Annotated in this window: 110 protein-coding genes, 1 pseudogene and 1 other annotated feature (1 of these 112 running past the window's edge); of the genes and pseudogenes, 23 read left to right on the top strand and 88 right to left on the bottom strand. The window is 49.7% G+C overall.

Annotation, left to right across the window (positions count from 1 at the left end):
• A protein-coding gene (locus BQ7364_RS15380) for an FAD-binding protein (RefSeq protein ID WP_072685556.1) crosses the window boundary here: on the top strand, nt 1-915 show its final stretch. 1,410 nt of this gene lie to the left of the window's left edge; only the last 915 of its 2,325 coding nucleotides appear in the window; the start codon falls outside the window, past its left edge; the stop codon is at nt 913-915.
• 87 nt (nt 916-1,002) lie between these two features.
• Here the strand turns inward: BQ7364_RS15380 and BQ7364_RS15375 are convergent, their stop codons facing one another.
• From BQ7364_RS15375 to BQ7364_RS15360, 4 genes are all read right to left on the bottom strand, one after another.
• Nucleotides 1,003-1,659: a Crp/Fnr family transcriptional regulator gene (locus BQ7364_RS15375; RefSeq protein WP_072685554.1), complete on the bottom strand. Its 657-nt coding sequence runs from the start codon at nt 1,657-1,659 to the stop codon at nt 1,003-1,005.
• A gap of 170 nt (nt 1,660-1,829) precedes the next feature.
• Nucleotides 1,830-4,097, bottom strand: coding sequence for a hypothetical protein (locus BQ7364_RS15370; RefSeq protein ID WP_072685552.1), 2,268 nt, complete (start codon nt 4,095-4,097; stop codon nt 1,830-1,832).
• 200 nt (nt 4,098-4,297) lie between these two features.
• Nucleotides 4,298-4,810 (bottom strand): nitroreductase family protein, encoded by a 513-nt coding sequence (locus BQ7364_RS15365; RefSeq protein WP_072685551.1) that lies wholly within the window; start codon nt 4,808-4,810, stop codon nt 4,298-4,300.
• A 51-nt stretch (nt 4,811-4,861) separates the two neighbouring features.
• Nucleotides 4,862-5,683 carry an HAD family hydrolase gene (locus BQ7364_RS15360; protein ID WP_072685549.1) on the bottom strand — a complete coding sequence of 274 codons (822 nt, stop codon included), beginning with the start codon at nt 5,681-5,683 and terminating at the stop codon, nt 4,862-4,864.
• Nucleotides 5,684-6,567: 884 nt separating this feature from the next.
• On the opposite strand from BQ7364_RS15360, the gene BQ7364_RS15355 reads away from it, so the two are divergent.
• Complete coding sequence (locus tag BQ7364_RS15355; RefSeq protein WP_072685547.1) at nt 6,568-7,770, top strand: IS110 family RNA-guided transposase; 1,203 nt, start codon at nt 6,568-6,570, stop codon at nt 7,768-7,770.
• Nucleotides 7,771-8,496: 726 nt separating this feature from the next.
• Here BQ7364_RS15355 and BQ7364_RS15350 read toward each other — a convergent pair.
• The 12 genes and pseudogenes from BQ7364_RS15350 to BQ7364_RS15300 form a co-directional block, all read right to left on the bottom strand.
• Complete coding sequence (locus tag BQ7364_RS15350) at nt 8,497-9,900, bottom strand: 6-phospho-beta-glucosidase (RefSeq protein WP_072685545.1); 1,404 nt, start codon at nt 9,898-9,900, stop codon at nt 8,497-8,499.
• Between the two features lie 38 nt (nt 9,901-9,938).
• Entirely contained in the window at nt 9,939-11,864 is a 1,926-nt protein-coding gene (locus BQ7364_RS15345) for an oxidoreductase (protein ID WP_072685543.1), read from the bottom strand.
• Between the two features lie 522 nt (nt 11,865-12,386).
• A complete protein-coding gene (locus BQ7364_RS18450) occupies nt 12,387-12,479 on the bottom strand; it encodes a hypothetical protein (RefSeq protein WP_229056928.1) in 93 nt (30 codons plus the stop codon).
• Nucleotides 12,480-12,553: 74 nt separating this feature from the next.
• Nucleotides 12,554-13,129 (bottom strand): annotated as a pseudogene (locus tag BQ7364_RS15340) (EFR1 family ferrodoxin); the annotation flags it as partial.
• Nucleotides 13,130-13,142: 13 nt separating this feature from the next.
• Nucleotides 13,143-13,508 (bottom strand): ArsR/SmtB family transcription factor, encoded by a 366-nt coding sequence (locus BQ7364_RS15335; RefSeq protein WP_072685541.1) that lies wholly within the window; start codon nt 13,506-13,508, stop codon nt 13,143-13,145.
• Complete coding sequence (locus tag BQ7364_RS15330) at nt 13,505-14,278, bottom strand: nitroreductase family protein (protein WP_072685539.1); 774 nt, start codon at nt 14,276-14,278, stop codon at nt 13,505-13,507. The genes BQ7364_RS15335 and BQ7364_RS15330 overlap by 4 nt, the downstream gene beginning before the upstream one ends.
• 183 nt (nt 14,279-14,461) lie before the next feature.
• Complete coding sequence (locus tag BQ7364_RS15325; RefSeq protein WP_072685538.1) at nt 14,462-16,345, bottom strand: FAD-dependent oxidoreductase; 1,884 nt, start codon at nt 16,343-16,345, stop codon at nt 14,462-14,464.
• A gap of 35 nt (nt 16,346-16,380) precedes the next feature.
• Entirely contained in the window at nt 16,381-16,647 is a 267-nt protein-coding gene (locus BQ7364_RS15320; RefSeq protein ID WP_072685537.1) for a hypothetical protein, read from the bottom strand.
• On the bottom strand, nt 16,644-16,883 hold the full coding sequence (locus tag BQ7364_RS15315; protein WP_072685535.1) for a hypothetical protein: 240 nt from the start codon (nt 16,881-16,883) through the stop codon (nt 16,644-16,646). The genes BQ7364_RS15320 and BQ7364_RS15315 overlap by 4 nt, the downstream gene beginning before the upstream one ends.
• A gap of 177 nt (nt 16,884-17,060) precedes the next feature.
• Entirely contained in the window at nt 17,061-18,338 is a 1,278-nt protein-coding gene (locus BQ7364_RS15310; protein WP_072685533.1) for a PTS sugar transporter subunit IIC, read from the bottom strand.
• A gap of 38 nt (nt 18,339-18,376) precedes the next feature.
• On the bottom strand, nt 18,377-18,685 hold the full coding sequence (locus BQ7364_RS15305) for a PTS sugar transporter subunit IIB (protein ID WP_072685531.1): 309 nt from the start codon (nt 18,683-18,685) through the stop codon (nt 18,377-18,379).
• Nucleotides 18,685-19,017: a PTS lactose/cellobiose transporter subunit IIA gene (locus tag BQ7364_RS15300; RefSeq protein ID WP_083538651.1), complete on the bottom strand. Its 333-nt coding sequence runs from the start codon at nt 19,015-19,017 to the stop codon at nt 18,685-18,687. The genes BQ7364_RS15305 and BQ7364_RS15300 overlap by 1 nt, the downstream gene beginning before the upstream one ends.
• A 146-nt stretch (nt 19,018-19,163) precedes the next feature.
• Here BQ7364_RS15300 and BQ7364_RS15295 point away from each other — a divergent pair, with 146 nt between their 5' ends.
• Together BQ7364_RS15295 and BQ7364_RS15290 are read left to right on the top strand one after the other, a co-directional pair.
• A complete protein-coding gene (locus BQ7364_RS15295) occupies nt 19,164-21,077 on the top strand; it encodes a BglG family transcription antiterminator (RefSeq protein WP_072685529.1) in 1,914 nt (637 codons plus the stop codon).
• A 49-nt stretch (nt 21,078-21,126) separates the two neighbouring features.
• Nucleotides 21,127-21,741: an RDD family protein gene (locus tag BQ7364_RS15290; RefSeq protein ID WP_072685527.1), complete on the top strand. Its 615-nt coding sequence runs from the start codon at nt 21,127-21,129 to the stop codon at nt 21,739-21,741.
• 216 nt (nt 21,742-21,957) lie between these two features.
• Here BQ7364_RS15290 and BQ7364_RS15285 read toward each other — a convergent pair whose 3' ends face one another.
• Both BQ7364_RS15285 and BQ7364_RS15280 read right to left on the bottom strand, forming a co-directional pair.
• Complete coding sequence (locus BQ7364_RS15285) at nt 21,958-23,850, bottom strand: oxidoreductase (RefSeq protein WP_072685525.1); 1,893 nt, start codon at nt 23,848-23,850, stop codon at nt 21,958-21,960.
• Nucleotides 23,851-24,016: 166 nt separating this feature from the next.
• On the bottom strand, nt 24,017-24,841 hold the full coding sequence (locus tag BQ7364_RS15280; protein WP_072685523.1) for a MurR/RpiR family transcriptional regulator: 825 nt from the start codon (nt 24,839-24,841) through the stop codon (nt 24,017-24,019).
• A 330-nt stretch (nt 24,842-25,171) separates the two neighbouring features.
• Between BQ7364_RS15280 and BQ7364_RS15275 the strand changes: the two genes are divergently transcribed.
• Genes BQ7364_RS15275 through BQ7364_RS15250 form a run of 6 tightly spaced genes read left to right on the top strand, consistent with a single transcriptional unit; the run spans nt 25,172 to nt 28,963 of the window.
• Entirely contained in the window at nt 25,172-25,657 is a 486-nt protein-coding gene (locus BQ7364_RS15275) for a PTS sugar transporter subunit IIB (protein ID WP_072685521.1), read from the top strand.
• A 12-nt stretch (nt 25,658-25,669) separates the two neighbouring features.
• Nucleotides 25,670-26,434, top strand: a complete 765-nt coding sequence (locus tag BQ7364_RS15270) for a PTS mannose/fructose/sorbose/N-acetylgalactosamine transporter subunit IIC (protein ID WP_072685520.1) — start codon at nt 25,670-25,672, stop codon at nt 26,432-26,434.
• Nucleotides 26,434-27,279, top strand: a complete 846-nt coding sequence (locus tag BQ7364_RS15265; protein WP_072685519.1) for a PTS system mannose/fructose/sorbose family transporter subunit IID — start codon at nt 26,434-26,436, stop codon at nt 27,277-27,279. The genes BQ7364_RS15270 and BQ7364_RS15265 overlap by 1 nt, the downstream gene beginning before the upstream one ends.
• The gene (locus BQ7364_RS15260; protein WP_072685518.1) at nt 27,279-27,983 is read left to right on the top strand and encodes an N-acetylmannosamine-6-phosphate 2-epimerase; all 705 of its coding nucleotides are present in this window, start codon (nt 27,279-27,281) and stop codon (nt 27,981-27,983) included. Before BQ7364_RS15265 ends, BQ7364_RS15260 begins: the two co-directional genes overlap by 1 nt.
• A gap of 12 nt (nt 27,984-27,995) precedes the next feature.
• Complete coding sequence (locus BQ7364_RS15255; RefSeq protein WP_072685517.1) at nt 27,996-28,559, top strand: hypothetical protein; 564 nt, start codon at nt 27,996-27,998, stop codon at nt 28,557-28,559.
• Complete coding sequence (locus BQ7364_RS15250; RefSeq protein ID WP_072685516.1) at nt 28,556-28,963, top strand: PTS sugar transporter subunit IIA; 408 nt, start codon at nt 28,556-28,558, stop codon at nt 28,961-28,963. Before BQ7364_RS15255 ends, BQ7364_RS15250 begins: the two co-directional genes overlap by 4 nt.
• Nucleotides 28,964-29,057: 94 nt before the next feature.
• Here BQ7364_RS15250 and BQ7364_RS15245 read toward each other — a convergent pair whose 3' ends face one another.
• The 16 genes from BQ7364_RS15245 to BQ7364_RS15170 all read right to left on the bottom strand — a co-directional run bounded on the left by BQ7364_RS15245 (nt 29,058) and on the right by BQ7364_RS15170 (nt 42,829).
• Nucleotides 29,058-29,420 carry a MerR family transcriptional regulator gene (locus BQ7364_RS15245; RefSeq protein ID WP_072685515.1) on the bottom strand — a complete coding sequence of 121 codons (363 nt, stop codon included), beginning with the start codon at nt 29,418-29,420 and terminating at the stop codon, nt 29,058-29,060.
• 65 nt (nt 29,421-29,485) lie between these two features.
• A complete protein-coding gene (locus BQ7364_RS15240) occupies nt 29,486-30,634 on the bottom strand; it encodes an aldo/keto reductase (protein WP_072685514.1) in 1,149 nt (382 codons plus the stop codon).
• 421 nt (nt 30,635-31,055) lie between these two features.
• On the bottom strand, nt 31,056-31,568 hold the full coding sequence (locus BQ7364_RS15235; RefSeq protein WP_072685513.1) for a hypothetical protein: 513 nt from the start codon (nt 31,566-31,568) through the stop codon (nt 31,056-31,058).
• Nucleotides 31,565-32,080 carry an ECF transporter S component gene (locus BQ7364_RS15230; RefSeq protein WP_072685512.1) on the bottom strand — a complete coding sequence of 172 codons (516 nt, stop codon included), beginning with the start codon at nt 32,078-32,080 and terminating at the stop codon, nt 31,565-31,567. The genes BQ7364_RS15235 and BQ7364_RS15230 overlap by 4 nt, the downstream gene beginning before the upstream one ends.
• Before the next feature lie 121 nt (nt 32,081-32,201).
• Nucleotides 32,202-32,624, bottom strand: a complete 423-nt coding sequence (locus BQ7364_RS15225; protein WP_072685511.1) for a DUF3842 family protein — start codon at nt 32,622-32,624, stop codon at nt 32,202-32,204.
• A 194-nt stretch (nt 32,625-32,818) separates the two neighbouring features.
• Nucleotides 32,819-33,721 (bottom strand): MerR family transcriptional regulator, encoded by a 903-nt coding sequence (locus BQ7364_RS15220; protein ID WP_072685510.1) that lies wholly within the window; start codon nt 33,719-33,721, stop codon nt 32,819-32,821.
• Between the two features lie 61 nt (nt 33,722-33,782).
• The gene (locus BQ7364_RS15215) at nt 33,783-33,983 is read right to left on the bottom strand and encodes a helix-turn-helix transcriptional regulator (RefSeq protein WP_072685506.1); all 201 of its coding nucleotides are present in this window, start codon (nt 33,981-33,983) and stop codon (nt 33,783-33,785) included.
• A 4-nt stretch (nt 33,984-33,987) separates the two neighbouring features.
• Nucleotides 33,988-34,632 (bottom strand): DUF3796 domain-containing protein, encoded by a 645-nt coding sequence (locus BQ7364_RS15210; protein ID WP_072685505.1) that lies wholly within the window; start codon nt 34,630-34,632, stop codon nt 33,988-33,990.
• 157 nt (nt 34,633-34,789) lie between these two features.
• Complete coding sequence (locus BQ7364_RS15205) at nt 34,790-35,263, bottom strand: flavodoxin (RefSeq protein WP_072685503.1); 474 nt, start codon at nt 35,261-35,263, stop codon at nt 34,790-34,792.
• A gap of 15 nt (nt 35,264-35,278) precedes the next feature.
• Nucleotides 35,279-35,794: a nitroreductase family protein gene (locus tag BQ7364_RS15200; protein ID WP_072685502.1), complete on the bottom strand. Its 516-nt coding sequence runs from the start codon at nt 35,792-35,794 to the stop codon at nt 35,279-35,281.
• A 290-nt stretch (nt 35,795-36,084) separates the two neighbouring features.
• A complete protein-coding gene (locus BQ7364_RS15195; RefSeq protein ID WP_072685500.1) occupies nt 36,085-37,320 on the bottom strand; it encodes a metallophosphoesterase in 1,236 nt (411 codons plus the stop codon).
• 19 nt (nt 37,321-37,339) lie between these two features.
• A complete protein-coding gene (locus tag BQ7364_RS15190) occupies nt 37,340-39,610 on the bottom strand; it encodes a hypothetical protein (protein WP_072685498.1) in 2,271 nt (756 codons plus the stop codon).
• A 421-nt stretch (nt 39,611-40,031) separates the two neighbouring features.
• Nucleotides 40,032-40,883 (bottom strand): SIR2 family NAD-dependent protein deacylase, encoded by an 852-nt coding sequence (locus tag BQ7364_RS15185; RefSeq protein ID WP_072685496.1) that lies wholly within the window; start codon nt 40,881-40,883, stop codon nt 40,032-40,034.
• Between the two features lie 84 nt (nt 40,884-40,967).
• Nucleotides 40,968-41,765, bottom strand: a complete 798-nt coding sequence (locus BQ7364_RS15180; protein ID WP_072685494.1) for a protein-ADP-ribose hydrolase — start codon at nt 41,763-41,765, stop codon at nt 40,968-40,970.
• On the bottom strand, nt 41,762-42,367 hold the full coding sequence (locus BQ7364_RS15175) for a 4Fe-4S dicluster domain-containing protein (RefSeq protein ID WP_072685493.1): 606 nt from the start codon (nt 42,365-42,367) through the stop codon (nt 41,762-41,764). The genes BQ7364_RS15180 and BQ7364_RS15175 overlap by 4 nt, the downstream gene beginning before the upstream one ends.
• A gap of 60 nt (nt 42,368-42,427) precedes the next feature.
• Complete coding sequence (locus tag BQ7364_RS15170; protein WP_072685492.1) at nt 42,428-42,829, bottom strand: pyridoxamine 5'-phosphate oxidase family protein; 402 nt, start codon at nt 42,827-42,829, stop codon at nt 42,428-42,430.
• Between the two features lie 148 nt (nt 42,830-42,977).
• On the opposite strand from BQ7364_RS15170, the gene BQ7364_RS15165 reads away from it, so the two are divergent.
• The gene (locus tag BQ7364_RS15165) at nt 42,978-43,310 is read left to right on the top strand and encodes a winged helix-turn-helix transcriptional regulator (protein ID WP_072685491.1); all 333 of its coding nucleotides are present in this window, start codon (nt 42,978-42,980) and stop codon (nt 43,308-43,310) included.
• Nucleotides 43,311-43,460: 150 nt separating this feature from the next.
• On the opposite strand, the gene BQ7364_RS15160 is transcribed toward BQ7364_RS15165, so the two are convergent.
• The 16 genes from BQ7364_RS15160 to BQ7364_RS15085 all read right to left on the bottom strand — a co-directional run bounded on the left by BQ7364_RS15160 (nt 43,461) and on the right by BQ7364_RS15085 (nt 60,754).
• Nucleotides 43,461-44,969, bottom strand: coding sequence for an FAD-dependent oxidoreductase (locus BQ7364_RS15160; protein ID WP_083538650.1), 1,509 nt, complete (start codon nt 44,967-44,969; stop codon nt 43,461-43,463).
• A gap of 71 nt (nt 44,970-45,040) precedes the next feature.
• Complete coding sequence (locus BQ7364_RS15155; RefSeq protein ID WP_072685490.1) at nt 45,041-45,829, bottom strand: MerR family transcriptional regulator; 789 nt, start codon at nt 45,827-45,829, stop codon at nt 45,041-45,043.
• 186 nt (nt 45,830-46,015) lie between these two features.
• Entirely contained in the window at nt 46,016-47,506 is a 1,491-nt protein-coding gene (gene lysS, locus BQ7364_RS15150; RefSeq protein WP_072685489.1) for a lysine--tRNA ligase, read from the bottom strand.
• Between the two features lie 42 nt (nt 47,507-47,548).
• Nucleotides 47,549-47,761: a binding site (T-box leader), on the bottom strand.
• Between the two features lie 177 nt (nt 47,762-47,938).
• Nucleotides 47,939-49,342, bottom strand: a complete 1,404-nt coding sequence (locus BQ7364_RS15145) for a hypothetical protein (RefSeq protein ID WP_072685488.1) — start codon at nt 49,340-49,342, stop codon at nt 47,939-47,941.
• The gene (locus BQ7364_RS15140) at nt 49,339-50,223 is read right to left on the bottom strand and encodes an ATP-binding cassette domain-containing protein (RefSeq protein ID WP_072685487.1); all 885 of its coding nucleotides are present in this window, start codon (nt 50,221-50,223) and stop codon (nt 49,339-49,341) included. The genes BQ7364_RS15145 and BQ7364_RS15140 overlap by 4 nt, the downstream gene beginning before the upstream one ends.
• A 3-nt stretch (nt 50,224-50,226) precedes the next feature.
• Nucleotides 50,227-50,595 (bottom strand): GntR family transcriptional regulator, encoded by a 369-nt coding sequence (locus BQ7364_RS15135; RefSeq protein ID WP_072685486.1) that lies wholly within the window; start codon nt 50,593-50,595, stop codon nt 50,227-50,229.
• A 1-nt stretch (nt 50,596) separates the two neighbouring features.
• Complete coding sequence (locus BQ7364_RS15130; RefSeq protein WP_072685485.1) at nt 50,597-52,066, bottom strand: S41 family peptidase; 1,470 nt, start codon at nt 52,064-52,066, stop codon at nt 50,597-50,599.
• 159 nt (nt 52,067-52,225) lie between these two features.
• A complete protein-coding gene (dusB, locus tag BQ7364_RS15125; RefSeq protein ID WP_072685484.1) occupies nt 52,226-53,227 on the bottom strand; it encodes a tRNA dihydrouridine synthase DusB in 1,002 nt (333 codons plus the stop codon).
• A complete protein-coding gene (gene hslO / locus BQ7364_RS15120; RefSeq protein WP_072685483.1) occupies nt 53,215-54,102 on the bottom strand; it encodes an Hsp33 family molecular chaperone HslO in 888 nt (295 codons plus the stop codon). The genes dusB and hslO overlap by 13 nt, the downstream gene beginning before the upstream one ends.
• Nucleotides 54,103-54,377: 275 nt before the next feature.
• A complete protein-coding gene (locus BQ7364_RS15115) occupies nt 54,378-54,788 on the bottom strand; it encodes a PTS sugar transporter subunit IIA (RefSeq protein WP_072685482.1) in 411 nt (136 codons plus the stop codon).
• On the bottom strand, nt 54,781-55,776 hold the full coding sequence (locus tag BQ7364_RS15110; protein ID WP_234973207.1) for an amidohydrolase family protein: 996 nt from the start codon (nt 55,774-55,776) through the stop codon (nt 54,781-54,783). The genes BQ7364_RS15115 and BQ7364_RS15110 overlap by 8 nt, the downstream gene beginning before the upstream one ends.
• 116 nt (nt 55,777-55,892) lie before the next feature.
• A complete protein-coding gene (locus BQ7364_RS18065) occupies nt 55,893-56,525 on the bottom strand; it encodes a YczE/YyaS/YitT family protein (RefSeq protein WP_072685479.1) in 633 nt (210 codons plus the stop codon).
• A 1-nt stretch (nt 56,526) separates the two neighbouring features.
• Entirely contained in the window at nt 56,527-57,345 is an 819-nt protein-coding gene (locus BQ7364_RS15100) for a PTS system mannose/fructose/sorbose family transporter subunit IID (protein WP_072685478.1), read from the bottom strand.
• Entirely contained in the window at nt 57,346-58,137 is a 792-nt protein-coding gene (locus BQ7364_RS15095) for a PTS mannose/fructose/sorbose/N-acetylgalactosamine transporter subunit IIC (protein WP_006057420.1), read from the bottom strand.
• Nucleotide 58,138: 1 nt separating this feature from the next.
• Nucleotides 58,139-58,645 (bottom strand): PTS sugar transporter subunit IIB, encoded by a 507-nt coding sequence (locus tag BQ7364_RS15090; protein WP_072685477.1) that lies wholly within the window; start codon nt 58,643-58,645, stop codon nt 58,139-58,141.
• Nucleotides 58,646-58,774: 129 nt separating this feature from the next.
• Complete coding sequence (locus BQ7364_RS15085) at nt 58,775-60,754, bottom strand: BglG family transcription antiterminator (protein WP_072685475.1); 1,980 nt, start codon at nt 60,752-60,754, stop codon at nt 58,775-58,777.
• A gap of 516 nt (nt 60,755-61,270) precedes the next feature.
• On the opposite strand from BQ7364_RS15085, the gene BQ7364_RS15080 reads away from it, so the two are divergent.
• Together BQ7364_RS15080 and BQ7364_RS15075 are read left to right on the top strand one after the other, a co-directional pair.
• Complete coding sequence (locus tag BQ7364_RS15080; RefSeq protein ID WP_139248657.1) at nt 61,271-61,981, top strand: DUF6577 family protein; 711 nt, start codon at nt 61,271-61,273, stop codon at nt 61,979-61,981.
• Between the two features lie 8 nt (nt 61,982-61,989).
• Nucleotides 61,990-63,060, top strand: coding sequence for a nucleotidyl transferase AbiEii/AbiGii toxin family protein (locus tag BQ7364_RS15075; protein ID WP_072685473.1), 1,071 nt, complete (start codon nt 61,990-61,992; stop codon nt 63,058-63,060).
• 100 nt (nt 63,061-63,160) lie between these two features.
• Here BQ7364_RS15075 and BQ7364_RS15070 read toward each other — a convergent pair whose 3' ends face one another.
• Entirely contained in the window at nt 63,161-65,122 is a 1,962-nt protein-coding gene (locus BQ7364_RS15070) for an FAD-dependent oxidoreductase (RefSeq protein WP_072685472.1), read from the bottom strand.
• 153 nt (nt 65,123-65,275) lie between these two features.
• Here BQ7364_RS15070 and BQ7364_RS15065 point away from each other — a divergent pair, with 153 nt between their 5' ends.
• On the top strand, nt 65,276-66,160 hold the full coding sequence (locus tag BQ7364_RS15065; RefSeq protein WP_072685471.1) for an AraC family transcriptional regulator: 885 nt from the start codon (nt 65,276-65,278) through the stop codon (nt 66,158-66,160).
• A gap of 206 nt (nt 66,161-66,366) precedes the next feature.
• Here BQ7364_RS15065 and BQ7364_RS15060 read toward each other — a convergent pair whose 3' ends face one another.
• The 8 genes from BQ7364_RS15060 to BQ7364_RS15025 form a co-directional block, all read right to left on the bottom strand.
• Entirely contained in the window at nt 66,367-66,849 is a 483-nt protein-coding gene (locus tag BQ7364_RS15060) for a PTS sugar transporter subunit IIB (RefSeq protein WP_072685470.1), read from the bottom strand.
• Nucleotides 66,846-67,229 carry a PTS sugar transporter subunit IIA gene (locus BQ7364_RS15055; RefSeq protein ID WP_072685469.1) on the bottom strand — a complete coding sequence of 128 codons (384 nt, stop codon included), beginning with the start codon at nt 67,227-67,229 and terminating at the stop codon, nt 66,846-66,848. The genes BQ7364_RS15060 and BQ7364_RS15055 overlap by 4 nt, the downstream gene beginning before the upstream one ends.
• Before the next feature lie 14 nt (nt 67,230-67,243).
• Entirely contained in the window at nt 67,244-69,163 is a 1,920-nt protein-coding gene (locus BQ7364_RS15050; RefSeq protein ID WP_072685468.1) for a BglG family transcription antiterminator, read from the bottom strand.
• A gap of 51 nt (nt 69,164-69,214) precedes the next feature.
• Nucleotides 69,215-69,694 (bottom strand): PTS sugar transporter subunit IIB, encoded by a 480-nt coding sequence (locus BQ7364_RS15045; RefSeq protein ID WP_006057890.1) that lies wholly within the window; start codon nt 69,692-69,694, stop codon nt 69,215-69,217.
• Nucleotides 69,695-69,715: 21 nt separating this feature from the next.
• On the bottom strand, nt 69,716-70,804 hold the full coding sequence (locus tag BQ7364_RS15040) for an SIS domain-containing protein (protein ID WP_072685466.1): 1,089 nt from the start codon (nt 70,802-70,804) through the stop codon (nt 69,716-69,718).
• A 182-nt stretch (nt 70,805-70,986) separates the two neighbouring features.
• Nucleotides 70,987-72,558, bottom strand: coding sequence for a PTS system mannose/fructose/sorbose family transporter subunit IID (locus BQ7364_RS15035; protein ID WP_006057892.1), 1,572 nt, complete (start codon nt 72,556-72,558; stop codon nt 70,987-70,989).
• Between the two features lie 58 nt (nt 72,559-72,616).
• Nucleotides 72,617-73,018: a PTS sugar transporter subunit IIA gene (locus tag BQ7364_RS15030; RefSeq protein WP_072685465.1), complete on the bottom strand. Its 402-nt coding sequence runs from the start codon at nt 73,016-73,018 to the stop codon at nt 72,617-72,619.
• Between the two features lie 96 nt (nt 73,019-73,114).
• On the bottom strand, nt 73,115-73,768 hold the full coding sequence (locus BQ7364_RS15025) for an HAD family hydrolase (protein WP_072685464.1): 654 nt from the start codon (nt 73,766-73,768) through the stop codon (nt 73,115-73,117).
• 152 nt (nt 73,769-73,920) lie between these two features.
• On the opposite strand from BQ7364_RS15025, the gene BQ7364_RS15020 reads away from it, so the two are divergent.
• Nucleotides 73,921-74,499: a pyruvate kinase alpha/beta domain-containing protein gene (locus tag BQ7364_RS15020; protein ID WP_072685463.1), complete on the top strand. Its 579-nt coding sequence runs from the start codon at nt 73,921-73,923 to the stop codon at nt 74,497-74,499.
• 162 nt (nt 74,500-74,661) lie between these two features.
• Here BQ7364_RS15020 and BQ7364_RS15015 read toward each other — a convergent pair whose 3' ends face one another.
• The 4 genes from BQ7364_RS15015 to BQ7364_RS15000 all read right to left on the bottom strand — a co-directional run bounded on the left by BQ7364_RS15015 (nt 74,662) and on the right by BQ7364_RS15000 (nt 79,589).
• Nucleotides 74,662-76,149: an MATE family efflux transporter gene (locus tag BQ7364_RS15015; RefSeq protein WP_072685462.1), complete on the bottom strand. Its 1,488-nt coding sequence runs from the start codon at nt 76,147-76,149 to the stop codon at nt 74,662-74,664.
• Between the two features lie 184 nt (nt 76,150-76,333).
• Nucleotides 76,334-77,287, bottom strand: coding sequence for a Gfo/Idh/MocA family protein (locus tag BQ7364_RS15010; protein WP_072685461.1), 954 nt, complete (start codon nt 77,285-77,287; stop codon nt 76,334-76,336).
• Between the two features lie 331 nt (nt 77,288-77,618).
• The gene (locus BQ7364_RS15005; RefSeq protein WP_072685459.1) at nt 77,619-78,389 is read right to left on the bottom strand and encodes a GntR family transcriptional regulator; all 771 of its coding nucleotides are present in this window, start codon (nt 78,387-78,389) and stop codon (nt 77,619-77,621) included.
• A gap of 63 nt (nt 78,390-78,452) precedes the next feature.
• Nucleotides 78,453-79,589, bottom strand: a complete 1,137-nt coding sequence (locus BQ7364_RS15000) for an SIS domain-containing protein (protein ID WP_072685458.1) — start codon at nt 79,587-79,589, stop codon at nt 78,453-78,455.
• 343 nt (nt 79,590-79,932) lie between these two features.
• Between BQ7364_RS15000 and BQ7364_RS14995 the strand changes: the two genes are divergently transcribed.
• The 5 genes from BQ7364_RS14995 to BQ7364_RS14975 all read left to right on the top strand — a co-directional run bounded on the left by BQ7364_RS14995 (nt 79,933) and on the right by BQ7364_RS14975 (nt 83,803).
• Nucleotides 79,933-80,331, top strand: a complete 399-nt coding sequence (locus BQ7364_RS14995) for a PTS sugar transporter subunit IIA (protein WP_072685457.1) — start codon at nt 79,933-79,935, stop codon at nt 80,329-80,331.
• A 14-nt stretch (nt 80,332-80,345) separates the two neighbouring features.
• Nucleotides 80,346-80,846 (top strand): PTS sugar transporter subunit IIB, encoded by a 501-nt coding sequence (locus BQ7364_RS14990; RefSeq protein ID WP_072685456.1) that lies wholly within the window; start codon nt 80,346-80,348, stop codon nt 80,844-80,846.
• Nucleotides 80,847-80,861: 15 nt separating this feature from the next.
• On the top strand, nt 80,862-81,602 hold the full coding sequence (locus BQ7364_RS14985; protein ID WP_083538640.1) for a PTS mannose/fructose/sorbose/N-acetylgalactosamine transporter subunit IIC: 741 nt from the start codon (nt 80,862-80,864) through the stop codon (nt 81,600-81,602).
• A 2-nt stretch (nt 81,603-81,604) separates the two neighbouring features.
• Nucleotides 81,605-82,429: a PTS system mannose/fructose/sorbose family transporter subunit IID gene (locus BQ7364_RS14980; protein WP_072685455.1), complete on the top strand. Its 825-nt coding sequence runs from the start codon at nt 81,605-81,607 to the stop codon at nt 82,427-82,429.
• A gap of 390 nt (nt 82,430-82,819) precedes the next feature.
• Nucleotides 82,820-83,803 (top strand): PD-(D/E)XK nuclease family transposase, encoded by a 984-nt coding sequence (locus BQ7364_RS14975; RefSeq protein ID WP_072685454.1) that lies wholly within the window; start codon nt 82,820-82,822, stop codon nt 83,801-83,803.
• Nucleotides 83,804-84,030: 227 nt separating this feature from the next.
• On the opposite strand, the gene BQ7364_RS14970 is transcribed toward BQ7364_RS14975, so the two are convergent.
• The 18 genes from BQ7364_RS14970 to BQ7364_RS14880 all read right to left on the bottom strand — a co-directional run bounded on the left by BQ7364_RS14970 (nt 84,031) and on the right by BQ7364_RS14880 (nt 102,761).
• Nucleotides 84,031-85,119 (bottom strand): Fic family protein, encoded by a 1,089-nt coding sequence (locus tag BQ7364_RS14970; protein ID WP_200798815.1) that lies wholly within the window; start codon nt 85,117-85,119, stop codon nt 84,031-84,033.
• A 601-nt stretch (nt 85,120-85,720) separates the two neighbouring features.
• Nucleotides 85,721-86,809 (bottom strand): SIS domain-containing protein, encoded by a 1,089-nt coding sequence (locus BQ7364_RS14965; protein ID WP_072685452.1) that lies wholly within the window; start codon nt 86,807-86,809, stop codon nt 85,721-85,723.
• Nucleotides 86,810-86,821: 12 nt separating this feature from the next.
• A complete protein-coding gene (locus BQ7364_RS14960) occupies nt 86,822-87,526 on the bottom strand; it encodes a GntR family transcriptional regulator (RefSeq protein WP_072685451.1) in 705 nt (234 codons plus the stop codon).
• Nucleotides 87,527-88,198, bottom strand: a complete 672-nt coding sequence (locus BQ7364_RS14955) for a hypothetical protein (RefSeq protein WP_072685450.1) — start codon at nt 88,196-88,198, stop codon at nt 87,527-87,529.
• Nucleotides 88,191-88,913 carry an N-acetylmannosamine-6-phosphate 2-epimerase gene (locus tag BQ7364_RS14950; RefSeq protein WP_006057916.1) on the bottom strand — a complete coding sequence of 241 codons (723 nt, stop codon included), beginning with the start codon at nt 88,911-88,913 and terminating at the stop codon, nt 88,191-88,193. The genes BQ7364_RS14955 and BQ7364_RS14950 overlap by 8 nt, the downstream gene beginning before the upstream one ends.
• A 25-nt stretch (nt 88,914-88,938) precedes the next feature.
• A complete protein-coding gene (locus tag BQ7364_RS14945; protein WP_083538638.1) occupies nt 88,939-89,781 on the bottom strand; it encodes a PTS system mannose/fructose/sorbose family transporter subunit IID in 843 nt (280 codons plus the stop codon).
• Nucleotides 89,762-90,529 (bottom strand): PTS mannose/fructose/sorbose/N-acetylgalactosamine transporter subunit IIC, encoded by a 768-nt coding sequence (locus BQ7364_RS14940; RefSeq protein WP_006057918.1) that lies wholly within the window; start codon nt 90,527-90,529, stop codon nt 89,762-89,764. The genes BQ7364_RS14945 and BQ7364_RS14940 overlap by 20 nt, the downstream gene beginning before the upstream one ends.
• Nucleotides 90,530-90,554: 25 nt before the next feature.
• Nucleotides 90,555-91,052: a PTS sugar transporter subunit IIB gene (locus BQ7364_RS14935; protein WP_072685449.1), complete on the bottom strand. Its 498-nt coding sequence runs from the start codon at nt 91,050-91,052 to the stop codon at nt 90,555-90,557.
• A gap of 63 nt (nt 91,053-91,115) precedes the next feature.
• A complete protein-coding gene (locus BQ7364_RS14930; protein ID WP_072685448.1) occupies nt 91,116-91,538 on the bottom strand; it encodes a PTS sugar transporter subunit IIA in 423 nt (140 codons plus the stop codon).
• A complete protein-coding gene (locus tag BQ7364_RS14925) occupies nt 91,535-92,641 on the bottom strand; it encodes an SIS domain-containing protein (protein ID WP_072685447.1) in 1,107 nt (368 codons plus the stop codon). The genes BQ7364_RS14930 and BQ7364_RS14925 overlap by 4 nt, the downstream gene beginning before the upstream one ends.
• A gap of 464 nt (nt 92,642-93,105) precedes the next feature.
• Entirely contained in the window at nt 93,106-93,951 is an 846-nt protein-coding gene (locus tag BQ7364_RS14915; RefSeq protein ID WP_072685445.1) for a Nif3-like dinuclear metal center hexameric protein, read from the bottom strand.
• A gap of 64 nt (nt 93,952-94,015) precedes the next feature.
• Nucleotides 94,016-94,297, bottom strand: a complete 282-nt coding sequence (locus BQ7364_RS14910; protein ID WP_072685444.1) for a helix-turn-helix domain-containing protein — start codon at nt 94,295-94,297, stop codon at nt 94,016-94,018.
• Nucleotides 94,298-94,611: 314 nt separating this feature from the next.
• A complete protein-coding gene (gene ftsH, locus BQ7364_RS14905) occupies nt 94,612-96,534 on the bottom strand; it encodes an ATP-dependent zinc metalloprotease FtsH (RefSeq protein ID WP_072685443.1) in 1,923 nt (640 codons plus the stop codon).
• A gap of 21 nt (nt 96,535-96,555) precedes the next feature.
• On the bottom strand, nt 96,556-97,095 hold the full coding sequence (gene hpt, locus BQ7364_RS14900; protein WP_072685442.1) for a hypoxanthine phosphoribosyltransferase: 540 nt from the start codon (nt 97,093-97,095) through the stop codon (nt 96,556-96,558).
• A gap of 21 nt (nt 97,096-97,116) precedes the next feature.
• A complete protein-coding gene (gene tilS / locus BQ7364_RS14895; protein ID WP_072685441.1) occupies nt 97,117-98,340 on the bottom strand; it encodes a tRNA lysidine(34) synthetase TilS in 1,224 nt (407 codons plus the stop codon).
• A gap of 149 nt (nt 98,341-98,489) precedes the next feature.
• Nucleotides 98,490-100,274, bottom strand: a complete 1,785-nt coding sequence (locus BQ7364_RS14890; RefSeq protein WP_159432824.1) for a SpoIIE family protein phosphatase — start codon at nt 100,272-100,274, stop codon at nt 98,490-98,492.
• Nucleotides 100,275-100,461: 187 nt separating this feature from the next.
• Nucleotides 100,462-101,037, bottom strand: a complete 576-nt coding sequence (locus BQ7364_RS14885) for a hypothetical protein (RefSeq protein ID WP_229056704.1) — start codon at nt 101,035-101,037, stop codon at nt 100,462-100,464.
• Between the two features lie 317 nt (nt 101,038-101,354).
• Complete coding sequence (locus BQ7364_RS14880; RefSeq protein ID WP_229100717.1) at nt 101,355-102,761, bottom strand: MATE family efflux transporter; 1,407 nt, start codon at nt 102,759-102,761, stop codon at nt 101,355-101,357.
• A gap of 107 nt (nt 102,762-102,868) precedes the next feature.
• On the opposite strand from BQ7364_RS14880, the gene BQ7364_RS14875 reads away from it, so the two are divergent.
• Nucleotides 102,869-103,744, top strand: coding sequence for a LysR family transcriptional regulator (locus BQ7364_RS14875; protein WP_072685438.1), 876 nt, complete (start codon nt 102,869-102,871; stop codon nt 103,742-103,744).
• 174 nt (nt 103,745-103,918) lie between these two features.
• On the opposite strand, the gene BQ7364_RS14870 is transcribed toward BQ7364_RS14875, so the two are convergent.
• From BQ7364_RS14870 to BQ7364_RS14855, 4 genes are all read right to left on the bottom strand, one after another.
• Nucleotides 103,919-105,178 carry an undecaprenyl-phosphate alpha-N-acetylglucosaminyl 1-phosphate transferase gene (locus BQ7364_RS14870; RefSeq protein WP_072685437.1) on the bottom strand — a complete coding sequence of 420 codons (1,260 nt, stop codon included), beginning with the start codon at nt 105,176-105,178 and terminating at the stop codon, nt 103,919-103,921.
• Nucleotides 105,179-105,237: 59 nt separating this feature from the next.
• The gene (locus tag BQ7364_RS14865; protein ID WP_006057934.1) at nt 105,238-106,227 is read right to left on the bottom strand and encodes a rod shape-determining protein; all 990 of its coding nucleotides are present in this window, start codon (nt 106,225-106,227) and stop codon (nt 105,238-105,240) included.
• A 136-nt stretch (nt 106,228-106,363) separates the two neighbouring features.
• Nucleotides 106,364-106,996, bottom strand: coding sequence for a M23 family metallopeptidase (locus BQ7364_RS14860; protein WP_159432823.1), 633 nt, complete (start codon nt 106,994-106,996; stop codon nt 106,364-106,366).
• 48 nt (nt 106,997-107,044) lie between these two features.
• Nucleotides 107,045-107,245 (bottom strand): DUF1146 domain-containing protein, encoded by a 201-nt coding sequence (locus tag BQ7364_RS14855; RefSeq protein WP_072685436.1) that lies wholly within the window; start codon nt 107,243-107,245, stop codon nt 107,045-107,047.
• 334 nt (nt 107,246-107,579) lie between these two features.
• Here BQ7364_RS14855 and BQ7364_RS14850 point away from each other — a divergent pair, with 334 nt between their 5' ends.
• Nucleotides 107,580-108,065: a hypothetical protein gene (locus BQ7364_RS14850; RefSeq protein WP_072685435.1), complete on the top strand. Its 486-nt coding sequence runs from the start codon at nt 107,580-107,582 to the stop codon at nt 108,063-108,065.
• A gap of 295 nt (nt 108,066-108,360) precedes the next feature.
• A complete protein-coding gene (locus BQ7364_RS18570) occupies nt 108,361-109,377 on the top strand; it encodes an Ig-like domain-containing protein (protein WP_072685434.1) in 1,017 nt (338 codons plus the stop codon).
• A gap of 257 nt (nt 109,378-109,634) precedes the next feature.
• Here the strand turns inward: BQ7364_RS18570 and BQ7364_RS14840 are convergent, their stop codons facing one another.
• The 3 genes from BQ7364_RS14840 to BQ7364_RS14830 all read right to left on the bottom strand — a co-directional run bounded on the left by BQ7364_RS14840 (nt 109,635) and on the right by BQ7364_RS14830 (nt 115,159).
• Entirely contained in the window at nt 109,635-111,116 is a 1,482-nt protein-coding gene (locus BQ7364_RS14840) for a M56 family metallopeptidase (protein ID WP_072685433.1), read from the bottom strand.
• A gap of 10 nt (nt 111,117-111,126) precedes the next feature.
• Nucleotides 111,127-111,480, bottom strand: a complete 354-nt coding sequence (locus tag BQ7364_RS14835; protein WP_006057941.1) for a BlaI/MecI/CopY family transcriptional regulator — start codon at nt 111,478-111,480, stop codon at nt 111,127-111,129.
• A gap of 382 nt (nt 111,481-111,862) precedes the next feature.
• Nucleotides 111,863-115,159: a DEAD/DEAH box helicase family protein gene (locus BQ7364_RS14830; protein WP_072685432.1), complete on the bottom strand. Its 3,297-nt coding sequence runs from the start codon at nt 115,157-115,159 to the stop codon at nt 111,863-111,865.
• Between the last annotated feature and the right edge of the window lie 184 nt (nt 115,160-115,343).

Raw genomic sequence — 115,343 nt, 5'->3', positions numbered from 1 at the left:
CTTTCCGGCAGCTGGGATATGGTCGGCATGAAGCAAAACGACGGTAAGATGATCGAATCCTCGATTGCGGAAGGCGCTGCGACCTACAATATCGGAATGTGCCCGGCTGTGCACATCATCGGTGCGGCTGGCTTTCTGAGCAATTTTGAATATCACACCTTGGAAGACAAACTGTGTATGCAGACGATGAAGCCGACAAAATGGACAGAAGGCGATCTGCCGCATTATCTGGGCGTCGCGCCGGATTCCCTGGCCGTCAACATGCAGGGTGAGCGCTTCACCAATGAAAAGCAGCTTGGCTTCAACGCCTGGGTTTCTGGCCCGAACTTCTATTCGCTTTACAGCGACACGCAGATCAGCGCCGTTGAGAAACGTGGTTTGCGCACGGCTCCGGCCTATATGACAACCGTCAATCTGGGCGCTAACGGCTGGGCTCCGGATGGTACGCCGATTCCAAACGCTCATGAAGTCATGGAGGCAGCGGTCACCGCCGGCTTTGCCTACAAAGCGGACACCGTGGAAGATTTGGCAGTTCAGTTGGGGATGGAGCCTGAAACCTTGAAACAGACCGTGGAAAAATACAATGCCGCCTGTGCCGCCGGCGTCGATGAGGAATTTGGCAAGAATGCCGAAAACCTGGATCCGTTAGCGGGGGAAGGACCCTTCTATGCAATCAAAATGGCCAATTATCCATACAGTACCTGCGCGGCGCTGGACGTTAACACAAACCTTGAGGTTCTGAAGACGGATGGTTCCGTGATGAGCGGCTTATACGCGGCCGGGCTGGATGCATCCGGCGTACTGTATTCTGAAAAGAAGCCTTACGTCACTTATGGCGGCGTCGATCAGGGCTTTGCCTTTACCTCCGGACGTCTGGCCGGCATTCACGCAGCCGCCTCGCTTATTGAAAAATAAGTAGTAACAGAATAAATTAAAACCTTCCCGCTTTGATTGTCTGAGATCCAATCTTCTCATTCAAATTCCCCTGCAGGAAGGTTTTTCTTATTCTTCGCGTTTCTTTTGTAACTTTTTCCGCTGTTCAAGCGTGATCGTCAGCGTGTTGCCTTCCTTACCGATCAGACCTTCGTTCTTGAACTGGCTCAGAAGCCGGTAAACCGTCCGGCGGGAACAGCCCATAAAGGCCGCCAGTTCTTCCCGCTTGATCTTGATCCGGATCACGTCGCCGCTGGGTTTCAGCGCGTCGCACAGCCGCAGCAGATAGTCGATCAGCTTAATGTTCATCGAATTGGTCGGATAGCGGGATTCATTGATCGCTGAATCATAAAATTGATTCGCCCAGTAACAGATCAGATATTCTTTAAACGGGCTGCAATCGGACAGCAGGATGAACAAATCTTCCCTGGTGATGCGGTAGCCGCGGCAGCGCTCATCGACTTTCAACGAACAGCAGTAACGGTGATGATCAGAATAAATTTCCATCAGACCGACAAAGCGGGCTTCATAATTGGTGACATAGGTGTAGGCGATCCCGCGCGTGTTTATGCTCTGGACGTCGAGTACCCCTTCGGTAAAGATGTAGCCGCAGGTCACCGGCGCGCCTTTTTCGATGATTGTCTCGCCCGGTTCAAAGGTGACCGGAACCAGCCGCATCCGCACCCGCTCGGGAATGGCTTCCAACACCTTTTCAAAACTAAGCATCGCGATCACCTCTTTTCGCTCTCTGGTAAAGATTATAGCGTATTTTAGCTGAGCTGAAAATATTTTCCTTGCGAAAGCTTCCGCTTTCCAAGATGAGCCAGCACGCACGATCCCTGATTTTTTATTCTTTTAACTCAAAACTTCGAAGAATGTATCTCATTCTTTTCTGCCTACTCATAAATATTAAAGCTTTCCTCGTTCACTTTCCGCAATTCCCCGGAATCCAAATCAAAAAGATAGGTAATCCACGATTCCTGCGGATATTTTATCGACTCTTCCTGCGCCCGTAACCAAAGTTTCCGCGAAGCAGGAAGATAAGCCATCTGAATGGAGGAGCTGTCCAGCTGCAATAGTTCTTCCTTTTCCTCGCCGCTGCGGTAATAGATTGTCGAATATTCCCGATATGTCGCTGAATTCATATCCTGAAACGGCTGGCTCCAATCCCATTGCGAATATTCCGCGGTGAACGCGCCGTTTTCCGTTAAAACAAAATCTCCTCCTAACGGCAGATCCTTCGCGATCAACTCCGCATGACTTCCATCAAATTCATAGATATCAAAATTATCGCCAACCATATCCTCAGCCTGCCACAATCCCAGTACAAATTGAGAGTCGGCAATCGGAAAAAGCATAAAGCTTTGTTCATTCCAGGTATTCAGCTGATCCGGCCTTGCCCGCAGCCGCAGTGTCTGATCATCAAGAGAATATTGATACAAATCACTTTCGTTAGGGGAACCTGCGGTCAGCCACAGGCAATTCTCCTTTTCATCATAAGCCAGACTGCTTACGTAAAAGCTATAATATCCCTCCGGATTCAACAGCGTGCTGTCAAACAATTTTTCTTTCTTTTGCGTAACCAGATTGAGCCGTCCGTATTCTTCCGGTGCGCTCCAGTCGGACCTTTGCACGAGAATCATCTGATCCTGATTTACGGTATAGTTGCTGACATCGTTCAGTTCCGCCGTCACTTCAAAGGTGGCGGAATTCAAAACCAGCGTTGTTGATGTCAGGAATTCTTCTTTCCGCCAGGATATATCCATAAACAACCGTCCGCCGTTGTGCTGCAGCTGGACGATTCTTCCTTCCGGATAACGTGACCGCGATAAAACATAGCGGTCTTCAATCAAACCTGTTTCCGGATTCAGCTGCTGGAGCTGTTTTCCATTGGCGCTGATCATGATCGCTTTCCCATCCACTTCCAAAGCATATCCAAGACAAGTTAACGATGCGCCGGGATCCTTGGATGAGCCCCGGGCCTCCCGCACTTCGCTGGCAAACGTAACCGGCTGGCCGATCCCCTCCATCGCCGCGTCTTCCCGACTTTGATAGTATTCGTTTTTAGCCTCAACGACGGTGAACATTTTACCGGTTTGCGGCTGGACAAGAAAAACATGATTTACGCCGTCGCCGGAATATCCCTGAATTTTTAACCAACCGCCCACTGGCGTGCAGCGTAGTTCTTCCAGACATTTCAGCGCAGCGACACTTTCCCTATCATAACCATTCTGACGGATGATCTGGCATTGCCGCGGTTCATCAAAATTACCGATTTCACGATTGGTGACGATCGTGTAAAACCCCTTCTGCGATAACGCCGGACGGGGGCGGAGGAGCGTTCCTTCATTTGTACTCTGGATCAGCTCCGCGTTTTTGCCATCATGATCCGTTGAGAAGTAATAGTTTTTCATTGATCCGTAGATTTGAAAATAGAGTTTTTCTTCATCCGCACCGATCAAATAGGCGACGGAATAATATTCACCCCACTCTCCCGGCTCCACTACAAAGGAACTTGATGTTTTATCTCCCCGGTCAATTTTAAAGTAAGTCCGCGTAGACTTCTCAATAGAATAATCCGCAGAGACAATTACGGTATGTTCAAGAATAGCTTCTACCGACATCCTGTCCGCGTCTTGTACTTCCGCGCTGAGATCGGTGATCATTTCCGCCGAATCCTCATCCACAGACTGATGCCACAGCTGATTCTCCTGAATCCAATATAGATCCTGCCCCTGCATCTGTCCTGATTCAGTCGCAATGATCTTTTTTTCCAACCGCATCTCTTTCAGATTCCAGAGATTTACGGTCATTGGATTTTTCCCATAACTGCCGGCAGTCTCTTCTTCGTTTTGTGTCCAAATGGCCAGCCGGCGGGCGTCTGGCGAAGTGATCCGCCGGATCTTCCCTGACGGCATCTGAGCGTCTTCAAAGAAATCCCATTGCCTCAGCGACTGATCTGAAAAATTCCAGATCATAATCTGGTTCTGATCAAAGTCCGGCATGTAATAATTTTCCCCGACGATGACCGCCTGCGTATCCACCTGACTCAGCCATTTTTCATTCGAACCTTTCGCCGGATCGGCGTGACAACCAGTCAAGCTCATGAAGCCGGCAAGCAAACAAAAGCCAAAGACAAACCTTCGTAATTCTCTGAATTTCATACATATTCTCCCACTTCAATTTTATAAATCCTATCCATTGCTTTTCTTGATTGTATTATAGCATGACGTCAGGTTTACAACAATAGACCCGTAAAAAAGATCAACTTTTATCCCAAAGATAAAAAACATCCAAAGAAATGCTTTGAATGTCTTCTAACAAAATGAATGCGGCGAAAATGAAAGCAAGCGGACACAATCCGTCAGAGATACCGCACTGTCTGATCCAGCGGCTTGCGCTGCTCATGTTGGCGGGATGGCCGGCAGTCGGCGCCGGGATAGCCGAACGGAAGCAGGCAATATGGCTCAACGCTTTCCGGCAGGGCCAGCGCCTGCTTTACCTTTTCCGTGTCGAACCAACAAACCCAGGTGCTGCCAATTCCCAGCTCCTGCATCTGCAGCATCATGTGTGCGGCAACGATTGACGCGTCCATTTCCGCTGAACTGCGGCCGTTGAACGGATTAACCCAGGCTTCGCTCTGATCCGCGCAAATGATCAGTACCTGCGGTGCGTCAAAGATCATTGCCGTGATCGCTCTGAGCTTCGCTAACAGGACTTCGCTGCGGACGACGTAAATCCGCTGCGGCTGCAGGTTTTTCGCAGTTGGCGCTAACCGGCCTGTTTCCAAAATTTGATCTAAGACGGCCTGCTCAACCGGCCGGCTGTCGAAACGGCGGACGGAATACCGCTGGGCCGCTAATTCTGAAAACTTCATCCTCATTCCTCCCTTTTTTCCTTTTTTATTATTCCGTCAGGAAAACCAATCTTAAAGCAACGATTCCAACAGCTTGGCAACACCTTCCTGAGCGTTGGTGTCCGCGATCAGATCCGCCTGGGCTTTCAACGCGGAAGACGCGTTGCCCATTGCCGCTTTGATGCCGCAGACATTAAACATTTCAATATCATTCAGACTGTCACCGACACCGAGCACCTGTTCCAACGGAATTCCCAGCTGAGCCGCTGCCGCCCGGATCGCCGTGCCTTTATCATTTTGATCCGAAGTAATTTCCAAATTGGTTTTCGCGTAACTGTAAACTTTAATATCCGGGATCGGCGCAAGCAGACGGTTAAGCTTTTTAATCTTAAATCCGCCCAGCGCGATGATTTTATAAACGGGGTCTTTCGACCTCTGGATCTGCCGCAGAGGCTGCGTCCAGGAACAGACTACAATTTGTTCCCCAGGCGGATTATGCCGCGTAACCTTCTGATAATCGGGACGAATTAAATTCAGCGAATTCCCATAGACATGATGAAACGTTTTCGCCTGCATCCACACATGCTCACGCTGAAGCAGCCGAAGAATCTCCAAGGCCGTTTCCTGTGGGATTGGGGTTCCCTGCGCCACGCCTTGAATTTTGCGGTAATTGCCGACATATCCGATCGCGTCTATGCGCGGATCGATTGACGCCGCCACCCCTTTTGCGAACAAATAGGGTCGCCCGGTCACCAGCACGACTTCCATCCCCAAATCCAGACATCCCTTAATGGCTTTCCGGCTGCGCTCACTGATCTCTTTGCGGGGCGTAAACAATGTGCCATCTAAGTCCAGACAGATCATCCGGACTGAACCTCTCGCTAAATGTACCATGGATTTCCTCCTGAAATTTATCCTCATTATACCGTATTTTCAATGAGTTCGAATAGCGTCCTTTTTAAATCATCAAAAGGGACAGGCTTAATTGAAGAAACAACGAAAGATAAACGAAGATTGGATGACCAGCGATTAAGCAAAGTATTAAGCGCTAATCCACATTCAGATTGCATGAATTTCTTTTTCTTGTTGATCAACATTTCCTTTTTTACCCAGAGCGTGTTTAAAAGTTAAATTCATATTTTTTCTTCGTTAAACTCACTTTGGAATAGATATCGGACTTTTATCTAAGTTTATTTGACAGACATTTCATGAAAGAAATTGTAACATCGCCAATGATATAAAAAGTTCTTGAAATAACTCAAGAATGGCATATACTATAAGTGTAGGGACGCTTGAGAAAGCGATACCCGTCAGACACTATCTCTTATTTGAGAAGTGGTGGACAGATAAGTGCCGAAGATCTTTGTGATGGATTGCGGCACTTTTTCGTATTATAAAAGTAGGAATAAAGTATCCTACTCGAAATAGAATTAGATGAGTATAAAATATTGAAATTGAGAAGAAATCATACAGGTGATGTTCAGTTAATCTTAGTATCTCATCAAGGGTATCAGAAGTTAGGATATAATATTCTTAGCTTCTTTTCTTTTGTGGGCCAACCTAAGTTGAGAAGCTCATAGAGAAGAAATGGCTTGGCACTTTTTGGAACAATCTAGTTCGTAAAAGAAAATGCCATTCTTCCTATTCAAATTCATAAGCTTGTTTAAATCTAAAAAGGCATCCGCCACAAGAGTGGAATCGTCTGGATTTCTTACGAAACAAAGTTGAATTGAATATGGAAGTATTCTCTCTCTTATTTGTGAAAGGAGGTTTTGTCCATGAAAGGGCCTATCGTTAGTATTGATGTATCCAACGGAAACAGTCACTTCCAATGTTTTACACAAAGAGGCACTAAAATGGGAAAGGTGCATCGGATTTCTCACACCGTAGAAGGCTTTAACTTCTTAAAATCAAAAATAGAAGAACTGGAGAAGAAAACAAACGAAGAAGTGGTAGCGGTCTATGAAGCAACCGGCGTGTATACGAAGCCATTAGAAAGATTTTTAGAAAAGAACGAAATCAAACAATACTCCATCTCGCCGTTACAGTCAGCGAAACAAAGGAAAACAGAAATACATAATAAGAAAACAGATAAAAAAGATCCCGAATCCATAGCGGAAGTCTATTATATTAAAGAGCTCCGAGAGGATGAAAAAGAAGCGGATCTCTATCATGAATTGCGTACTGCCAATCGTGTATATGAAGACTGTCTTGTCCATTTAAGAAAGTATAAAGTCACCTTTCAAAGTCACCTGAGTATCGTGTTTCCAGGCTATATGAAGCTCTTTCAAGACGGATACAGTCAAATCTCGCTGCAGTTACTGGAAATGTATCCCCATCCCGATAGGTTGAAGAACAAGCAGCCAGAGAAAGTGGCAAAAAAACTGAATAAGCAAACCGATCATAGTTTTGAAGTTTGTTTGAAAACTGCAGAGAAGGTTATTGCGTTTGCGAACAAAACGTATCCGGGCTGTGATAAAGAGGATGCTTGGGTTGCGGTGTTGGTCGATGACATTCATCATCTCCAGGATACGATGGAAGAGGCAGAGGCGAAGCTCGATAAAATTATAGAGCTTGCGAAAGCAACGCCCTATTACTCTATTATTTTAAGTATTGATGGTATCGGTCCCAATCTGGCCTCAAGAATCATCGCAGAGTTTGGCGATATAAGCAAATTCAAAACCAGAGGCGCTATGGTAGCCTATGTGGGGAATGATCCCAACAGAGCAGAATCAGGGGACATAGAAGGCTATCATTTATCGATTTCCAAAAAAGGGAATAAACGATTAAGATGTATTTTATATTTAGCGGTAACCTGTAGTATACGATCAAGGAAAGAGAATCCCATTAACGCTTTCTATCAAAAGAAAAGGCAACAATCAACCCCACTAAAGTCGAAAGCTGCCAAGGTAGCTTGTATCACCAAGCTAATTCGCACAATCCATGGGATGTGCAAGACGGGTACTGTGTTCACCAGCTAACCACCTATATTATATCTCAAATTACAAAAAGTTGAAGAGATTCAATCTTTTTGTATTGATGTTTTTTGAGATTTTGAGATTTTTCAAATTCACGCAAAAAACTCTTGTTTTTTATTATCTAATTTCTTTTGAGTTCTATAATTTTTAAGATGCAGTCCAGGCTGGTTGTCAGAAGCTGGGCAATCGCCAGAATGTCCCTTATCGTTAAAGAAGACAAAAGTTCCATGAAAAATTTCATAGAAAGCCCCTCCTTTCCAGAGCTGAGTAAACAAGCTCGAAAAACAAATGAATCAAAAGAATGATCCATCCAGGACGGGCAATCCCTTAATCAATGACCCTACATCTTTAATATTGCGCAAAATTCAAAAAAGCCACCTGAGAAAATGGAAAAAGTAAAATTACTTTTGAGGTTTAGTAAAACTCTAAAGAATTGAGATTCCTTCGAGGACGCAAGTCCTATGCGAATCCAACAATCACTCAATGTAAATCTGAGACTTCCTTGATTGGATATCGCCGCTTGTGTCTCAATTCAGTGATAACCGGAATCTCAGGTTTAAAGCAAGAAAACCGGCTTCTTTCCTGCCGGTTTTCCTTTTTATAGATCTTTACTTTCTAAATCTTCATGCCCTGTCAAAATGCCCTGTCAAACCATTTGATTGCCTCAATTTTTCAAGCTGTACGTAACCGGAGGACCGGAACGGTATCGCTTCGCGTATTCCTGCTTTTTTACAGTTCTTCCCCATTGGAAGCAATGACCTTGCGGTACCAGTCAAACGACTTCTTTTTCAACCGCGTTAAGCTCCCCCGTCCTTCGTCATCCCGGTCGACATAAATGAAGCCATAGCGTTTTTTCATCTGCCCGGTGCCGCAGCTGACGACGTCAATACAGCCCCACGGCGTGTAGCCGATCAGATCGACGCCGTCTTCCTCCACCGCCGCTTTCATCGCTTCGATGTGCTGACGGAGATATTCTATCCGGTAATCATCCACAATGGTGCCGTCCGGCTCAATCGTATCCACGGCGCCCAGACCGTTTTCCACAATGAACAGCGGAATCTGATACCGGTCATACAACTGATTGAGCGCGATCCGCAGACCGATCGGATCAGTTTGCCAACCCCAGTCGCTGGCCTTCAGGTAGGGATTCTTCACCGCGTTCAACATGTTGCCGCCGATCAGCTCGACTTCCCGGGCGGTTGCCACGTTGGAGTTATAATAGGAAAACCCGATATAATCCACAGTTCCATCCTGCAGTGCCGCTTCATCCTCCGGCGTGATATCCAGCGTCAACCCCTGCCGCTTCCAATAGGCTTTCGCCTTGGAAGAATATGCACCGCGGACCTGCACGTCCGAGAAATAGAGATGCAAATCGAGCTGACGCATGCATTCCAGCTGATCGGCCGGATTGCATGTTTCACCATAAAAGGTCGGATACAACATCATCATGCCGATTTTAAAATCCGGATTGACCGCATGGCCCAGCTTGACGGCCAGAGCACTGGCGGTCAGCTGGTAATGGGCTGCCTGCAGCTGAACCTGTTCGGCATTTTCGTTCTCCCCAATTCGGATGCCCGCGCTCATCTCACTGTGCAGACGCAGCACGTTGATCTCGTTGAAGGTCATCCAGTATTTCACTTTATTTTTATACCGATGGAAAATTGTTTCGCAGAATTTCAGATAAAAGCCGATCATCTCCCGACTGCGCCAGCTGCCGTAGTTTTTTACCAGCGCATAGGGTGTTTCATAATGGGAAATCGTGACAACCGGTTCGATGCCATATTTTAAACACTCGTCGAAAACCGCGTCGTAAAACGCTAACCCCTTCTCGTTGGGGATTTCATCGTCGCCGTCAGGATAGATCCGCGTCCAGGCAATCGAAGTGCGGAAGCACTTGAAACCCATCTTCGCAAACAGCGCGATATCCTCTTTATAATGATGATAGAAATCAATGCCTTCATGGTTGGGATAATAGACGCCCGGCAGCACGCCGTCGGTAAATTCGCGGACTTTTCCGATCCCGCCGACCGTCATGCAATCGGCGGTACTCAGACCTTTGCCATCTACATTCCAGGCGCCTTCGCATTGGTTGGCGGCCACTGCGCCGCCCCACAGAAAATCACTTCTTAACATAAGCTTCTCCTTGTTATCCTTTTCCTTCTTATCCTGATCTAACGAATATTCGCACCTGCGAAATAACCGTCGTGCGTCGCTTCAATGACTTTCGCCACCCGCTTACAATCGCCGATCATCACGGTGTTGGGCGTAATCCCATAAAATTGCTGAGCTGCTTCCGCCCGTGAGCGCAGACCGACCGCAAGCAGAATGTGATCGGCGGGAATCTGCTGGATTCCCTGCGGGGTCCGGACTTCTACGCCGTCCGGCTTGATTTCCAACACTTGCGATTGAAGCAGACAGGTCAAGGTTGAACAGCGGCGAAGATGCTGATGCAGCGCAATCCGGTACAGCTTATTGCCTTTGGCCGACAACGTATCCGACATTTCAATCAGCGTGACCGTTTTCCCCCGTTCTGCCAATTCCAGAGCCAGCTCGGTTCCGATCGTGCCGCCGCCGATGATCACAAACCGTCCCTGCGCTGAATCCAGCTCGGGATACAGCGTCACCGCCTGACGGGCATACTCCACGCCGGGAATGCGCGGCGTAATAAACTTCGCTCCCAATCCGAGAATCAGATCATCCGGTGCAAGCGAGGCGATCATTTCAGGCGTCGCTTCAGTCTCCAGCCGGACTTCAACATTGGACTTGGCGATCTGCCGGATCAGGTATTCGCGATATGCTTTCAGCTCTTTTTTATAGTCGTCATAATCCGCCCAGTTCAGCTGACCGCCCAACTTGGCCGAGCGCTCCAGCAAGATTACATGATGGCCTTGTTCCTCAGCGGTCAGCGCCGCTTTCATCCCGGCCGGTCCGCCGCCGACCACGACGACCGTTTTAGGCTTGACGGTCTTTTCCAGTTTCCGCGGCACGCGGTTTTCCCGGCGAAAGCGGGGATTGACGCTGCATTGGACATTTTCATGTTCCGTCGCGATGTGATAACAATTCAGGCACCGCAGGCAGGGAACGATATCCTCAGTCCGGCCCTCGCAGGCTTTTTGCGGCCAGTCGGGATCCGCTACCAGCTGCCGGCCAAGCATGACCAGATCGGTGCTTCCGTCCGCGATCAGCTGTTCGCAAACCGCGGGATCCGTGATTCCGCCGACCAGCGCGACCTTCACTCTGCATTCCTGCTTGACCCGGCGCGCAAATGCCGCGTTGTAATACTGCGGTTCAAAAACGGTGGTATGGGTATGAACGTTAGCTTCATAGTGTTCAACAGTCCCACCGTAACAATCCATCCCGGCCGAGACGTTGACGATATCGACCAGATCTTCCACCTGTTTCAGAAAATAAAGCATCTCGTCTTCGGAATACGATTCCGGCACTATCAGCTGGCGGGAGATCCGCATCATGATCGGATAGTGCGGGCCAACGGCCTGCCGCACAGCAATCAGGGCTTCCCGGGCAAAGCGGATGCGATTGTCCAGACTGCCGCCATACCTGTCGGTGCGGCGGTTCCACACCGGTGAAAGAAACTGGCAGCATTGGCTGTCATGTCCAAAATGAAGCATGATCATTGAAAAGCCAAAATCCTTCGCCTTTTTACAGTTATCCGCTAAATCCCGGATCTGGTCCTCCATTTGTTCCACGGTCATGGTTTTGCCCATTTCGCCGGTATAACAAATTCCGTCGCTGGGCATCTGCACCGTGCCGTCCGGATTCTTTAACGGATGGAAGCTGAATTCCATAATACCTGCCGCTCCGCCCTCTTCCAGGACGGATAGCGTTTCCCGTGTCACATCGCGCGCATATTTATCAAAGGGATTCGCGGCTCCAACAATATCCGCCGGCCCATAGCTGGATACCACGACGCCGGCGCTGCCGCCTCTGGCTTTATCCGGCAAAGAGATGCCGCCATAATAGGTGGACGAGACCAAATGTGCTCTCGGCACGCCCATCGGCGCTGCCAGCACACGGTTTTTCAACATCAGAGAATTGATCAGAATCGGACTGAATAAATGCGGAAAAGAAGTTTTCATAACGAACCTCGCTTTCTGTCCTCATTATCCAGTTTTCCGTGATCGTTTTCCACACTGCCGTTTGCCTGTTGACCGGGCAGAAACGGATTGATTTCCAGATTATAGAATCTCTTAATTCCAAGTTTTTCATTATCCGCGCTTGTTATGAAAGCTTAAGATATTTTCATGTAATTTTGCGTAAATAAAAAAACTCTCCTCGTGTACGATAATCTCACAGTCCAGTCGTCGGAGAGAAAAACATGTTAATCCGAGCCTGGATAGAAGAAAAGACGATCAAAATTGGAGAATGCCGCCGAATGATTATGTCTACATAGTATTGCATCGCGTTTTTATCGTGTTGAGCCAATTAAAAATCCCTTGGAAAACGATCGCGATATTGACTCACTTAAAATTTAGGATTCAGATTTAGTTTACTCCGTGCTAAAAGCATTGATCCACTCTACGCCGTTTTCAGTATCTGAGAATAAAAAAAACAATGCTTTCTCTTTTTGAAAAAAGAAAACACTGGCTTTTTCCTATTCTTTATCGGGATTCCGGACAGGTGTAGCGCGGCAGACCTTGCGTGTGCTTGCCATATTCGATGGCCTCCATCGGACAGCGGCTGATGCAGGCCATGCAATGCGTGCAGTTACAGGATGTCCTGCTTCCAATTTAATATTTTTCAACGGACACTCCTGAACACATTGACCGCAGGAGACGCAGGCTTCGGTAGCCGTAAATTTCTTTGCGTGGACAAACATCGGATAAAACAAATCGTTGACGATGCCGCTGTTCAGTTTGTCCTTTATCGTTCTCGGCAGTTCAGGAAAACATTCTCCTTTTTTGATACTTTGTGCGGCCTGCTCGATGACAGGGTAAGCCGCCGCAAGCTGCTTCTCCGCTTCCTCTGGCGCCGGTGTAGAAAACATCGCGATATAATTTTCCGGCATCACGATCGGAAAACAACCCAGGTAATCCATCTTCTTCCGTTCGCAGAGTTTTTCCAAATAAGCTCCGGCATTGCCGATGCTGCCGCCGCAGGTCATGACAAAATAGATTTTGGAATTCCCGGTTAAAGGTGTCTTTTCCAGCCACTCGCTGACAATCCGCGGAATTCTCCACGCATAGGTCGGCGTCACGATCACCCAGGGCTGACTGGCTTGCAGCGGCGAGTAATCCTGATCACGGATCCTTTCAAACAAATCGAGAACCTCCATGCCCGTCAGCCGGCCGATCCGCTGCGCGGCAAACGCGCTGTTGCCGGTTCCTGAAAAATAACAAATCATCCTGTTTCCTCCCTTATCTGTCAGCGTCTTCGCTGATATGACGCACGCTTTCGTAGATTAAATTGACTAAATCCGCGATCGCTTTCCACTGCGTCCCCTGCACACTTAAATAATAATAGTTTTTCGTCCCTTCCTTACGCATTGCGACGATCCCAGCTTCCTTTAAAATCTGAAGATGATGTGAAACCGAAGGCCGTGTGAGATGGGTTTTTAACGCGATCTCACCCACCCGGATTCCTGATAAATCACTTTCCAACAGGACCTGTAATATCAGTTGGCGGGTTTCATCGCCAATCGCGGTAAAAGCGCTGCGGCAGTTCTGAAACCCTTCCGCGATTTGCTTTGTCCGCGCTTCGCATTCTACCGCTTTGTGCCTCATTTCCACTGGACATTCATCTCCTTTCGCGGTACCGAGCGCAGATAACGCACGCCGGGATACCCCATAACCAGGGTCATCGCAACTTTCTTCCCTTTCGGTATTTGCAACGCTTTTTTTATTTTCGGCGACAGGTTGGCAGCCATTGTAAAAAAGCCGCTGAACAACACACCTAAGCCGTTGGCCTCCGCGACAAATTCCATATTCTGCGCCGCAAGCAGACCGTTGGTCTTATCTTCCGCCACAACCAGGATGACCAGCGGGGCCTTAAAGAAAAAGAAATGATCGTCAATGACATTGTTACGCGCCAGCGGATTGATTAGATCGGCCAGCGGTTTTATTTTTCTGAACAAATTGACGGCCAGCTTTTCAAAACGACCTTTTTCCTGATCTAAAACTATAAAGGAAACATCTCGTTTGTTTTCAGCCGTATGCGTCATCCATCCCGCTTCCAGAATCTGCTTCACCACTTCCGTTGGGACCGGCTTATTTTGAAACTGGCGAACAGTCCGGCGAAACCGGATCGTATTTAAAACCTGCCCGGGATCCAGTCTTTCCTCTTTGTTCTTCTCTTCCGGTGCATGATCATACCCGCTGACCGTCACCGCTTTGCGCGGGCAAACCGCTTCACACTGTCCGCAGAACAAACAGTCCTCCAGGATGACCTGCGCTTTGTCCTCCTGGATTTTTAAGTTATGTGTCGGACAGGTCTTCACGCACAAGGAACAGCCAATACATTTGTTTTTTTCTACGACGACTTGAAGTTTATCCATGATCTGATCCCTTTCGTTCACTTTCGTTAACCATTATAGGGGACATTGCCAATCCCTGCAACATTGGTAAAGAAAGTGATTACCAATGCTAAGAAAGACAATTAAAGCCGGCAGCAATTTCAAAGAAAACGAAAAGACAGACTTTCGCCTGCCTTCTCCCTTTGATGCTCCGCCAATAAGCGATTACACCGTTGCGCCAAGAAAATAACCTTCGTTGGTCGCTTCCAGAATCTTTGCGACACGGTTGCAATCACCGACCATCGCCGTTTCCGGACAAATTCCATAAAACGCCATCGCCTCTGCTTTCCGTGCTTTCATGCCGGTTGCCAGAATTACGGTATCCGCCGCAAGCCGCTGCCTCTGACCCGCACCGTCGCAAACGTCGACGAAGTCCGGGCCGATCTGTTCACAAGTCCATCCCGTCAGCGTGCGCAGCGATTCTGCCCTTTCAAAATGCTGGAACAGCGCGGTTCGAGTCAGATGATTCGCTTGGGCATAGATTTGTTGGGACAGCTCCACAATCGTCACCTCATGTCCGCTTTCCGCCAGCTCCAGTCCCAGTTCGCAGCCGATCGTGCCGCCGCCGATGATCACGCAGCGTCTTTTCGCCAGCTTCGGATTTTCGATGACCGCCAGCGCCTGCACCGCGTGTTCGGAGCCTTCGATCCGCGGCTGAACTGGTTCAGCGCCCAGCGCCAGAATCAGCGCGTCCGGTTTCAGGTTTTCCACGGTTTCCGGTGTCGCGGTTTCATTCAGGCGGACGTCGATCGTACTGTTGCGAACCTGATGCAGAAGATAATCCCAATATCGCCGCAGGTCTTCCTTGAACGGCCCGGCACTGGCCCATTTCAACGCACCGCCCAGCTTGGGCTGCTTCTCGATTAAAATAACCTTATGCCCACGCTGATCCGCGGTTAACGCCGCTTGGATCCCGGCCGGGCCGCCCCCGACAATCACAATCCGCCGGCGTTGGGCCGCCGGCTGCGGGAGCAGCGGCACCCGGTTCTCCCGGCGGAAGCGGGGATTGACGCTGCATTGGATATTCCAGTGTTCTGTCGCGATGTGATAACAATGCATGCACCGCAGGCAGGGAACGATATCCGCATCCCGGCCTTCCAGCGCTTTCTTTGGCCAGTACGGATCGGCGATCAGGCTGCGGCCGCACATTACGGCGTCGCCAATCCCCTCTGCGATCACAGCTTCCGCTTCCTGCGGACTCATCACCGCGCCAACCAGGCAGATCAGAAGCGAGGTTTCCTGCTTGATCCGCCAGGCAAATTCCGCGTTGTAGCAATGCGGTTCAAAAATCGTCGGCACCGCATGGACATTGCCGGCGTGAACTACATCCATTCCGCAGCTAATATTGGCCATATCGACCAGCCCTTCCGCCGCCTTTAAGAACGCAGCCATCTCATTCTCAGAATAGCTTTCCGGAACGGTGAGCTGGCGCGATATCCGCAGGATCAGCGGAAACTCCGGTCCCGCGGCCGCACGGATCGCCCGCAGCACTTCCAGCGGGAACCGCATCCGATTTTCCAGTGAACCCCCGTACTCATCGGTCCGCTGATTCCACACCGGCGATAAAAACTGCCCGCACAGGGAATCATGACCAAAATGCAGGGTCAAGGCATCGTAGCCCAACCGCAGGCAGCCCCGGACCCGCCGCACCTGATCGGCGATCAGCTGATCCATTTGTTCCCGATCGAAAGCTTTCATCTTCACGCCGTCAAACCGGATCCCCGCGCTGGGACCGCGGACAAAGCCTTCTTCATCCGGCAGCGAAAAGAATTCCAGCTCGTAAGCGGCCCGCGCCCCATTCTGATGGGCGACGCTGAGATCCTCCACGGTTGTATCCAATTCATATTTATCAAGAGGATTCATGCCGCCGGTATGCACCATCGCACAGCCGCCCAGTGAGCGGTCAAGCGCGCTCATCCCGCCGTAATTGACGCTCGAGATGATTTTATGACTGGGGATGATTCCCATCGGCGCAGCGATGATCCGGTTTTTCAACATCAGGCCGCGGATCTGCAGCGGTGAGAATAAATGCGGATAAGGGGTTTTCATTCCATTTCTCCCTGCCTTTCTTTTCAGTAAATTTTTTAAACGTACAATCCGGACAGCCAGAACGTCACCAGCGTCAGCCCGGCGCCGATCAGAAATCGAAGTCCGCCTGAGCGTAGCCGCTGATACCGGACTAACGGCGGCAGCGTCATCAGAACGATCAGCAGCGGCGGAATTGCCGCCAGCCAGGCCTGCGCCAATAAAAGCAGCAGCGTCACCGCCGCGAAACAGCCGGGCAGAATCCAGCCGTAAATCCGCGTCATTTTCCGGGTGAGCGCAGGATCGCCTAAATGCAGCGGACTCACAGAATCCGCCCCTGCGCGTCGATCAGCTGGATGTTGGTATATAGATTGGCCAGCTCTGGAATTGTTTTGATGTATTTCTTCATCGCTGCCTTTGCGGCCTCGTCGCTGGCTGCGGTATGCTTGACCTGAAGCGTTAGCCCGCTGAGGCGGACAACCTCGAAATGGATCAATTCAAAATCAAGCTGATCGATTTTTTCTTTCAGCAATTTCGCTTTGGGACATCCGATCTGAAGCATAAAATTCCTCCTTGTTTTTAAGAGACCGGGCTGTGTTCTTCCCGGCTTTTTTTGTTTTCCAGTTTTCTTTCCAGAATCCTTAATGGATTCCGTTCGATTAAGAATCAGGGTCTTCCTTTTGAGGATAAACGTCCGGATCTCCATCCGGAACTTGTTGGAACAAAGTGAAGAAGCTGCTTACGCAGCTTCAGAAACAGCGCTGTTTTCTTCTTCCACAGCCTGTTTGTCGATCATTTTAACAAATGGATACCAGATCAGCATATCGACAGCCAGAATCACGATCTGCAAGACCGCGCCCTGCCACGGAACTGAACAGGTCAGGATTCCCTGCAGGATTCCCGGCATCGTCCAGCTTGGATTGACGCCGGTAAACCGGGCGCACAGACCAATCGCGACGGATCCGTAAGCGATGCAGGTATTCGCGATCACGCCCAGCATGTACGGAATGAACAGCAGTGGGTTCAGCATGATCGGGATGCCGAACAATAACGGCTCGCCGATATTGAAGATCTGCGGGACAATCGCAACCCGCGAGAGCTGCTTGTAGCGCTTGGATTTCGCCAGGAAGAACAACAGAATGCCCAATCCCAGCGTTGCGCCGATCCCGCCCATCTGAATGGAGTTCAGCAAGCCGGTCGTATAGATGTTCGGCAAAGCGGAACCGGCCGCCATCGCCGCCATGTTCTGTTCGTTCGCCGCCGTTGCCAGCGCGTCCATAAACGGAACGACCGAGGAACCATGAATGCCGCAGAACATCGCCAGCGTCATGACCAGTTCGGTGACTAACAAACCGAAGAAGCTGGTGCCCAAACCGGACAGCGGTGTCTGGATAAACGTGTAAATGAGCTGATGGATCGATTCATACGGCGTCGCCGCCAGCGCCTGACCGATCAGCGAACAGCCGAAGACCAGAATAAACGCCGGAATCAGCACCGCGAAGGTTGCTTCAATATAATGCGGAACGCCCTGCGGCATCTTGATCGTCACATTGTGATCCTGGCACAGCTTGACAAACCGCACGACCAGATACGAAATGATAAACGCTGAGAACATGCCGGAGTGGCCGAGCCAGGCCGATGGGATCGCGGTGTACAGCTCCGTCGGCGTCAGCAGCAGAAACGACGCGACGGTCAGCGGCACACAGGCCAGCGGTTCGTTCATGCCCAGCCGTTTTGCGTACAAATACGGCAGCACCAGCACGGTGTAAAACGCGATGATGCTTAACGTCCAGCTTTGAGCATTCATAAAGACCATCAGTATCATCGGATTCGCGCCTAAAAATGCCTGCCACCCGCCGACGTCGATAAACGCGAACAGACAGGCAAAGGAACCGATCACCGTGATTGGAAGCAGAACTTGAAGTGCTTCGGCCATGGCGTTCAAGAAGGTCATCTTGTGGACCCATTCCGCCAGCGGTTCAACGAAGCTGGATATTTTTTCCATCAATGTATCCATTGTATTTTCTCCTCTTTTCAAATAAACTCAGTTTTTAGTCAGGACTTGAGATGTTCCAATGCCGTTTTCAATACCTTTTCCCCATTCATCATGCCGTAATCCACCGTGTCGATGACCATGAATTCCACCCCTTTTTCCGCATATTTCGCGTCAAAGGTTTTCTTTTTGAAGCGGACCTGCGGACCTAACAGAACGATGTCCGCCCCGTCGATCAGCTCGTCCAGCTTCGTGTAGGGATAGGCGTTGATCACAGCGTCGATACCCAGCTGCTGCGCGGCGTCCTTCATCCGCTCCGTCAGCAGGCTTGTGCTGGCGCCATGTTCGCAGACAAGAATGATATTGACCATTATTTCACCTCCTCCCCGTCTTTCTGAGCTTGCATTCTGAGCAGCCTTTCGGCAAATTCCCGGCTGATCTCGGCCGCACTCAGATGATTGGACGCGTGGATCAGCATCATCGTCATCGGCAGCGCGGCGGGATCGCGGGCTTCCTCCACCAACAGCTTCGTATGAATTTCATGAGCCTTGACGATCGCTTCATCAGCGACGGCCAGAGCCTGCCGCGCCGCTTCCCAATCGCCGGCTTCCGCGTAATCGAGCGCTTCCATGCAGCTGCTTTTGCCATCCCCGGCATTCGCGATAATCATGCATGAAAGATTGTTTACTTCCTGAATCGTCACGTTTTCTGACCTCCTTGCTTGCACCCTAACTGTAAAGCGCCGCGCGGCCGGATTCAACGTCTGACTTTGCCCGGCCACAGGGCAAAAGCCGGTAAGTACGCGCTGGCGTTCCCTTGTACAATAAATGACAGAAAGGGTTGAATTGTATGGCGAATTTAGACCGCAAGATGCAGATCGTGTCGTTTCTGAACCATCAGACGGGCTGGACGACAACCGCGATGATCGCCCAGCGCTTCGGCTTCAGCGTGCGCAGCGTCAAGTACAGCGTCGCGGAGCTGAACAAGGAATACGGCGCTTTGATTCTTTCCAGCAACAAGGGATATAAAATTGACAAACTGACCGCCGCAAAGATCCTCAGTTTTCTGCCCTCCCAGACAATTCCCGCCAGCTATGAGGAACGCAAGCGCTATATCATCAACACGCTGCTTTTGCAGAACCAGCGGATGTCGATCAGCGATCTGTCGAACAAGCTGTGCATCTCGCCGATCACGCTGCAGAACGAGCTGTCGCGGATGCGTACCGATCTCACACAGTTCCACCTGAATATCCACACGAAAAACGATATGGTTAACATCACCGGTCTGGCCAAGGACAAACGGGCGGTAATCCTGAGCCTGATCAACGAGGAAATCAAAAGTTCCTATTTCAGTCTGGAACGGATTCAGGAAATTTTCACGTCGGTCAGTCTGGCGCGGATCAAGCAGCTGATCTTACAGGTCATGCACAGGTATGAGTATTTTCTGGATGATTACAGCCTGTTGAATTATGTGCTGCATATCGCGCTGACCGTTGAACTGCGCAGTTCCAATCCCGCACGCAAATTTAACGCGTCCCGTCAGGAGCTGGTATCGCACGCCGATATGCTCCGTCTGGCTTCGGCGCATGTCCAGAGCATCGTCAACGATCTGTACGTGCTGCTGAAAGAAAATTATGATACAGATTTCACGTTATATGACTTGTATGAAGCGTCGGTGCTGATGATGACCCGCGCCGTGTCCTCGCAGATGTCTTCGATTACCTACGATCAGATCGGCGCCATTCTGGGCAGCGATCTTCAGAAACTGCTGGACAACATCGTGCAGTCGGTGGAAAACACTTATTGCATTGATCTGAATAATGAAAGCTTTCTGATCAAATTTGCATTTCACTTAAAAAATCTGCTTCTGCGCTTGGAAAACGATATCCAGATCACCAATCTGCAGTTTGAAAGCATCAAGACGGATTATCCGCTGATTTACGCGATTTCAGTGCATATTTCCAACGTCATCTATCAATTCACCGGCCACGTCCTGCCGGAAGACGAAATCGCCTACATCACGCTGCACATCGGCGTGCTGATGGAGGAAACGCGGGCTAAAAGCGACAAGATCAGTTGTCTGGTGCTGTGCAACGATTATCAACAGATCGGCCAGCGCCTGATCAAAAAATTATCCGCCATCTTCTCGGAAAGTTTGTTGATCAGCGACGTGCTGACCCACACCGCCCTGCCTCAGCCGCTACCGCCGGCCGATCTGGTGCTGTCCACCGCACCGTGCGAGCTGCAGCCCCAGCCGCTGGGCTTCGTTCAGATCGACCAGTTTCTGTCGGAGAAGGATATCCGCCGGATCTTCGAGCTGATCGACGAGATCAAAAAGCGGAAGATGAAAGATTTCATCCGCGAGAAAATCCTGTATTTCTTCCATCCGGATTTGTTTTTCTCATGCCGTCAGTTTGCCACCCATACCGATGCGGTCGAGGTCATGTGCGCGGCGATGACGGCTGGCGGCTACGTCGACGAGGATTATCGTCAACAGATTGATTATCATGAGAAATTAAGCCCGTCGGCCTATGGCAACATCGCGATTCCCCATCCTCTGGACAACAAGGCGAAATCCAGCGCGATCGCCGTTTCCGTCAATCCGCGGCCGATCCAGTGGGGCGCTAATCAGGTCAATCTGGTCTTCATGTTATCGCTGATGGAAAAGGATAAAGAGCAGTTTTCCAATATCTTTGATTTCATCGTTCACATCATGAAGGACGAGGAAACCTTCCGCAAGATGATGGAAGTCAGCAGCTTCTAGGAGTTCACAAGCTTGTTGGTATCATGTTATTGATAAAGGGGGAATCTTCATGAAAAAAGGACGGACGTCCCGTCCAACCGTCATTGAAATGTCGGGAACAAAACCGAAGCGAATCCGGCTAAAAGTCCTACCGGCAGCGTCCTTACCGCGGCGGTTTCTGGCGGCCGCCGTGGATGGGTATGGTTCCGCTTTGTGCGCCAACCTGATCATCACCCTGATTGCCAGTCTGACCCAGGGTCAGCTGCTCGTCACAGCTTCCATCGCCGGCCTTTCACGGGGGCCGGCTATCGCCGCGGTTTGTTGTTCCAGCTGTGCGGTGCTGGCTTATTTTGTAATGATCCCGATGCTCGTCCCTGGCTTCGAAGGCCAGACGCCGGGCAAGCGTCTGGCGCAGATCCGCATCACTAACCGGGAGGGTAAGCCGGCTTCCCCGGCCCAGCTCGGCACTCGTGCGCTGAGTTTTCTTTTTCTGGAACAGACGTTTAACAACGCGGCATTTCTGGTACGCACGCTGCTGACACGATTTCTGAATCCCGGGCTGGTTCAGGGAGTTTATGTCTTCGGTTTGGCCGCAAGTCTGGTTTCCGTGCTGCTTTTGTTGAAAACGAAACGATGCATGCTGCACGACAAGCTGGCCGGCACGCAGGTGAGCGCTGCCGAATGATAAACCGCGAATGGCATAGGATGAAAATCGGACAGGCAGATCGCTTGGGAAACCTTGTTGTAGCGTTAGGAATGATTGGAATCAGAGCCCGTTATGCAACAAAGGACAGGAAAAACGCTGTCAAATAAGAAAAGCTCGATCACCGCCGCGGATGTGCGATATGATCGAGCTTTTTTATTCGCCTTATGCGTTTTGTTTTAAGTGTCGAATCTGAAGTTATCCGATCGACAGCGCCACGCCGGTTCCCTCGAACACCGCTTCCTGAATCTTGCGCGGCTGCAGCGCATCGCCGGCCTCAAAGGTCTGCGGGCAAATCCCATACAGACTGTTCACAAAGGCCCGGTTCGTGCGTACGCCCGCGGCGATGATGACGGTATCGGCTCTGAGCTTCCGCTGCTCTTTCTGATGGAGAATTTCCACTTCATGATCGCCGATCTGAATGCAGCGAGTCTGGGTCAGAGCCGTGAAATTCGTCAGCGGATCCAGCTTCTGCCGCAGCGCGATCCGGTAAAGCAGATTTCCCTGCGAAGCCAGCGTGTCCGTCATTTCCACGATCGTTACCTGCCGGCCTTCCCGCTCCGCCAGCTCCAGCCCGATCTCCGCGCCGATCGTTCCCCCGCCGATGATCACGACCTGCTTTCCGATCCGTTCCGGATGACAAATAGCTTCCGTAAACCCCATCACAAAGGACTGATCAATTCCGGGAACAGGCGGCGTTACCGGCTGAGCTCCGCAGGCAATGATCAGCGCCTGTGGATGCAGCGCTTCGATCATCGAACGATCTGCCGCGGTATTCAGACGCAGGTCGATATCGCATCGGGTAAACTGATTCTTTAAGTATTCCAGATAATAGCGGATGTCTTCCTTATAATACTCCCGGGCGATCGTGTTCAGTGCTCCGCCGATCATCCCGCTTTTTTCCAGCACGATCACTTCATGTCCGCGGCGACAGGCTGTGATTGCGGCGTTGAGTCCGGCCGGTCCGGCGCCGACGATGACGACACGCCGGGCCTGTTCAGCCGGGATCATCCGCTCGGGAATCAGCGTTTCGTTGCCATACCGCGGGTTGACGCTGCAGCCGACGTTTTGACGGTTGGTCGCGATGTGATAACATTGCAGACACCTTAAACACGGTACGATATCGCCACTCCGTCCTTCCCGCGCCTTGTTCGGCCAGTTGGGATCGGCGAGAAATGCCCGCCCGAAAGCCACCAGATCGACGTCGCCGTTGGCCAGTATCTGTTCGGCTTCAGAAGGATTCATGATCGCGCCGACAACTGAAACCACCAGCTGCGGACACGTCTTCTTTACAGTCCTTGCCCACTTCAGATTCGGCATGTGCTCCTTGAAATTCGTCGTCGCCATGTGGACATTGCCTTCGTGGTTGATATCCAGTCCGGCTGAGATCTGAACCCCGTCAATATACGGTTTTGCCATCTGGATAAAAGCCAGCGTATCTTCAAAGCGAATGGAGCCCGGCACGCACTCCTCGCCGGAAATCCGCATATCCACCGGAAAGTCCGCTCCCACAGCTTCCCGGATTTTCCGCAGAATCAACAACGGGAACCTGGCTCGGTTCGGCAGACTTCCGCCATACTCGTCTGTTCGATGATTAAACAAAGGTGACAAGAACTGTGCGGCCAGCCAGCCATGACCGAAATGCAGGAAAATCGCGTCGAAGCCCAGCGCCTTCGCCTGCCGTGAGACTTCCGCAAACAGTCCGGCAATCCGCTCCATTTCCGCCCGATCCAGCGCCTTGACCTCGATGCCGTCTTCGCGGAGAAACGAACAAGGTCCCCAGGCACGATCTTTCACCCGGGCATATTGGCCGGCATGAAAGATTTCAATCGACGCCCTCGCGCCGTAACGATGACAGGCCCGGATCTTCTGCCGGGTCTTTTCCACTTCATATTTAAAAAACGCCGTCGGTTCCTCGCCGCTGGCAAACGAGCTGCGGCCCGGTTCCACAATCGTATGCCCGCAGACGACCAGCCCCGCCCCGCCGCGAGCCTTCGGTTCATACAGTTCGCCGATCGGCGCGGCGACAATGCGATTGCGCAGCATCAGCTGATTGAACTGGATAGGAGAAAACAAATGAGGATATTCCATAATCTCGCCTCTTTTCCCTCTTATTATCCAGTATTTCCGCCCCCTTTCCTATTTTCAGTTTTGCCCCGGTTCAGGGCAAAATTCAGACCTTTCCTTCCGCTTCCGCTAAAAAAACAAACGAATCGCCCGACCACGAAAAAAAAGGGAGCGTTAATCTCCCTGTCGTTCATATTCGTTCCTTGTGCATCTTGTCGATGATGTAATCAAACGTTGTTTCCTTCGCCTTCAACGTCGTCTTCTGATCGATCATGCCGGTCCGCGTCGAAAGCAGATCGGCGATATACATCTGCGTAATCTGTCCGATCATACTGCCTCCGCCCAAAGGACCCAGCCAGCGTTTCATCAGGATGCAGTAATCGCATAGTGTGGCCAGGGAAGAAACGATGGAAGAAGTGACGCAGACCGTCTTCACCTTCCGCTGTTTGAGAATCTCGGCGCAGTGAATCGTATCAATGGATTCCCCGGAAGCACTGAACAGAATCGCGATATCGTTGTGTTTCAGTTCGTTGAGATAAATCGACTGAAAATGATTGTCTTTGAAGTATATCCCGTTTTTTCCGTTTCGTACCAGCCGCATCGCGCAAGCCTCCGCCGGAATTCCGGAATTGCCGACGCCGGCGCAGAAAATGATATCCGCCTTATCCATCAGCGCGGCGATCTCGTCAAGCTGTTCTAAATCCAGGTTCTGGATCGTATATTCAATAGAGGTTTGGATGTTCTGATAGATCTGAGACACAAACGAGTCATTCTCACTTTTTAAATGCTCCTGCGTTTCATCCGTCAGTTCCTCCTTGAAGTCATGATAGCTTTCGCAGCCGATTTTCTTGCAGAAACGAACGACCGTCGCTTCCCCGCACTTTGCCTTTTCCGCCAGCTGGAAAAGCGTATTGCCGCTGACTTCCATGTAATTATCAAGACAATACTTGGCGACGCGCTGCTCGCTCTTGGTGAAATAGTCATAATGATCTTTGATTTTGCCGTAAATAGACACAGAAAATGCCTGCCTTTCATTCTGAAGTGATTGTCATTCCTGTATCAATCATACCATGAAAATACCCGGTTCAGCCACCTTTCCTGCCCGGGAAAAAAGAAATCCTCAAAACTTTCCACCTGAAAAAGAACCCTCGCTGCAATCAGTTCTCTGGCAAACTTTGAAATGGGTATTGATTCTCAATGAAAAGAGGTGTATTGTTTGTTTGGAGTAAAATACTCCAATTTGTACAAAAATGGAGTATATATAAAAAGAAAAGGGGCGGTGCTTTATGGTTTAACCGGATGACGAAGATCCGCGAAAGGATCCGCACAAGAGAGGAGGAAAATCATGATTAATCTCATTCGCTGCGACGATCGTCTGATTCACGGCCAATGCATGACCCGTCTGGTTCAACACTACTTCATCAAAAACATCATTGTCATCGACGAATTCACAGCGACCAATCCCACGATGAAATATGTTGTGGAAAAAATCGCGATGCCGGGCATGAAAAACGAGGTCTACACAGTGGATCAGGCCGCTGATCCGATCCGCGAGGCGATCAACAGCAAGGTCGGTACGATGATCGTCTTCCGCTTTCCGGCGATTGCCCGGACACTGTTCGACCAGGTGCCGGAGCTGCCGAAAAGTCTGATGATCGGCCCCGTACAGAAGCGGGACAACACGATTACCGTTCAGGATGGAACCTATCTGACAAAGGAGGAAATCGCCGATCTGGACGATCTGAATTCCAGGGGAATCGAAATCTTCTTTCAGGTGGTCCCAGACATGAAACGCATCGAATTCAAAGAATTCAAAAATAAAATCAAATAGGGAGGGTTGGTTATGAATCTACTTCAGGTAACACTCATCTCGCTGTTGGGCTATCTGACTTATATCCACACGCCGTTTCTCGGCGGCGGCCTGATCGGCTGGTACTGTATCGGCAGACCGCTGGTCTCCGCGTTGTTTATCGGTTTAATTTTGGGAGACGTCAAAAACGCGATGATTCTGGGCACATATGTGCAGCTGATCTTCATCGGTCTGGTCACGCCGGGTGGTTCGATCACACCGGATATGAACCTGGCGACGTTTATCGCGATTCCGTTAGGCGTCGTCGCGCATCTGGATTCCGGCACGACGGTTGCGCTGGCCGTTACCGCCTCCGCCGTTGGACAGATCATGGCGACCCCATGTTATGCCGCGACGCTGCTGCCGGTCAACTATCAGAAGAAATTAGTCGACCAGGGCAAGCTGGAAGCCGCGACCTGGGTTCCGGTCTGGGGCAATATCGTGAAGTTTTTGTTCCGTTTCATTCCGACTTTTATCTGCCTGTACTGGGGCCAGAGCGCGATTGAGATGCTCGTCGCCAACTCGCCGCAGTGGCTGATCGACATCATGACGATTTTCGGCAATCCGATGCCGCTGATCGGGTTCGCCATCTTAATGAAGCTGCTGGTCAAGAACCCGACCGATCTGATTTTCTTCACCGTCGGTTTCGCGTTTGTCGGCGTTCTGGGCGTCGATATGCTGACGGTCTTAGTCTTCGCGCTGTTGTTCGCCTTGTATGAATTCAAGATTAACCGCAGCCGGAAAGGAGTGCAGAACTGATGACGAATACACAGGAAACCAGAAAAGCTTCCGTGCTTTCCAAGAAACTGATCCGCAAGTGCTATATCAACTGGATGTGCTACAACCTGTCCTTATACCAGCCGGAAACGATGCAGGCTCCGGCGTTAGTCAAGATGTTCGGCGATATCCGCGAGGATCTGTATCCCAACGATCCGCAGAAGCAGCAGGAACTGATGGCCCGCCATCTGCCGTTCTTCAATACCGAACCGTTTATCGGCTGTCTGATCCCGGGCATCACCCTCGGCATGGAAGCGGAAAAAGCGCGCGGCGAAGAAATTCCGGAGGATCTGATCACCTCGATCAAATCGGCGCTGATGGGTCCGTTCGCGGGTATCGGCGACGCCTTGCTTCCAGGCACCTTCATCCCGATTCTGCTGGCGATCGCCTGCGGCTTAAGCGCGGATGGCCAGATTACCGGCGCGATCTTCTATATGATCGTCTTTCTGGCGGTCATGGTGCCGCTGACCTGGTTCTTATTCAACCGCGGCGTGGCGTTTGGCGCCAAGGCGGCGGAATTGATTTTAGGCAATGATCTGAAGGATGACATCATCAGCGCCCTGAACATCGTCGGTCTGATGGTTGTCGGCTGTATCGCCTGTGCTTACGCGAACATCAATCTGGGCTTCCAGTATGTTAAAGACGGCGTCGTCATCGTGGATCTGCAATCCTTGATCAACGGCGTCTGGCCGAAGCTTCCGGTCTTTTTGGCAGCGTTAGGCACGTATTATCTGATGGCCAAGAAGAACTGGAGCGCGACGAAGATGATTCTGTTGTATCTGGTCATCGCGATCCTCGGTTACTTCTCAGGAATCTTAACCGTCTGATGAAAAGCCAAGTAAAAGCCTGCCTGGGTCAGCTGATCGTTTCCTGCCAGGCTTACGAAGACACGCCGCTGTATGGCGCGGAAACCATGAAAAAGATGGTCCAGTGCGCCATGCTGGGTGGAGCGAAGGCGGTGCGGTGCTGCTGGCCGCAGGACATCCGGGCGGCGCGCTCGCTCAGCGACGAGCTGATCATCATCGGTATCAACAAAGTCATGCCCAAAGACAGCGGGAAGCTGGACGATATTTTCATCACCCCAACGTTTGAAACGGCGAAAGCCGTTGTGGAAGCCGGTGCGAATATTCTGGCGCTGGACACCCGGATCACCGCGAAGCGGGGAAAAGCTGATTTGTTGGCGCTGCTCCATGAAATCCACGAGGCATACCCGGATCTGGCCATGATGGCCGACTGTGCGACCTATGAGGAGTGCAAATTCTGCGCGGAAAGCGGCTGCGTCGATATCCTGTCGACCACCTTATCCGGTCTGGTCAATCCGATCGAAGGCCCGGATACCGAGCTGGTACGCCGGCTGAAACACGATTTTACCTTACCGGTCAATGCCGAGGGACGGATCTGGGAATTAAAAGATATCGACGCTGTCGTCGACGCGGGTGCGGATATGATCACGATCGGCACGGCGATCACCCGGCCGCATCTGATCACCGAGCGGTTTCTCAGCCATTACCGGCAGCGGCTGGCAAAATAACGGACCGGCCGCATGCAAAAGGAATGGACGTTCACGCTGGAAGAGGCGGAACTGGCCGAAGCGTATCAATTCATGGCCTCCCTGCTTCCGCGCAACAAACGACGCCGGCTGGCCATTCTCCTGTGCGTTCCAGTCCTGACCTTGTTTACCGTATTCTATTTTCATTGGAATGGACAGCTGGCAGCCTGGGTGGCTGCGGCCGGACTTTGCGGCTTATGGATCGGCAAGGTGAGCGGCTGGCTGTGGACGATTTATCTGCACAATCAGGTCAGCAGTCTGCTTCAGAAGCTGCCGGAGGTGCATTATACGCCGATCACCGCTTCATTTGGAGAACAAATGAAGATTGGAGATCTGTCGCTGGCCGCCGCCGATCTTCAGACGGTCGTTCCGCTGAAACACACATTGTTGTTTTTCCATCATCAGGATCAAATGTTCATCGTGCCCACCCGCGTGATCGGCAATAGCGATGAAATTAAAGCGTTCTGTCAGGATCTGCTGCGCTGGCAAAAGCAGGCCGAGGAGCATTCGTCCCATCCCGAGATGACAATTCCGTCGAGAAGGAGGAAACCGTCATGATTCAAATTTTAATCGTTACCCACGGGCCGCTGGCTGAGGCGCTGAAGGTCAGTGCCGGGATGTTCTTCCCGCAGGCGGAAAAGATTGCAACGCTGAGCCTGAATCCGCAGGACAATCCGATGGAATTAAAAGACCGGATCGTCGCCAAAGTCCGGGAAATTGAAGAGGGCGAAGGGGTATTGATGTTCGTCGATCTGTTCGCCGGCACGCCGTGCAACATGACCGCGCTGGCGCTGGCTGAGCTCTCCGACATTCCTATCCAGTGCTTCACCGGCGTCAACCTGCCGTTAGTCATGGAAGCGCTGAGTTCGCTGAGTCAGGGCGACCTGAATTCCATCATCGCGCATCTCAGCGAGGTCGCTCCGGAAACGATGTTGGATTTAAGAAAGAAACTCGAATTGTAAAAAGAGAAAAACCAATGATCATCTCAGATCAACTGTTCTGAATGCTTCACTGGTTTTTTTATTTTATTTTAAACGCCTTTCATCGCAGCAGCTTTCAGGGCCGGCATTCGGCGTTGCGCTCATAGGCGTCAATTTTGTAATTCAGCCGCTCCAACGTTTCGTTCATCTCGCGGATGCGTTCGATCAGTTGTTCCCGCTGTTCAACCAACAGCTGCCTGCGGGCCTGAATCGTTTCATCTCCCTTCTGATATAAAGCGACATATTCGATCAGCACCTCGATCGGAAGACCTGCCTGCCGCATGCATTTAATAAACTCTACCCAGCGGCAGTCTTCCTCTGAGTAATCGCGGATTCCGCTGGCTGTGCGGTTCACTCGGGGAAGCAGACCGACGCGCTCATAATAACGCAGCGTATCCTGAGTTAAATCATACTTCTTACTGACTTCAGCGATATTCATCTACAATCTCCTTTCTCTTTCTTCGGCTTAAAACCAACTTCTCTTTCATGATGAAAGCCGGAATCTTATTTACCGAACACGTTGACCGCTTGCCGCATATTCTCAGTGACTTCCACGTCAAACGGGCAGCGATTTTCACAGGCATGGCAGCGGATGCACTCGGAAGCCGTATGTTCCAAGACTGCGTAATGTTCACGTACCGTCTCCGGCATTTCCCCCTGCGCCTTCACCAGATTTAAGAACTTCGTCACAGTCGCGATATCAATGCCCATTGGACATGGCGCACAGTGACCGCAATACATGCAATGCCCCTTCCAGCTGATCTTCGGGAAGGAAGCCAGCGCAGAAGCATAATCCCGTTCTTCCATGCTCGCCGTTTCATAGGCTACGCTCTGCCGCAGCTCCTCAACGGTATGCGCGCCCGGCAATACGGTCGCAACGCCCGGCCGGGTCAAAGCGTAATGCAGACATTGTACCGGGGTCAGCGCTTTGCCTGCCGGCGACAGCTTCTCATCTAACAGATCGCCGCCGCCAAACGGCTTCATGACCGTGATCCCGACACCCTGACGCTGGCATAATTCATATAAGGCTTCCCGCTGGGGATCCATATTGACTAACGGTCGGGCATAGCTTTCATCCGCCCACAGCTTTTCCAAATCCTCATCGCCCGGCTGCAGGTCATAGCACGGATTAATGCTGAACATCAGCACCTCGATCAGACCGCTTTCCACCGCCTGAATCGCCACCTGCGGATTATGACTGCTCAACCCGATGTGGCCGATCCGGCCTTCCTGCTTTAACTGCTGCGCATAGCGCATCACCGGTCCTTCCGCGACCTCCTGCCAATCCTTCAGCGAATCCACGTAATGAATCATGCCGATTTCCACATGATCGGTATGCAGCTGATGTAATAAATCCTCAAAACCAGCCTGCACTTCCTCAAGCTTGCGCGTCCGCTTGTACTGGCCGTCTTTCCACACCGAGCACAAATGGGCCTGGATGATAAACTGATCGCGCCGTCCCGCCAACGCCTTGCCTAAATGCAGACGAAGATTGGGATCCGGCGAATACAGATCAAAATAATTGATTCCCGCTTCCGCCGCCGCGTCGACTAACGCATAGGTTCCCATGCCTTCCTGTTCCGTAAACCCTTCGCAGCCCAATCCGATTTCACTGACCTGCAAACCGGCGCTGCCCAACGTACGATAGATCATCTTAAACCCCTCCTGTTTATCCATTCCTTTTTCTCTCTTTATCGTAATCCTTAGAGCTGACTCCAGGTCAAGCTTTTTTTATTGATTTCCTATAAAAATGATTTCCATAAATATAAATACGAAAAGAATGCTCTAAAAGCTTTCATGCATAGCTCATGAGTATGATTGAAATAATGATCAATCAAATGTTAACTTAGATCAGACGAATAGATTATTTCTATAATTGAAATTATATTAATTCGAAGCAGAACTTAGATCAGAATGTTCTATGACTCAGTGACATCAAAAATAGAAATTCATTCACAATTTGTATGAACAAATATACAAAAAAACTGAGATCACCGCGCTTTTGCCGGCCGCTTCTCAGTTTCTTTTCCCTGCTTCCAATTTTAACTTTCGTTTGATCTGGGGAAATTCATATTCAGGAATTTTGATTTCTCAGGGCCTCAGCCAGACTTCGCAACATGACCCGGTAGGCAGGATGATGCTGACTGCGGAAAATGGCGGAATGATGAACCGGGCCGCCTGGATAACCGGCCAGCCAGGCGTTCAAGGTTTGTTCGTCAAACGGCAGCTTATTCGCCTGACATAACCGGCGCATTTCTTTCAATTTCGACTGAAAGCTGTCTTCTGAGCCTGAGTGCTGAGCGGCCGTCTGCCGCATTGCGTCCAGGATCGCTTCCGCGTCGTGTTCCTCAAGCCCGGCCAGATGCAGCCGCACCAACCCATTGCCGATCTCATCCCAACAACGTTCCGCTTTTGGCTGGGCGTTCTCGGCGATCTCCCGCTTTAAATATGCCAGTATCCCCGATGGATCTTCGATCAGATGCTCGCAGCCGAATTCGTTCTGATAAATCAGCTTCACCGCATCCTGCGGCTGCATCGCCGGATACTGTCCGGCATGCCAAAGCAGAATCTTGTTCAGCTCACTCACGCCAGTTTCGCCTTCTGCAGCGCGTAAACGACGGCCGGCAGAAGCAGCAGCTGCAGGATAATCCCCGGCAGCGCCGTGACGAACGACGCCGTCATCCACATCTGAATTGAATATGCCCCAGCTCTGAAAATCAAAGCGTTCATCAAGCCATAGACAATCCGTCCGCCGATCATCGCTGTGATTAACGAAGCGTACAGGTTCACCAGCGGTTTTTCCGTTTTGATCAGCTTGATCATCACTCCGGCAAGCAAACCATACACCGCCAGCTCACAGATCATGCTTGGCAGATAGGCCGGCCCCGGCATCCCCGTGATCAACGACGATAAAACCGGGGTGAAAATTCCGCAGATCAAGCCGAGAACCGGACCGCAGACCAGGCCGCACAGCAGAACCGGGATGTGCATCGGCAGCATCACGCTGCCGGCGTTGGGAATCATGTGGAAAGCCATCGGCAAAACGACGCCTAAGGCCATGCACAAGGCAGTAAAAATCAAGTGTTTCGTGTTTTTCATCTTTGTTCGCTCCTACTCAAAAACAACAGTGCTCTGCCGCTTGGAAACCTTCGTGATTTCCGCATTCGCTTTTTTTGTTTCCGGTAAGACGTAAGATTCCGGCTGCAGCCGGAATCCTGAATCAGACGATCAGCTTCAGGATCATCGCCGCCGCTTTTTCAATCAGCTCGTCGACTGGGCACTCCTGCACCCCGGCGATCAGAATGCCGCAGCGGTTCAGCGGAATCAGAACCTTCTCCGCCTCGCTCTGTCCAATCGCGGCCGCCATCTTCGGCGTGATTTCCCCAAGCATCGAATCCGCGACGACAATCGAAGCCGGGCCCGCGATCACCGCGGCCCGCCGCGCTGCGGCCAGAACCGGGTTTTCCCCCGTCGCTGCCTGATGCACCTTGCCTTTGAGCATTGCGGACGTAGCGGCGCTGTTGGTGCCCAGCGCTAACAGATTCATTTCCGGCTTTGTTTCAAGCAGCTGATCGCACAGTTTCCGTCCGATCATGCCGCCCTGGCCATCAATAACCACAACTAACGGTGCGTCTGTTTTCATCCAGGATCCCTCATTTCGTCTTCTATTACATTAACACCTGTAGTTAGCTCCAGGTCAAGCTTTTTTTTGTGATTTCAATGAAAAAGGCTAAGAGACTGCCAACGCTGAATTTGCGCTATTTCTGTATTTCCGGTTGGAAATCACAGAAAAATCGGCGCGTCCAGAGCTATCTGCCCCTTCTTCGCGCCGGCCTCTTATTGAGCCGGAGTCTTTTTCTTCAGCCTCAGCACATAGTTGGAATCGTAATACAGGCCCAGATCGTCGCACAACCGCCGATTAATCGCTGTCAATGCGTCGTGATAGCGTTTGTAAGCAGGCGACAGCGCGATCATGCTTGGAATAAAAAGATCGTTATATCCGGCATCTTGAAGCCGCTTCATGAATTTACGCTGACTGACGAAGACTGGATGGTATTTCATCGGGAAGCTCGTCTTCAGCTTCACCCCGCTTAACACCTGTTTTTTCAGTTTTTCATAATCGTGCTCGCTCATTTCAAGCATCTGCCGCATGCGCTTTTCCATCATTTCCGTCTGATCAAATAAATCCAGGCGATTCAGCTTGTATTGGAGATGACTGATCAACCGCGTCACCAGCGGGATTTTGATCGCCGCCGTATCCCAGAACGCCACGATCCGCTGATAAGCTTCCTGCTGCTCGGGCGTTGTGATCCGGATCTGTAAATAGGGCATGAAATGATGCATAAAGTAATAGCCGGTAAAGCCCGGGAACATGTCCTGAATTGCCTGACCGATCGTTTCATAGTCGATTTGCTGGAATGCTTCGTCAAGATTGCCGTCGTTGAGATACTTTTCAAGCAACTGCAGTTGTGTCTGATCCTGCCGCAGCTGATCACGCTTCTGCGCAAGAATTTCCCGCAGCCGCGCGGAATCTTCCGTTTTCAGTAAGTTTTCGATATCCTTAACTGCGATCCCCAGCTTGCGGTACAGCGTAATCTTTTTCAAACGTTCCAGATCATGTTCATCGAAGTTGCGGTAGCCATTTTCATCCCGCTTCACTTTCAGCAGCCCTTCTTTTTCATAGTATTTAATCGCCCGCTGACTCAGTCCGAGCTGTTCAGCCGCTTCGTTCATTCGCATCTTTTTCACCTCGCAGCCTCAGTGTAAGCCCGGACGTCGCGTCCGGGTCAAGCAAAATTTCTCAATCAAAGATAAAAAGCTTTTCGATCGGCTGTTCAACAACGCGGGAGATATCAATCGCCAGCTTTAACGACGGGTTGTACTGGGCTTTTTCCAGCCGCATGATCGTTTCCCGGCGGACATGCACCAGCTCCGCCAGCTGTTCCTGCGTCAGACCCCTGGCGAGGCGATATTGTTTTAACTGACAGGTAAATTCCGGCATCGTTCTACTCCTGACGTTCATAGCGATATAACAGATATTCGCTCATGAACACCGTAACGGCATAAGCCAGGGAAATTCCGATGGTCAGATAAATCGCGACATAGTCCAGCTGTTGACTGAATAAACCAAAGCCGACCAGCCACAGCATCAGGAAGATCAGGCTCATGCCGATCTTATACGCTTTTAACTGCGCTTTCAGACGGTGTTCCTCAAACATTTCATCCGCCAGCGTATCAGACAGCTTGCCTTCGTAGTAGAAGCCGAAAAAGCCGAAGAAGATGAAGAAGAAAAACGGAAAGATCACACGCTGGGCTGCATAGGTCCAAAAACCAAGAAAGCCCAGAAATCCAAATAAACCAAACAACCCCATCCGCGGATCCAGATGCCGGGTGTAGCCCGGCTGATCCTGCAGACGCTGCCGTCTTGCGGCTTGAAACAAACGGAAGCCCAGCGCCAGAATATATACGGCAAACAGCGGCACCGCGATCAACATCGGCAGATCCTGAATCCGGAACTGATAGGTGGATAAGTCCATCGGTGCGACCCAACGGCTTTCATTGTAAAGGACAGAGTAAGCACAGGACGCCAGCACCACTGCCAGAACCAGACCCCCGGCAAGCAGCCAACGTGTCATTGACTTTCGATTCATCAGAGCACCTCCAAGAGATATATTTCTCTCTTTACGAGATAAATATATCACACATTTTTCAAAAGTCAATCACTTTGAGATAAATAGATCACATTTTATTTTTTAGATTCAATATGAAAAAGAGCACCGCGGTTCTCCACAGTGCTTCAGCAGTATTTTAGAATGAATCAGCCCAGGCTTTCAGCGTATCAGCCCCAATCGAGGAAGCGAAGCGCTGGCCTTCGCAAAGAAGTGCGCCGGAACAGGAGCCCCGGAGTTCCGCGTTGGTATTGCCCATCCCGCTGGAACCGGAGGTCGCGAAGGGAATCACCTTTTTCCCAGTCAGATCATATTGTTCCAAAAAAGTGTTGATGATCGTCGGCGCGACATACCACCAGATCGGAAATCCGACGAAGATTGTGTCATAGTCCTCCATCGTTTCCACTTTGTTTTTCACCTGAGGCCGGGATGTTTTATCCCGCATTTCCACGGAACTGCGGGATTGCGGATCATTCCAGTTTAAATCGGCATCGGTATAGGGCGTCGCCGGCTCAATCTGAAACAGATCGGCATGGATGGCGGAAGCCAGAGTTTTGGCAACTTTTCCGGTTACTCCGCTGGCTGAAAAATAAGCGACTAATTTTTTACTCATCCCTTTTTCCTCCTTCTACTCCAAATAGGTCACGGTCTCGGCAAGCGGCTTGCGCTGACTGTGCGCCGGCAGTGCTTTAAAGCCTTCTGCCGCATACCCCAGATCGAGAACCATCAGCACTTCTTCATTCTCCGGCAAATTCAACATCTTTGCCATTTCTTCCGGATTGAAGAGATTGACCCAGCAGCTGTCGACGCCTGCGTTTTCCGCCGCCAGCAGCATGTGCGTCGCGACGATCGTCGCATCTTCGATGCCGGAGTCACGCTGTCCGCCCGGATAGGTGAACACATTGTTTTTATCGAAAGCGACCACCACGACCGTGGACGCGTTATACCGGCATGACGTGACCTGATCCAGCTTTGCCAGTAGGGTTTGGGACTGGATGACGTAAATTCTCTGTTCCTGCAGATTCTTCGCTGTCGGCGCCCGCCTTCCAGCTTCTAAAATCGCTTCCAGCTGCGCTTTTTCCACAGGCCGGCCGTCGAATTTCTTACACGAGTAACGGTTTTGAACAACTTGAGTGAATTCCATCTTTCATGCCTCCTTTAACCTGTCCGCCCCCGGCATTTTATACTTTCTCCATGGATCTTCCTTGTCCGAATAAACGAAAGGAATGAAAAAATACCGCAGACGCTCAGATTCTTCCTGATTCATCTTCAGTATAGTTCCAGATTTTGCAAATGTAAAATGCTTATCTTCTCTGGTCTGCGATTCATTTTCCGCAGAGCAACAAAGGTTCCCTTTCGATCCCTGTTAAATTGAATTGCCGGATTGCGTCCGGCTTCGGATATTGGCGAAAGGAATATCGTCCGGTTTTTAGTTCACCGCAGCGGGAGCGTGATTTCATTATTGTCCGGCGTCGCTTCGTTCCACATCGCTTCCAGATACTGACCGAAAAACAAGTCTTTCCCTTCCCTTTGCCATAAATACCAGGCTGGATCCTGTCGGATCCGCGGCTTGTTTTCCGCCAGTGTTCCGTCAAAAATTTCATCATTCATCATTACCGCCAGCTCGATCATCGCCGCCGTTTCCTGCGGGCTCAGTTTCAGCGCCTCAAGCGCGCTTTGCATCTGCCGCCGGGTCGTCTGATCAAAACAAAGCTTTGCCTGACTTTGCAAGTCAGGATCGGCCAGCGATTCGGTCTGATAATGCAGCGTGCGGTCCGCATCCAGCGTGATCACACCGTAGTGCAGCGGCGTGACGGACAAGGAGGATGTTGCGACATCCACAAGCCCCTCCTGCTTCTGGATATGCTGAATATGCATATGTCCGCTGAAATTCACGCGCACATCATAAGTGCTGAGCAGCGCTCGGACGGATGCCGCCCCCCGCGCAGTGAATCCATAGGAGAACATCGCCGTGTGATCGGCCAGATTCTGATGGCTGAGGGAGAGTACGGTTTGTTGATCTGCCTGCGCTTTTTCCAGCTGACGCTCGATCCAGCGCTGCGTTTCTTCGCTCACAACGCCCGGATCTTCCGGACGGTTGGCGTCGATCAGCAGCAGCTGAACGTCTTCCGCTAATGGAACGAGGCAGCTCAGCGATTGAGGATCGCAGCTGATTGCGGGATGACAGGTCAGATTCTGGTAGATCGCGGCAAACTCCGCCGCGTCGACCGATTCGACGTGACGAGCCTGAGCCTGACTGAACGAAGCCGCCGAGGCGTTATTCAGATCATGATTGCCGGGAATTACCCACACGTCGATGCCCGCTTCCGTCAAAACCTGCAGCTTCCGCGCCAGCCGCTGATGGCTGAGCTTTTCGCCGTTGAAGGTCAGATCACCGCTCAGCAGGACGGCCTGCGGTTTCTTCTGCAGCATTTCCTGTACGAACTGATCAACGAGAGCTTCGCTCTTTTCCGTCAGCTTGCCGTCGCTTTCCTCAATCAATCGTTGAAAGCGCTCGCCCTGATCGTGCAGCTCAGGTGCTAAATAATGCAGATCCGTGGCGACGACGAGCGTCAGCGGTTCGTTCTTCTTCGGCAGCGTACCCGCTTTGACGCAGCCGCCTAACAACAGGGCGCTGACCACAACCCCGATCTTCCATTTTCCCGACATTCTCTTCCTCCCTGCCGCCTCACTCTGCCCAAGTTCCTGTTCGAATGATCCAGCCGCTTTGCAGCCGGGCGGTCACTCGCTCGCCGGCAAACTCCACTGTGATGTTCATCGGCTGCGTCAGCTGGACATGAACTTGATCTACTAACGCTTCCCGCGGCCGGATCGTCAGTCCCTCTGCCGTGTTTTCCACGGTGCAGTGAAACGCGTCCCATCGGCCGTCTTCTTCATGAACATAGGCGCGGGTTAAGATGACTTCCTCCACGCATTTGAAAATCTCATGCACATCGTTGTCACAGCAGCCGCCCTGATCGGTCGTCACGTCCGGCCAGCTGCCAAGATATCCAAACACCGCGGTATTTTCAGGCGCATGGTACCAGCCGCTGATCATCCCGACGCGCTCCTCTGCGATCGTCCGCACCTGAAACTTTCCGCTGCCGGGATTTTCCGGATCCCCAACGAAGGACATGACCTCGCGGTGCGGATCGGGCACAAACGCCCAGTTCAGCGTTTTGTTTTCCACATCCAGCAGACTGACGCAGCTCATCAGCGTATTCATCGCGTCGATCAGATAGTCACGCCGGCCGCTCAGCAGATACAGATCGATCATGCCGTACACCTTCCAGGCGCTCCAGCCGTGCGGAGAATTGATCATGTTGCCCATCGTCAGCACGTCGTACTGCGCTTCCCAAAACCGCAGCGTCGTCCCGCTGCAGCGGCTGTCCGCCACGACGGTCCGTTCCAGACAGCGATGCTTGCGGACTAAGCATTCTGCCGCTTCAATATACGGCCGGCGTGCTTCCGGCTCCAGCATTTTCGCCAGCATCGCCAGCTGCGCGACGGAGCAGGTCAGCATGCCGTCCTCCAGCGTGGCCTGGCCTTCGGTTTCTATGTTATCCCGATGCAGCGCCAGCTCGTCAACCGCCCGCTTCGCCGCCTCAAAATGCCGTTGGGCACGGGCCTGCCATAAAGCCTCTGAATGCCGGCGTTCTTCCAGAACCAGTTCGAGCAGGCTTTTCGCGATATAAATAACGCTCGTGTAGTGCTTTCCTTTGCCGTTGCAGAAAGCGCCGTCTTCCCGCTGACTGTGCTCGATCAGCCAGTCAGCCAGTCTCGCGCCCAGCTCCAGCGCTTCACCACTGTGCAGCGCAGCGCCGAGATCCGCCATCAAACCGATCATGCAGGCGGTATTCTGAATTCGGCCAGGATGCACAGTCGGGCAGCCTTGTTCAACGTCGAAGCCCAGCGGCACCAGCTCGCGAACCTTTTTAAGATATGCCGCACGGTCAAAATCCAGATCATGAAGGATCGCGGCCGCGCCGGTAAATAAACCATACCAGCTTTCGCAATGCGTTCCCATTTTCTGCGGCTGACTCAGCGCCTGCCGCGCCGCTTCTTCCATGATCGTCCGCCATGGATGGATAAACTGAACCCACGCTTCACTCTGATGCTTCCCATTCGAGGCCGTCAGACGAAGTTCGCTGGGCTGGTCCGATTCCAGCCGCACCGTATACACGCCCGGCTTTTTCAGTGAACAAGGCACCGCCCGTCCCTCTGCCGACAGCGTTGGTTCGGTCCTGGACAACAGTTCAAATTCCAGCACACTTCCGCATTCCGCGCTCCAGCGCTCGCCCGCAAAAACCGGTACGCCCTTTTCCGCCAGCCACGATGGCACCGCTTGTTCCGCAGCCAGCTCGGCGATTTCAATCCGCCACCGGCGCGTTTCCCACGGCTTAAGCGGCCGGGATTGAGGATGCCGGTCCGGCAGCTTCCCGCTTTGCAGAAAGTCCAGACAGAACGTCATGATCCGATGTCCGCCATCCGCGAAAAACCGGTTGTAGTCGAGATGCCAGCTGGCGATCGGATCCGGGCTGTAAATTCCGAGCCGCCGGCCTGAAGGACTGGACAGAAAACCCCAGAAATACGTTTTCTCACACCGCAATAGCGTCGGCGCAAATACCGTGTCCCATTGCGGATAGCTTTCCATGCAGCAATCCAGACCGATGCGCAGCCCCAGCTGATCCAGCGGCATTGTCTGCGAGCTTTGGTTCTCCGCTTCTGCCTCGATGATCAGACTATCCCCTTCGATCTGGAAACGATAGCGCAGCTCAACCCCGAAGAACGCTTCCTTAAACCAGCCTTCCTTAAAACGCGGCGAAGTTGACGTGCGCAGTTCCTCTCCTAAGCGGCACTGCCACGCCGGGCCGCCATAGTCATCCTGACGAAAGGGTACAGCTTCCGCATGAAAAACACAGTATTTGATTTTCCCTGTTGCCGTTAATTCTAATTTCATTGGTTCCGCTCCTTTAATCCTCCGGATTACCGATGAAGATCCAGAGTCTTCTGATGTAAGTTTCTAACAGATCAGGACAAGTTTCAAGTTTTTTTGATCCCCTTTTTCACTTCTATCGTGAATTTTCACTTTGCCGCTGCGCTCGTCATGATGATCAAAACTCCGCTCATTGAAACCGCAGAGTCCGCTTCTCATCAATCCCCTTCGTTAGAAACCGCAGAATCCGGGTCTTATCAAAACATCGGCCTGCTTTCCATCCCATTGTGGATTCCCACGTCAAAAAGGTCAGTCTCCTGACCATTTCGATTCATGACCAGTTCTCTGGTCGTTCCTCTTATTCATTACCAGGCGGACAAAAATGAAATTCAGACAGACGTCTTCTTTTCAGCACTTCTCTCTCCGCTCAAACGAAGATGTGTAATTACAGCAGGGCAAGAACCTGACCGATATCCTGTTGAATACAGATCGCCTGTTTTGCAAGCTCTTCCGGGCATAGCGCTTCCGTTTTATTGATACAGGCATAAATTGCTTTGGAATTCTGCGCTGTCATCTGCCAGAAAGGGTATTTTATAATCCCCGGCGTGTTCAAGCCCACGCCCAGTTCCAGAAACAAAATTCTTTTGTGCATATGCTGCCGGAGAAATTCACCATAACGCTGTGATGCCGCATGCCAACCTTCATCTTCGACAAATGAGGAATCAATCCGCAGATTCATACTCATCGGTTTGCCGCAGCGGGGACAACAGGGAATCAGCCGGGAGGGGATCCGAAGATGGCTTTGCAACCGGACCATTTCATGCACAAGCACCTCATTGTCATAGGTTTTCTGATGACACGGCACGCTGCATTGCCATAATCCGTAATCTCCCTGCATATAAAACAGCCGGCGGCGGTCAAAACCTGCTTTCTGAAACTGATGGTCGACATTCGTAGTGATCACGAAGTAGTCCTTTCCCTTTACCAGTTCCCATAGTTCTTCATAAACCGGACACTCCGCAGGGCGATAGCGGTTCAGCTCAATATAACGGCTCCAGTAAGCCCAATATTCTTCCAGCGTTGTAAACGGATAAAAGCCGCCGGAATACATGTCCTGAAATCCATACGTATCCGCGAAATCCTGAAAATATTCATAAAACCGGGGACCGGAAATCGTGAAGCCGGCGCTGATGGATAAGCCGGCCCCCGCGCCGATCACAACCGCCTGCGCCTCATTCAGCGCTTTCCGCAAGGCTGTGATGGAATTTTCCACAGTGCTGGCTCGTTGATCTTTCATCGTAAATCTCACCTTTCTGACGTATTGAACGTTCTTTCATCGCTCGGATAGAAGCCGCGGATCCTGTTTTCAGATCAGCAATTTTCACCGGTTGTCTTCCTCTTCAGCGCAGCCCAATCCTGCGCGGTAAAGTCGGGCGTCGTGATCGCGGAACACATTAAATACGACTTTCAACGGTTCGTCATTTTTCCTTAAAAACGTCCGGACCGTACGGATCGCAATCTGCGCGGCAGTCTGGGAAGGAAAATGATATTCTCCCGTCGAGATGCAGCAGAAGACCAGCGTTTTCAGCTGACAGGCGGCCGCTTTCTGTAAACATGCGGTATAACAGGCTGCCAGCTGCTCGCAATGCCGTGAGGTTAGCACGCCGCGGACCTGCGGACCGACGGTATGCAGCACCCACAAAGCCGGCAAATTGAATCCCGGCGTGATTTCAGCCTGACCGACCGGCTCCGGCATATTCTGATTTTCCCTCAAGGTCTGGCATGCCAGCCGCAGCTGAATCCCGGCGGCAGAATGTATCGCGTTGTCAATGCAGCCATGATTGGGTATGAAGCAGCCTAGCAGCGCGTTGTTAGCGGCATTGACGATCGCATCCGCCTTGATTTTGGTAATGTCGCCCTGCCACAAACTGATGTCCGGTTCCAACTCAGGCAACGTGGCGGCGTCGGATATGACAGAAGAATTCAGCTCTGTCTGTAAATAATCGTCCTGAATCCGCAGCCACTTTGGATCCATCGGCCAGGGCGGGCGCACGTTCATCAGACCGCGCAGCAAGCGCTGGCGCTGGGAAAATTGATCGGGGATTTCAATCTGCTCTTCCCAACGCTGTTCTTTCAGCAAAAACCGGATCAGCCAGGTACAGCGTTCATCCTGATTCATGGTTCGCGCACCACTGCGTGCTTCGGGCAATGCAGCTGGCACTGTCCGCAATGCAGACAATGTTCCTGTTGAATCTGCGCCTGCTTACCGATCAACGCAATACACTGCTGCGGACAAACACTCAGACAAACGCCGCAGCCATCGCACTTCGCCGTGATCCTATACCGCATGCCTGCCGGTTCAGCTAGGCCGATCGTAAAGCGCTGGCGGTAAACCGGCCGCGGATTAAGATCGAAAATTTCACCCTGTCCTTCATAAAGCTCAAACATGACCAACGCCTGCCGGGTCGTTCCCGGATAAATCGTCTGCATGTAGGGATTCTGTTGGAAAGCCCGCTCCAGCAATTCCGGATCCGCCGGTCGGACCTTGCCTCGCAGCGAGACGGAAACGCCGGCCTTTACGCCTGACAACGCGATAAACTTCTGCGTTGTCAGCTGATCATAGAAGGCTTTTCCACGCGCCGTTAAAAAGATCGGTTTCCCGTCTTCGATCAACATGATGTCGATCGCACGGGTCTGCGGCCGGCCTTCGTCATCCAGCGTCGCGACGATTACCGAATGAATGTCTTCTTGCAAGATTTTTAAAATATCTTCCTTTTCCATGACTCCGTCCCCTTTCTGTGCTAAAAAGCGGCCGACCTCAACGGTCTGCCGGTTTGTCGATTAGAACGAGTATTCCTGCGGCGGATTACCGGAGAAATCAGCGATCACAGCGTGCGCATCCGCCAGATAGAAGACGACGAAGATCGGATTGTCCGGCGTCTGATACTGACCTTTGACGATCGGATTTTCAAGGCACATTTCCTTAACTACACGGTTATCCTCAAAAACAACTTTACCATTAAGGCGAATCCAGGCATAAGCAGGACTGGCTGCGCTGAGCTCAACGTTGGGATTCGTCAGCATATCCTGATAGACTTCCTTCGTGTTGTTTGTGCAGAACCACAGCTTGCCGTCTTTTTCGCCGGCAAACATGAACGGACGGCACTTCGCCTTGCCATCGCGGCCAATCGTCGCCAGATATTGAACCGGATTTTCGTTTAAGAACTGAATCACTTCCTGCATTTTCTTTTCCTCCTTCAGGTTTTCCACAGAAGGACTTGTGTTTGTCCTTCGTCAGGATTAGAATAGCATTAAAGGGATCAAAACGAAAGTAAGCACTTAATTGTGCTCTAGGTTCCAAAAAGATACTAATGAGGAAAGAAGGAAGATTATGAGCGAAGCAATCCAGGAGAAGCGACTGCCGGCCTGCCCGGTGGAAGTCACTTTGACGCTTATCAGCAACAAATGGAAGGTTCTCATTCTGCGGGATTTACTGCCCGGAGCGAAACGCTTCGGGGAATTGAAGAAGTCGATCGGTACGGTGACGCAGAAGGTTCTGACGGCGCAGTTAAGGGAAATGGAAGCTTCCGGCTTACTGACGCGCACCGTGTATGCCGAGGTGCCACCGCGGGTGGAATACGCGCTGACTGAACTGGGGTATAGTTTAAAGCCGGTGCTCGATGCGATGCAGGCGTGGGGCACGGATTATCAGATGAAGCATTAGTGCAGGAAGGACGATTTCATGGCGAATTTCCCCCCGCTCTGACCTTTGCCACTCTTTTTGAACGTAAAAACGACAGGCCATTATCTGCATCCTGTCGTTTTTAAATAGATCAAATTTAACTTTCGCTGATCAATGCTTAAGCCCGCAGACTTACAGCGCGCCGACGACCTTGCCGGCTTTGCGGCCCCAGTGAATCGCACCCAGCAAAGCGGTTCCCGATCCCGGATAGAACGGACCCACCCAGCCGGCGGACGCCATGCCTGCGGCATACAGCCCCGGAATCACTTCGCCCTGGGTGTTGACGACTTCGCAGTTCAGGGTAATCTTCAGACCGCCGATCGAGCCCAGGTTCATGAACCCTTCTTCAAACGCATAATACGGACCTTCGATGACTTCCAATCCGGTCGCACGGTCAAACTGACGATCCTTCCCGGATTCTGTGATATCCTTGTTCCACTGATCCAGCGTCGCCTGCAGATTTTCGCCGTCGACGTCAATCTGCGCCGCCAACTCCTGCATCGTCGCCCCTGTGAAGGCTTTGCCGGACGCCACCATTTCATCCAGCTTTTCTTTGGTCATGACGGCATTCGGGCCGCAGATCGTGTAGCAGGCGTGATTCGTCTTGGTCATCTCCCGCCACAGTTCGCGCGAAGTCAGAGCATACGTCGTATCTTCGCAGGCGAAACGACGGCCGTATTTATTTACGAAGAAACAGGGCATCAGCGGCGTCTGGCGGTTAATGCCGGCGCTGGTCTTGCCCGTCAGGTCGATGACCCCGCCGAAATGCGTCAGCTGTCCGCCGATCGCCGCCGCCATCCGGATTCCGTCGCCGGTGTTGGTCGGCGCCGCCGCGCAGATCGAATTGGCATTGTCATAATACTGATTCGGACTCAGCGCCTTGCTCATTTCCTGATTGTGGTCAATGCTGGATGTCGCGATGATCACGCCCTTATTCGCTTTGATCGCGATGGTTTTACCTTCCGATAACGCTTCCGCGCCGACAACCTTGCCGTTTTCAACGATCAGCCTGGTCGCTTCCGTGTTATACAAAAATTCAACGCCGCTCTTCTCCGCCGCGTCATGAACCGCCGTGAACATCCCGGAAGCACCGACGTCCGTACCATGAATCCGGTCGGCATAATTGCTCTCATCCGCCATCGGCACATGAGCGGAGCCGGTGACGTTGGTAAACTCCAGCCCCAGACTTTCCAGCCATTCGATATGGCCCGCCGAGCCGGCTGTCATATCCTTGACCAGTTCCTCGTCCAGCGTGCCTTCGCCCTCTTCCAGATAATACTGCGCATGCTTTTCCGCCGTATCCTCCTGATAGCTCGTCAGCTTTTTCTGGGCCGCGGTGCAGGAAGCCTGGATAATCCCGCCGGAACGGATCGACGTGCCGCCGAAGCTTTCCGCTTTTTCCAAAATCAACGCTTTCGCACCGGCCTGGGTTGCTTCATAACCTGCGCACATGCCCGCGCCGCCGGCGCCTAAGATCAGAACGTCCGTTTCCTTATCCCAGGTCCGCTGTTCCCCGCCGTCCTGGTTTTCAGCTTTCGGCGCTTCATTCGCCGCGCATCCGGCTAACAAACCGCCGACAGCCAGCGTTGCCGCTGACGCGGCCATGCCTTTGATGAAATTTCTTCTTGAACACTCTTTCAAAATCTTTCCCTCCTTGAAAGCAGATCTCGTTCATCCGCTCACAAAGCAAGTATAAACTGATGAACTATTCATCAGTCAAGCGTTTTCAGAGGAATATCGACATAGACGTCGAAATATTCGTCCGCCTGATTGTACTTACTGATCAACAGATAAATGACGAACTCCCGCTGCAGCCGCACCCCCTGGTTTTCCATTGTCTGATAGAGACCGCGCAAGGACGCCTGCAGCTGCGTTTCAAACGCAGTTCCCCCGACGCGAAACGCGCAGAGGCAGCGCTGTTCCGCCGGATAAAAAATAGCCTGTTCCGGTAGCGGAAGCTGAAATTCCCTGGCCCACGCTTCTTTCAGCACCAGTCCCTGCGCCGACTGCGGCCGCAGCGTCACTTTGAAGTCCTGATCGCAAACCGCCGTGAATTCATTGCTGGGCAGCTGCTTATACAACGCCTTCAGCACCGGATCGCCCAACGCTTCCCGTTTGATAAAATAATAAGGTTCCGTCATCAGCAGCATGGGATGATCGCGATAGCTTTCATAGAAACGAAGCAGGTTGATGAAATTTTCCAGAAAGCGCTGTTTCAGCCGCAGCAGGCGGATTTGATCGTCAATCGTCTGCATTTCATTCTGGCAATATTGGAGTTTTTCCTCGTTGTCGCTCTGCCGTGTCAGCGCTTTAATCTCGCTCATGGAAAAGCCGAGACCGCGGTAATGGCGGATATAGGAAAGTGCGACGAAATCCTGAAACGAGTAGGTATGATATTGATTGTCCAGCATTTCCGGATTGAGCAGACCGGTGCGGACATAATAGTTCAAGCTCGTTCGATCAATTTCAAAAGCCCGGGATAACTGGCCGGTTTTAAACATAGGCTTCACCTCTCGGCTATCATTTTACCATTATTCATGATTGAATTATCAGTTTCTTTTATTTCCGGATCCCTTGGGAAACAAACAGGCATGACTGACAAAAATTCCAATGAAACATCCTCCTTGATTCAACAAAAAAAGGAATCGCCTTTGAATCAGCCATTCCTCTTCTGGTTCTGTTTTTTCTTACTCGTTGCGGTTCTTCATGTGCGGGAATAACAGCACCTCGCGGATTGATTCCTGACCTGTCAGCAGCATCACGAAGCGGTCGATGCCGATGCCGATGCCGCCGGTCGGCGGTAAGCCGTATTCCAGCGCTTCAACATAATCGACGTCCATTTCACTGGCTTCCGCGTCGCCCATTTCCTTCAGCTTCAGCTGTTCCTCAAAACGCTGGCGCTGATCAATCGGATCGTTCAGCTCGCTGAACGCGTTGGAATATTCCGTGCCGTAGATCAACAGCTCAAAGCGATCTGTGAATCGCGGATCCTTTGCATTCTTGCGGGCCAGCGGTGAAATCTCTACCGGATGACCATAGACAAACGTCGGCTGCGTGATCTTTTCCTCACAGAACTGTTCAAAGAACAGGTTGATGATATGACCGACCGTGCGTTCATGCGGCTGGACCTCAACGCCGTGTTCCTTAGCCAAAGCCAGCGCTTCCTCAACGCTCATGGCTTTCCAGAAATCAACGCCGGTGACTTCCTTTACCGCGTCGACCATGTGCCAGCGCTTATACGGAGCTTTCAGGGAAATCTGCTTGTCGCCCAGCGTAAAGTCAGTCTTACCGAAGACTTCCATTGCGACGCTTTCAAACAGACCTTCGTTCAGCGCCATCATCCCTTCGATATCGCTGTAAGCCACATACGCTTCCACGGTTGTAAATTCCGGATTGTGCTTCGGATCCATGCCTTCGTTGCGGAACAGGCGGCCGATTTCATAGACCCCTTCCAATCCGCCGACGATCAGACGCTTTAACGGCAGCTCCGTCGCAATCCGCAGATAGAAATCCATATCCAGCGTGTTGTGATGAGTCACAAACGGTCTTGCCGCGGCGCCGCCTAAAATAGGCTGCAGCACCGGGGTTTCGACTTCCATCAAGCCCTGACCATCCAGATAATGCTGGACAGCGCGGATGATTTTCGGGCGCAGCATCGCGATCTTGCGGCTGTCTTCATTCATGATCAAATCGACATACCGTCTTCTGAAACGTTCCTCAACATCCTGCAGGCCGTGGAATTTTTCCGGCAGCGGCCGCAGCGCCTTGGTCAGATGCTCCAGTTTCTCCGCCTTCACCGACAGTTCGCCGGTGTTGGTCTTGCAGACATAGCCTTCGATCCCGACGATATCGCCCAGATCGGCAGCCTTAAACAGCTCGTAAACCTCTTCTCCAACCACGCCCTTGTTGACGACGACCTGAATCTGGCCGTCGCGGTCCTGCAAGTGCATAAAGCCCAGCTTGCCCATCCGGCGCTTGGTCATGATGCGGCCGGCAATGGCGCACGGAATCTTCTTTTCTTCCAGCTCTTCCTGGCTTACTTCGCCATACTCTTCCCGCAGCTGTGCGGAACGGTGCGTGCGCGCAAACGCATGGCCAAATGGATCGATGCCTTTAGCCCGTAGATCCTCCATCTTTTGACGGCGAACCAGTTCTTGTTCTGATAACTTCTGTTCCATTTTCTTTTCCTCCTTTTTGCTAATAAAAAAACTCTCAAATCCGATAGGGACGAGAGTTGTCATCGTGGTACCACCCTAATTCATGATTAAATCGCTTTAATCATCTTAGTGACTGATCGTATCAGTCTGCCCGTAACGCAGGTCTGCGTTGACGCTCCCAGCCTTTATTCGTCCGGATTCTGCATATCCCTTTTCACCAGCCGGGACTCTCTCGCTGCAGCGTTTCCGGATTACTCCTCTGTTCCTCGCGCAAATAATCGTTTAGATTATAGCATTTTCAAATTGTTTGTCAACGGGGGAAATGTCATTTCAGGGCTTAATGAACGCGTTTTACATATTTTCCAGGAAGGAAAACCGGAGCGGATTGAATTTGCGTTTAGCTTATTCTTCATTGGATCGCAGCTTAATTGCCGGAGATAACCTCAAACCAGATTAAAACAGCTTGATGCTCAATCCTTGTAAATAGAAGTAATTTTCCCAGCCCGGATAATCAACACGAAGATAAGTGGAAATCGGAACATCCTGTTCTTCCAGCAGTTCTATCGCCGGTTCCATAATATCCGCATAATAAGGAAGATAATAACTGTATTTATCGTCATGCGTGCGATAAATTATTTGGATCATACCCACCGCGTCTTTCAATCCTTGGCGGCGATACCGCTTATCCGTTTCCACCTGAGCCTGGATCAGGATTTCTTTATCCTCCTTACTTAAACTTACAGTATTCTCCACGTTAAAGTATTTATAATAGCTTCCGATTTTGCCAAGACCATCATAGTAAGTGATAAAGTAGACGTCTTCGACGGTTGTATGATGGGTCATGCCCCAGCCGCCGCTGACCCGCCACGACCAGAAAATTCCCTGAACCACCAGAAACTCAACGGTCAGTACCAGCAGCATCATTTTGTTGAACTGAATCTTCGAGTAAGAAAGGAAACGGATCAACAAGTAGAGGACAGCTGCCAAAATTACGGAAAGCAGACATTGCTGGGGCCTGACCGCCGTCAACGATCCCCAAATCATCACGCCAGCCGCGGAAGCAAGCGGCATCAGTTTGAATAACGCGCTTTGCTTTAACGTTTTATGCTCGTTTTCTGCTGAATTCTTGGTTACCTGATAGACTGCAGGCAACGCCGCAGCCAGATAAACACCGTCAACAAGCAGACAGCTTCCTAATGAAGGAAATGTAGAGTCGCAAATCAACCCTTTCGCCGCAAGAGTAAACAAACCCGGCAGACATCCGAAATCATGCAGCAGTGTAAAGAATTCCCTGAGTTGATAACGATATGTGACCGTTCCCCGCATAATATCTACAGACGCCGAAACGATAAAGACTGGAGCCAGCGTCCAGACGGCGATCGTCAGCATCGCCTGAAACGATTTGCGGCTGCGCAGAAATACCCAGGCGCAAAAACAAAGATAGATCATCATCGCCAGCATCAGCTGCACCGTTCCATTCCAGATTGAGATCACAGTGGCATGGCGATCAAGCATGAGAATCCCCATGATCAGCCAGGCGATCAGATAAGGAATCAGGAAGACAAGGATTCCAGCTGTTAACCGTGTCAAAATCAAACTTCTTTTCGTCAGCGGCAGTTGATAGTCATGAATTTTTTCCTCCCGCTTCATCGTAAAGCCGAGCTGACGCCGGATCAGGATGATGATGAGCAGCAGCAGATAGATAAAATAAAAGTTAAACAAAAGACTGGCATCGTCCATCATCGTTGGAAAATTAACATAGACGAACGGCATGATCAACAAATCCAGAAGCAGCAGGCAGAGAAACAATTTAAAATCTTTCTTTAACATGGCCGTTAATAATTTCTTATGGATCATTGCAGTTCCTCCCGCTTTTCCAGCTGCGCCAGGAATATTTCTTCCAGCGTACAATCAAAGATTTCAAGAATGACCGGATTCTGCTTCCGCAGCTTCGCTTCCACCTCGTCATGATCGCCGCGCAGAATCGCCTGCGCCATCCGGGAATGAATTTCCAGCTTCAGCAACTCAAGATCCTGAAACATCGCGGGATTGATCGGATGATCAAACGCGAGATGGACTTTAACCAGCTCCTTTTGCGTTTGAAACATGGAGTTCTGATGCAGAATCCGCTTCTTGTCCAACAACGCGTATTCATCGCAGAAATTCTCCAGATCGCTCAGCCGGTGCGAGGTTAATATCGAACTCATGCCTTCCTCAACGGTCTGCGCCGCCAGCTGACCTTGAAGCAGCCGCCGGGCAAACGGATCCAACCCATCAAACACCTCGTCGATCAAAAGCAGCTCCGGGTGCGCCGCCAGCCCTGCGGCCATCAAAACCTGCCGTTTCATCCCCTTGCTGAAAGCGGAGAAAGGCTGTTTCGGATTGAGCTTTAACTGGCTTAACAGATCGTAGAATAACTCCGATTCCAGGGCCGGATAAAATAAGGAAAGATATTCGATCAGTTCCCGGGCATTTTCCGTCTGTGCAAAAACGGGTTCATCCTGAACCAGAAAAATCTTCTGTTTCACCTCCGGATGATCGAGCACCGGCTGTTCTTTCCATGTAATTGTTCCTTCATCGACGGGAATCGCGCCGCTGATACAGTGCAGCAGCGTGGATTTCCCCGCTCCGTTGATTCCGATCAGCCCCAGGATCGAACCGGACGCCAACTCCAAGCTGCAATGTTCCAATACCGTTTGTTCGTCATACACCTTCCGGCAATTTTCCACCCTTAACATGGTTTACCCCTGCTTTCCTTCATAGACTTCCCGGACAATTTTCTGCGCGTCATCCTCAGAGATTCCGGTTTCCCGGCAACGGATTACCGCTTTGCGGAATTCTTCTTTTTGTCTCAAACTTAAAATGGAATGCACATTCTGATCGCTGACAAAAAAACCTTTTTTAGGTTCTGTGACCAGAATGCCTTCGTCTTCCAGCTCCTGATAGGTTTTTACCACCGTATTGGGATTGATCCCCAACTCCCGCGCCAAAATCCGCACCGAGGGCATCCGGTCCTGCGGCTGCAGAACACCCAGACTGACATACCGGATAATTTGTTCCTTCAGCTGTTCATATATCGGCTGACGGCTGTGCTGATCTATTGTAAACATGTCATTCTCCTGTTCGTTCCTTGATTTGGCGCTGCAGTGTTTCAATCGCGGCATTTAAAACGGTATCCTCACCGCTCAGTAAATCTTCCGGCGTTGTCCACATTTCAATGTCCGGCTCTGCACCGCGATTCCAAATACTTTTTTTATTTGGACCGTAACAATTCATAATTGATAAAGTATACTTGCTTCCATCTGAAAGAGAGACATCATAAATATTTCCTGTCGCTCCATGGGTTCTCAGACCCATCAGTGTAAAATTATCCATAGCTTTCGCTGTAACAGAAAAAGTATCCGCCGCCGATCCAGCATATGGCGAAGTAAGAATAACGACAGGTTTATCCATTGTAAAAGGTTTCTTAGGAAATTCCCGATGATCCTCAAGCTCTTCGATATGGCTCAGATAATCATCAATTTCTTCATCTATCCCATAATACTCATGTTTTACCATGCGCTGAGCAGATTCGTCAAGTTCTCCTCCACTATAGAAGAGAGAATCATCATTGTCTCCATACGGAATCCAGGAAGAATGAAATTCAGATTCAAAGCGGAAGGTTCTTGGTAAAGGCTGATCTGTAAAAGAATTTAACACGATATCCCCATTATATGAATTCCCACCGCCATTGTGACGAATATCAATAATTACCCCTGAATATGGTTCAAGCAGGGGCATGACTTGTTCATAATAGAGATCTTCACTGTCTCCCATAAAAGATGTTATTTCCAAATACACAAGATCTTCGTTAAGTTCACACATAAAATAAGGACTGGATTTAAGCAGAAGTTTCTTATCTGAAAGTGACGGTGTTTTTAACTGATTTACATAAATGGAACCTGAGGTTTCATAACTGGCTTTTGAATCTACAAATTCACCCTGCGGGGTTAACCATTTTAATGTAATCTCTTTTCCTTTTTCATCTTTTAAAAACTGCTCTACCGTTTCGATTTCATGGGCGGGTTCCGTCAGCACCGGTACATACTTTTCAAAATTCTTCAAGATGTAATCGAGTGCGGGCTGATCTTCCACTTCAAGGAGTTCACTGCCTAAAGGAACTTCATAATTCCGGCTGGCAGCTTTGAGAAACAGCCTGCCATCAAGATCTTCCAGGTCAAAAGGCAGGTAGGCTTTGTTCAGCTGATATTCTGACGCGGGAATAAAGTTGGTATGTCCATCATGAAGCAAAGCAACAAATTCCCGCATGGCGTCAACATATTCATCATCCGTTTCCGCATTCATCACCCGCGGTAAAAATTCCTGATATTTCTCATCCCAGTCAAAATCCTCCGGCATCTGATTCCAATATCCATAATAATACTGCGCGGTTGACCAGACTTCAGATAATGCAGCGACTCTCAGCTCTACCGGTTTCGTGCATTGTTCTCCCACTTTTTCTTCCTGCAGCGCATTCATTTCCGTTGCGCACCCGCAAAGCATGAAGGCCATCGTCAACATCGCAAACAATTTCTTTCCCATTCTGATTATCCCCCAAGATCGCAAAAGGATCTGCTGGATTGCGTATCCGCAATCTGTACTATTCATAATAATACAGTATAACAATCTTTTCCGTTTGTCAATTTCGAAAGGAAAAAAACCACTCCCGGATTTCAGGAATGGCTTTCGTTCTTGATTCATTTACTCTGCCGGATACAGCCTGTCGAAATTACCGCTGACCAGCGCTTCTTCATAAAGCTTTAGCATCGACTCAAATTCAGCATAGGTTGTCATCTGATTGATACGATCTTTCATCCGGTTGGAGTAGGGAATGCCCTGGATGTACCAGCAGGCGTGCCCGCGCATCTCCTTCATACCAATCCGTTCGCCTTTTAATGTGCACAACCGGCGGGCGTGTTCCAGCGCAATCTCAAATTTTTCATGATCGCTGACGGGTTCGGCTGACCCTTCCCCGGAGAACGCGCAGACCAGATCGCGGATCAGCCACGGATTGCCCAATACGCCCCGGCCGATCATCACCGCATCGACTCCAGTCTCCTGAATTTTTGCCACAGCGTCTTCCACACTGCGCAGATCACCGTTGCCTATCACTGGAATCGAAACAGCTTCTTTCACCTTCTTGATCCAGCTCCAATCGGCCTTGCCCTCATACAGCTGACTGCGCGTCCGGCCATGAACCGCCAGCGCGCTGACGCCGGCTGCTTCCAATCCCCGCGCCATTTCCAGCACATTGATCGAAGAACTGTCCCAGCCCAGACGGATCTTGGCCGTCACCGGCTTTTCCACCGCTGCCACAATTTTACGCACCAGCTGACAGGTCGCTTCCGGATCCTTCATCATCGCGCTGCCGGAACCGGAATTGACAACCTTCGGTACTGGACAGCCCATATTGATGTCGATCACGTCGCAGTCCGTTTTATCCAGCACCTGCGCCGCCTGAATCATCGACGCTTCTTCATGACCGAACAGCTGCATCGCGATCGGATGCTCATCCGGAGCCAGCTGTGTCATCTCCATCGTCTTTTTATTGGAATAACAGATCGCTTTGTCGCTGATCATTTCCGTATAGATCAGACCCGCGCCGAATTCATGCGCGATCGTCCGGAACGCCGCGTTGGAAATCCCGGCCATCGGCGCGATGACGACCGGATTGGCAATTTCAAGATTTCTTATTTTCCACATGCCGCTTTGAACTCCAAAATGCTGCGGAGATCATCTTCGGTAAACTGAACTTTATTGTTGCAGTATTCGCACTTTACTTCACAGCCGTGGTCTTCTTCCAGCATCTTTTCCAATTCCGAGCGATCCAGCGTTGTCAGCGCCGCTTTAAAGCGCTGCTTGCTGCAGTCGCAATGCCACTGGATCGGCTTTTCTTCAAGAATTTCCAGATCGTCAAACAACATCGCCGCTAACGCCCGGGCGTCATGGCCTTCCTTCACCATCTCCGAAACCGGGCGCAGCTTCGCGACCGCGGCTTCCGCCAGCTTGATATCGTCTTCCGTAGCCTCCGGCATCATCTGGATCAGAATTCCGCCCGACGCCATCACCGAGTTATCCGTATCAACCAGTACGCCCAGCGATACGGCAGAAGGCGTCTGTTCCGAAATTGTAAAGTAATACGCGAAGTCCTCGCCGATCTCGCCGCTGACCAGCGCAACCTGACCGGTGAAGTCGTTCTTCATGTTCATCCGTTTGATGACCTTTAAATAGCCATCCTTGCCAACTGCCGTCCCGACCGCCAGCTTGCCGGTATCGTTATATTTCAGATAAATTTCCGGATCGCCGACAAATCCGCGCACATCGCCATTCGCCCAGCCGTCGGCCATGATCGTTCCGATAGGACCGCCGCCGTTGATCTGAACGGTCACCTTTTCTTTTTCCGTCTTTAACATGCTGCCCAAGATCGCGGTGATCGTCAGCACGCGGCCTAACGCCGCCGCACTGGTCGGCCACAGATCATGCTGCTTCCGCGCCTGTTCCGCCAGCTGCGTGGAGGTGCAGGTCAGCACCCGAATATGCCCGTTCGCACTGATTGCGTGAATTAATGTATCGTTCATTGAAAAAACCTCTTTTCTAGCCTGTTTTTTTGCACCCTAAGTTTATTATTAAACCCGGCGCTTGTCAAACATCCTGATCTGCTTCGCGAAGATATTCCAGCATCAAAACAAAAATAAACCGGAAAATGCTTTACTTGAAAAACACCTCTTTGCGTTCTGGCTTTAGAATTCCCTCAAATAATATAAAAAAGGAAGAACTATCCTAAACCAGAATTACCTCTTCCTTATTTTAAATTATTGGCCTTCCAATTCGTTTATCCCAGCCTGGCAGTTCCTCAAAAGAATGCTTCAGCTTCTGATTCCTTCAAGATAACCCGGCTCATTGATTGCCTGGCCTGTTCAATCATAATATCTAATTGCGCTTCACTCAAATACGCTTCATTCCACTCCATTAATTCCAGAAGCAAGGAAAAGTTGAAGCCCGAAATCAGCTGGATATTTTTTCTTTCGCTCATCACGCGGGCCATGATTTGATTAACACTGCCGCCATACAGATCGGAAAGAAATAGAATCTGTTCCGCATCGTTCTGCTTCGCTAAATAATTGCGAATCTGTTTCTCAAAATCTTGTTCATCGGTATACGCATCAATCGCCATCAGTCGGTCGCAAGGACCGGTGAAAAATTCAGCTGACGCCTTCATACCGCTGGCCATCCGATCATGACTGGCAATTAAAATCTTAATCATTCTGATAACACCATTCACCCTCGATCATCGTTTTCCGGACATGCAAGCCTTCATCCATGATGACTAAATCTGCCCTGCGGCCAACTTCGATCTTCCCGCGATCTTTTAAATTCAAAGCTTTAGCCGCATTTTCAGCACACAAGGCCCCGATTTCTTCTAATGTGAAACCCCTTTCGCGTAATGTCCGCATGTTCTCATCAAAAGAATGCGCTCCTGTCACCAGTTTCCCGTTAACATCACGAACCGCTCCATCCTTCAAAAACACTTTCTTATCCCCCATTTGATATTCACCGTCAGGGCACCCCAGCAGGCAGGAACTATCAGAAACCGCTACGAGATGATCTAAGCCTTTGCATCGGATCATCATTCTTAAAAACTCCGGCGCGACATGAATACAATCGCAATTCACCTGCATTGCCAAATCATCTTCCAACAAACACTGAACGACCCCTTGTGAAAGATGATGATCGATCGCCGGAAAACCATTTGGGAAATGATCGGTCAGCCGTGCACCGCGGGCGACAGCCTGATGAATGATATCCGGACTTCCTTCTGAAAAGCCGATAACAGGAAGCATCCCCTGTTCCACTGCCCAATCAATCCATTCCAGGCCGCCGTCCAGTTCAGGCGCGATCAGGGCCGAAAAAATCAGCGACAGATCCTGCCCCGCTAACGCCCGAGTATGTTCCGGTGTGGGCAGCGTCGGCGGAGCGTAATACGAAATCGATCGGTTTTTATAACCGGTGTATAAAAAGATCCCTAAGATATCGCTTCCCAAAGAACCCTTTGCTTCCCTGATTACCTGAACCGCCTTTTGCGATGTTTCAATATCGTCGGCGATCGGCGTCGGCGTAAAGCTTGTTACTCCGTATCGGGGCAATGCCGCACAGATTTTTCGCATTGCCGCTGCGCTTTCCCCGCAATTAACCTGCTCCGCTCCATGAATATGCGTGTCGATAAACCCTGGAAAAATCAGAGCCCCTTGCACATCAATCTTTTCTTCATCCTGCAGCCGCGGAGCTATTTCTGAAATTTTCTTTCCGGTGATTCTCAAGTCAGTTTCATGAAACTGGCCGTCAATAAAAACTTTACCATGAACAATAATCAAATTCTTGCTCCCTTCTTTAAATACGTGTGAAATAAAGCCATGAACCGATCCACCAGCGGACCAAACATAAGCATACTGACAATCGTGCCTTCCCGCAGCGTCATTTCCCCTTGAAATCCGAAAACAAGAATCAGAATCATCAAGATGCAGATTCCATCCAAGCTCTGTCGGCATTTCCCATACGCATGGTTTGTCACCTGCGAAACGGCCAGAACCAGGCCGCCGACTGGAAAGGTCACAATATTCAGGCTGAGGATCAGGGCCACTGCCGCGGCATTGATCCCATTGCCGACAAGCAGGAATATGATCGAAAGACCATAGGTTGGAACGGCCAGCTGGCTAAGGATGTCATAATAGAAGAAGTTGACCAGACTGCCGAGCAGAAAGGCCATTCCAAACTGAAGCAGCTGCAGCGGCTTGAACGCTTTTCTTAACAACAGGATTTGTCCTATGACGCAGAGACTGTTCGTCATCATTCCGAGTGTACCGATCTTGATTCCGCACAGCTGCGCCGCACACTTGCTCAGCGCATCCCAGGCGCCAACTCCGATCCCGGCTTTCAATATAAGCGACGAACCGAGCGCGGCAAAAGGGATGGCAAGGATCAGGCAGACGATCTGCCGCAGCATATCAGAAAATACCCAGGAATGCCAGAATCAGAGAAATAACCATAATGCTGAAAATCAACATCGCCGGTCGTTTGCCTTTTCGAATCAGGTTCATCAGAACAAAGAGCAAAACGATGGACAGGAAACCCGGCATGATTGAATTGATCACGTCGTTGACCACAACCGCGGCTTCCCCGATCTGAATCGTCCAGGCCAGCGGAACATTTACCATTTGAGCCGCCATAGCGCCGACCATGCCCACACCTAAAATGGAAGCTGCCTTCGTAACCGCCTTGATCAATCCGGTTTCAAATACTGTATTGATAAAATCCGTACCTGCATGAAACCCAATATGCAGGAAATACCAGCGCAGCAGCATCTGGGAACCGCCATAAATGATCGCGAAAATGATCGATCCGAGCAGATTTCCCTGCGCCGCCAGACCAATTCCAATCCCTGCGGCGATCACGCGGACGCAGTTGAAGAAGAAGGCGTCGCCGATCCCCGCTGCCGGTCCCATTAACGCAACTTTTATACTTTCTATGGTATCAGCGTCCACCGTCCCTTTTTCTTTTCTTTCTTTTTCCATCGCAAAGCACAGTCCCGCGATAAAGGGCAGGAAAACCGCATGTGTATTGAAGAAATTATTATGCCTCAACAGTGTCCGGCAGCGTTCCTCCTCGTCATCTTTAAAAATTTCATTGATCGCCGGAGCCATGGTCAGGGTAAAAGCATTGCCTTCCATCTTTACCATATTAAACGTCGCAAAGCAACATCCTGACCGCCAATACATAGAATTTAAAATCTTCTTTTCCGCCGATGTTATCTGATTTTTCGCCATTTAGAAAAAATCCTCCTCTTGACTCTCTTTGACGTTTTTAGAAACGGCTGAGATTTCAATAAATCGCTTCTCGTTAAAGAAGACACACAGCGCTACGACCGCCAATAAAATCGCGATCGGAAGTGTACCCAGCCCCAGATACTTGGCCAGAACAAATCCAACAAAGAAGAATCCGCCGACTTCCTTCGACCAGATCATTGTCATCAAAATTGCAAAGCCAACCGCTGTCATCATTCCACTGGCCGCATTAAATCCGTTCAGCACCCAGCCTGGCAGAGAATTAAAAACAGTTTGGATTCCTTCGATTCCATAAGCGATGCTGAGAAACAGAACAAGCATCTGGGCAATCCGCTGCAGGAATAAATCAAACAAGACAACCTGCCGCCCCATTTTTTTCGTATTTCCCGAAGCCGCTAATTTCTCCCAGTAAACGGATAATGAAGCATAGAATGGCGTTAAGATATTCGTAAAGGATTGCATAAGTGTACCGATCGGCAGTGAAAGCATAACGCCGGTGGCAATATCGCTGCCGGTCAGAATGGAGTAAGCGACGGCGATGATGGTTGCCGGACATGGATCTGCCGGCGTGGAGCCGCCGATATTGCTGACGCCCATGTAGATGCCTTCAATCGCGCCGCCCATGATGATTCCAGTCCTCAGATCGCCTAAAAGCAATCCGGTGATCGGCCCGCAGATTAGCGGCCGTGTAAATAAAGCCCAGCTAAAGCAGGTAAAGTCCATAGCCCCTGCCAGCCAGAAGACGAAGGTACAGATTAACGCACTTTGCAGCATTTTAAATTCCCCCTTTATGCGTAAACCACTGCGCAACATTTACCGGTGCTTCCTCCGGTACTGTTTGATAGATACAAGGAATGCCGGTTTCGATCAAAGATAGAAAATCCGAGGCTTCCTGTTCGTTGCAATAAATATTCTTAGAATATCGTCTGCGGGAACGAAGTACTTCTTCTTTTCCAATCCTGCCATAGTTTCCGACATTGATCATTTCAATGTCCTGCAGCTCGCTGACGATCAGCCGGGCATCATGCGGGCAATCCACTAAAACCAGAATTCTTAACTCCGCACAGCGGGGATCCTTCAGTAAAGCAATCGCCTTGCCAATCGGCAAAATAGCGGTTTTCACCTGATCGGGGGCAGCCATTCGCAGCGTATTCTGAATCAGCGGACTTGACGCAGCCTGATTATTGGCGACCACAATCCGATTGATGTTGTAATGCTTAGACCATTTAATCGCAATCTGGCCATGAATCAGACGTTCGTCGATTCGAAATAGAGTGATCATTCTCTTCTCCTCCCACCTCTCAATTTAAGCGCTTTCATGAGATACTTTTATTATAGGAACACTGTTGTTTTTAAGAAACAAAGAAAAATACTCCTTTAAAAGAGTACTTTTCAGCGTCGCTGATAAAAATCAACGAATTAAATTAATTTTTAATTCCGCTCTGACCGCATGCTCCATGGCTTCAATCAAAGCTTTACTTTTTACCTCATAACGGGAAAGAATTCTTCCTGCGCTGAGTTTCCGGCATAAAATTTCCAGAAGTTTCATCCTGACAGGATTGTCCAGAGCCAGAACTGCGAAACAAATCGTCTTCACCGTTCGGCCTTTCCAGCGGATGGCATGTTTAAACCTGTGAATTTGAAAAATTTCTTTTTTAACGATTTCCTGATCGCCAAGCAATACGATGACTTCTTCGTTTAAAACGAGAAAGGAAGAAAGAAAATCTTGCTTTAACTGCTTCTCAAGGAGTTTTCCTTCTTTTATCTGCAGGCAGACTTTGTATGCGAGTTGGTGAATGAACTGCGCTTCACTTTTGAACGCGCTGTGTTCATGAAGTGAGATCTTCTCCTTGTCTGGCAGATAAAATTCCAACTCATAACAAGGCAAAATGTAATCGTTAATAAACTGGCTGATATCGTCTTTGTCAGGAATAAACGCTGTAAAAAACGGCGGAATCGTTTCTTTATATGCAAAATCCAAAGTCAGAAGTAAAATGCAGTCGTAATTCTTCCGCGCTAATTCTCTTACCTCATAAAGCTCAACAGCTTGATTGCTTTCGATGAAATCACCGAAAAGTCGGTTCCATCTTTGGATCATCAGCTCCGCCATATCCATACCGTTCTCACAGTGTGTAAGCATTTTTAATTGCCGGTGCGGAATTTCAATTTGTTCGCATTCATGATAAATAATCTGAACTAATTTTGTGATTTCTTCCACGCTGAATGAATAATGGATTTCTTCTTTAACGAGGGTGGCGAGCTTACATGCAGCATAATAACAAATCGGCGAGTTCAAGACGACAATATCGGTAATTTGATTGATGAAATGGCCGTTTTCCGGCAAGTTCCATTGCTTGCGGAATAATGCTTTGCATATCAGGTTTATCAATGCTCCATGCAGTGTTTCAATCGTGATTAACATGCGAATCCAGGGATTAACCGGATGTTCTTCTATTGCGTGGATAACCTGATACCCACGGCTGCAAAGTTCTGGCGAGGAAAGAAAACCGGAAGTTCCAGCAGTCTCCTGACTGATGCGGAGTAATTGGGCAACGATCCCTCTTTCATCTTCATCTACGCAAAAATCCGGATTTTCCTTTACCAGCTGATCAAAAAGCAGGTGAACATATTGAATTTCCGGCCATGTCCGCATTTCAACTTTCTCTTCGTCAGTCAAATATAAAGGATACCAGGCCGAACAGCGATGCCGCATTACAATCAGATAGGCTGTAATTCTCTGAACGTTGATATCTTTGATCCGGATATGACAGCTTTGCAGAACATCGTAGATAAGATGTCTGATTTTTGAAGCTTCATCATTTTCGCAGGCAATCCATCGCCAGTAATCCGGATCGACTTCCTTTAACAGATAAAAATTATAATAAACTCCAATCAGATCAGTAATCGCAAACCGTTTGTTTTTCTCTTCCCCGATGACGATCAGGCCTTTATTCTGCCAGGCTTCCACGGACAGCTGATAGTCGGCAAGCAGTTCATACGCTTGCTTCAGATCTTCTTCAATCGCGCCCTTGGACAGATACATCTGGGCTGCCAGACTGCTGATGGTAATCGGCTTTTCCTGGGATAATAATTTACGGCAGAGAAAAATGACACGTTCAGAATGACTGTCGGAAGTCTGTGTTTTAATCATGTTCTGAGTCAGCGGAATCTGAAAATGAGCGTCGAAATTCGTTTTATCATGAATTTGGATACGATATCCCCGTCCCTTTTTCACTTCAAGCAGGGCGCCATATTCCGGAAGTTCGTCTTTAATTTCCTGTATTGACTGAACCACTAATTTCCGACTGATTCCCATAATCTCAGAAATCTGCTTCGCTGTAATGTAATTATCTTCCTTCATAATCAGATAGATTATCCGTTCATTTCTCATTTTTTATGCCTCTTCGAATTTATCCCGGCTTTATTTACAGTGTAACGAAATTCCCTGACCAAAGCAACCTGTTAATTTCTGGAAATGATTACAAAGCTTTCTGACAAAGGGAATTTCAACAGCTTACCTAGTTTATTATAAAATAAAATATCTGGAACTATAGTAGAAGCATATAAAGATGAAAATTCAATTACAGACATCAATATCATTTAACTTCTGCGTTGATTAACAGTAAACAGTAAACAATTTTGATAAATAATCTGATACCAAATAAAGCTTTTTCCTGGCCTAAACTTCCATAAAATCACGTTCTTTACTACTGGCAGCAGGACACTTCAAGCAACGAGGTATTTACTCAACACAAGATCCACGTGGAAAATTGGCAAAAATTTAAAAATTTGCCAATTTTCCACGTGATAGTTATCTTCATTCTATTTTGTGGTATAATATGTCAGTAGATGAATTATCGGCAAAATTTTAAATTTTTGCCAAAATATCACGTTGGAGGTGATGGTCTTGATTTATTATGAAATCATCGATTCTATGCGAGATGAAAGAGAATTTAGCCGTAAAGATTTACGAAAAGTAATTAGGCAAAAAAATCCTGATTTTAATTTTAATAATCTTAGCTCTTTATTAGAGAGATATTTGCGACAGAATTTAATTAAAAAAATAGATAAAGATCAATACACAGTCATTACCAACAAAAAAACTTACACTTATCAGTTAAGTCAGGAATTAAAAGAAATTCATGATTTTTTAGAAGAACGATATCCAGAAATTAACTTTCAAGTATGGGAATTTTCTCAATTAAATGAGTTTCTGAATCATTTACTTGCTAACAAGACTTACGTCATTGAGGTAGAATCTTCTTTTGTTGAATCGTTTTTTGATATTTTAAAAGAAAAGTATTCTAAAGTTCAATTAACACCTACTGTTGAGGAGTTCTATAGGTATGCTGAATGGGGTACGATTGTCGTTAAGAAACTGATTACTGAATCTCCATACGACATGGATACTCCACATCAACTAAGGTTAGAAAAATTATTAGTAGATTTGGTCGCTGATAAGTTCACTTCAGGTCTGATTAACAATTCAGAGACTGCTGACATCTATGAATATTGCTTTAAGCAATATAACATTGATGTAAAAAAAATTCTGCGTTATGCGCGAAGGAGAAATGCAGAAAAAAAAATAAAAGAACTATTAAATAAAGTGAAAGGATAACGGGGGAAATGATTGATACCAATATTTATACACAAAACTATATTCAAAGTTTAACCGAGGATATAAAAGCAGACCGCAATCTTGTAGAAAGATGTCTCTTTGCCTTCGGATTACTTGAAGCCTTATCGAGAGTGAAAATGCCATTCATTTTCAAAGGCGGGACATGTTTGTTATTACTTTTGGATAATCCTAAACGATTATCTACGGATATTGACATCATCGTGGAACCAAATACTGATTTAAATGAATATTTGCATAAAGCAGAACAAGTTTTTCCATTTAAGCACATGGAGGAGAATATCAGAAGAGGCGGAAACAACATTGAGAAAAGACATTATCGTTTCTACTATGACTCACCTATCCAGTCAACAAATACTAATATCATTTTAGATGTCGTTTTTGAGGAATGTCCATATGTTAAGCTTTTAGAGAGAAATATCGAAAATCGTTTTCTGAATGTTAAACAACCCAACATTTTTGTAAAGATACCCACTGTGGATTGTATTCTAGGAGATAAATTAACGGCATTTGCTCCCTATACAATAGGAATTCCATTTGGTGTGGATAAAGAGTTAGAAATTATTAAGCAATTAAACGACATTGCTTGTTTATTTGATGAACTTGAGGACTTTCACGCAGTAAAAGCAACCTACATCAAAACAGCAGAAATGGAAATTGGATTCAGAAATTTGAACATTCACTATAAAGACTGTTTAATTGATACGATACGTTCTTGTCTATGTATTATGGCTAAAGGTTCTATACTTAAGAATGATTATGAATTATTCTTACAAGGGATACGAAAAATAAAAGGACATCTATTGGGTTACAAATATAACCCGGATATTGCTGCAGATCAAGCCTCAAAAGTTTTATATCTTTGCGGATGCTTACTCACGGATCATGAATTTGAAAAAACCGTTAATTTAGTGAATTGCAAAGAAATTAGAAAGTTACCTGATCCTTTGAAAACATTATTCTATCTCAAAAAATTTAATTTCGATGCATTTGGTTATCTATGCGAGACTTTGAATTTAATGGATTTAGAGCAATTACTTTGGGAGAAAACATTGAGTTGATAAACTGAATCCGCTGCAAACTCTTTCCCATTCATACTATAAGAAAAGACAGAACAATCGCTTTTGATCATTCTGTCTTTTTTCTTGAGGTAAACTTGAATTACTGTGCGGAAGCCTGGTTCAGGCAGTCGGTGACCGCATCAAGAATTCTGCCGCTGGACAGCGTGCAGCCCGAGATCGTGTCGACATTGACGGAGTTTTCCGCAACGATCGCCGCTGGCAGATCGCTGATCGCCTTATCGGCGACACCCGCTGTTTCATGCTGTTCAACGATTTCAACCGCGCTGATCTTGCCGTCTGCGATTGTCGTCTTGACTGTCATCTGACCTTCCTGGCCTTCGACCGTCGCCGTGTATTCGCCGTCTTTCAGCGTCTTGCTCATATCGAAGCGATCCGCGGACGCCGTTTCCTTCTCAAACAAGGAAGCGTCGAACAGGTTGGATGCCGCTTTCACGGTATAGCCTTCCGCCAAGGTGTCCGTCATTGCAGTACGGCCTGCAATCCGTCCGAAGGTGATCGGGCCCATGACGCCGGTGCCGCCGGAAACGAACTTGCCCCAGATGCCGCCGGTGCATTCGCCTGCCGCGTACAGACCCGGAATGACGTTGCCGCTTTCATCCAGAACATGCGTCTGCGTGTCGATCGAAACGCCGCCCAGCGTCATCACAACCAACGCTTTTAACGGAATCGCATAATACTTGTCGCCTTCGATCTTGTTGACCGCCAGGCTGTAAGCGGATGGCGTCGCGTCAAAGCTGCGTCCGAATTCATCTTCAACTTCGCCGTCGACGGCTTTGTTGTAAGTTTCAACCGTAGCCTTCAGCGCATCCGCCGGAACGTTGATCAGCGCGGCCAGTTCGTCCAGCGTCGCCGCCGACTTCACCAGGTTCTTCGCCCGTCCGGTTTCCGGATTGAAATAAAGCTGATACATCATATCGCCGCCGGCTGCAGAAAGATCCGCAACGATCTTGTCGGTGAAGATATCATATTGAACCGCGCCCGGCTGTTCTTCCAGCGCGACTTCACGCACATCGACGCGCGCTTCCTGTTCGTTGACAAACCGCTTGCCTTCCTGATTGACGCAGATGCCGCCGGCCTTCCAGGTGTAAGTAGAACCGATCGTTCCGCTCTGCGGACCTGTCTGCACGCCCATCGGGAACGTCGGGATGTAGCTCATCGCTGTCTCATCGACGTTGGCGCCGACTTCCTGCATCATCCGCAGCCCTTCGCCCATCGAGGTTGTAGAGCTGAGGTAATCCGCGCCGTGTTCCGCGTATTTGCCCATCAGCTTGAAGTTTCCGGAATAACCGCCGGTCGCCATCACGACGCCTTTGTTGGCAGTATATTTAATCGTCTTGCCGTCTTCGGCAACCGCTTCAACGCTTAAGACCTGACCCTTGTCGTTCGCCAGCAGCTTCACGCCGTCGGTGTTGAAATCAATCGTAACGTTGTCCAGCGTCTTGATGTACTGATCGAGCACCTCATGCGCTGCGCTGGAATAATGTTCCTTGTCGTCGGCCTTCGGTTTGTAGGTCCGCTGAACGGAATATAACTGATGTTCCGGCGCGAAGACCGCTTTGCCGCCGGTCGCTTTGTCTAACGAGAATTCGTTGTCGGCTAAGCCGTGCTCCAGCATCCATTCGAACATGTCGGTATCTTCGTTAACAAAGGTTTCGATCAGTTCGCGGTTGCCCAGCTGAGCGCCGTTTTTCATGATGTCTTCCACAAAGGAAGCCTTCGTGTCTTCGATGCCGGCTTCCTTCTGCAGCGAGGTTTCCGCCGCAGACATCGATCCGGACGTCAGATTCAGATTCCCGCCGGTACGGTTTGTCTTTTCAATAATGATGACGTTCTGCGCGCCGTTGTCGGTGGCCGCGATCGCAGCGGATAACCCCGCTCCGCCTGCGCCTACGACGATGACGTCGGCTGTTTTCTCTTCATCATACGCCGTAGCCGGCGCTGACGGTTGTTGTTCCACAGGCTTGTTGTTGGACGTTGAGCATCCGCTCATCGCGGAAACCATCAACAAGAAGGCTGAACATAAGGCTACTGTTTTCTTCATTTCTTTCCTTCCCTTCTGATTGTAAGTTTATCATTTAAGAATGTTTTCACAATATCAAATTCACTCCTGATTTTAAGAATTTCAGAACCTTCATTTTTGCATTATGGAAATCTATGTTATACTTAATTCAACAGAAACTGAGGTGATTGTGGAATGAATTCAATTTATACGCCCATAAAGAAAGATAATTTCTCCAAAATCGAAGAAGAATTTGATTATGAAATTCTTAAAATAGGAAGGTTTTCCAAGAAGCCGCCTTTGATCAATCACAGCATTTTCATGAACCATTTCAAGATCCTGTTCTTCCTGCATGGACATTGCCGGATTATCGTTGAGGATCAGGAATACCAGGTCGGGCCGGGCGATCTGCTGATCGTGCCGATCAACGCCTTTTATACGGTCAGTTCCGTCGGCGAAGACACAATCGAGTTTTTCTTTCTCCATTTTACCGTTCAGCCGGTGCATAAAATCGCACGGTTTATCGAGTCGCTGGAGCTGACGCAGATTCTGGTGCTGCACGATACGATCAACGAAGTGCTGGTGCATCAGCTGCAGCACACGATTAAAAAGGTCAACGAGCAGGAGCCGGGTTATTATCTGGAAGCAGTCCTGCTTCTGCAAAGCCTGATGCTGCGGCTGCGGATTCTGCGGCAGGAAGGTGATCATCAGCGGGCAGCTTCCCCGCATGTCCGCTCCAGCGAGGAAACGGTATTCAACCAATGCGTCCGCTATCTGCAGGAGCATTTGAGCGAAAATATCACAGTCGACAAGCTGTGCGAAATCGCGCATGTCTCGCAGAGTTATTTATACCGCTGCTTTAAAAAGCTCGTCCAGCAGTCGCCCAGCCAGTTTATCCTGCAGTTTAAGCTGCAGAAAAGCCAGGAATTGCTGAAAACAACGGATGATTCGATCACCGCGATTGCGGACGCGACCGGCTTCTCCTCCATCTATTTGTTCTGCAGCACCTTTAAAACCGCGCTGGGGGTAACCCCGACGCAGTTCAGAAAGCATTTTAAAAATCAGGGCTCCGGCGCTTAAGCCGCGAAACCCTGATTTTTTTATATCTTTAGAGGCCGCATTCTCTCCCGACTGAAATGAAGCAAGCTTGCGCTGCCTCCGCTGGCTGATCGCGTTCTCGATCATATGCCTGCCCTCGCCGTTTGTTCCGCGGTCGGGAATGCGAAATCCTTTGGCGAAAACCGCCTCGGTTAAAAGCTCAGGATAGCCTTGTCTGATCCTGACTTCTAAAGCTGCTTCAGCACGCTCTCCGTCAACAAGCTTTCCGCTGCCTCGGGCGAATGCCGCACCGTGATCGTAATCTTCCGTTCTAACAACCGCCGGCAGATCGCGATGTCCTCGCTGGTCAGCGCCGTCCGCTCGTTCAGGATCTTCCCGTTGGGGCGCATCCGCAGGCCGCCCAGATTCAGCGTTTTCAGCTCGCGGAAATGTTCCAGCACCTGATTGGCGTCGAACAGACTGCCGACGATGATCAGCACGTTGTCCGGCGATTCCAGCTGCCTGCGTACGATCTCAAAGCCCGCTTCCACCTCCGCGATCTGTAAGCGCACCTCGCGCGGCTTCGCCAGCCCCAGAATCATCTTGGTGAATTCGTCGTTTGCCGCCTCGTCGTTCAGGACGAGAATCATATCCAGATTGTAATAGCTGGTCCAGTAAAACGCCACCTGTCCATGAAGCAGGCGATCGTCCACGCTGACCTGTCGGATCATTCAGACCGCGCTCCCATCATGGCATTGACATAAACCATCTGATCCTTCGCCGCGTTTACAATCTCCTCGATCTGCGTCCCGTCGCTCACCTCGGAAAACAACATTTCCAATAACACCGAAATATTCGCTCCGCTGATCAGATAGAAATCCCGCGTTCGCAGCTGCCGCATCGCTTCCAGATTGACGCTCCCCCCGACCAGATCCGTCACGACGCACAACGGCTCCGCCGGATCCCGCCGGTCCAGATACGCCTGCAGCTGTTGTTCAAAATCGTTATTGTACGGAAGCAGATCCACATTGTTCAGATCATCCTTAAAAAATTTCAGCGTGTTGGCCACGCCCTGGGCATAGTCGCCATGTCCGGCAATCAAATATCGCATGTGCCCGCTCCTTTCTAATTTTTACTTAACACTTCAATCAAATCTTCATACTCCGTGATTTTCCCTGAAAACGGTTCGCGGGGATCGTTGATCATCTCGCTGATGAAATCATAGCCCAGCCGCAGCGAATCCAGATCGCCGTTGATGTTGACGAAGATGACCGCCTGCGCCCACAGCTTGTTCCAGATGATCGGCTTTTTCAGAAAACCGATATAGATGAAGCTTTCCGGCAGGGGTTTCAGCGTGTGCAGGAAGACGACGCCTTTGGTCGTTTCATGCGACAGGATATGCTCCGCTTCCCAAAACATCGCCAGAATCTCTTTCCAGTTGTCAAACGCTTTAGCCACCTCGCGGAACACCTCGTCGCGCACGCTCCCCTTAAGACTGCCGTTGAAATAGCGCGGGGAGAAATAGCGCGCCAGCTTGCGGAAGGACAGGCGGTTGTGCTTGATCGACTGCTGGATCTGTTCGCCATACGACAGCCGGCCATCCATATAAATCGACGGCACCGGATAGGATGCCTGCAGCGGCACCGTGCTGAGGATCAGTTCCGCCTGATGCAGATCATGATTTTCCAGCTCGCCGACGTCGCAGATCTCAATCATGTTCGCCAGCGCCGCGTGGTTTTCGTTGATCTCATTGATCAGCGTGATCGTTTCCGGCCGGCCCCGTCCGCACACGACTAAAATCTTGGCGCCGTGCGGACGGCTCTCCGTGGAGAACAACAGATTGGTATACAGCACGAGATAGGCGAATTCGTTTTTATTCATCCGGACGTTGAAATTCTGTTCCAGAATATCGCTGATCATCATCGTGATGTGAGTGGAAAACAAATATTTATTCAGGAATTCATAGATCATCGGATTGCGCATGACCAGACCGCTGCGCAGCCGCGCAACCATCGCCGGGATGTGCATCCGCAGATATTCCTCGTAGCGATCCTTATTGATCGCGATCACGCCGAAGCGCTTTTGCAGCATCCGGTAAATATCGTACAGCGTTTTCTCCACCTGTTCGATTTCCTCGCTGGTAATTTCGTCCAGTTCCGTGATGTGCTTGGACTTGAAATGCAGCGCGAAGTAGAGAATCTCCTCCTGCGGCAATAAGATTTCCAGCTTGTCCTGCAGCCGCTGCACCAAATCCTGTGCCGCCGGCCATTCCCGCGCGACGCTCGTTCGAAACTCATCCAGATTTCCGTTCTCAATTTTTACGTAATTGTAGAATTTCCAGCGCCGGATGGAGACGATGATGTGGATCACGAAATTCTGCAGCGACTGATCGGACATGTGAATGCCGTATTTTTCCATAATTTCTTCCAACAGGTCGCGCACAAACCGGATTTCATTCTGATTGGTGCTGGAAACAAACATCGCGTTGTCAGCCGCAAAATAGCCGGTCGAGACATTGGCGTGAAAGAAATATTCGGCGATGCACAGCCGTTTGGCGATTTCCTCCCCAACTAACAATATTCCATAATTCGGCCGGGAAATCAGCTCCAAATTGTAGTCCTTGAAGATTTCCCGCACTTCCTTCAGATCGGCGGTCAGCGTGGAGCGGCTGATATACAGCTCGTCGACTAAATCCTCGATCGTCAGATAGTAATCCACCGTCAACAGCTTCTTCACGATGTAATTGACGCGTTCGTAGCGGTACTTCGGCACGGTCTGCGCGGTTCGCAGCTCACGCCGCTTCAGCTCCGTCAGAAACTGATTATAGAGAAATTCATCGCCCACCGACAGCTGGTAACCGACCCCGGTCCGGGCCAGAATCGCCGCGTCGTAGTCCTTGAGGATCGCGTTCAGCTCGCCGATGTCTTTTTTGACCGTGCGCGCCGACACCTTGACCTTTTCCGCCAGCTGAGCGCTGGTCAGCGGCTGGGAGGCTTCCCCCAGCAAAATCAAAATTTGTTCCAGGCGGTCGCTGATGTATTCCATCCGCTTCCCCTCCTCTCTTAAAAGAATGCAGGGTTGCCCCTGCATGATGTGCTACTGCAGCTTATAATCCTTGAAGTACGTCTTCTTCCCATCCGGAATCAGGCGCAGCTCGACCTCAAAGCCGTCGCTGACCAGCTTGTTGCACAGCTCGATATCCTTCTGCGATACCGCGATCGCGCCGATCAGGTTCTCCTTCGTTTCAGCGTTCTTGCGGATTCCGCCCAGATTCAGCGAACCGATTTCCGGGATGCTGGTGAGGATATCGGCGGCGTCAGGGATGTTGTTGGTGATGACCATGACGTTGGTGCTGCTTTTTAAGTGAGTGCGGATCAGCGCCTTCGCTTTCTCCACGCTTTCGCAGACCAGCTTCGTTCCCCGCGGCTTGGCGATATCCAGCGTCATCTTCTGGAAATCATCCTTGGCGATCGCGTCGTTGGCAAGGATGATCATGTTGATCGACAGCTGCTTCGTCCAGGAAAATCCGACCGCGCCGTGGATCAGACGGTCGTCAACACGCAGTAATTTTATCATTCGCTTGTTCCTCCTTGTTTTTTACAAGCCGACTTCGTTGCCGGTTTTCGGCGCTTTGGAGCCCATGATGTCGTTCATCCGTTTGCGGGCTTCGTCCAGCGGATTGACCCATTTGTCGCGGCCCATCGCGGAGATCACCTGGAATGGGATGACGTTGAACAGGACGCTGAAATGTTCGTCGAGATGATGATTGATCGTCAGCACTTTCGGATCGTCGATCTTGCGGTTGGTGATCAGATAGACGCGGGAGGTGAGCTCATGGACGCTTTCGTACATTTTGACCGCGCGGTCGCTCGGCTGTCCCAGCGAATCGACGATGATCACCGTGCGCTCAGCGTTGGTCTCAATCGATGGTCCATGCAGGAATTCCTCCATCTCATAAGCGGTCGCGGCATGGCCGGTCGTCTCCGCGATCTTCAACGCCCCTTCCAGTGCAACGGCGTGATTCGGGCCATAGCCCAGAATCTGCACGCGCTTGAGGTCGGTCAGCTCTGCTTCATTGGCGGCATACCAGAGTTTTGCTTTTTCCACCGTCTGATCCATCGTGTCACAGGCCTGCTTCAGCTGTTCATAATATCCGGCGGCTTCTTCCGCGCTGATCAGGCCCTTGGCCTTGCCCGCCTCAATCGCGAACAACATGTAGTATAAGCCGAGCGTGACGACGCCCTTGGTGACAAAACCGATCTTTTCAATCCCCATGCCCCAGTTCAGACACAGATCGCAATGCTCCTTCATGACGCTCTCGACATTGCCGGTCAGGCCGATCGCCGTCAGGCCATGATCGCGGGCTTTCTGCAGGGCGTCGTTGGTGTTGGTCGAACGGCCGCTCTGCCCCGCGCCGAAGACAAACGTCTTTTCATCAAAGATCGTTTCATAATGATTAAAGGTAAACGAAGTGACGACTTCCGTTCTGACCTTGAGGACCTTTTCGACAAAGTATTTTGCCAGACAGGAGCCGTTGTAGGAAGATCCGGAGGCGATGATCAGGATCCGGTTGTACTCCTTTTTCGTATACAGATCGACGGCCGGCTGTACCAGCTGTGAAGCTTGTTCGATGTTGCGGCGGCACTGCGCCGCGCTTTCTTCAATATAACCCATCATCGTTTCCATTTCGACAATTCCTCCTTATGTTTTTCATGGAAAAGAGGAAGCAAGGCCCTTCGCAAAAGCCTTGTTCCCCTCCTTGTGCAATGCGGTCTGCCTGCCCTGCCGCTTTAAAACGCGCTAAACTTGACCCAAAATGGACGCTTCAGTCCACGGACAGGGAGACATAAGCCGTTTGAAGACTACGATTAGAGAATGCCGATGACGTTGCAGACGATGCCCAGAATGAACATGCCGATCATGATGTGCAGCATGTTGACCTGCTTCTTTAACAGCCAGGCGGTCGCCCACGTAATGCACAGCGGCAGCAGGCCCGGCAGAATTTCATCAAACAGCGACTGCAGCGCTAACGGTTCCATCTGGCCAAACTGAATGACTAACGGCGTCGAAACCGAAACCATCGACATCGTCATCGCGCCGATCACCATCAGGCCCAGGATGCCGAAGCACAGCGTCAGCTTGTCCATGATGTTCGACTTGTAGATCTTGTTGATAAACTTGCTTCCGAAATCATACGACTTCCACATCAGATACCAGCGGGCCAGGAAATGCGGTGCGTTGTAGAGCAGAATGAAGACGAAAGGCGCCAGCACGTTGCCCTGTAAGCCTAACTGCGCCGCGACGCCGGCCGCGATGACGCGGAAGGTGCCCTGGAACAGCGAATCGCCGATGCCGGCCAGCGGTCCCATCAGCGCTGCTTTGACAGCGTTGACCGAAGCCGGAGCCAGATCCGGATTGCTCGAGATTTCTTCTTCCATCGCGCAGGAGATACCGAAGATCAGTGTCGATACCTGCGGCGTCGTGTTGAAGAATTCATAGTGACGGCTGAGCGCCATCGCCAGATCCTTCTTATCCGGATAGAGTTCTTTTAACGCCGGAATCATCGCGTAGCAATAACCCGAGCCCTGATAATTCTGATAGTTGAACGAAGCTTCCAGCGTATGTGCGCGCCAGTACACGCCCATTAACGCCTTGCGGCTCAGACGCTTGGTTTCGCGCTTTTCGTCCGTGACTTCCTCTTCCGCCGCTTCCTTGTCCTCCGACTTGATGAAGAAGAAGGCGATCACCGCGAAGGCTGCGCCCAGGATCGCGACGCCCGTGTTGGTCATGCCCAGGAAGGCTGACAGCACGAAGCCGATGAAGTAGAACGCGCCGATTTCGCGGGTCCAGATCATATTCAGCAGCATCGCGAAGCCCAGTGCCGGCAAGATCGACGTGCCGACCTTCAAGCCGTTGTAGATCCACTGCGGAATGAAATCGACGACCGCCTGAACTGCGCCGGTGCCTAAATAGATGGACGCGAAGACCAGAATCATCATGATCAGACTGAACAGCCACCAGGTCAGCCAGTGATACCGTTCCACCTTCTTGTAATCGCCGATTTCGCAGGCTTTCTGCATCTCGACGATCCAGTACTGCATGACGACGCGGATGAACGTTTTTAACATATTGAACAGAATGCCGGTCGGAATTGCGATGGTCAGCGCGAACGCCGCGTCCTGACCGGACAGAATCGCCAGCCCGCCGCCGACGATCGTTGCGATGGAAACGTCCATGGATACCGAAATACCGATGTTCATGACGCCGATGAAGGCCAGCTCCAGCGTGGCGCCGATCAGAATTCCGGCTTGCAGATCCCCCAAAACCAGGCCGACCAGCGGTCCGAGAACGATCGGTTTGGTCAGCATCATGTAACCGTTGATCATATCGGTTCTCGACACGAGATAGATCAACGACAGAAGCAGTGCGTTTAGTAACATAAGTGTTTACCCCTTTCTTAACCTTGGTCTGTGATGCGGTGGGCCTGTCGGTTTGTTTTCAGCTCTCGCTTCCTTTCTTTTGAATAAATGAATTAACATAACAGATCCGGCTCTGCGCTTCGCTGACGCAGCGCTGCAGATCAGCGGCCAGATCGTCTGTTTCTTCCAGTTTCAGCACGTTGAGAATCAATTCGAGATTGACCCCGGCGAGGATGTGGCAGTTGGGCTTCAGCAGGCTGCGCATCATGTATTGATTGACGCTGCCGCCCAGCAGGTCGGTCATGATAATCCAGGTTTCCGCTTCGTGGCCCTCCATGATCTTCTGCATGCGGGTTTCCAGAGGCGTTTCGTCGGTATAGGCACACAGGGCTGTCACGTCCGGATTTTCGCCTGCCAGCCGGCACACCGCGCTGGTCAGTCCGGCGGCGTATTCGCCATGACTCGCGATCAGATATTTCACATTATTCCTCTTTCCATTCGTCCTTTTCAATGCCATTATAGAAAGCTTTGTAATCATTAACTACTCAATTAATTTCACTAATTCTAGTGCAGTGCATCAGCCGTCCGGGGCGTGAAGCAGCGCCGGAATTTCCGCCAGATCGTCAAACAAGGCGTGCGCCGGGGATTGATCAAATCCATACCGCTGGTCGCGCTTGGCCAGCACGCGCATGCCGGCGCGGATGGCAGCCTGAATGCCGTAGGTGGAATCTTCAATCACGGTGCATTGTTGGGGCTTGGCCTGAAGCTGGGCGGCGACGTGCAGATAGATTTCCGGATTCGGCTTGCTTTCCCGGAAATCATTGCCGCTGGCGATCACTTCAAACAAGGGCAGGATCGCGAGCTCCCGGAGCACTTGTTCGATGTTGGCGCGCGGCGAGCTGGACGCCAGAGCCAGGCGCCAGCCGGAGTTTTTCAGCTGATTCAGCGTTTGATGTACGTGAGGATTCGCCAGCTCGCGGTACGCGATCCGCTGCCCCTGATGGTACGCCCGGTAATCGCGGCGATAGGTTTCCTCACTATCATAAAATGCTGGATCCGCCTGTTTTAGAATCGAAAATGTTTTGCGGCTGCTTTCGCCGACAAGCCGGTCGAGCACCGCGCGGGGAAACGCATAACCCCGGCTGATCAGAAAATCTTCAAGCCGTTTGTAATAAACCGGTTCGGTATCGACGAGCACGCCGTCCATATCAAAGATGACGATTTTCTCCATCTTCAACCTCCTTTCTGTGTTCCTGCGGATTTATTATAGGAAGATTGTGCTTTGGAACAAAAACGGAAAAAGATCACCAAGCTTAGTGCAGCGTTCCCCCTGATTTCTGTGCGGCAATCCGCTATAATAGAAACAGAAGGGAGCGATCAATCATGCTTTTATTTGCTCAACCCGGACCTCACAACACCAACGCGGCGGTGGCCGAGGGCATCCGCAAAGTCAAACAGCTGAATACCGATCTCGTCTTCGCCTCATCCTCCGGCGCGACCGCCAAAATCGTCATCGCCGAAGCCCGAAAACAGGGATTTACCGGAAAACTGATCGACGTCCGTTCCGTCACCGACGTGCAAGCTCGCGGTCTCAACCGGATGGACGCAAAAACCAAACGTGAACTGGAAGCTCAGGGCGTCGTAATCGTCACCGCCGGCCACGCGTTAAGCAGTGGGGAACGGGGACTGAGCCGTCAGTTCAGCGGGATTTATCCGCTGGAAATCATGGCCGCCACACTGCGGACTTTGGGACAGGGCGTCAAGGTCTGTTTTGAATGCGCGGTGATGGCGCTGGACGCCGACGCGATCGAATGGGGAAAACCGGTCGTAGCTTTGGGCGGAACCGCAAGCGGAGCGGATACCGCCGTCGTGATCACGCCGGGCTATTCGGCCTCCATCCTCACCACCCGGATCCATGAGATTCTCTGCAAGCCCGCACTGATGCCGGACTCTGAGTCTTAATCGCGCACTGAAAAAACAGGATTCAGAATGAAGCGGAAAATCACTTTATCCGCCAGCCGGACAGCGCAGCAAAGTAAAAGTTCGCCCGATCAGATCACAGAAAAAGAATTCAGTCTTTTGACGACAATGAACCGTCAAAACTGAATTCTTTTTTATTTATAGTTAACTATTCGATCCGGAATGCGGGATTTTCAAAGTTGGAGCATCCGGGTTTTCCGCAAACGCTTCGATCCGGTTTGTCTGTGGTACTGCCGGGCTGCGGTTTTCAATTTCCCGCTTCAAAGCCGACAGCTCTTTTGGCGAAACCTCCGGCTGGGTCAGATTGTTAAGCCATCGTTCCTTTTTCAACAAACCCAGCGCTAACAGACATTTCAGTACATAACTGATTTCAACCAGAAAGTAAACCGCAGTCAGCGGCAAGTCGGTTCCCCTCGTCAATCCGATCAACAAGGGAATCGGAACGATCCACATGAACAGCGAATCAATCAGATAGATCGACCGGCTGTCCCCGCCGCTGCGGAAGACGAAATACACAAGAAAATGTCCGGTCGCCAGCGGGAATAACAGTGCCATGATCTGCATTAGCTGATCCGCCGTCCGCAGCGAAAGCGCAGAACCTGTGTAGATCAGCGGGATTGTCCAGCGGCAGAGATCAATCAGGATTCCAAACGCGATGGAAAGTCCCAGCGCCAGTTTGAACACACGCCGCACAACCTCCCTGGCCTCCGCTTTCTTTCCCTGCCCCAGAACCGGACCGACCAGAATGGTCAGCACCGTGCCGGCCGCGGGAAAAAGCACCCGGAACAGCTCATAGTAGGTCATCGCAATGGCATATCCGGCCGTCATCGGCGTACTGAACGACGAGTAGCCTTTAAATAACATCGCCAACCCCAAGCCATAGAATAATTCGTTCAATCCGATCGGAAGCATCGTTTTTCCAATCTGAATTGCCAGCGAACGCGGCATTTTCGGCGTCGTCTTCCACGCCTGCGCATAGACGCACCGCGAGCGTTTCATCAGGACCATCATGATCAGCGCTTCCGCACACCGGCACAGCAGCATCGCCAGACCCGCCCCCAACATGCCGCCAGGGATCTCTTCCAGCAAAATCAGATTCGCCAAAATCTTAACGATGACGGCGGCGCAGCTGCCCCACAGCGGAAGGCGCACCTGTCCGATCGCCCGCATCGCATTGGCAATCGCCTGCGACAGCACATAAGGAATCATCGACAGCGCCAGCAGCTGAAGATAGACCGCCGCCGGGCCTTCCAGCGCCGGATCGGAGGAAAACAGCCGGACCAGCGTTTGCGGGAAGGCAAGGCCAGCCAGGATAAACGGAAACAACAGCGCGATCGAAGATGTCAGAGAAAAGCGGAACGTCTGAACCATCCGCTGCGGCTGATCAATTCCGGCATATTGGGCGAGAAACACAACCCCGCCCGCCAGAATGCCGTTGAGGAAACTGCTCGGCACCGTAAACAGGCGGTTGACAATCGCAGCCGATGAAACGAAGAGATCGCCGTACCGGCCGACCATCACGTTGTCGATAATCGTGATCAGGTTGAGAATCAGCTGCTGCGCGATCATCGCCAGACAGAGATACAGGGCCTGCCGGTAAAAGTGTTTCATTGATTCCTGATACTTCTCCATCCCTTTCCCCTCCGCTCTGACTTTCATTCTTCCTTTAGTATAGAAAGTCCAGTTCAGCGTCAGAAGCTGAAAAAAATCACCATTTCTGGTGAAGTTTTCTTTCTCCTCTGGGCTGAATCAACAGAAGATTTTATTGTTTGCGGATTAGAAACGAAGGTCTTCGCACACGTTGATTCCCATGATTTCAATGGGGAAACTGGCTGCGGATCGCTTCCATCAGCGCCAGCACTTCCCGGGTCTTGGCTTGTGGATAGAGCGGGCTTTCCCGCCAGCCGTTGCCAACACAGCGGCAGACTTCCGCAATCTCCCCCGCCAGATCGGTATACTGAATTGTCGGCCGGATCATCTGCGTTCCCTGGGCGTTTTCCAGAATGATTTCCTCCGCCCGGTAATAGTAAGGAATCCGCAGCGTGCCTTCTGTTCCCCGGATCACGGCTTCGCGCGGACGTTCACGGTCGATCGCGCCTTCGGTCAGAATGCGCGCGCCACTGGCCGTCGTCAGTTCGCATTGGAAGTGAACGTCGATGTGATCGCGCAGCTGGGCCGTCACGTTCAAAGTCGGCGTCAGGTCCGGAAACAAATCCAACACGAAATAATAAAGATAGCTGCCGATGTCGTACAGCGCGCCGCCCTGAAGGGGATCCAGGATGTACCAGCCCGGTTTTGTCTGGCCTTTTAAATCGTAACAGTAATTGACATCGGCGCCGGTCACTTGACCGATAGCCCCGTCTTCGATCAGATTTTTGACGATCGCGCTGGTCGGGTAAAACGGCGTCTTCAGCGCTTCCATTAAGAAGCAATCCTGACGTTTCGCTTCCGCGCACAGCTGATCCCAGTCCGCGCTGGTAAATGCGGCGGGTTTCTCCACCAGGACATGTTTATGCTGCGCCAGCGCCGCCAGCGTCATCGCTTTATGCTGCGCATGCGGCAGTGCAATGTAAACGCAGTCAACCTCAGGACTGGCCAGACAGGCTTGATAGTTGTCGGCAATCCGTGCGCCGGGCACTGCCGCGGCCGCCGCTTCCCGCTTGGCTGGGGTCTGAGAAGCAATCCATGTGATCTCCGCTTCTTCAACCTGGGCGCTGTCATGAACGAATCGCTGCGCGATCCCACCATAACCTAATATTCCAAATCGCATAACTTCACACTCCTTTGACACCACTATACGCCTGCCTGGGGAAAAGAAAAAGCGAAGAATTGTGAATTTTTATAACGGATTTCTTACGGTTTTCTATTTTTCCTGATCATGGACTGTATTGAATTTCTTATTGATGTCCAAGCCCTCTCCGCCTTTGTTATGGAACTTCCGATTTCAAAAGTGTTCTGTTTACCCGAATTGTGCGGAAGCCGGAAGAGCGCCAAAGGGACACTCCTTCGATGAGAGCGTCCCTTCTTTTTACATTTTTTTGTTCGAAGCAGAATGGAGGAAGAACAATCCATTCAGATCCGACTGCTCTGCCGGAAAGTCCTTACTTGACCAGCGGTTCCCGCGCGTGATCCGACAGCGTCGTTTGTGTTGGCCGCGCCGTGATCTTGTCCTGCGTGATCGTAAACTTATCTCCAACAAAATAGTGGGTTGTTAATTCAAAAGGTTCGTCGTTGACATTCCACAGGATCGTCTGACGAAGCAGAGGAACATGATTGGAGCCGATCAGTTTGGCCTGTTCCGCGCTTGGCAGACAGGCACCCAGTTCCATATACCCATAGGACCGCTCAATCCCCAATTCTTCGATGTACTGGTTCAGCGAACCTTCCAGCCGTTTAATATCCATCGTCGGCAGAATATTCTGCGAAATATAGGAATACGAAATACAGATCAGACTGCCGTTGCCGAAACGCGTCCGGATGAAGAAATGCAGAAAGTCGTCCTCCGCTACATGCAGCAGAGCAGCGATGTCCGGAGCTTCCTTACCTTTGATAATTCCATATTTAATCAATTCAGCCGACGGTTCCAAACCGGCGTTGCGGATCATATCCGTAATGCTTTCAGTCCGCACCGAGCTTTTTTTGATCTTCGCCTTGAATTTGTCATCTGCGAACGTGCCCTTGCCTTTTATCCGTTTGATAAACCCATGCACGGCTAATTCGTTCATGGCCCGGGAAACCGTCATATGACTGGTGGAAAACCTGGCGCAGATCTCGCTTTCCGGCGGAAACGGTTCATCGTTAGCAATCTCTCCACTTTCGATTTTCTCTTTAAAGTAATTCACGATTTCCACATATTTTGGAAGTTTCGGCATGTTTTACCCCCTGCTTTTCAAACTTTCGGCAATTCTTTTGTTCTCAGAATTGCCGTGTTCTGTTTATTTCGTTTCTTCCACATTTCCATGTCTGAGGCTTGGATAATGCGACGAGACGTAACGCTTTTTGACCGGACTGACCTTCGTGTCGATTCCCGTGTCTTCGCAGATCAGAGCTGAAAGCACCTGAAAAGGAATCACATAGAGAATCGGCGAAAGCAGATCCGTCGTTTTCACTGAGAATTTCAGATCTCTTTCTGAACTTGCCACATCCTCCTCACAGGTGACCACAAATACATGCTCTGTAAAGACGTCTTTATAATACGGAACTAACTCCTTCAAGCGTTCCAGTTCTTTCCGGCCCTCGGAAGCGATCATAAAGATATAGTTATCCTGATTGTAAGCCCGCATCGGTCCATGCATCTGTTCTTCCATTTCATAACCGGTACACGGCCGGGAATACGTTTCAAAGAATTTCAGGCGTGATTCCAGCGCCGTTGGATAGTTCAGACCATAGCCTGCGATAGAGGATTTTGTCATTTGATAAAATTCTTCTTTATTACGATTATACCAGTCGATCGACTCATTGACAACTATTTCCAGGTTGTCGGCCAACGCCTTAGCCGCTTCATCCAACTGCTGATAATAGGCTTGATCAATCAGTTTTTTACGCCGCGCGATCTCAATGGCCTGGATGTAAAACTGGAAGATGGTTTCCGTATAACCGCGCGTTTCCGGACCGATTTCTTCTTCTTCGCAGACTAAATGACAGTATACGTCAGCCAATTCTTCCAGCACACTGTTTAATTGTTCGGTCACCGCAATGGTGAAATACCCGTCCTCCGCAGCTTTTTTTACCGCTTCACAGGTTGAGATACTGTCGCCGTGCTGTGAAAAGCCGATGACGCAGATTTCTTCTTTCTTAAAAATTCCGGACGGATTCGGATTCTCATGATAGGTAAACAACGTCGGTGCGCAGGCAACGCCTTCAACGTGCAGCAGCTCGACAAAGAGATTTTTAATAACCATCGAAACATGATTGGAAGTACCGGACCCCAGGAAATAGACTTTCTTAAAATCATGCTCGACAAAAGCGTCAACAAAGCGGGTCATATATTCATTGCGGGTAGCGTAGGCCTTCTTTAAAACCCGGGGTGTATCCTGAATATGACCGATCATTGAGAGTTTTTCTTTTTCCATGCTTTATTCTGTTCTCCTTTTTCTTGAATCACCGGGCAGCTCATCCCAAATATACCACATACCGTTCAAAAATCAACAGTAAATATATATTTGATATAAATTTCTTTCTTGAAAATAATTTGTGTTCTCCAAGGATTCAGGATATTCTGCGGTTTTTTGTCAGGAATATGCGTGAAATCATACAAATCTGTCATATATTAGGATGTAATCATTTGTTACTATAATTTTTAATATATATTTTTACAAGTTTTATATTTACAAATATATATTTATAGATTATACTGAGTTTAAATCAGGCAGCTCTCATCCAGTTTCATCCATTGAAAGGGGGAAAAAACATCGAATGAATCAAATTATCATCGCCGCCCATGGCCGGCTTGCGTCGGGCATGAAGGAAACGCTGGAATTTTTCGGCGCCCGAAACATCATCATTCTTGAACAAACCGTTCAGGAAACCGGCTTTGAGGCCAAGGCTGAACAGATCCTGCAGCAATGCGCCGGCCAAAACTGCATTGTCTTTACCGATCTGTACGGCGGTTCCGTCAATCAGATCTTTTTCAAAAACCTGCGGGATCATGCCTTTCATCTGATCACCGGCATGAATTTAGCGATGATTCTGGAATGTGCTTTCACGGAAACCGATCTGGATGCGTCGCAGTTAAAAGAAATCATCGCCAATGCCTGCCGTCAAACCTGTTACATGAACGACTTGTTGCTTCATTGCGGGGAAGAGGACGACTAGAAAGGAAAATCAATATGATCAGTTTATTGCGCGTCGACGGACGGCTGGTTCACGGCATGGTCGCCGTAACCTGGGTCGGGGAACTCAAGCCGAACGTTTTAGTGGTTGCCAACGATGCGGCAGCCAACGACAGTTTTCACACAATGACGTTAAAGCTGGCCAAGCCGGCCAATGTGGACATGTACGTCTGGACGCTGGCCAAGGCGGTTGACCGCTTGAATGGACCGAAATACAAAGCGAAGAAAATCTTTATCACGGTCGGCACAATCGCCGACGCGGAAGCGCTCGTCAGCCAATGTCCGGAGATTCGCCGCGTCAATGTCGGCCCTGAAGTCGACGGCACAAAGGGTCGGGTAACCGAAGGAAAAGTGGAGATCAGCGACGGCGTCTTTGCCTCCCCGGAAGAATTCGCATGTCTGAAACGCATTCATGATCGGGGCGTCGAGGTGTTCGCGCAGATCACTCCGCAAATGCCGGCCGTTGATTTTACGGATTTCGCTCAAAAATTTGAATAAGAAGGAGAAAAGGGTATGATTTTACAAGCTATTCTCGTCGGTCTTGTCGCGGGTTACGGACGGATCGAACAATCCTGGTTTGGGCAGCAGATGATCGCGCGGCCGATCTGGCTGTGTACGCTCGTCGGACTTTTGTTAGGAGATTTAAAGCAAGGTGTCATCATCGGCGGCACGCTGGAGTTGATCTGGGCCGGCGTCGTTCAGATCGGCGCTGCACCGACAGAGGTTGTCAGCGGCAGCGTGCTGGCCTCGGCGCTGGTCATCACCAGTGGTCTGACCGTCGAGGAAGGCGTCGCGCTGGCGATCCCGGTCGCGCTGCTGGCCAGCGTTATGAATACGTTTATCTCGTCGGTGAACTCTGCCGTTCTGTCTTCCTTGACGAACAAAGCGGTGGAAAACTGTGATACCAAGATGATCTGGTGGACCGGCATCGGCGGAGGCATCATTTATTTCATCGTCTACTTTGTCGTTATCGCCCTGGGCTTTATGGCCGGATCCGTCGCGATCCAGGCGGTCATTGATTCCATTCCAGGCGTCGTCCGCTACGGTCTGACCAACGCTAGCAAGCTCCTGCCTGCGATCGGCATCGGCATTCTGCTGAAATTTACGTTCGATTGGAAATATGCCGGCTTCTTTGCGCTGGGCTTCCTGCTTCCAACCTATCTGGGAATGGGCACGATGGGCGTCGCACTCACTGGACTGGTCTGCGCATACATCTATTATCAATTTAAACCGAGAGCAGAGGAGGACGACTAATCATGACAAATCCGGTTCAATTATCAAAAAAGGAACTGAATAAGGTATTCTGGCGTTCCTATCAGGCGCTGGGGTGTTATACCTACGATAAGCAGCAGGGGATTTCCTACATGCGCGCCCTGCTTCCGGCGCTGCAGAAACTCTATCCGGATCCGGAAGATCTGAAAGAAGCCCTGATCCGTCACAACGTCATGTTTAATACGACCTGCGCTTTCGTACCGTTCTGTCTGGGCATCACCTGCGCGATGGAAGAGGAATACGCCAACGCCCCGGAAGGTACGTTTGATCCGCAGTCGATCAGCTCCGTCAAGATCGCTTTGATGGGACCGCTAGCCGGGATCGGCGACAGCTTCTTCTGGGGAACGTTCCGGGTAATCGCCTGCGGGATCGGCGCTCCGCTGGCTGCGGCCGGCAATCTGCTCGGGGTCGTGCTGTATCTGTTGTTAAATTTACTGCCGTCAACCTTGACCCGTGTCTATGGCTTTAAGCTGGGGTATCAGGGTGGCCGGGAATTCCTGGCGAAAATCCAGGCTGACGGCACTCTTGAAAAAGTGACGGAGGCCGCAAAGATTTTGGGTCTGGTCGTCATCGGCGGACTGGTGCCGGCGATCGTCGCGGTGCCGGTTTCCCTGGAGCTGAACATGGGCGGCGGTTCGTTCATTCTGGCGGATGTTCTCAACAGCATCATGCCGAATTTACTGCCGTTGATCTTATCCGTCGTTGTTTATCATTACATCCAGAAAGGCGTCAGCGTCAACAAGCTGTTATTCCTTCTGTTAGGCTTAGGCATTTTATTAACGGCGGTCGGTTTCTTCCCAATGGGATAAGCTGGCAAAGATAGTTTCAGGATAAGCAGGCTGAGAGATCGCCTGCTTTTTCATATATAGAAGTAAGAATAAAGTATCCTATTCGATATAGGTTTAGATGAGCATAAACTATTGATATTAAGAACAAATCATGTGTGGGATATTCAGTTGATCTTAGTATTTTATTGAGGGTTTCTGAAATTAGGATATACTATTTTTATTCGTATCAGATAACAGATCAGGCAACTATGCGGGAGAAACATTTGACTTTATCCTGGGACCTGTTGCTAACGATGCTGCTGTAATGATAAAGGATTCATCAAACAGAAGATTATGTAAAATTATGTGTTTTTTATATTTCAGAGAGGCTTTTTCAAAAAAACCGCAATATTCTTAATGGAGATGATATGGATGGATAAACTTAAACTTCCTGAAAAGAATACTGAAGATGCGGTTACACCTGATAAAAACCAGAAAGCGCGACGATTTTCGTTGATGGATGACATGGTTTCAAAATTTGTTTTTAATGATCCTGCCGACCCCTGGACGCCATTGGGCTTTCTGCAGGCGATGCGTCCGGAATATCCGATGTCGGACATTCAGCTGCATTCCGGCGAAATGATCGCACGCTTTCCCGCGGATAAAACTATCCGCTATGATGTTCATGGAATCATCAATAACACGCTATTATTCGATATGGAGTTCCAGCGGTATGGAAATGCCCGGGATCAGGAAAGACGGATCGCCTATTATTTGACGCGTTTGTTCAATGCACAAGAGCTGCGCGGAAAGTCTTTTGATCAGTTAAAGCCTGCCTGGCTGATATTAGTCGCAGATTGGCCTGACGATGACGTTCCTTTTGAGCAAAGCTTGACAAGTATGCTTCATCTGAGTATATTGAATGTAGGCAGATGCTTCTTATTTGAAAATAAACCTGTTGGAAAATTAACTGTCCGTGAGCGTTGGGCGCTTGTTTTCCAATATGCGGAAGATCCCGCAAAAAAAGAACTGATCCATCAGATCATTGATATAGATAAAAACTGTGAAAGGGCGGTGTTAAAAATGGCAACATGGAGTCCGGAAGTGTTGGCTTACATTCAAGAAACAAGAGAAATAGGCCTTGAGCTGGAAATGAATCAATGGAAATGCGACATGCGGAAAGAAGCGTTGGCAGAAGGAAGACTCATCAAACTCATCGGTTCCGTTATGAAAAAGGCAAAGAAAGGATTATCCGCCATAGAAATCGCAGACGATTTAGATGAGGATGGAGAACTCATTCGATGTATCCTGACAATAATTCGAAATCACCCTGACTGGTCAATCAAACAGATTACCGCCCAGGTATTGAAAACCTGGAAAATTGATATATCACCCGAATATATTTATTCTGACTAATTCGTTATGATCCATTTGCGGCATAGTACAACGAATTCAGAGCAGCCGGCGTAGTCTACCATGAGCCTGATAAAGAAAAAAAGTCAGCCCTTTATACAGCTGACTGAAGTGTACCCTTCCTTCTTAAAATTCCAATACTCACCCTCTTGTCGTAAAATTATTAAATGTAAAACTTCATAAATCGAAATTGTATTCTTATATTCGACCCAAGTTTAAGACACTCTTTATTATTCTGCCTTAATATATCGCGCACTCCGAGCCTGCCCGATCCGTTTAATACTTCCGCTTTTCACCATAGCCCCCAGCACAGCCTCCACCGTAGTGGGGCTGACATCCGGCAGGATGCGGCAAATCTCAGCTTTGGAAATGGGCGTAAGGCTGTTTAGCACGGTTGCCTCCACACGGGCCTTCTTCGTGATTTTCTTACCATGCACAACAGCAAACCGCTTGTCCAGTTCCTTATAGCACATATACAGCGTAGAAAGAAAGTTTTCTATAAAAGGAAAATAACTGTTCTCGTTGTTTTCCCAGCCCTCTGAAGATTGACGCAGAGCTTCGTAGTAATAAGCTTTATAGTTGTTGATCTGCTCCTCGAAAGAAACATACTTTCCAGCGTCATATCCGTTTTTATAAAGCAAAAGCAGGGAAAGTAACCGGGACATTCTTCCATTACCATCCCTGAACGGGTGGATACATAGAAAATCCAAAATCACACAGGGAATAAGAAGAAGCTGATTGATATTGGCGTCATTTCTTGCCTCCAGATAAGCCAGCTCCAACTGCTCCATCGCCTGGGATGTTTCTGCCGCAGGCGTGGGACGAAAACGTACCCGCCGCTGGCCCTGGGCATCCACTTCCAAAATCACGTTGTCATCGGTCTTATATTGACCGCCGTACTCATATCCGGCAATGGACATCAACATTTCATGAAGCCGTAAAATATCACTCTGCCGAAAGTCCATATGATCGTATCCCAGATGGATGGTATTCAACGCATCCCTGTACCCGGCAATCTCCGCTTCGTTATGATTCAAAGGAGCACTGTTTTGATTAACAATCGCGTTGATACGCTCATCACTGGTGACAATACCCTCGATGGCGTTGGAGCTTTTGACCGACTGGACCTTGGCAATGGCCTCCAGTTCCGTAAAAATCCGCGTGTACTCCTCCTTCCGCATACCCGCCATGGTTTTCAGCGATGCAATGCTGGATGTCAGGTTGATAAGGTTTGCAGGCAGCAAACCATTGTTTAAAAAGGAATAATCAAATATCCTCATTCCATAGTCTCCATTCTTTTCTGCATATAAATTTACCATATTATATGCAGTAATTCAAACAGTTACACTTTTTTTCTGCATATATTATTTCAAAAGATATGCAATACGTAAAAAATCGATGTTACCGTGATTATTCCGACGGCTTTTATGTCTATTGTCCGCCTTCCTCTGATAAAACCACTCTAGATGGCGTGGTTCCATCATCCGTTATGCAGGCCGGCCCGTCATTGCTCAAAGCTGGATTGAAGACTAGGATTATGATCTTAACATTGCGGAAAAAGTTTGTGATCGGTTTACTGCGAGCAAAATTTTATGTTTTTCCGCTTATTGTATTCGCTGTGACTCTCTGATGCTTCCTGGGAGTGTCCTGCAGAAAGTTTCTAAAACTGAATAATCCTGCCTCTCTTTCTTTTCAGTGCGGCATGGAAATGATTAATTTCCATCCCTTTAAAACGCTTTAGCAAATTATAATTTTAGGGAGTTTTATTTTTTTCCTTTCCTCTGCCATGCACTTTCCTAATAGAAATGAAAAACGCTGCCATCAGAGACAACGCTTTCTAATTGAATTTTCTGCCGAGAATGATCCTCCGGCAGCCGCAGCATTTCACTTCCTAGATTCGAGGAAAGGGAGGAAAACGATCTAGTAAGTATAGCTGCCCATCTTTTTGTGGAAATCCGGATCGCTGGCAACGTTGCAGTCTATGCCCAGATCCAGCGATAATTTTCTCGCCAGCACCTGCAGCGGCACAATATACTCCATCGTTGCGAAATACGGATCATTAACAAACGGGTAAACGAAATTATGCGGATCCTCAGCCTGGGAAGCCTCCGAAGTGATCACATAGTTCGGGTTATGCCGCTCGCGGGCGAAGTAATCCCGCATCCGCAGACAGCGTTCAAAATACTGTCCCGGGCAAGCCAGATAAACCATCATCGTGTCTTCGTGAATCGAATGATATACGCCGTGCATGAATTCTTCCTGCTCGTAGCCGACGACGCTGTAACGCACCGCTTCCAGAATTTTCAGCGTGCCTTCCATCATGGCCGAAATACAGCTTTCATAGCCCACCAGAATCATCCGGCGGCAAGGAAGCAGATCTTCCTTATTGCGCAGATACCACTGGCTCGCCTGTTCCGCAATCTCCGGAATGTTGTCGCAGGTTTTCACCATCTGTTCCGTTAACCGCGTTTTCTCTTCTTCTGAAATCCGGCCTAAACGCACCGCCAGCTTCATGCCCAGAAGCATAATCGTCGCCATCGTGCCGATATACCCCTTGGTCTTCGGGCCGGCATATTCCATGCCGATTGCCAGCAATATCGTGACGTCCGCATGATCGCTGACCGGCTTGCCGGCCTCGCCGGTAACGACGATCGTCTTTAAGCCCAGTTTCCGCGCTTTATCCAGCGCCGCGATCGTGGAAGAACTGCGGCCGGCCTGGGAAATTCCAATGACCAGCGTATGCGGGTTCAGAATCAATTCATTGTCCTTAAACTGCATCGGATAGCTGGCAAAGACCTTAACCTTCAGCACATCCTCAAGCAGCTTTTTACAAGCCAGCGCGCCGTGATAGGATGTGCCTGAGCCGACGACATAGATCTGTTCGATCGTGCCGTCTGCACAGTAATCCAGCGCTTCTTTGAATATTTCATCCTGGTGCTCGACGATGTTGCGCACCGCCGGCTTGGATTCCAGGATATACTGGTACATATCCCAGTTTTTTTCCGTCATGAATTAGCCTCCTTATTGATTGACTGTCCGGTAGTAATAGTTATAACGGGAACCGATATACAGCATCTCCGTGTATTCGATCAGATCATCGTCCTGGTCGTACATCCAGGTGATGTTGCGCAATAACGCCACATCCTTGATTTTCAACAACCGCTTTTCTTCTTCCGTCGGCATCATCGCCGTCATCTCGCCGTCGCTGTACTTAAACTGCGCCCCGTTTTCCTGCATGATCTGATAGACCGAGCCTTCGATCTTCCGCAGATCCACGCTCGACATGTATTTCTGCGACAGATAGGTATAGCTGATCGCGATCGGCGTTTCATCCGCCGTGCGGATGCGCACGATATAATGAATCGCATCGTCCGGACTCAGCTTCATTTTTTCCATCAGCTTCGGCAGTTTATCCGCCCGCTCGATCCGATATTCGATCAGAATCGCGCCCGGCTTCTGCCCCATCTTCGTGATGTCGTCGGTAAAACTCGTCAGGTTGCCGATCGCCTTGACGATCTGTTGGTTGTCGACAAAGCTCCCCTGTCCTTTGACCCGGCGGATACAGCCTTCCTGGGCCAGAATGTTCAGGGCCTTGTTCGCGGTCATGCGCGAAACCTTAAACGCCTGCGCAATTTCAATTTCGTTAGGTAGTTGATCGCCCGGCTTGAGCACTTTATCGACGATCTGTTGACGGTAGTAATTAATTATTTGTTCATATTTATTCATTTAATCCAGCTCCGAGGGATCGCTGATCATCGCCATCAGCGACTTTCTATTCTTATCATTATTAGTATACCTCATTGCCTGGTTCAGGTAAATCTCTACCTGTTCCGGCTGGTTTTTATAATGGTAAAGTTTAGCCAGACGGAAGGCGATCAGCGACTTGATTTCGTCGTTTTCACATTCCGGCAGCGCCTCGGTCAGCTCCTGGATTAACGTGGTGTCTTTCTGGATGTAAATACGGTCGAGCTGTTCCACTTCCCCGCGGATCAGTTCCGCTTTCTGCCCCTTTTTCCCATTTAACAACGGCATCAGCTGGTCGCGGCAGGTCTCGGCCAGCGCGCGGTCGCGAAATTGCAGGGCGTAGCCGAACATCCGGGAATCAAGCGCGATCTTTTCATCCGCATTCATCTTCAGCGAAGCGAACTGCGCGTAGGTCGCGCGAACCTGATCATGATCCTGCAGATCAATAAAATAGTTCAGCTTCATCATCAACAGCGACACCTTGGAAAAATTAAATCGGCAGTAAGGGGAATCGAGCAGTTTGAAAAAGCTGTCCGTATCCTGTTTCATTTTGAATGTATACAGCTTCCGCAGCGCTTTCTCGCTCACCCATTTTTTATAGATCACGCTGCCGAACAAACACAGCAGCGTGATCCAGAGGATCGGATTAGTCATGGAACCGGTTCAGCGCCCGGGCAAACCGTTTGGCCGTGATGTGCGGACGCGTAATCGCGTTGCCGACAACGACGGCGTAAGCCCCCATATACAGGCACTGGACCGCGATCTCCGGTGTGGCGACCTTGCCCTCCATGATAACGCGGGCGCCGGTGCCTTTGACGGCATCGACGATATCCCGAAGCAGAATATAATCCGGAGCGTCCTTGATTTCCAGCTTGTCGAAGGCGCCGGCTTTCGTATACCCGGCTAAAGTCGGAGCGACGAAATCCGCCCCCATTTCCGCGGCGATCCGCGCGTCCTCCGCGGTGCTGACATCGGCGAAGATCAACGCCTCCGGAATGTTTTCCTTGATTTCCCGGATCGTTTCATACGCCAGCTTGCCATCGTCGCGGTAGTGATGCGTCGCCTGCACGGCGATGATCTCCGCGCCGGCTTCCCAGACCGCTTTCGCCGCTTCCAGATTCGGCGTTAAATAAACGTCCTTCACATTGCGGTTAATTTTCCAGATCCCGATGACCGGCAGATCGACCTGCGCCTTGATCGCCCGGATATCCTCCGGGGAATTCGCGCGAATGCCTTTCGCTCCTGCCCAGGCCGCGCACTCCGCGAATTTAACGGTGATGCCTTCCATATAATGAGGTTCCTCCGGCACCGCCTGGCAGGAAACGATTAAGCCGTCTTTCAGACTTTCCAGCACTTCTTGTTTTTTCATTCCGTTTCACCCCTGTTTCATTCGACTACAACAGACCCAAAGCGACAGCCAGGACACCCAGAACCAGCAGGGCGATCATGATGACCGTACCGGAATAGCGTTTCTGTAAGCCCCAGTAGCACGCGAAGGTCAGACCCAGCGGCAGAATCTTCGGGCAGATCGCGTCAAAGATCTCCTGCAGGACAACCTGCGCGCCGTTGATATTCAGCACCGTAACCAGATTGACGTTGACCATTGAAGCCATCATCGCGCCGATAACGACCAGGCCCATGATGCGGGCAGCTTCCGTCAGCTTATTCAGTGTGCCGTCTTCGGAAATCCGGGTCAGGAATTCGCTGCCGCCTTCATAACCGATTTTGAAGCCGACGCGGCGGACGATTTCCGATGGAATAAAGTTGATCAGGAAATACAGGATCGGACCTAAGATGTTGCCGGCGACCGCTAACGGCGCGCCAACGCCGACGCCGATGACGCGGAAGGTACCCCAGAAGAAGCTGTCACCGATGCCGGCTAACGGTCCCATCAGAGCTGCCTTGACGGAGTTGATCGAAGCGACGTCAAATTCGCCGTCCGGGGCGCTGGCGCACTGTTCCTCCATCGCGCAGGTGATCCCGATGATAAATGGACTCGGTGTGGTCGCGCAGTTGAAGAATTCCAGGTGGCGTTTGACGCCGGCCTTCATCTTCGCTTCATCTTCGCCGTACAGCTCGCGGATAGCGGGCATCATCGTCCAGGCGTAGCCTGTCGACATCTGGCGTTCATAGTTGAAGCATCCCAATAATTGATAGTGACGATTATAAACTTTCTTTAAGGTTTTCGAGCTTAATTTCTTCATGCCGATCGTCATCTTACAGTTCCTCACTTTCATCGCTGGCGCTCATGGAGCCGGACTTGCCGCTCGGAGCGAACTGGTAGTAAACATAAGCGCAGATTACGCCGATCACCGCTGCGGCAATCGTGCTGACGTTGAAGAAAGCGACTAAAGCGAAGCCCAGGAATAAGAACGCCGCGAACTTCTTGTCAAAGGTCAGCTGAATCAACATCGCGATTCCTAACGCCGGAAGCAGGTTGCCGGACTGAGCCAAACCGGACTGGATAACGGCCGGAATGTTGTTGACGATCGCCGTGATGACGTCGCCGCCGATCAAGAAGCCTAAGAAAATCATCGTGAATTTGAAGACGAAGTACAGCGCGCTGCCCATCCAGTTGGACATTTCAACGCCCTTCCAGTCGCCCTTGTCGGCGCATTTGTCAGCGCGGTGCGCGAAGGTGGTGTTGAGGATGCAGACGCCGATGGAACCGACCTGGGCCAGCAGTGCGATTGGAATCGCCAGGGCCAGCGTGGTTTCGTAGGAAGCGCCGGTTTTGATTGCCAGCGCAGTGGCCAGCGCACTGCCGACAACGACATCCGGCGGCGTGGATGTTCCGATACCGACTAAGCCCATCCAGACCAGTTCCAGATTACCGCCGATGATCAGGCCCATGGTGAAATCCCCCATGATCAGGCCGACGATCGGGCCGATGAGAATTGGCCGGTCCAGCATGTGCTGACCGCCGATGCGGCTTTCCATGTAGATCAAGGTTGCGACGAGCGCGACTAAGAATCCCTGAAGCATAAGTTTTTGCCCTCCTTATAATTTTTTATTTGGCAAATATTTTTTCAATGTCTTTGAAGTTCATGCGGTCCTGAGACGGTGTGATCTGCGCAAAGACTTCCACACCGGCGTCGGCCATTTTCTTGGCGCATTCAAATTCCTTCTGCGTCATGAAGACCTGCGGCAGCGTCGGAATGTAGTCTTCGCCCGGCTTCTTGTTGACGCCGGCCGTGCCGATGTTGAGCTTGGCGATCCCCTTGACGCGTTCCCAGATGTAGCAGGCATCCTCGACGGTTTCCGTGACCAGGAATATTTTTTTCCGGTCGTTGATCGGATTGTTCAGCGCCTTGATCGAATCATCGCGGGTCTTGATGATCAGTTTGACGCCCGCCGGTTTGGCCAGTTTCATCGTCGCGGCCTTAAAGCTGTCCCCTGCCGCTTCGTCGTTGGCTACCAGAATCGTTTCCGGCTTGATCGCGGAAGTCCAGGACACAGCCACCATGCCGTGAATTAACCGGTCGTCCGCTCTGACTAAAATAATCATAAAATCCTCCTTTCCTTTTTATAACGCCTGATTCAGTTCAGGTCATTACCTCAATGATTTTGTTTACAGCTCGTCGTCCTCGGTTAGATCTGCTTCTTCAGCTTCAGCGTTCAGCGTGTTCATGCACATCATTTCCGCTCTTGCACACTCGACGATCTGCGCGGCCAGCTCCGGTGTAATGTCTTCGCTCTGATAAACCATTTCCAGCACTAACGGAAAGTTGACGCCTGTGACCAGCACAAACGGGATTTCCCGCATCAGCTTCGCAGCGATCTGATTCACGCTGCCTCCGGCCAGGTCGGTCAGAATGACAAGGTTGCCCGGTTCCATTGCCGCCAGCTTGGCACGCAGTGCTTTTTCAAATTCATTATCCTCGACATAGGCGTTGATATAATGAATGTTAGCGGCGTCGCTGTTGAAGAAATGAATCGCGTTGGCCAGCCCTTCGGCGAGCGTGGAATGAGTGGCGATCAGAAATTGATTCATGCTTGTTCCTCCGGTTTCTTATGAGCGAACGCCCGGCGTTTCGGCGGATAGACGCTGGTGTCGTAGCCGATTTCCTCACAATTACGGGCCGCCATCAGCTGGAAGGGAACAACGAAGGCCAGCGGACTCAAGTCGGGCGCGATCGGACTGCGGAAATGCAGATCCTTCGGATTTGTTGCTTGTTGATCGGCATAAAAGACAAAGACGTGCTCGGTCACTTCATTCTCCCGGATCCAGTCCAGAAACAGTGGAATCCGCGTGCGTTCAACTTCATTGCTTGCGATGAAATACAGGTAGGTTTGATCGTCGAACGCCATCTGCGGCCCGTGGATCAGTTCCTCCAATTCATAGGCGCTCAGCGGCTTGTGGAAGGTTTCATACATTTTCAGAACGCCTTCCAGCGCGGTTGGATAATTTGTTCCATAAGCGGCGATATGCCCCTTTTTCATGTCCAGCAGCTCCGGCTGATTGCGGTCGATCCATTGCTGGACTTCTTCGATCAACGCATCGAAATGCTCGAGCATCGTTTCCGCTTCCTGCAGTTTCTGCTCGCTTTGCGCTTTCTCCAGCTGTCCCAGCGCCGAGGCAATTTCAACAGCCCACAGATAACCGGTCAGCAGCGTGATGATGTAGCCTCGGGTTTCGATCGGGATTTCTTCCTTGCCGCAGGTTAACGGCACGACGACGTCGACCTCGCGGGTGATCAGGCTGGACAACGCTTCCGTCAGCGCAACGGTAAAGTAGCCCGCATTTTTAGCTTTGCGCATCGCCTCCACCGTGGAAACGCTGGTGCCTGACTGACTGATGCCGACGACCAGAATCTGATGCGGCTGATAGATCTCATTGTTATTGATCTGCGTATAATTCGTAAATACCGTCGGAATCACGACTTCCGCTTCCACCTTCAGGTATTTTTCAAACCAGTTCTTAAAGCTCAGCGCCGCATGATAGCTTGTTCCTGAACCCAGAAAATAAACTTTCCGGATATCTTGATTCAGGAACAATTCAATCATCGGATTGACGAAACAGGCTCTTTCGGCAAACGACTGACGAAGTGCCCGGCCTTGATCCAGAATATATCCAGCCATCGTCGGTTTTTCCATTTTTCTCCTCCTGTATAATCATGTTTTTGTTTATTGTATATACATAATATATTTCGTGAATACGCTTACGTCAAGATAAATTTGTAGATTTTTGTAGGATTTTCTTTTTGAGTTGGAATGAAAGCATCGTAAATCAGTGACTTTGTAATCATTTATTGCTTTATTATGTTATTTATTTTCGCTTTCTCTCTTTGTCTTTCGCCCTCTCTCTCGCCTTACGCCTAGCACTATATATGTATAATCATTCAATAATATGACTATATTTTTATCTCTTATATTTTTTACATTCAGTTCCCCCGTTGTTTTGACGCAGGAATTTTTCAGAGCAATGGGGATCAGAAAACTGATCTTCGATACAATAAAAAAAGCCAGCTGTCGTTTAACAACTGACTTTGATTCCTTCTGTTTAAGCTTATCCGGCGGCATCTGAACACCTTTGCCCCTTAAGAAAATTATGCCATCGTTTAAGCAGTCATGAATTCATACATATCGCCGGACTGGATATAACGGCACGGAACGGCTTCGCCCAGCGCTTTTGGGATATAGCTGACCATGTATTCCATTCCCGGTTCCTCCGTATTAAAATGGCCGACTGCCAGAATCGCTTTCGGCATCCCCAGCATCGCACTGTCGCGGATGTATTCGCTGACGGTAAAATCGATCAGTTCCATCGAGATCAACAAGTCGATATTTTCCTGATCAATCCGGGTGATCATATCGTTGTCGCCGCCCAGGATGTGACTGGCAATCGCGACTTTCCTGACCTTCGCCTCGGTGTTTCCCAGCATTTTCAATCCGGTCAGATGGAATTTCTCCATGATCAGGCGTCCAATTTCCTTAACCGGCGTTTCCGGTATCTCAAAAACCATCGGGCGGACCGGATCGCAGCATAAATATTTTTCCCAGCCTAAAGTGACCATAACGCCATGAAAAATCCCGTCTACATAGCCGCCGTTCATCGGAATCCCGGAATGGATATAATCATGATCCCGCCAGACGACGATGCCGGTTTCATCCAGCAGCTGCTTTTTTGCCAGAAAGGTTTTATTCCGAGCTTCGTCCAGCCAGTCGGTATGATCGCCGTGATTCCAGAACAGCGCTTCATGACTGATGATCAGATTGGCGCCGCTGGCGCTGGCCTTGCGGATGACGTCGACTGAAGCATAACACGTCGTCACGATGCCGGTACATTCCTGATCCGGATTTCCGTAAAGGATCTGATCCCGGGTTACCGCGTCGTCAATCGGTTTGCCATTGGCGATTCCGCGATGATACTGTTTCATTTTCTGTATGACTTCACTAATTTTCATAACAAACCTCCTGTTTGTATTGTAACCCCTTTTTCCGGCTTTTTCTATGCCTGAATCGCCCGTTTTATCCCTCGGAATCCTTCGGCTTCGACAAAGAGGCGCATCCGGATTCGGAAAATTCATAATCATTGATTTCAGGGAAATCCAGAAATTCCGCCAAAGTCATATCAAAAGCACAGGCAATGCGGAAAATTGTTGCCATACCTGGATTTTTATACATTCCCTCTACGATCCGCGTCAACGTCCGCTCGTTAATCTTCGCTTTTTTCCCCAAAATCTCCACTGAGATGTGTTTAAGCCTGCATAGTTCCTGTATCCGTTTCGCTAAAATTTGATTGTATTCCATAGTTATTCCTGCCTTACTTCATAGCCTGCATGTCCATCGTTTATTCTGTTTTTTCAGGTTATTGTCAATTTGAGAAGGTTGCAATAAACTCTGAACTTCTTAATTATAATCGATTCCCGGTCCAATAAACCATACCTGATTTCCAACTTGCTTCGATTCCAACGCTTCGGCAGCCTTGTTCTGTATTCCAAATCTGGAATATGATCCTCTTCCCCTAAGCCAGAATCATTTCAAAACGATCCGCTGTATAACAGATCATACGCTCATCCTTTGCAAACAAGAAAAGATGGCCGCATAGACCACCTTTTGTTAACTTATTCAGCTTCCGCTTCCGGACGTGAATTTTCCGGCGTTTCCGCAATCGTGGACGCAGATTCCGCCGATTCCGTGGCAGCTGCCGCTTTCATCTCCGGTGTCGGCAGATCCAAAAACGGTTCGCCTTTAATGATCTTATCAATCTGTTCGGCAGTCAGCGTTTCATTTTCAATCAGCGCTTCCGCGATTTTGATCAGTTCATCTCTGTGCTCCAGAATAATCTTCTTGGCTTCATCATGGCACTGGTCGATGATCTTGCGAATCTCCTGATCAATTTCAAACGCAACCTGTCCGGATACGTTGCTCGCCGAGTTGTAATCGCGGCCCAAAAAGACGTTCTGCTGACCATGATCATACTGAACCGGGCCGAGATCGCTCATGCCGTACAGCGTGACCATATCCCGCGCCATCTTCGTCGCCTGCTCGATATCGTTCACCGCACCGGTTGTGATATCGTCAAAGAACACTTCTTCCGCGACGCGGCCGCCCATGTAGCCGGTGATCGCCGACATCAGGTCGTTCTTCGTGTTCATGATCTTTTCTTCCTTCGGCGTCATCAGGTTGTAGCCCCCGGCGGTGCCGCGCGGAATGATCGTTACTTTCTGAACAATATTGGAGTTTTCCAGATTCAGGCCGACGATCGCATGGCCGGATTCATGGTAAGCCACCAGTTTCTTGGATTTTTCATCATATTTTCTGGACTTTTTGGCCGGGCCCATCATGACGCGGTCAATCGCTTCGTCCAGATTGTGCATGTGGATCAGATCGCTGTTTTCCCGCACCGCCAGAATCGCGGCCTCGTTCAGCACGTTTTCCAGATCCGCGCCGGAAAAGCCCGGCGTCCGCTTCGCTAAAGCGTCCAGATCAATTTCCGGAGCCAGCTTCTTGTTGCGGGCATGGACTTCCAGAATGGCCTTACGGCCTCTGCGATCCGGCAGAGAAACGGTAATCTGACGGTCAAAACGGCCCGGCCGCAACAGCGCCGGATCGAGGACGTCGGGCCGGTTGGTCGCCGCAATCACGACGATACCGGCATTGTCCGTAATGCCGTCCATCTCGACTAACAGCTGGTTTAATGTCTGTTCCCGTTCATCATGACCGCCGCCTAAACCCGCGCCGCGCTGGCGGCCGACCGCATCGATTTCATCAATGAAGATCATACACGGGGCTGTCTGCTGCGCTTTTTTAAACATGTCGCGGACACGGCTCGCGCCGACGCCGACGAACATTTCAACGAAATCCGAGCCGGAAATCGAATAGAACGGAACGTCTGCTTCACCCGCAACCGCCTTCGCCAATAATGTTTTACCAGTACCTGGCGAGCCGACCATCAGGATGCCCTTCGGAATCCGCGCGCCCATCTTGGCAAACTTCTTCGGCGATTTCAGGTAGTCGATAATTTCCGCCATTTCCTGTTTTTCTTCATCGCACCCGGCGACGTCGTCAAAGCGAACCTTGATGTTGCCTTCCAGCCGGGCCCGGGATTTTGAGAATTCAAAGGCCTTGTTATTGCCGCCGCCGTTCATCTTGGAAATCAGGAAAAACGCCATCGCACCGAAAATCACAAACGGAATCAACGATAAGATCGTATCTAAAAACAGATTCGATTCGTTCATGTCGCTGACCTTGACGTCGGCAGCTTCCAGCGCGCTCATCAGCGCGTCGACTTCGGTTTCCGAGCGCGGCACAGAAGCGGTAAAGCCGACCTTCTTGCCGTCCTGTTCAAAAACACCCTTGATTTTAATCACATTGTCGCCGACCGTCACTGCGCTTTCGGTGACTTTCTGTTCTTCAACTAACTTTTGAAACTCGTTGTAGGTCAGATTCTGTGTCGCAGTCCCGGTATTCATGTTCATCAAACTGAACAGCGCCAGGATCACAATCAGATACGGAACAAAATTGATCCAACGATTATTACGCATTGTATCACTCCTTCGCTAGCGTTACTTGTAGCATTCTTCTTTCAGGACACCGACAAAAGGGAAATTGCGGTACTTCTGATTGAAGTCCAGTCCAAATCCGACTACGAATTCGTTTGGAATTTCAAAGCCGGTATAATCCGCCTCAATATCGACAACCCGGCGGTCCGGCTTATCGAGCAGCGTGACGACGCGGACAGTCCGCGCCCCTTTGTTTTTCAGCATCGTCTTGACCGTTTTTAACGTTCTGCCGGTATCGACGATGTCTTCGACCAACAGGATGTCCAGATTTTTGACAGAGCAGTCCAGATCCTTGATAATCTTGATATCGCCGATCGACTCTGTTCCCTCATAGCTGGAAACGTCCATAAAATCAAACTGAATGTCCAGATCAATGTGCTTGATCAATTCTGCCAAAAAAGGGACGGATCCCTTCAGCAGCGCGACTAACAGCGGTGGTTGTTCATTGTTTTTGTACTCTTGGGTAATTTGTTGTCCCAACTCTTTGCAGCGAGCTACAATTTCTTCTTCATTAAGTAAAACTTTTTCTAAACACGGATGCATAGCCAAACCTCCAGAATATCCCTATTTTATCACAAAACAAGTTGGATTGTTAGAGTAATGTGCGACATTACAGCCTATTTTCGGGACCAGAATGATCTCGCCGCGGCAGTTGACGACAACCGGCCAGCGCCGGCGCTGATCCGGCGGGATCTTCCTGTCGATAAACCACCGGTTTAAGCGTTTTGTGCCGAATCGGAGCTGAATCGCGTCTTGGGGACGGGGATTGCGGATCGTGATCGGAAAGTCTTCCTGATAGAGTGTGACCGCTTCCGTGGATTCTCCGTTCTCCGCGATCCTGAAATACGGCGTCGCGAACAATTCTATTTTATCCAGAACATAACAATAAGATACCTCATCTGTGAAGTCAAGTGAAAAGAATCCGTAAGCCGCCTGAAACCGGCGGTCTTTACTGAAACTCACGTCGAAATTCCCGTTTTTCTGCTTCAGCGCTTTGATCAGCTCGATGAGAAAGGCTTCTGAAGGCGGAACCACGCCCTGTTCCTGCATCCACGCACGCAGAAAAATTCGTTGTTCCGCTTCGCTCAGCGTGAGAAATATTTCCTGGGAAATGACTGGATCCGCGGGATTCAGCTTCGCTTTGACAGCTTCCTTCTTTTTCTGACGATTGCGGTTGCGCACTTTCAGTTTTCTGACTTCACTCCGCTTTTGCGCTTCGCTGAGTTCCGCCAGTTCATGATGACGCAGCTGATTGCGGCGGTAATCGTCGCTCAGATTGGATTCGTCGATCCCATAGGCAATTTTATGCCGGCCGCAGTATTCCTGCAGCTGCCGCTTCGTCCAGCTTAACAACGGCCGGACGACGACCACGCCCAGCACCCGGCCTTCTTCCCGGATGCCCAGCACTTCGCACTGCCTTCCAGACTCCTGCTGAAGCAGCGCCGTTTCCAGAAAATCGTCCAGATGCTGAGCAATCAGAACACCTGCCGCCGCTTCCTGATCGGCCAGCCGCGCAAAGAAGGCATACCGCGCCTCGCGCGCCCAGGCTTGAAAGTTTCCGGACGTTTCCTTGACCGGATCCAGCGAATAAAACGGGATCGCATAGCTGCGGCAATACGCTTCAACGATCTGTTGATCGCGGTCAGCAGTCGGCCGATGATGATAATTCACATGGGCGCACACAACGCTCACACGATGTCGGCGGCACAAATCCAGAAGCGCCATCGAATCCGGCCCCCCGGAAACACCCACGATCCACTTTTTTTCCGCCAGTTGATTCCACCGCATCGTACCGCCTCCTTCCGCTTGAATCCTGGTTTTATTTATTGAACCACAGAAGTATTCCGTTGCCAAGCGATTCGCCTGCGACAATCCCGGATTATTGTATAAATTCAGGCTTTTTTCTGTTTTGAAGTCCAAAATGTGAAAAACCCGCGTCAGCGCTTGCTGACACGGGCGATTAACACGGTCACGTCGTCGGCGCAGCCGGTTTCCTCCATCGCACGCAGACCGGTTTCAATCCGCTGCAGAATCTGATCCGGATCGCCGCCGCGGATCCACTGATCGAGCACTTGTTTTTCCACGCCGTCGCTGCTCATCACAAAGCAATCCTGATCCTGACAGTCAATTTGAAAGCAATCCGTTTCGATTTCCTGAATGATCCCGATCGGCAGTGATTCGCCGCTGATTTCCATGATCTGATCCTCCCGGATCAGATACGTCGGACACGCCCCGGACTTACTCAGGAATGCCTGATGGCGGCGTTGGTCATAACACAGGAAATCCAAGGTTGCGAACAACTCCCGCTGATCGGCATGAAGCAGGGCATTAATGCTTTGCACCGCCGCTTCCACCGGCAGCTTGGCGCTCAGCATCCGCTGCAGCACCTGCGTGACAAATTGGGAACTGCGGGCCGCCTGGGGGCCGCAGCCCATCCCGTCGCTGATCGTACAGATCGTTGTCTGACCGTTGCGGAACACCGCGCTGGTATCGCCGGAAACCTCAGGATCCTTCTTTAAAGTAAATAATCGTGTTTTCAATGTTGAAGGCTGAGAGGTCGACAACTCCAGCCGGCTGCCGGTATAGAAAATCCGGTTGCGCTGAAACCGCGTCACCTTCAGATCCGGGTCGACGACCATGTGGATCAGAGGCAGGACGACTTCCTCCAATTCGCTGTGCGACAGCTGGGAGAAGTCGATCACTACCTGCAGCGGACCTTCCTCCCATTGCTGAACATGGACGCGCTTGACTTCAAAGTGATACCCTTCCAACAGATTCACCAGTTTATCGCTCAGCGCTTCGTCATCCACGACGCTTTGCTTCATCTGCATCGCCACGGTATCCAGTGCATCGGCCATCCCTTCCAGAATCCGCGACTGACTTGGGTGAATCGGTTTGAAATAATCGGCGATCAAATCAAAGATATGCGAAAACTGCGATAGCTGGTGCAGTAAAGTCCGCTTGCGGCCTTCGATCCGCTGACCGTTCAGCGTCTGTTTTTCCTCGCTCACCCAGCGCTGCGTGATCTGCGAGGCCGGGAACTGCTGCGCCGCCAGAAAGATCACGATCGCTGAAGCCAGCGACCAGGCTGGCTGCCGGGTCCAGATTAACGGCACCATCCAGCCTAAGAAGCGCAGCCAGCCCATATCCTGCCGCAGGATGTTCAACAATAACAACGCCGCGCACCAGACCGGCGTATGACTGCCGATGGGAAAACAGAATAACAAGCCTAAACACAACGCCAGATATTCACGCACCGGCATCGTCATGGCCAGACATGCCATCACCAGCACCGACGCCATCCATGCGCCTTCCAATGGAAAGATGGTCATGATCGGATAGATCAGACTGCTTCCGAGAATTCCCAGCATCATCATGCTGAGCTTGAATTCCGTGTCGATCCACATCCAGTCCGACTGGGTGAAGCGGCAGATCAGAACCCCCGCCCCCGCCGCGGCCAACCCCTGCGCGAAGGCCGTTCCGGTCGCCAGACTGGCCAGCAGGACGTTCAGACCGCAGATCATTGGAAACCACGCGAATAAATTCTGCCGCAAAAGCTGGATCAGACAAATCAGCAGCAGGAAGAAGACCAGCAGCAGTAATTGACAGTAAAATCCGGCAAAGCCAGAGAAACAGCTGCCAGCCAGCGTGCCGATTGCCGCCGCCATTCCCTCCCTGCGGTTGCGCTGATAGAAAAAGGCCAGTCCGGGATAAAGAAACACTGCGGATCGAAATGAAAGCGCAGTGAAGAAAAAACTGAAAACTAAAAACCCATCGCTCCTATGAAACTTCCGGAGCCATGCCGTAGACTTCTTTAGGGTCAGCTGACTCATGTTTTTCACCTTCTTAAGGCTATTGTAAGAAAGCTTCGCTGAAAACCCTGTCGAATCTTCCAGTTCTTTTCAATTTCTAAAGCATCAGGCATTCTTTGACGCGGTTGACAATATGACGGAACAGCGCGCTGTTTTCAGGGATCGTCGCTTTGACGTCTATAATCCGGGCGGTATTGATGTATTTGCAGTCGTTCAGAAACAGCACCGACTCTTTCTTCATGCCTTCGATCAGACCAATCCGCATCAGATGCCGGCGGCCGTTCGGACATTCGATCGGATCATACGCCATTTTATAGGTTACCGGATTGGACGTCATCGGCACGACGAACGCTTTGCCATTGCAGAAGGACAGGATCACGCCGAAGTGCTGAAAACCCGCTTCATTCAGATACGCCTGGCCAAAGTCGATGTAACAGATATCACCGATCTTCGCTTTCACGCCCAGCTGGACACAGCTGCGGGCATCCTTGCGGTTGAGCCAGTTCGCTTCGCTGACCAGATGGCAATGCGCCTGCCGGACCGACAGCGCGGAAAATTCTTCTTCCTTTAATGAGAGATACGCTCCCCACTGTTCCTTGAGCGAAGGATCTTCACTGTAAATCGGCGACAAATTCAAAGCCGGACGTTCAAGCATCAGGTTGTTTTTCATCATTCTTCACCTTCCTGATTATAATGTTGCCCGATTTCACATTTTGCCTGCTTTCTTCTCGGTTTGCGAGAATACTTTTTTTCTGCATACGAATTTCCCTGCCTGCCGCTCACAAGTATTGCAGAAAAATTAATTCAACCTCATCCGGTTCCAAAAGAAAAACCTGACTTCCGATCCAATCCCCTTTACCGGCGGCAACGCAAATCCAGAAAGCGTTCACCACCGATGCGGGATTGAATCATTGCATCAGGTTTCCATCTTGACCCAATGGATCAAAAATCAGAATATACAGCGTTATTTCAGATCTGGCTCAGTTTGGATCATGCTTCACTTTCGATCCATTCCGCCGCCGTTTCTTCGGCCGGCATTTCCGGCTGGATCGCTTCCTGCGGGATATCGAAGCGCTGCTGCTTCACCGCACGGTAGAAGGACACCGACATTGTGGCTGCGATCAGCCAGCCAACCGGCCAGGACAGCCAGATTCCGGTTAAGCCCAGCCCCAGAACCGTTGAGAAAAGACCAGCGCAGACGACGCGGATAACCAGATCCGTCAACGTCGCCGTCATAAACAGCTTCATCCGATTCACTCCGCGCAGCACTCCATCCGCGATCAGCTTCACCGCGATCACCAGATAGAACGGCGAAACGATGCGCAAGAACATCACGCCGGCGGATAAGGCCGCCTGATTGCCGTCGGTGATAAACAAGCCGACAAACGCCGGACCGGCCGCCAGATACAGCCCCGCGAACACCAGCGCGATCATCCCCGCCAGTTTGATTCCAGCCGAAAGTCCCGCTTCAATCCGTTCCGGGATTCCGGCCCCGGCATTCTGCGCCGTATAATTGGACATCCCGTTGCCGATCGCCGTAATCGAAGTGATCGTCATATTATTCAGCTTCACCGCCGCGGAATAGCCGCCCACCGCCGCCATGCCAAAGCCGTTGATCATGCTTTGAATCATGATATTGCCAACGGAAATAAAGCCCTGTTGTAAGATACTCGGCACCGCGATCAGCGTCAGCTCTCTCAGACAAACAGTGGAAAACAGCGGCGCCTTTCCGCTTTCCGGAAGACTTTGCAGCCGTTTCAACACGACGGTCAACGCCGCGGCCGCCGCAACGCCCTGACAAAGAAACGTCGCCCATGCTACGCCAGCCACGCCCATGTTCAGCTGCGCGACAAACAGAATATCGACAAACACATTCGTAACGGAAGACACCGCCAGGAAATAAAACGGCGTCCGCGAATCACCCAGCGCTGAAAAAATCCCCGTCGCAATGTTGTAAATTAAAAGAAACAGGAAGCCGCCCAGATAAATTAACAGATATTCTAACGAATCCCCGAAGATTTCCGCCGGCGTCTGAATCAGCTTCAACAGGAAGTCCGCGCCGATCAAGCCCAGCCCGGTCAGCGCCAGTCCGATCACCGTGCTGGTGATCAGCGAGGTCGTCACCGCCGTCTTCAGCCGGTTATAATTTTTCGATCCGAAGTGCCGCGCTACAACGACTGACGTGCCGATATTGCAGCCAAACGCAAACGCGATATAAATCAATGTAATTTCATAGGAATTTCCCACGGCCGCCAAGGCCGACGTACCGATCCAGCGGCCGGCCACAAAGCTGTCGGCAATGTTGTAAAGCTGTTGGAAAATAATACTCCCGAAAAGGGGAAGCGAATATTTCCACAGCACAACCGCCGGTTTCCCTACGGTTAAATCCTTATTCATAAAAAACCCCCTATCAGACTTTCCAAGTATAGCACCGTTCATGTATAATAAGTAATAGTTAATATTGATCGAATTAATAACAAACCGTTATGAAAGGAGGAAGAATTATGGAGTTAACCCAGCTACGCTATTTTGCCGCCGTGGCCGAGCTTCAGCACGTGACCCGGGCTGCAGAACGGATGCACGTCGCACAACCGGCGATCACCAAATCAATTCACCGGTTGGAGGATGAACTCGGCATTCCCCTGGTTGCCTCGCGCGGCCGCAACATCGTGCTGACGGACTATGGCCGTGCGCTTTACGGTATGCTTCGCGAACCTCTGTCAGCTTTAGATCAGATCCCCGAGCAGATGCGGCAGCTGGCTCAGCGCAGTGCCTGCACGCTGCACATCAATGTCCTGGCGGCTTCCCGGGCTGTGACGGACGCCGTGATCGCCTACAAACATGATCATTCGGAAATCTTGTTTTCCATCATGCAGAATGAACTGACGCAAATTTGTGATTTATCCGTCGATACGCTGACAGAACTGCCGGCGGTTTCGCACCAAGTGGACAATTCCGTTTCTTTCCGGGAACCGATTCTGCTTGCGGTTCCTTCTGCCTCCCTTTACAGCAGGCTGAGCTCCATTGATTTAAAAGAGTTAAAGGAAGAAGGCTTTATCTGTCTGGCCGGAAACCGGAAATTCCGGAAGATCTGCGATCAATTCTGTCAGGCGGCAGGCTTTCAGCCGAAAATTATCTTTGAAAGCGACAGCCCGGCAACGGTGCGCAATCTGATCGGGGCAGGCAGCGGCATCGGTTTCTGGCCCGAACATACCTGGGGAGCCATCGGCGAAGACGTGAAGCTGATTCCGATAGCCAGTCCGCAATGTGCCCGCGAATTAAGAATCTCCCTGCATCCGCAGGACAGCGCCCGGACAGCTCTGATTCATCCGTTTTATCATTATCTCATTCATTATTTCGAAGCGTTGTTTGAAGCTTAACGAAAATGGCTGACGGCTAACAGTCTTTCTTGTCTTTCTTCTGCCTTTCTTTAGCCTTTCTTCTGCCTTTCTTCTGTCTTTCCCCACCGTAAAAAAAACAGTTTTTATGCATTTAAAAACACGGAATTCATGAAGTTCGCAAACCCTTCCAATTCCGTGTCTTTTTTATTTCTTTTATTTCAGGTCTTCGTTCTTCTCGGAATCTGCTTCATTTTCATCCGATGGCTCTTCCTCTTTCGAGGCTTTCGTCTTTGCCGGCCCCTTCTCTTCCTGATCCTTTGCTTCCGTATGCTCCGCATCGGACTCTGTTTCACTCAGGATTTCGCTGGCGTCGCTCGGATCTGTTTCCTCGACTAACGCCTTCTTCTTCGGATGTCCCGTCAGGCGCCGGCACAGTCCCAATAACGGATGCCACTTTGGATTGATCATTTCGGTCGCTTCCACAAAGATCTCGGCCACAATCGTCAGCAACACAAGCATGATCATGCCCCATTGTTCATTAAAATAGCTCAAGACGGCACAGCCGCCAAACAGCGCCGTCACCAGATACAGCACCAGCACGGTGTTGCGGTGTCCCAGTTTCAGCTTATACATTAAGATGTGATGCAAATGCGAGCGGTCTGCCTGCATGATCCCCTTGCCGCTCAGCTTCCGCCGCACCATTGCGATCAGCGTGTCGGAAATCGGAACGAACAGAATGATCACCGGGAAGCCCAGCGTGATGAACGTCGTCGTCTTAAACCCCAGCAGCGACAGACAGGCCAGCGTGAATCCGAGGAACAACGCCCCGCAGTCGCCCTGGAAGATCGACGCCGGATGGAAATTGTACGGCAGAAATCCGGCGATCGCACCCGCCAGGATCAAGGAGATCACCGGAATATCCCGGCGTCCCATAAAGAAACCGATGAAGCCGATCGTGCAGACGACGATAAAGCAGATGCCTGCCGATAAGCCGTCCAGCCCGTCGATCAGGTTGATCGCGTTGGTCACGCCGACAATCCAGATAAACGAAACAAGAAAGGAAAACGGCATCATATTGATCTCAATGCCAAACGGCAGGGTGATCGACGTCAGGCCGATGCCGCCGACCAGAATCGCGATCAGCGCCCCGGCGACTTCAAACAACAGTTTTTTTAATGGCGACAAATTGATCATGTCGTCGAGCAAGCCGCCCAAAAAGACCACCGAGCCTCCGATCAGGATCCCGTTGATGGTCGAGTCGGCCTTCAAAAAACAGGCCATTGAAATCATAAAGGCGACGAAAACGGCCAGACCGCCCATCTGCACTATCTTTCCGTGATGAACCGTTCGGTTGTTTTCCACTGCGTACACCTTTAAGGCGAATCCGATGCGCTTGGCAATCGGTACGCAGATCAGAGAAATCACAAACGGCAGCGCAAAGAACGGAAAGGCGCCTTCAATCAAATGCAGCATTGAAAGTACCCCCAGACTACGATAAAGAAATATCGCTGAATCAGCGATATTGTTGGTTACTAGCGAACAAGATGCAGATTTTCAAGCATGACGCCCGTGCCTTCCGCCACGCAGGACAGCGCGTTTTCAGCGACATACACCGGAACGTTCAGCTCGTTGATCAGCAGCTGATCGATCCCCTGCAGCAGCGCGCCGCCGCCGGTTAAGACTACGCCGCGGCTGACGATATCCGCACTCAATTCCGGAGGTGTCTGTTCCAGAACTGTACGGCAGGCCCGGACGACGTCCTGCAGGCTTTCGCGCATGGCCAGTTCTGTTTCTTCCGAATTCAGCGTGATCGTGTGCGGCAGACCGGTGACCAGGTCACGCCCACTGACGTCCATCGAATCGCTGCGGCTGCCTCTCCAGGCCGTGCCGATGCGCTTCTTGATTTCTTCCGCAGTGCGGTCGCCGATCAAGAGCTTATAGCTTTCCTTCACATATTTGATCAGATCGCGGTCGAGCTTATCGCCCGCAATCTTTAAGGACGTGCTGGTGACGATTTCACCCAGGGAAAGAATCGCAACGTCGGTCGTTCCGCCGCCGATATCCAGAACCATCGAGCCTGTCGGCTTGGCGATATCCAGACCCGCACCGATCGCCGCAACCTTTGGTTCCTCTTCGATGTAAACGCGCTTGGCGCCGCAGCGGTAAGCCGCGTCCCGGATCGCGTTGCGTTCGACGGACGTGATGTTCGACGGGCAGCAGATCAGAATCGTCGGACGGGAGAACATTCCCTTGAGTTTCAGTTTGCGGATAAAATGCTCAAGCATCAGCTCGGTGACTTCAAAATCGGCGATGACGCCATCCTTTAACGGACGGATCGCGCTGACGCGGCCCGGGGTTCTGCCCAGCATTTCCTTCGCGTCCTGGCCGACAGCCAGGCACTTCTTCGTTTCTGCATCTAATGAAACAACGGAAGGCTCGTTCAACACGATGCCCTCTCCTTTAACGTAAATTAATGTATTCGCGGTACCTAAGTCGATACCTACTTCTTTGGTAAACAACATAAACCAACCTCCGCATCTCGTGTAAACACAAACATTATAACACAACTCCTTAAAATAACACCAGAATTAATGAATTTGTAACTATTTCAAGGGCTATCGCAGCGCGTACCTGTCAGAAAAAAACAGCACCGAAGTGCTATTTTATTTCAGCCGGCTTCATGCCGATGACCGTTGCCGGATCAATCAGCTTACCGTCCTTCTGCACCACGACATGAAGATGGATTCCCAGATCCTTGTTATAGATGTTTTCGCCTGCCAGGCCAAGGACATCGTTCTGATTGACAACCTGATCTTTTTTCACCGATACCTGGGATAAGCTCTGATAGGTAATTTCCAGATCTTCCCCGGTTTTCACCGTGACGCTCTTGCCGAACATCGCGTCTTCTTTGACTTCCGTCACCGTTCCGCCAAGCATCGCCGTGGCCTCGAAGACTTTGCCGTCATACGCGTAATCGAGTCCCTGATTCGGACGATACACGCCTTCAAATTCCGTAACGGCCTGACTGAGCACGTCTTCGCTTTTTGTTTTATCGAAGAAATGCAGGACTTCCTTGGCGTTGATCGCAAACGGCGCGGCGACGGTTTCGTCTGCCGGCAGTACGACCGGGATATGCAGGGAAGCCACGGCGTCCGGCTGATTGACCGGAAGGACGGGTTTGTTGTTGAATAAAGTGGAATTGGCAATGAAGAAACCGGAGATCAGAATCAGAATCATCGTCATCAGGATCACGGCGGTTGCTTTGCCTTTGGTACTTTTCTTTTCGTACATATACATGGATTTCACCTCTAGTGGTGAGTATGTCCATGTCCTTTTTGTTTATACATGGATCTTGATGACGAGATTGAGTAAAAACTGCGCCGCTAACAAAGCGATGCACATCGCGGTCAGAATATACAGCAGCTGGGCCTGCACGACACGCCCTTTGCGGATCAGTTTTTCATAGTTCAGGGCCTGCATGGCGTACAGTGCCAGCGCAAAACAGGCCAGATGCACAACGACACGAACGATCGCTTCCATAAGATCCTTCCTTTCCCTCTTTGCCGCTTCCGCTTATTTCCAGCGGACAAAATCCATTTTCCCTAGGCGGCAGCGGACAGCCTTGTTTCGTTCATCATACTGGATTAAGAGGCTGGCTGTCAAACGTTACTTTTATCTCTGGTTTCCTTGCCGGCATAAAAAGGTAAGTGATTCATACCGGCCCATTACAATTTTCTTACGTTTCGCCGGTCTTCTTCCTTCACATCGTTTTTCCTTATATAATAGAGATAACCGGAATCTTCACAAGGCAATGATACGCCGCTGCTGAAAATCCAGAGCTGGCGCAATGGCCTGATTCAGTAAAGGAGAGCTTATGAAAAAAGATCGCTTCTATAATATTCTGTTTCCCATCTGGTTCTTTTTGTTTATTCCTTCCACCTGGCTTTTCCTGATCACATTCCTTGGGAACGCCGCGATTGATTCGCTGGTGTTGGCCCTGGGCTGCAAAATGAATCATAAGTCTTTCGTTTCAGCCTGGAAAAAGAGCTTTCCTGGGATCTTTGCGTTTGGTTATCTGGCCGATTTCATCGGCGCCGCAATATTGCTTATCCTCTCCACCGTTTTGAGCGATCCGTTTCCCTACGCAATGCAGTTTAATCCATTTTCCAACTTTGCCGGATTTCTGCTTGTTGCGCTGATAGTGGCGACAGCAGGGGCTCTGATTTATTTTTTCAACCTCAAAATCAGTTTCCGCAAGCTGGACTGGTCGCTCAGTGAGAAGCGCAAAGCGGCGTTGGTTCTGGCGGTTTTGACGGCGCCGTATTTGTTCTTATTTCCTTCGATTCTGCTTTACCGATAAAATGATAAATGATTATCAAAGAATGAAAATCACATCAAAAAATTGAACCGCGGGTTTTCCGATATCACATCAGGCAATATGCCTGTTTTTTATTCTTTTCAGCTTGCTGATTTATTTTTGACATCCTTTCATCAGTCCTCTTTCTGAGCCTTGATCACACTAATGAAACAACTTTCTTCCTGTTTTACAAAACGAGGACTCATTTACTCTGCTTCTTTCAAATTAATTAGAGTAACGAATGTTTAATGATATAATAAATTTATATTCCAGGCCGTTATGAAAGGAGTTCATTTTCATGAAAAAGAAATCATCGCCAGGCCCCGTCCTTTTACGTTGCTTTACCGGAATTCTCGCTGCATTCATCGCCTTGATAGCTCTGGCCAACTTTATTTCCGGAGGTGGATTATTCGCAACAGTCCTGTTCATTTTCGCAGCTTTGTTCATTGCCCCGATCAAATCCATCGCAGAAATAAAGAAGAAATACAGAGTCAAGCCCAGTCTGACTGTTGTTCTTATGCTTCTTTTGTTCTTTTCAGGGATCTTATTTTCCAATGTTCCTTCCGCAGATAAACCGGCCGCCGCTGCCACACCTGCCGCTACAGTTGAGGCAACTCAGGAACCCGATGCTCTTGCGGTCAACGATTTCAATGAATCGCAGAAAGAAGAAAAAAACGTTTCAAACGGAGCAGAAAAGGAGCAGGAACAGAAAGCTGGAGAGAGTTCTCCAACTTCATCCACTTCGCCCGCTGCAAGTCCGCTCCCTTCGCCAACGCCTTCACCGGCAGTCAAGTCTACCCCGATTCCAACTCCCGCGCCTACGCCGGAACCGGCACAGTCTCCTCAAACCCTCTTATTATACGCAAATACTTCTTATTATAGCAACGCCTGGCAAATCAAAATCGGAGATACTGTCAGCACCTATGTTCAGTATGGTTCAAGCGGCGGGAATACACCTTCTTATTTAAACTATTATTCTGATAATGAAGAAATTGCAACGGTCGATTCTCAAGGCAATGTCAATGGCGTCGCTGCAGGGACAACCAAAATTCATGTTGAAGGTGATGGATTGGAAGATTATATTACCGTTGCCGTCAGCGAAAAACAAATTGTCCTGGAATCGGAATCCTCAAGTCAGCAAGGATATCAAAGTGAGGGTGCGGATTATGTATTAAATACAAATACAATGAAATTTCACTATCCAAGCTGCCGCCACGTCAAAACCATAAAAAGCAGTAATCGTTGGGATTATCATGGTGATCGAGAAGAAGTGATCAACATGGGCTATATCCCATGCAAGACATGCAAACCTTAAAACTTAACTTATTGACTTGTGTCGATAGACTGCGAAATTCATCTTTCTAAAATCATGATAAAAACCAGAATGCCTGTTGCTTCCAAATAATGATACGGACTTTGTATCCTTGTCATTGTACGTATCAATCTGCATTCTGGTTTTCTTTTATCTTATCCTTTTATCTTATCCTTTTCTTAAAATTAATCAGCGTAAAAACTCCGATGTAAAACTTTTTCTTTCCTGTCCCAAAGTGTCCTTTCTGAATCAGAGACAAGTTAATCTTGAACCCTGTAGATTTTCAGATCAACGATCTGGCCGTGGTCATCGCGTTCAATATAGACGTCGACCTGACCATCGCTCTGCATTGAGTATCGGCCGGCCATTTTGTCCTCCATCACTCTGACCTTTTTTCCCTGGTAAGTATAGCCTTCGTGGTCATAGATCAGCTCATGTTCCTGATATTCCTGATCCAGTATCTCATCGCTTAAGTTGAGATAAGCGGCAATATGGAAGGCCCGCGGCTCGGCGTGAAATTCGGCAACCAGCGCGGCTGCGGCTTTTTCTCTCAAGACGTTCAGGCCATCCTGCGGATTCTGGCGCAATACCTGGATCAAGGCTTGATCGGCACGGCTGCGGATTTCCTGCGTCGATGGCAGATTGAGATCCCGCGTCAGTTCCGCTTCCAGCATAAAGCGGGAGTCCGCGCTGGAACACATGGACGACAGCTCTGAGGAAAACGGGGTTTGGGCTGCCGCCGCGGTGATCATGGTAAAGCTGACCAACAGGCCCAGACAACTGACTGTCATAATTTTCTTCAACGGTTTATAGGCAGCGATGCTGCGGACCCGGCGTTCCACTTCATTGCGGCTGAATGCACAGTAGTTCCAGGCAAATTTCAGACGTTTGCGCGACATCTGAATCAGCGCCCGGGCATAGCTTTGACGCTGCTGGATATCCAGGATCGTCAGCACCGTTTCGTCGCACGCTTCCTCAAGATCCCGGCTGATCCAGTTGACCATCAGCCAGACCAGCGGATTAAACCAGTGGATACAGAGCGCAAGCAATGCGGCCAGCTTCATCAGGTTATCCCGGCGGCGGATATGCGCGCATTCGTGAAGCAGGATGTTCCGCAGCAGTTCCGAATCCCGGAAATCCAGGCTCGCGGGCAGGAAAATCAGTGGACGCAGCACGCCGGAAACCAGCGGGCCTTCAATCTGATCGTTGAGATATACTTCCGCCCGCACATTTCGTTCTTCCAGAATGGAGCTGACTCGTTCATCGTCTTCAATCAAAATACTATCGTCAAATTTGCGGCGCGTCTGGGTATAGCGCCAGAATAAAAATCCTCCCAAAAGCAGCGTTCCGGCAATGCGAATTGTTACCCAATTCCATTGAAATGCCGGAAGCGCTGACTGCGCGACTTCGTTAGTCGTTGTATAAGCAATTTGCCGATCCTTGGTTACGCTTGTTTCCGCAGTCTGACCGGCAGTCCCGGCTTGTACGATCACATCTGCGCTTTCCGCAAACCGTTCAAAGAATACCGGCAGCTTCCAGTCAGGCAGTGAAGTCAGATTGAACGGCGTCGATAATGAAAAGGGAAGAAGCAGACGAATCAGGACGCAGATCCATAAAAGCGGAAACAACCGTTTCGGCAGAAACCGTCCGAATATTTTTTTGAGCAGCACCACGATGACGATCATTCCGCCCCCGACCAAACTCATCAGCACCAGCGGCATATTCATTTTAACAATCCACATGATTTTTTCCTCATTTCATCTTTTCGATCAGCTTCAGAAGTTCGTCGGCTTTTTCATCGCTGAGTCCCTTATTCTTTAAGAAGGAAGAAAAGAACAGCTCGTCGCTTCCACCGAACATTTTATTGATCAGCTCCGCGGTTTCCTCTTTCTGAACCTCTTCCCGGCGGACTAACGCCTCACATTGAAAGTTGGGTTCCGTGCGCAAAACCGCGCCCTTATCCACACATTTTTTGATCACGGTATACGTCGTATTCTTATTCCAGCCGATACTCTGGCCCAGCTCATCGGCAATTTCCTTCGCCGGTGTTTTGCCTTTCCGCCATAAGACGTCCATGATTTTTAATTCAGAATCGAATAATTTCATCCTGTCCTCCTTTCAGACTACTTCAATAGTCTTCTTGTTAAATAAAGACTACTACAATAGTCCATTAATGTCAAGACGATTTGAGTAGTCTGATCTGTTTTACTGGAATTATCTTTTCTTAATTTCAAAAAAATTCTACATCTCAATTTTATATGCTGTTAATAGCTTAAAGTGAATTGAAAAACAATATTCCCGTTCCGGCATAACTTATCAAATTTTTTAAATTTATCTGATATCGAAATCTACGAACAAAAGAATAGCAATTATCTAATAAAATCATTTACTCTGAGAATCAAAATCCCAAATAGTTTAAAAGCTGGGCAGCAATTTATCCCAGCTTTAATGATATAACGCATTCTTACTTAGACCTAGAACTTGCATCTCAGGATAAAGCATTAGAATTGATTCTTTTAATAACATTCTGAATTCCATTTAACATGTTTAAATCATTACCAAACAATTCAAGGATCGTACCTTTATCTGTAAACGGTGTATGTTTAAGCACTTCTGGATCCTTTAGCATACCGTTTCTTACAATATATTCAATAATCTGATTGACAAAATAAATCTGATTACTATTCAGCTCCGCATCATCCAGATATTCCGCAAACGCCCCTTTCGCGGCATTCATATCCAAGCCTACAATTTCTCTGACAAATTCACCTAATGGTTTATCTCCGAACTCTGAATAATAGTCTTGTTGCGTTCCCAATTCAATCCAAAGAATGTATTCTAAATCCTTTAGATCCTTGGAATTTAGAGGTTCATTGGACTTGAGTTTTATGATGGCTGGATTGTCTTGTTGATGCTGCTTAATATAATATTCAATCTTCGCTTTATAATTTTCCAAGTTAGTTTGATTAAGTTCTGACTCATGCCATTCTATAGAAAGAATATCATCTTCAAAATTAGTATCATATTTACTTATTTTTCCTTTTGGCAAGTATTTCATAAGACTTCTAAGTTTTTCTCTGATTTCCTCAAACTCATTAATTCCGCTATTGTCCAAATAATCTGTATGCAGGATTTTGTTGATTAAGTCTGAATGAACCTGAATTTCCGGAATGTTGGCTACGTTGGAAATTTCTTTAACCTTATTAGTTAAATCTCTATACCCTTTCATATACCGATTATTCATTAGATACGCTAACTCGATCTGATACATTAAAGCATCAAATCGCACTGCGCTGATCTCATCTTCATCAGGTTGAATCAGCGGTGTAAGCTCATTTTTAACCATTGAACAATCATCAGAGGTCAAAGTTACATAATTTTCTGGATTCGAGTAAAAATCAACAAATTTAAGATGTTGGCGCACATCAAATTTGGAACGATCCAATTCTTTTACCTTTGCCACCAATTCATCAACTAAAGTACTTCTCCACACTTTTAATTCCTCTGTCTGATAAGCCATAGCTTGAAGTTTCCACACAATTTCAAATTTCAAGTTAAAGATCGCTCCTTGAATAGCGGTTATATTCGCAGAAGCTTTCCCTTTATTCATTCTGAAAAATTCAAAATTACCACAAAAATCGAAAATATAAAATTCTTTTTTATCTTCCCCATCCAGCAGTCCAGGACATAAACGGGTTCCACGTCCAATCATTTGCCAGAATTTTGCCTTGCTCATTACCTTTTTGAAGAAAACAAGATTTACTACTTCAGGCACGTCAATCCCCGTGTCCAACATATCTACAGATATTGCTATCTGAGGAAGCTTATTAGCATCCGAAAACTCATCAATCGCAGTTTGTGCATAATTGATATAATTGTCAATTACTTTTGCATATCCCTTTAACTGTGGATATTCTTTATTAAAAATTTCGTATATTTTTTCCGCATGATTGTGATTTTTAGCAAATATAATTGTTTTTCCTATTTTCTGGCCATAATCAATTTTAATTCCATAATGAAATAGGGTTCTCAAAACTTTCTTTATAGTATCCTCATTAAACACCCACTCATTTAACGCTTCAGGACTAATCCTTTCTGGAAAATTTCCATTCTCATCCGTAAAGGTATTTTCGTATTCTTCTTTTTCTTCGTCGCTCAATTGATCCCAGCTAATTCCATCAACAATAAATTTCAAATCTGTTTCTACTGATAAGTAATCGACTAAATACCCATCTTTTACAGCTTGAGCTAATTCATATCCAAAAGTCGGAACATGGTTTTCAAGTTCAAAAATTCCATACGTGTTTTTATCAATTTCATCTTTTGGCGTTGCGGTCAAGCCCACTAACGGTGCATCAAAATACGTGAATATATCCTTATATTTATTATAGATGGATCTATGAGCTTCATCGCATATGATTAAATCGAAATGCCCGCAAGTGAAAAGTTTTTTGCCCTCTTCTTTAATTGAATCGATACAGCCCATCATCGTTTGATAGGTAGAGAAAACCGCATGTGCGTTATAATTATCTTTCTCCTCAACCAGATTCGTCGCTGACAATTCTGGAAGCAAATTAACAAAACTTCTTTTTGCTTGAATAACTAAAGAATTACGGTCTGCTAAAAACAGAATGTTTTTTACCCATCCGTTTTTTAATAATACATCGACAAGTCCGATAACAACTCTTGTCTTACCTGAACCAGTTGCCATGACCAGTAGTGCTTTTCTTCTATTTCTGGCATCGAAAGCTTCGCAAACTGCTTTAATCGCATTTTCCTGGTAATAACGCCCAGCAATCTCCTTATTGATATCAATATACTTCAAATGCGATTTCATCTTCTGCAAGTTGAAATGTTTTTCCAAATCTCGCTTAGAATAAATAGATGAAACTTTTCTTTCCGGATATTGATTATCTATAATTCGGGTATCAAAACCATTCGTCAGAAAAATAACGGGTCTTACATGATATTGTTTTTCTATTAAATCAGCATATAAAGAGGCTTGCTGCCTTCCTTGAGAAACATCAACACATGTTTTTTTCGCTTCAATAATCGCTAATGGTTTATGCGCATCATCAAATAAAACATAATCAGCATAACCAACATTCGACTTATTTGGCATTCCAGTTAACTCTACTTCATTCAGCCAATCTTTGCCTTCTGTCCATCCAGCATCAATTAACATGGCATCAATATATAGCTTCCTTGTTTTGAACTCAGATAAATCCAAAGGCCTGGCAACATAGGTATCCTGTTGTTGAATTCTGCGCTCACTTAATTCAGCTTTTAAGGCTTTATTTTCTTCAATCAGAGTCTGTAATTCAATATCTTGTACTTTATTATCGGGTTCACTTATCTTTTGAGTCTCTAATAAGGTTTCATCATAGTCTCTCTGTTCATAATTTTCGACGTAGCAGTAAGCGATAAAGTCAAGAAAATAGAAAAGGTTACGCAAACATATTTTAGCTATGTTTTCACTTTTCTTATCTGTGGTATGGGCTGCTTTATTACCATATCTGCGAATGAATTCTAAACGATTCCACAAATCAGTACCCACGATATCCCTAAAAGCATCAGTATTCATCAAGCTATGTAAATTATCCTGATAGGGAACTTTCAATTCTCGATCAACGGAATACATCCATTTAATTGCCGCTTCCATCGCTCGTCGGCAGTTAAAAATACATGAGCTAACATCGATATTGAATGTTTTTTCTGCGACAACCGCAATATCTACAAAGCTATCAAAATCTTTTTCGTCTTTCAAATAATCGAAGTTAGTCATAAATTCCCTCCGTTCTAATCTAATTATACACTTACATTCACTTATGTGGAGCGACATATTTTGATTTATCGCTCTGACGAGCGAAGTCTGCAAACTTTTTCTGGAGGGACAATTTCGGTACAGAAACATGAATTTTTTCGAGATTGCTAACAGCCAATCCCGGTTGTGCAGCTCCAGTAGCATA

Origin of the sequence: Holdemania sp. Marseille-P2844, assembly GCF_900120005.1 — a bacterium.
Lineage (GTDB): Bacteria > Bacillota_I > Bacilli_A > Erysipelotrichales > Erysipelotrichaceae > Holdemania.
The sequence above is the reverse complement of the archived record's forward strand: the minus strand, read 5'-3'. Positions and strand labels throughout refer to the sequence as shown.

Bases quoted from the DNA above. Each gene is read 5' to 3' on its own strand.
- BQ7364_RS15375 (WP_072685554.1), bottom strand. From the start codon at position 1,659: ATGCTTAGTTTTGAAAAGGTGTTGGAAGCCATTCCCGAGCGGGTGCGG.
- BQ7364_RS15370 (WP_072685552.1), bottom strand. From the start codon at position 4,097: ATGAAATTCAGAGAATTACGAAGGTTTGTCTTTGGCTTTTGTTTGCTT.
- BQ7364_RS15365 (WP_072685551.1), bottom strand. From the start codon at position 4,810: ATGAAGTTTTCAGAATTAGCGGCCCAGCGGTATTCCGTCCGCCGTTTC.
- BQ7364_RS15360 (WP_072685549.1), bottom strand. From the start codon at position 5,683: ATGGTACATTTAGCGAGAGGTTCAGTCCGGATGATCTGTCTGGACTTA.
- BQ7364_RS15355 (WP_072685547.1), top strand. From the start codon at position 6,568: ATGAAAGGGCCTATCGTTAGTATTGATGTATCCAACGGAAACAGTCAC.
- BQ7364_RS15350 (WP_072685545.1), bottom strand. From the start codon at position 9,900: ATGTTAAGAAGTGATTTTCTGTGGGGCGGCGCAGTGGCCGCCAACCAA.
- BQ7364_RS15345 (WP_072685543.1), bottom strand. From the start codon at position 11,864: ATGAAAACTTCTTTTCCGCATTTATTCAGTCCGATTCTGATCAATTCT.
- BQ7364_RS18450 (WP_229056928.1), bottom strand. From the start codon at position 12,479: ATGGCCTGCATCAGCCGCTGTCCGATGGAGGCCATCGAATATGGCAAG.
- BQ7364_RS15335 (WP_072685541.1), bottom strand. From the start codon at position 13,508: ATGAGGCACAAAGCGGTAGAATGCGAAGCGCGGACAAAGCAAATCGCG.
- BQ7364_RS15330 (WP_072685539.1), bottom strand. From the start codon at position 14,278: ATGGATAAACTTCAAGTCGTCGTAGAAAAAAACAAATGTATTGGCTGT.
- BQ7364_RS15325 (WP_072685538.1), bottom strand. From the start codon at position 16,345: ATGAAAACCCCTTATCCGCATTTATTCTCACCGCTGCAGATCCGCGGC.
- BQ7364_RS15315 (WP_072685535.1), bottom strand. From the start codon at position 16,883: ATGCTTCAGATCGGATGTCCCAAAGCGAAATTGCTGAAAGAAAAAATC.
- BQ7364_RS15310 (WP_072685533.1), bottom strand. From the start codon at position 18,338: ATGGATACATTGATGGAAAAAATATCCAGCTTCGTTGAACCGCTGGCG.
- BQ7364_RS15305 (WP_072685531.1), bottom strand. From the start codon at position 18,685: ATGGTCAATATCATTCTTGTCTGCGAACATGGCGCCAGCACAAGCCTG.
- BQ7364_RS15295 (WP_072685529.1), top strand. From the start codon at position 19,164: ATGGCGAATTTAGACCGCAAGATGCAGATCGTGTCGTTTCTGAACCAT.
- BQ7364_RS15290 (WP_072685527.1), top strand. From the start codon at position 21,127: ATGAAAAAAGGACGGACGTCCCGTCCAACCGTCATTGAAATGTCGGGA.
- BQ7364_RS15285 (WP_072685525.1), bottom strand. From the start codon at position 23,850: ATGGAATATCCTCATTTGTTTTCTCCTATCCAGTTCAATCAGCTGATG.
- BQ7364_RS15275 (WP_072685521.1), top strand. From the start codon at position 25,172: ATGATTAATCTCATTCGCTGCGACGATCGTCTGATTCACGGCCAATGC.
- BQ7364_RS15270 (WP_072685520.1), top strand. From the start codon at position 25,670: ATGAATCTACTTCAGGTAACACTCATCTCGCTGTTGGGCTATCTGACT.
- BQ7364_RS15265 (WP_072685519.1), top strand. From the start codon at position 26,434: ATGACGAATACACAGGAAACCAGAAAAGCTTCCGTGCTTTCCAAGAAA.
- BQ7364_RS15260 (WP_072685518.1), top strand. From the start codon at position 27,279: ATGAAAAGCCAAGTAAAAGCCTGCCTGGGTCAGCTGATCGTTTCCTGC.
- BQ7364_RS15255 (WP_072685517.1), top strand. From the start codon at position 27,996: ATGCAAAAGGAATGGACGTTCACGCTGGAAGAGGCGGAACTGGCCGAA.
- BQ7364_RS15250 (WP_072685516.1), top strand. From the start codon at position 28,556: ATGATTCAAATTTTAATCGTTACCCACGGGCCGCTGGCTGAGGCGCTG.
- BQ7364_RS15245 (WP_072685515.1), bottom strand. From the start codon at position 29,420: ATGAATATCGCTGAAGTCAGTAAGAAGTATGATTTAACTCAGGATACG.
- BQ7364_RS15240 (WP_072685514.1), bottom strand. From the start codon at position 30,634: ATGATCTATCGTACGTTGGGCAGCGCCGGTTTGCAGGTCAGTGAAATC.
- BQ7364_RS15230 (WP_072685512.1), bottom strand. From the start codon at position 32,080: ATGAAAAACACGAAACACTTGATTTTTACTGCCTTGTGCATGGCCTTA.
- BQ7364_RS15225 (WP_072685511.1), bottom strand. From the start codon at position 32,624: ATGAAAACAGACGCACCGTTAGTTGTGGTTATTGATGGCCAGGGCGGC.
- BQ7364_RS15220 (WP_072685510.1), bottom strand. From the start codon at position 33,721: ATGCGAATGAACGAAGCGGCTGAACAGCTCGGACTGAGTCAGCGGGCG.
- BQ7364_RS15215 (WP_072685506.1), bottom strand. From the start codon at position 33,983: ATGCCGGAATTTACCTGTCAGTTAAAACAATATCGCCTCGCCAGGGGT.
- BQ7364_RS15210 (WP_072685505.1), bottom strand. From the start codon at position 34,632: ATGAATCGAAAGTCAATGACACGTTGGCTGCTTGCCGGGGGTCTGGTT.
- BQ7364_RS15205 (WP_072685503.1), bottom strand. From the start codon at position 35,263: ATGAGTAAAAAATTAGTCGCTTATTTTTCAGCCAGCGGAGTAACCGGA.
- BQ7364_RS15200 (WP_072685502.1), bottom strand. From the start codon at position 35,794: ATGGAATTCACTCAAGTTGTTCAAAACCGTTACTCGTGTAAGAAATTC.
- BQ7364_RS15195 (WP_072685500.1), bottom strand. From the start codon at position 37,320: ATGTCGGGAAAATGGAAGATCGGGGTTGTGGTCAGCGCCCTGTTGTTA.
- BQ7364_RS15190 (WP_072685498.1), bottom strand. From the start codon at position 39,610: ATGAAATTAGAATTAACGGCAACAGGGAAAATCAAATACTGTGTTTTT.
- BQ7364_RS15185 (WP_072685496.1), bottom strand. From the start codon at position 40,883: ATGAAAGATCAACGAGCCAGCACTGTGGAAAATTCCATCACAGCCTTG.
- BQ7364_RS15180 (WP_072685494.1), bottom strand. From the start codon at position 41,765: ATGAATCAGGATGAACGCTGTACCTGGCTGATCCGGTTTTTGCTGAAA.
- BQ7364_RS15175 (WP_072685493.1), bottom strand. From the start codon at position 42,367: ATGGAAAAGGAAGATATTTTAAAAATCTTGCAAGAAGACATTCATTCG.
- BQ7364_RS15170 (WP_072685492.1), bottom strand. From the start codon at position 42,829: ATGCAGGAAGTGATTCAGTTCTTAAACGAAAATCCGGTTCAATATCTG.
- BQ7364_RS15165 (WP_072685491.1), top strand. From the start codon at position 42,978: ATGAGCGAAGCAATCCAGGAGAAGCGACTGCCGGCCTGCCCGGTGGAA.
- BQ7364_RS15155 (WP_072685490.1), bottom strand. From the start codon at position 45,829: ATGTTTAAAACCGGCCAGTTATCCCGGGCTTTTGAAATTGATCGAACG.
- lysS (WP_072685489.1), bottom strand. From the start codon at position 47,506: ATGGAACAGAAGTTATCAGAACAAGAACTGGTTCGCCGTCAAAAGATG.
- BQ7364_RS15145 (WP_072685488.1), bottom strand. From the start codon at position 49,342: ATGATCCATAAGAAATTATTAACGGCCATGTTAAAGAAAGATTTTAAA.
- BQ7364_RS15140 (WP_072685487.1), bottom strand. From the start codon at position 50,223: ATGTTAAGGGTGGAAAATTGCCGGAAGGTGTATGACGAACAAACGGTA.
- BQ7364_RS15135 (WP_072685486.1), bottom strand. From the start codon at position 50,595: ATGTTTACAATAGATCAGCACAGCCGTCAGCCGATATATGAACAGCTG.
- BQ7364_RS15130 (WP_072685485.1), bottom strand. From the start codon at position 52,066: ATGGGAAAGAAATTGTTTGCGATGTTGACGATGGCCTTCATGCTTTGC.
- dusB (WP_072685484.1), bottom strand. From the start codon at position 53,227: ATGTGGAAAATAAGAAATCTTGAAATTGCCAATCCGGTCGTCATCGCG.
- hslO (WP_072685483.1), bottom strand. From the start codon at position 54,102: ATGAACGATACATTAATTCACGCAATCAGTGCGAACGGGCATATTCGG.
- BQ7364_RS15115 (WP_072685482.1), bottom strand. From the start codon at position 54,788: ATGATTAAGATTTTAATTGCCAGTCATGATCGGATGGCCAGCGGTATG.
- BQ7364_RS18065 (WP_072685479.1), bottom strand. From the start codon at position 56,525: ATGCTGCGGCAGATCGTCTGCCTGATCCTTGCCATCCCTTTTGCCGCG.
- BQ7364_RS15100 (WP_072685478.1), bottom strand. From the start codon at position 57,345: ATGGCGAAAAATCAGATAACATCGGCGGAAAAGAAGATTTTAAATTCT.
- BQ7364_RS15095 (WP_006057420.1), bottom strand. From the start codon at position 58,137: ATGCTGCAAAGTGCGTTAATCTGTACCTTCGTCTTCTGGCTGGCAGGG.
- BQ7364_RS15090 (WP_072685477.1), bottom strand. From the start codon at position 58,645: ATGATCACTCTATTTCGAATCGACGAACGTCTGATTCATGGCCAGATT.
- BQ7364_RS15085 (WP_072685475.1), bottom strand. From the start codon at position 60,754: ATGAGAAATGAACGGATAATCTATCTGATTATGAAGGAAGATAATTAC.
- BQ7364_RS15075 (WP_072685473.1), top strand. From the start codon at position 61,990: ATGATTGATACCAATATTTATACACAAAACTATATTCAAAGTTTAACC.
- BQ7364_RS15070 (WP_072685472.1), bottom strand. From the start codon at position 65,122: ATGAAGAAAACAGTAGCCTTATGTTCAGCCTTCTTGTTGATGGTTTCC.
- BQ7364_RS15065 (WP_072685471.1), top strand. From the start codon at position 65,276: ATGAATTCAATTTATACGCCCATAAAGAAAGATAATTTCTCCAAAATC.
- BQ7364_RS15060 (WP_072685470.1), bottom strand. From the start codon at position 66,849: ATGATCCGACAGGTCAGCGTGGACGATCGCCTGCTTCATGGACAGGTG.
- BQ7364_RS15055 (WP_072685469.1), bottom strand. From the start codon at position 67,229: ATGCGATATTTGATTGCCGGACATGGCGACTATGCCCAGGGCGTGGCC.
- BQ7364_RS15050 (WP_072685468.1), bottom strand. From the start codon at position 69,163: ATGGAATACATCAGCGACCGCCTGGAACAAATTTTGATTTTGCTGGGG.
- BQ7364_RS15045 (WP_006057890.1), bottom strand. From the start codon at position 69,694: ATGATAAAATTACTGCGTGTTGACGACCGTCTGATCCACGGCGCGGTC.
- BQ7364_RS15040 (WP_072685466.1), bottom strand. From the start codon at position 70,804: ATGGAAACGATGATGGGTTATATTGAAGAAAGCGCGGCGCAGTGCCGC.
- BQ7364_RS15035 (WP_006057892.1), bottom strand. From the start codon at position 72,558: ATGTTACTAAACGCACTGCTTCTGTCGTTGATCTATCTCGTGTCGAGA.
- BQ7364_RS15025 (WP_072685464.1), bottom strand. From the start codon at position 73,768: ATGGAGAAAATCGTCATCTTTGATATGGACGGCGTGCTCGTCGATACC.
- BQ7364_RS15020 (WP_072685463.1), top strand. From the start codon at position 73,921: ATGCTTTTATTTGCTCAACCCGGACCTCACAACACCAACGCGGCGGTG.
- BQ7364_RS15015 (WP_072685462.1), bottom strand. From the start codon at position 76,149: ATGGAGAAGTATCAGGAATCAATGAAACACTTTTACCGGCAGGCCCTG.
- BQ7364_RS15010 (WP_072685461.1), bottom strand. From the start codon at position 77,287: ATGCGATTTGGAATATTAGGTTATGGTGGGATCGCGCAGCGATTCGTT.
- BQ7364_RS15005 (WP_072685459.1), bottom strand. From the start codon at position 78,389: ATGCCGAAACTTCCAAAATATGTGGAAATCGTGAATTACTTTAAAGAG.
- BQ7364_RS15000 (WP_072685458.1), bottom strand. From the start codon at position 79,589: ATGGAAAAAGAAAAACTCTCAATGATCGGTCATATTCAGGATACACCC.
- BQ7364_RS14995 (WP_072685457.1), top strand. From the start codon at position 79,933: ATGAATCAAATTATCATCGCCGCCCATGGCCGGCTTGCGTCGGGCATG.
- BQ7364_RS14990 (WP_072685456.1), top strand. From the start codon at position 80,346: ATGATCAGTTTATTGCGCGTCGACGGACGGCTGGTTCACGGCATGGTC.
- BQ7364_RS14985 (WP_083538640.1), top strand. From the start codon at position 80,862: ATGATTTTACAAGCTATTCTCGTCGGTCTTGTCGCGGGTTACGGACGG.
- BQ7364_RS14980 (WP_072685455.1), top strand. From the start codon at position 81,605: ATGACAAATCCGGTTCAATTATCAAAAAAGGAACTGAATAAGGTATTC.
- BQ7364_RS14975 (WP_072685454.1), top strand. From the start codon at position 82,820: ATGGATAAACTTAAACTTCCTGAAAAGAATACTGAAGATGCGGTTACA.
- BQ7364_RS14970 (WP_200798815.1), bottom strand. From the start codon at position 85,119: ATGGTAAATTTATATGCAGAAAAGAATGGAGACTATGGAATGAGGATA.
- BQ7364_RS14965 (WP_072685452.1), bottom strand. From the start codon at position 86,809: ATGACGGAAAAAAACTGGGATATGTACCAGTATATCCTGGAATCCAAG.
- BQ7364_RS14960 (WP_072685451.1), bottom strand. From the start codon at position 87,526: ATGAATAAATATGAACAAATAATTAATTACTACCGTCAACAGATCGTC.
- BQ7364_RS14955 (WP_072685450.1), bottom strand. From the start codon at position 88,198: ATGACTAATCCGATCCTCTGGATCACGCTGCTGTGTTTGTTCGGCAGC.
- BQ7364_RS14950 (WP_006057916.1), bottom strand. From the start codon at position 88,913: ATGAAAAAACAAGAAGTGCTGGAAAGTCTGAAAGACGGCTTAATCGTT.
- BQ7364_RS14945 (WP_083538638.1), bottom strand. From the start codon at position 89,781: ATGAAAGTGAGGAACTGTAAGATGACGATCGGCATGAAGAAATTAAGC.
- BQ7364_RS14940 (WP_006057918.1), bottom strand. From the start codon at position 90,529: ATGCTTCAGGGATTCTTAGTCGCGCTCGTCGCAACCTTGATCTACATG.
- BQ7364_RS14935 (WP_072685449.1), bottom strand. From the start codon at position 91,052: ATGATTATTTTAGTCAGAGCGGACGACCGGTTAATTCACGGCATGGTG.
- BQ7364_RS14930 (WP_072685448.1), bottom strand. From the start codon at position 91,538: ATGAATCAATTTCTGATCGCCACTCATTCCACGCTCGCCGAAGGGCTG.
- BQ7364_RS14925 (WP_072685447.1), bottom strand. From the start codon at position 92,641: ATGGAAAAACCGACGATGGCTGGATATATTCTGGATCAAGGCCGGGCA.
- BQ7364_RS14915 (WP_072685445.1), bottom strand. From the start codon at position 93,951: ATGAAAATTAGTGAAGTCATACAGAAAATGAAACAGTATCATCGCGGA.
- BQ7364_RS14910 (WP_072685444.1), bottom strand. From the start codon at position 94,297: ATGGAATACAATCAAATTTTAGCGAAACGGATACAGGAACTATGCAGG.
- ftsH (WP_072685443.1), bottom strand. From the start codon at position 96,534: ATGCGTAATAATCGTTGGATCAATTTTGTTCCGTATCTGATTGTGATC.
- hpt (WP_072685442.1), bottom strand. From the start codon at position 97,095: ATGCATCCGTGTTTAGAAAAAGTTTTACTTAATGAAGAAGAAATTGTA.
- tilS (WP_072685441.1), bottom strand. From the start codon at position 98,340: ATGCGGTGGAATCAACTGGCGGAAAAAAAGTGGATCGTGGGTGTTTCC.
- BQ7364_RS14885 (WP_229056704.1), bottom strand. From the start codon at position 101,037: ATGATGAAAAACAACCTGATGCTTGAACGTCCGGCTTTGAATTTGTCG.
- BQ7364_RS14880 (WP_229100717.1), bottom strand. From the start codon at position 102,761: ATGAATAAGGATTTAACCGTAGGGAAACCGGCGGTTGTGCTGTGGAAA.
- BQ7364_RS14875 (WP_072685438.1), top strand. From the start codon at position 102,869: ATGGAGTTAACCCAGCTACGCTATTTTGCCGCCGTGGCCGAGCTTCAG.
- BQ7364_RS14870 (WP_072685437.1), bottom strand. From the start codon at position 105,178: ATGCTGCATTTGATTGAAGGCGCCTTTCCGTTCTTTGCGCTGCCGTTT.
- BQ7364_RS14865 (WP_006057934.1), bottom strand. From the start codon at position 106,227: ATGTTGTTTACCAAAGAAGTAGGTATCGACTTAGGTACCGCGAATACA.
- BQ7364_RS14860 (WP_159432823.1), bottom strand. From the start codon at position 106,996: ATGTACGAAAAGAAAAGTACCAAAGGCAAAGCAACCGCCGTGATCCTG.
- BQ7364_RS14855 (WP_072685436.1), bottom strand. From the start codon at position 107,245: ATGGAAGCGATCGTTCGTGTCGTTGTGCATCTGGCCTGTTTTGCGCTG.
- BQ7364_RS14850 (WP_072685435.1), top strand. From the start codon at position 107,580: ATGAAAAAAGATCGCTTCTATAATATTCTGTTTCCCATCTGGTTCTTT.
- BQ7364_RS18570 (WP_072685434.1), top strand. From the start codon at position 108,361: ATGAAAAAGAAATCATCGCCAGGCCCCGTCCTTTTACGTTGCTTTACC.
- BQ7364_RS14840 (WP_072685433.1), bottom strand. From the start codon at position 111,116: ATGTGGATTGTTAAAATGAATATGCCGCTGGTGCTGATGAGTTTGGTC.
- BQ7364_RS14835 (WP_006057941.1), bottom strand. From the start codon at position 111,480: ATGAAATTATTCGATTCTGAATTAAAAATCATGGACGTCTTATGGCGG.
- BQ7364_RS14830 (WP_072685432.1), bottom strand. From the start codon at position 115,159: ATGACTAACTTCGATTATTTGAAAGACGAAAAAGATTTTGATAGCTTT.